Origin of the sequence: Pseudoalteromonas shioyasakiensis, from assembly GCF_019134595.1 — a bacterium.
GTDB classification, from domain to species: domain Bacteria; phylum Pseudomonadota; class Gammaproteobacteria; order Enterobacterales; family Alteromonadaceae; genus Pseudoalteromonas; species Pseudoalteromonas shioyasakiensis_A.
Map to the genome: position 1 here is coordinate 288357 of NZ_CP077771.1, position 115343 is coordinate 403699.

The following is a 115343-nucleotide window of genomic DNA, read 5'->3' on the forward strand; positions in this document are numbered from 1 at the left end:
CAATTTTGATTTGTACTGCGTTACTTTCACCTAGTATTTATGCTGAAACAAAATCAGCGACTCTAGAAACTCAAGCAGCGGAGCGAGCAACTGAATTTGCAAAAACGCTCAAATCAGCATTGGGAGCCGCAATAAAACAAGGCGGTTTAGTCGAAGGAATTAACGTGTGTAAAATGCAGGCTCCGGCCATTGCCGAGAGTTTATCAACTGATGGTTGGACGGTAGCGCGTAAAAGTACTAAAAACCGTAATTCAAATAATAAACCTGATAACTGGGAAGCTGAAAAAATCGCTCAGCTACTCGATATGATCAGAAATACAGAAAGCATCGACAATGTGACTTTTTCAACCAATAAAGATGGTCAATTTCGCTTTGCTAAAGCGATAAAAGTCGCGCCAGTTTGCCTCAATTGTCATGGCCAAACAATTGCGCCAGAAGTAAAGCAAGCACTCAGCGAGCATTACCCAAATGATTTAGCCACAGGCTATCGGCTTGGTGATCTAAGAGGAATATTCTCAATTACCAAAACGCTCGAAACGTCTGAGCCATAAAATATATGCCTTGTACTCGCATAGTTTGCTCTTAGCCATTAAAATACCTCTTTAAAATCAACCATGGTGCCATTTATGTCTTTTCCTCCTTGCCCACAATGTAACTCTGAATACGTGTATGAAGATCAAAACAATTTAGTATGCCCAGAATGCGCTCATGAGTGGGATCCTAACGCGGTTGATACCGATGATATGATCAATGTGAAAGATGCTAACGGCACTTTATTAGCTGATGGCGACAAAGTGACTGTTGCGAAAGATTTAAAAATTAAAGGTAGCTCACAAGTAATTAAAATAGGCACCAAAGCCGTGATCCGCCGCGTGTTAGATAAAAAAGACCACGAGTTAGACTGTAAAGTTGATGGCGTTGGTGAAATGATGGTAACCGCTAAGTTTGTTAAAAAAGCTTAATAAACATATTGAGCAGTGCCTAATATAAAAACACTGCTCAACTAGTATACTTTAAAGAAACAAAAAAGTTTCAATTAAAATACCATTTTAATTCAATGCCATATAACTTAACTGAAAACATATTCTATTTAGAATCAAAATCATAAAAAATACCCAAAAAACACACGCTGATCCCAAAACAGATCCAGAATAACTGCTTTAAGGTACAAGAATAATAAATTTATACTAATTATTTTGCATTAAATAATTATTCACCTACACTTCTTTTCAATCATTATTTCTAGAATACGAAATATGATTTAAACCACGTTTAAAAAGCAGGTATTTTGAACACTATTTAGGAACTATTAATAGATGTTCATGCAGTCATACAAATATGTTTTTAACAAAACTAATGTATTAATACTGCCAAACCTACTGTGAGGTAGGGACGGAAAGCCACGGGTCTTCTCTGAAAGAAGTAAGGAAATGGGAAGATAGCCGGGTTGTGGAATTTGGAATCCAGAACAATGAAACATCACATCTTTAGCACAGCATTACTTGCTGTCGCTTTCACATCAACAGCTTACGCAGTAGACGATCCGAATTTTGGTGCACAGTCATTGCGAGGCGAAATCGGCACTAAAGGAGTTTTCTTGACCATTCCTTACGATGAAGTTCGTTATGGTAATGGCGATAACAAAGCGTATATAAAACCTGAAGAATATAAAATGATGTACTCTGATAGCATTGGCGGCAAAGTAACCTGCCCAGCTATTAAAGGGCCAGGTTTAAAAGGATTGAATTACCACCAATTCAAAAACGGCATTGAATGCTCATGGAAGTCTCGCCCCGGCAGTAATGCCGAAATTATTACTTTTACTTTATCGCCAGGTGGAGACACAGGTAAGTCACCGAAACATTATCGGGGTAAAAATAAAGTCGTAACATGGAAAGGAACTATTTACGATGCAAATGGCCAAGGTGTTGTAAAGCAAGGCTATAAAGCAACGCTAAAGTTAGATATGTACGATTATCGTAACGGCAATTCTCACAAAGCTTTTGTTTTTAAAAAGAACCATAAAGTGAAGCTTGGAGATTTTACGTCGACTAAAGGTTCAATCCGTGACTTTATTTGTAACTTTAATGGTCAAAAAATAAATGTACTAAAAGATCATGCACCTGTTGGTCAATTTGGTAAAAAAGGCGTCAAGTGCACTTACATGCTTAAACAAAATGGTAAAGACCCACATTACTATGGTGAAGTCGTATTTAAATAATAGATTTAAAAACAATTAATAAACGACTGTTAATTTTCCTTTTCATTCAAAGCCTAGCCTGCGCTAGGCTTTTTTAACTCACTTTAAGTAGCACATATTTTCAACAACAATCCCTGTTACTTCACAATGTTCGCAGCTCAACTGCCAACCAGCAGCCCATGTGGTTGCGCTAAGATTTCCTTTGCAAAGTGGGCAAACTTCGCCAACAAACGTACTTGGGGTAATATCTTTAGCTCGCTTTGAAAATGGCCTTAAAAACCAAAGAATATTATCGTCGATACTGATGGTTAGATCGTGGCGTAACGTCTCACAATACGCATTAAACACTGCTTGTTTGTACTGTTTTGCGTGCTCAGCAGATTGACTGGCATAAACACTGAGTGCATTTTCGATGTTTCTTAGACGATCGGGCCATGCTTGTGCGTCTATATTCGCTTTGCAATCTAACAGCTCTTCAAGAGTGTAACTTGCATAGTTTGGTTCAAACATAATTGCCTTCCTTGCTTTGGGTAATTAATACTTTAAGCATTCTTGCTTTGGATATAATGTATTATTTTGCTTTATTTGCAACAGCCATTGATCATATAAGTTGTTTGCAATACTCAGCTCTTCATCTGAAAGTGTCGGGTATTGTCTTTGCTCAAACCACGCATAACGATTATACACATCGTTATTTTGCGTGATTTCCATAATGAGTCGATTTATAGCGTAGGCTTTTGCTGCACTATGCTCACCAACTTGTTCGCTGTAATACATGCTCGCTAAACTCATCAGCGCTTGTTCACTGCCCTGCTTCGCTGCTTGCTCTAAAAATACGGTTTTACGCTCATTAAAACTATCGCGATTTTTGATGAACTCGGCACGTGACAACTTATCAGGAAATTGTGACTTCATATAAAATTCGGGAGTTAGCCCAGCAAGCGTTTGCTGCGCATAAGCCGAACCATTTGCTGCAGCCTCTGCCAAATAACTGTAAAAAGAACGCCGCGTTGCTAAATCTAATCCTTGGCAATACTCATATTTATCTAAAACACGGCTTTGTATATCGCCAGCATCACTAAACTCATAGATTTCAGCTAATGTTGCTTCAAGCGTCTCAGCATCTAAAGGAGCATTAAAACAGTACTTAAGATTTTGTGCGATGAGATAGTTAGCCTCCACATCCCCCCCCTCAGCGCGTTGCTTTAGCTCAGTAAAGTGGTCAATTAACACACCATCAAAACGCCACTTCGGTGCATTTTTGATAATAAGTTCATGGCTGTCATTTACTTCACTCCCTTGCTCATCTGATTCATTAGCTAACAAACTCGTGTCAGGTTTTGTGGCAGGTATGCTTACTTTTGCCTCAACGTGCTGCGTAGTTTTTGTATCATTTGATGACTCTGAATTGGTTACAAAGATTGCTGCTTCTCGTGAAAAAAATATATAAATAACGAACAACAATACTACAATTAAAAATGGCTTTATTCCTTGCCTAATAAAAGCATACCCAGACATAACAACCTACTTATCATTCTTGTTGCTAAATAAGTTACAAGAAAACAGTGATGAAAGCGAAACTTAACTGCGGTTTCGCTTTGTTTGCATTAAACAAGAGCAAACTAACGATCACTCTTGAGTCTTTTTAATTGACCTATTTTGCTTTTGGACAGTATTAACCATTTTTGAAAACGCGCGCTGTTTGGCTCGCTTTTCAGCCATGGTGGCATTGTTGTGCTCATTTTCAGCTAACAACTTACGGTAATTTTCTAAGCGTCTTGTTGATAATGAGCCCATTTCAATTGCTTTAATAACAGCGCAGCCCGGCTCTGTTTGGTGTTGGCAATCTTTAAATCGACAGGTACTTGCGAGTAGCTCAACATCTTCAAATGCACGTTCAATACCTTGCTTTGAATCGCTTAATTGCAATTCTCGCATACCCGGTGTGTCCATCAATAACGCACCATTAGATAACCTTTTAATCGATCTAAAGGTTGTTGTATGACGGCCTTTGCTATCTTGTTCACGAATACCTGCTGTTTTTAATTCATCGGAACCAAGTAGTGCATTAACAATGGTCGATTTACCTACTCCAGATGAGCCCATAAATGCGAGCGTTTGCCCCTTTCGACAATAAGGTGTAAGTAAGTCACAGCCCTCTTCTTTTAACGCATTAATAGCAATAACACTCAAAAGAGAGTCGAGGTTTTGCACTTGCTGGCAGTGCTTTTCAACGTCTGGGCAAGTATCAGCTTTGGTTAACACCACCACAGGCTCTATTTGGGCATTTTTAACCAAGGCTAAATATCGCTCTATCCTATTTAAGCTAAAGTCATCATTAAGCGATGTAACAATAAACACGGTATCAATATTCGCCGCGATTAATTGAAACTCGTGTTTAGAGCCTGCAGCCTTGCGCTTAATGATTGAAGCTCTTTCTAGTACCCGTAAAATACGCGAATCATCAAATACCACCCAATCACCTACGCAAATTTGTTCAAGACTCGGTGTTAAAGCAAACCGCACCGTGCCCTGCTCGCCAAGCAATACGACCTCTGTTTTGTGATGCTCAACAACACGCCCTAAGTAGCCGTTTTCTAGCTCATCTAAACTCAACTGTTGTTGAAAGAAAGGTCGCATGCCTAATTCGATCAGTGAAGGTGTTTGCATAATGTTTACCAAAGCTGTGGATTATCGAGAGGTTTTAGGCAACTTGGCTTACCAGTAATTGGCAAAATTTCGTCATCTAAAACTGGTTTAGCAAGCCAACCTTTTGGGTAAGATAAGTTATGAGGAGCTTGAATAATTTCTTCACTCACAACGGAAAACCCGACTTTTCCATAAAAGTTGATATCACCATAGGTCATCACTAGGCTGACATTTTGTTCAGCTAGCTTATCGCAGCCGAATTGGATCAGCTTTTGTCCTATGCCTTGTCCCTGACAATCCGTTGCCACTGCAACAGGCGAGAGTAAAAACACCTCTTTAGCGTGCGCAAACTGTAAACGCGACAGCACAATAGCGCCCACGATACGTTGCTTATCTGTCGCGACAAACACATATAAATCAGTTGATGGGTATGGCTCAGCTAAAAAGTCAGTGACTAAACGGGCAACTTGCTCGCCTTCTTGTTTTGACTCTGATGCACTAAATGTTGCCAAGTAAAGCGCAATAATCTCGTTTTTTTGGCTCTGTTCGTAAATTGAAAAATTCACTTAGACTCCTTAAGTTTTAAAATAAAATAGTGATAAGTAAAGTTTTGCCCAGTTTCATTTTCGTAAAGGGCAATTTCTGCTTGTATGTCTTTTACAGCTTGAGACTCACTTATCGATGGCGCTAACTCCGCAAGGCGCGCCTTGAGTGGTTGCCAATAGTTTTGCCAAGCTTGCTGATCCAGCGAAAACTGCTCTATAAGCTCATAACCAAGCTCATCAAATAAGGCTATGCGGCTTTCGATTAGTTGCATATCTGGGTAATTCGCTTGCCAGTACTCTTTAACCGCCATTTCAGGCTGGCTGTTAAGCCAAACTAAATCACTGACCACAATTACCCCATCACGGCGAAGAAACGGTTTCCAGCTTGATAGTGCGCTTTGCATCCCCATGACATACACACACCCTTCAGCCCAAATAACATCGAATGAATTTGCTTTAAAAGGCAGTGCAGTCATCGATGCGCAAGTCAAAGAGACACGTTCAGCCAATTGCTCTTTGTGCAGTCGCTCCTGTAAATAAGCAAGTGCCGATGACTCATTATCTAAAACCGTGATATTGGCATCAGTTTGTTTGGCTATTAATAATGTTGATGAGCCTTTACCACAGCCAATTTCTAAAATTTGTTTGGCATTGTTAGGAACAGCAGCAATGGCTTTTAATGTGGCTTCTTCGCTACCAGGCCCCCACCGCTCTAATGGCTCAAACACAGTCATGAAATCGTGCATGTAGCTTTCATGGTCACTCATATCTTTTGATAACCAACGAAGCCGCAATGCCTCTTTTTCTGTGTATCCTTGCTTTAACAACCAATTTAAATGTGCACTTGGCGCACGCTTATTCAGCTCATCATGTAAGTGTTTTTGAGAGCGTTCGCCAAGCAAACTTAGTAACAAATCTTTGGCTTGTAACTTAGCGGTAATTTCATCTTCAAGTTGTGCTAAGCGCTGTTGCAAAATAGCTTTATCTAGCTCTACATCTAAACAGCTCTGACACTCTTTTAAGGTTAACCCCGCGCTTTGTAACTGCTGGATCAAAACCAAGCGTTGTAAATCAGCCTCGCTGTAATAGCGATAACCATTTGCAAGCCTGCGCCCTTGAATGATTTTAAGCTTCTCGTAATACAACACTGTCGTGCGCGACAAACCAAGCTTTGCTGCTAACTCTGAAATTAAATACATGATGAAATAGGCCTATAAGGCTTTTGAATACAATAAGTATGAAGTGTATAGTTGTAGACAGGTCAAATATTTTTGCAAAATAATTTAAGAAAATAAGGTAAGCAAGAAAGCATGCTTACCTTTATAGGCCGTGTTTAGATTTAACTAAATTTGTTTTGGTAATTTAGTCGAAATAAAAGCAGTAATAACAATAAATAACAGTGATATAGCCAAACAGGCTGCTAAGCCATAAAGCTGAAAAACTAAGCCCGACAACACAGTACCAATTAAGCGACCCATGGCATTAGCCATATAGTAAAACCCGACATCGAGTGACACGCCATCGGCATCAGCCATACTAACAATTAAGTAGCTGTGCAAAGATGAGTTAATCGCGAATAGCACACCAAATAACATCAACCCGCCTATCAGCATTGGTTTTACAGCCCAGTCAAAGCCAATAGCAAGGGCAATGGCTAAGGTGACTAAAGCAAGCAATGATGCCCACTTAACGGTTTCTGCGCTTGGTGATGTTTGCTTATTGAGCTTAATGATTTTAGGAGCAAAAGATTGCACAGCCCCATAGCCAATGACCCAACTCGCTAAGAAGGCACCCACAGTCCAGTGATCCCAATCAAAGGCTTGTGATAAAAACACCGGTAGTGCAACTACAAACCAAACATCACGCGCACCAAACAAGAACAACCTTGCTGCCGACAAGATATTGATTGAACTGCTTTTTGAAAATATCTCGTTAAACTTAGGTTTGTTTTTGGCTTTGCCTAAATCATTTTTAAGTGCATAAATACTAAAACACCACACCACCAGTAAAGCGGCAGCCATAGTTAGCATTGCGCCTTTAAACGACATTAATGTCAGTAGTAAGCCACCTAAAAAGAAGCCCACACCTTTTAAGGCGTTTTTAGAGCCTGTTAGTATCGCTACCCATTTAAACAAGGTGCCTTCTTGGCCACTGGCAACCAGCATTTTAATTGAGCTTTTAGCACTCATTTTATTGAGATCTTTGGCAATGCCCGACAGCGCTTGCGCCAGCATCACATAGGCAACACTCAGCCATTCAGGAGGGACTGCCAACATGAACAAGGCTACAACCTGTATGGCAAGGCCAATGTTCATGGTTTTATTTAAACCAAGCCTTGCTCCTAAATAGCCGCCCACTAAGTTAGTGACAACACCAAAAATCTCATAAAACAAAAACAGCATGGCAATACTCAAAGGTGAGTAGCCAAGCGCATGAAAATGCAGTACCACCAACATTCTCAATGCGCCATCTGTTAGCGTAAATGCCCAGTAATTCCCAGTGACAATTAAGTACTGCTTTATATCAGTGGGAAGATTAGCTAAACGCGTCATTGCTTTTAACCTTGAAGTGATCGCGCAACTTTACGGGCAAGTTCAGCGGTGCGGTTTGCGTAACCCCATTCGTTATCGTACCAAACATACAGCTTAACTTGAGTCTCGTTGACAACCATGGTTGATAACGCATCAACAATGCTTGATCGTGGGTCGGTTTTGTAATCAATAGAAACAAGTGGCTTTTCTTCATAACCTAAAATACCTTTTAGCTCGCCTTCTGCGGCTTCTTGCATCCATTGGTTAATTTGCTCAGCGGTAGTTGGCTTTTCAACTTCAAACACACAATCAGTGATTGATGCATTTGCTAAAGGCACACGAACCGCGTGACCGTTTAATTTGCCTTTAAGTTCAGGGAAAATATGTGTAATCGCTGTTGCAGAGCCGGTTGTTGTTGGAATTAAGCTCATGCCGCATGCGCGAGCACGGCGTAAATCTTTATGCGGCGCATCTAAAATAGTTTGCGTATTAGTGATATCGTGAATAGTGGTCATTGAACCATGTTTGATACCAATTTTTTCTTGCAGAACTTTAACTACAGGCGCTAAACAGTTGGTAGTGCACGATGCTGCTGTAACAATATCGTGCTGAGCTACATCGTATAAATCATCGTTTACACCCATTACAACGTTCAACACACCGTCTTCTTTTACAGGGGCAGTGACAACAACTTTTTTCACACCTTGATCAAGATAGGCTTGCAGTAATTCGGTTTTTTTCATCACGCCAGACGCTTCAATAACGATATCGCAACCAGACCAATCGGTGTCTGCAATCGCTTTATTTTGTGTGACCTTAATTTCGTGGCCATCGATGATCACAGCGGTGTCGTTACTTTCAACCTCATGAGGCCAAATACCGTGTACCGAATCATACTTTAGTAAGTGAGCCAATGTAGCTGCATCACCCGCTGGGTCATTAATTTGCACAAACTCAACGTCGTCCCATGCAAATGCTGCTCTTAGCGATAAACGACCCATACGGCCAAAACCATTAATGCCTACTTTAATTGCCATTGTTAAGCTCCTACTTTTTGAAAATTGTCGAAAAATGAACGTTGTACTGGGTTATGCAACGATTTAGGGCGAATAGCCTGCACTTGATTAACTATGTCATTTTTAGCATAGCCAAGCTCATGCATTAATAAACCAATAACTAAGCCTGTACGGCCTGAGCCGCCTTTACAGTGCACAGCCACGCTACCACCGCTTTTTATGATGGCAAGAATCTCGTTAAGGTGTTTGTTGAAAGCTAAACTAAACGCTTCGCTTGGCGCGTCATCATCAACAATAGGTAATTGAAACCAGCTAAGACCGGCTTGCTCACATTCGATTGCAAGCTGCTGCGCGCCATTTTTAACAAGCTCTTCATCGTACATTAGAGTAATAATGGCTTTTGCACCTGCCGCTTTTAAATCAGTAACAGACTGTGATAAGCCAACGCCTTTTGTGCCAGGGCAAGGGGTAAAAATAAATGCCCCAGTTTCTAGCTGTAAAATATCAAATGGATGTGATTGCATTATGATTCCCCAATTACTCTTTAAACCAATGTGTTGTTTTATTAACGATTGCAACCAACGACAGCATTACAGGTACTTCGACCAAAACCCCAACAACGGTTGCTAATGCTGCACCCGAGTGCAAACCAAATAATGAAATAGCCACTGCGACCGCTAACTCAAAAAAGTTAGAAGTACCAATTAAACATGCTGGCCCTGCAATGTTGTGCTTAAGCCTGAGCTTTAACGCAATGAAATAAGTGATTGCAAAAATACCGTAGGTTTGCAAAACAAGCGGGATGGCAATCAGTACAATGTTAAGCGGTTGGGCTAAAATCGTGTTCGCCTGAAACCCAAACAGCAAGACCACAGTGGCCAATAAGCCAATAACTGAGTAAGGTTTAATTTTCTCTAAAAATGACTGCACTGCAGCTTCATTTTGTGCTGAATTATTAAGAGCTTTTCGTGTTAATACCCCAGCAATAAGTGGCAGCAATACATACAGCACAACTGAAATCATCAGTGTAAGCCATGGCACATGAATATCAGATACACCCAGCAATAACCCCGCAATAGGTGCAAAAGCAAAAATCATAATGATGTCGTTCACAGACACTTGCACTAAGGTATAATTTGCATCGCCTTTAGTCAGTTGTGACCACACAAACACCATTGCCGTACAAGGTGCGACACCGAGTAAAATCATCCCTGCAATATATTCTTGCGCTGTTTCAGGGCTAACTAAATCAGCAAATAACCCTTCAAAAAATAACCATCCTAATGCGGCCATTGAAAACGGTTTGATAAGCCAGTTAATGATTAAAGTGAGCATCAGTCCTTTAGGATTCTTACCGACTTCTTTAATCGTTGAAAAATCAACTTGCACCATCATCGGGTAGATCATTACCCAAATAAACAGTGCAACAACAATGTTTACATGCGCCACTTCGGCTTTCGCTATTAACTCAAATAAAGGCGGAAACATCACCCCAAGTGCCACACCTATGGCGATAGCAGCAGCAACCCATACAGATAAATATCGTTCAAAAACACCCATTTTTAGTCCTTAATTGCAGCAACGAGCAACACGGGTTGGGCGATCATCGCCCATCGCATTTAGCCTTGCTAGCTCGTTTTCTATGAAATTCGGTTCGTTTACCACGGTCGAGGTAATTGTTTGTTTCATCCACATTGGTAAGGTCGGGTTTAAAGAGTAAAACACCCACTGCTGGTGTTTTCTACCCGACAAAATGCCCTGTTTTTTAAGTTGCGCTAAATGCCTTGAAACCTTTGGCTGGCTCTGCTCGTTAAGTGCCGTCATTAGTTCGCATACGCAAACCTCTTGCTCAACGGCGATAAGCAATAAGCTTTTTAAACGAATATCATCTGCAAGCGCTTTATAAAATGTGGTTGGCGAAATCGATGCTGGTTTTTCTTTGTTATGGGATTGCACAAACTGTTTGATTCGCTCATTGATCTCTTGCAACGTTTTTTCAAAAGCGTGAGGTTCAGGACTAGTTTTAGGATCGACAAAGTCCCAGCCTAAACAATGTGTGCCATCAACACGATTTGCACATTCTTTAGCTGCCTTGTCGCACAATGTGATGACATAATCAAAATGCAAGTTAGTTACATCATTTAAGTGCTTTGAGTGTAAGTCATCGGTTTTTAGGCCAAAATGCTCAATCGCCGCAAGTGTACGAGGGTCTATCGCATAAGGTTCTGTGCCCGCACTAAATACCTCAAACTCACCTTTACCATGATGTTTAAGCAATGCTTCAGCCATAATTGATCGGGCTGAATTTTCTGTACATAAAAAGAGAACTTTCACGGCTTACTCCATAACAATTTTGTTATATAATATTTTCGCTATATAAAGTGCGCAAGCTTTTTATTAGTTAATTGCTGACTCTTAGCGAGAGTTATAAGTAAGGTAATGACGGTTTAATCTGGTTATTTAGTTGGCTAGGCTTGGGTGATTTTTTAAAAGGCTGCTTTAATAATTGCAGCCTTAGCAAACTTATTTTGAGGAGTTTTAAGAAGTTACTGATGCTCCCTTAAGTCTCTTTCAAATTCAGTTTCTGTTTTAACTGGAGTGCAACGCGTAGTGACTTCAGTTTTGCCAATTTTTTCTGGTTCGTCTGAGCTATAAATCGTGGTGTTATAGCTTCGATCTATTTCCCCTGGGCAATGATGATCTGCGATTGCTACATCCTCAAACTCACCCATTTGCTGCTGTGAGGCACAGCCAGATAAAAGTAATGCAATAAAGGTTACTGTGTATTTCATAACAAATCCTCTTCAAAAGTTCGGGGTGAGTTTTTTGGCACATTATCTTGGCGTAAAATCCATTTTGCTATGTCATCTTTACGCATAAACTTAACCCCCTTGTGCTGCTTTGCATAGGTTATAAAGTCATCCAACGCTTTCACTCTGGCGGGAGTGCCCGCTAATCTATCGTGAGCACTGATAGACATCATTCTTCTGCGCTTTTTGCCTTCTTTGTAGAGCACTTCAAATTCATCTTTTAGCTCTTGTAAATATGCTTTACCAGTCATGGCTGTGCTGCCAGTGTAGCGAACTATATCGTTGTTTCTAAAAGTATATGGAACAACAACAATGTCGTCACTTCCAACAGGTGTTAGCGATGGCTCATCACGAGATAAATCGTCTATATGATAAATAAAACCTAATTCTTTAAGGGTTTTGAGTGTATTTTTTGAATGCCTCATCCAAAAAGCGTTAAACCCCACGGGCCGTTGTCCTGTTACTTTTTCAATAATATTTGCACTTATTATGTATGACTGTCGCTCTTGCTCTTCACTCATAGAGTATTGAGGGGTCCATGTTTGTCCGTGCCCTGATGCTTCATGCCCGCGCTGCACGACCTCTTTTGCTAGCTCAGGGTTTAACTCAACAGCACGGCCAACCATGTGAGAGGTTACTTTAATATCATGCTTATCCCATAAATCTAGCAGTCTAGGTATGCCCTCATTCATGCCGTATTGGTACCAAGAAGGCGAAATAGTGTCAGGATACCCAACCTCTTGCGGTGGAAACGGGCCTGGATCTGATTGGTCTTGCGCTGTTGCCTCAAACTGCATCGAAATAGAGATCACAAGTTGAGCATCATCAGGCCAAAATTCAGGAGTTGATACCTTCGCTTGAGCGACACCTAAGCAATTAAAAACAAACACCGACGCAATTAAAATTGGCTTTAAAAATTTCATCATTTATTCCCCTGATATACTGGGTAGTCTGTGTAACCTCGCTCATCACCACCAAATAAAGTAGTAGGATCTGATATTTCATTCAAAGGTAAATTGTGCTCTAAACGATAAGGTAAATCAGGGTTTGCAATAAACTTTCTGCCGAATGCAACATAGTCAACTAAGCCTTCACCAATGAGTTTATCGGCCTTTGCTAATGTGTAATTACCTGCCACCACTATTTTGCCACCAAAGCTTTCACGTAATTTAACTCTAAACTCATCTGTTACGAGGGGAGCATCATCCCAATCAGCTTCCGCTAAATGCAGATAAGCAATGCCAAGTTCATCAAACTTTTTAGCTAAATATAAAATTGCATCGATTGCTTGCGGATCATCCATGCCTCTTTGTGTAATAAAAGGAGCTAATCGAATAGCCGTTTTTTCTGGGCCGATAGCTTGGCTAATTGAGGTAATGATTTGCAGCGCGAACTTTGCTCTATTTTCAATATTACCGCCGTATTCATCGGTACGTTTGTTTGATGTTTGCCTTAGAAATTGATCGATTAAATAGCCATTGCCTGCATGTACCTCAACGCCATCAAACCCTGCTGCAATCGCATTCAAAGCAGCTTGTTTATAGTCTTCAACAATGCCCTTAATTTCATTGTTCGATAATTCACGTGGTGTAGGACAATCAAGCATTTGGCCTTCGCCACTTTCATCAACCACCCACACTTGCGCATTTGGAGCAATAGCACTTGGCGCAACCGGCAAGCCGTCTGGATGAAAGACACTATGCGACATTCTGCCAACATGCCATAACTGAGAAAAAATGAGTCCATTTTGCTCATGAACAGCCTGCGTTACTTTGCGCCATCCATTGATTTGCTCTTCAGTATAAATCCCGGGGGTAAATGAGTAGCCCTTTCCTTGTGCAGAAATTTGCGTCGCCTCTGATACTATAAAACCTGCACTGGCTCGTTGCGCATAATATTCTGCCATTAGACTTGTCGGAATATCGCCTGGTTGAGCCGTACGTGAACGGGTCATAGGAGCCATCACTATTTTATTTGCGGTTTTGTGATGACCAATTTGGTCTGTATTAAATACTCTATTTTTCATATGTGTACCCTTTAAATAAGCTCGCTGCGTGTGAATAAAATTTCTATTTTTAAGCCATCAGGCCCTTGAATAAACACTTGATGCTCATTCGCTGCCGGCACTTCCCGCTCAACGAATGGTATTGAAGTTGCTTCTAGCCGTGCTTTAACTTCTTGATAATCAGTTGCAAAGAAAGCAAGGTGGTCAACCGTTGATACGCCAACTGCTTCTGTTGATACCGAAGCTTGGGTTAAGTAATTAGATTGCGATTCGTTAATGCCAAACTTAGCTGCTATATGAATACATGGCGTATCCAAGTCGTCATATAACCAAACACCATCAAAACCAAATGCTGGCCTTGGCCCCTTTTTAAGGCCTAACGACGACTCTAAAAACTGAGCCATGTGCTGGATATTCGTAGCTAAAAGCAGAGCGTGATTAAGCTGCATTTCTATCTCCTTCAAGTGATGAAATGAGTTTAACTATTTTGACTAAATTGATAATTAGCCTTAGAGTTAAATCAGCATTCACTAAAACTGAAGAATAATGTCGAAAATTGATGATATGGCGCTTTTTGTTCACGTTGTAAAAGCGGGAGGTTTAGCCGCTGCGGGAAGAAAATTGGGGCTTTCGCCTGCAAGCATGACAGCACGAATTAATAAAATTGAGCAAAATTACGATACGCGATTGTTAACGCGTAATACGCGCAGTATTGCCTTAACAGATGCAGGCGAACGTTTTTATAGTGGCTGTTTAAGAGTATTAGCAGAGGTAGAAAACACTGAAAACATACTTCAAGAGTCGCAACAAAGCCTAAGAGGCCAGCTAAAACTATCTGCAACATCAGACTTTGGTCGCCAGTTTGTTGCACCCGCATTAGCAGAATTCATCAATAGCCACCCAAATGTTAAACCGCATTTGGTACTGACAGATGGGGTTACCAATATTGTTGAGGAAGGCATTGATCTGGCATTTAGATTCGGCAATTTGCCTGATAGTAACTTGGTTAGCCGCCCTCTATGTAATAACCGCCGTGTGCTATGCGCCTCACCTAACTATATAGAATCGTTTGGCTTGCCAAGGCATCCCGAAGATTTAAAAAATCATCGTTGCCTTGTACTTGAGCGGCTTGGGCAACCGCTAAATGACTGGCATTTTGAGGTAGATAACACACACTTTTCTATCAAAGTAGCTCCCCACCTTTCATGCTCAGACGGTGAGGTGGTAAGACGCTGGGCAAATCAAGGCCATGGCATAGCCTTAAAATCATATATTGATATCAAAAATGATCTCAAAACAGGCGATCTTATTTTGATACTAGATGAGTATGTTCGAGGCTTTAGCCACAGCGATAAAAAAAGTGTCGGCCTACAGGTGATATATCCGAGCAGGCAATTTCAACCTCGGCAAGTGAAAGCGTTTATAGAGTTTTTTGAGTGTTGGTTTAAAAAGCACTGCTAACTTTAAATAAATCGCGAAGTAGATTTAATAGTTAAAACTACTTAGCAAGCATATTCACAGCCATAATTACCAAAAGCCCTGCAAAGATTTTTTTGATGGTAGACACAGGTAAATGATGCGTTGCTTTTGCACCTAATGGTGCGGTAAACCACGAAGTACAAACAATACCAAACAAGGCCGGTAAATAAACAAAACCGGCAAAGCCCTCTTTTAATGTAAAGTACTGACTACCCGAACTGATGTAACCCACAGATCCAAATAGCGCAATGACAATACCGCACGCCGAAGCACAACCAATGGCTTTTTTCATATCAACCGAGAAAAACGTTAGTAACGGCACAAGTACCGCACCACCGCCAATGCCTATCATGGCAGATAGACCACCCGTGATGGTTGTATAAAGCGTTAAAAGCCCTTTATTAGGTAGCGTTCGTGATATTTTGCTGTCGTTTTTACTGCTAAAAATCATTTTTAATGCAATAAGCACTACACTCACAGCAAACACAATTCGCACCACATTTGCAGGTAATAGCGAAGCCAAAAAGCCACTGATAAGAGCGCCTAGTGCAACCCCAGTCATAACCCACGGAGCCAATTGCCAAGGCACATTGCCATTTTTATGATGAGCGATAGCGGATGACGTTGAAGTAAAAAGAATTGAGGCAAGCGATGTAGCAATCGCCACCAGCACAACTTGCTCAGCAGGTAACACCTGAAAGTGCAGCAAGATCATGCTTAATATGGGCACAATCACTAGGCCTCCACCAATCCCTAATAGCCCAGCTAAAAAGCCCACCCCGCTACCAAGTATGGCGCAGGCAATAATAAGCACGATTAATTCATTCATTGTATTTGTCTGTGTTGTTGGTTTAGGGAGACGAGTATAACAACAATAAAGTACGGGGTTGCTTTCAAAAGTCCTGTTAAGTAGTGAATATTACTCACGTTTTATATGAAATTACTGCAACTCCAACAAGCTACTTTAGAAATCCAGACGTCCAAATAAACTTTGAAGTATTTTTTCACTAGTCGTTCCTAAATGTTTTACTAAAACAGCAAATATTTATGAATCTGCCTCATGTTTTACCTGAAATAAAAACGTTTTTCTTCATGATAGTAAGAACGTATAAATTTATTAGCGCTGCAGAGCAACCTAAGGTTAATGACCTAGCGATTTAAGGAAGGTGAGCAGCAATCATTTATCTCAGGACTTTTGGGTACATTACCATGAACAACGATTTCAGATTTACAATTAAAAGTATTTGCCTCGACGAAAATTATCATCCGTCAAATAGCACACGACTTACCACAAACTTTGCGAACCTAGCTCGCGGTGAAAGTCGCCAGCAGAATTTGCGTAATGCATTAAAAATGATTGATAGCCGCTTTAATGCGCTAGCAAACTGGGATAACCCGCAAGGCGACCGCTACTCTGTAAAGCTTGAGATCATCTCTGTTGATTTAGAAATTGCACAAAACCCAGAGGCATTCCCGTCAATTGAAGTACTAAAAACTAATATCATTGATCACCAAACTAATGAACGTATCGAAGGTATTGTTGGTAATAACTTTTCATCTTACGTGCGTGATTATGATTTTAGCGTACTGCTGCTTGATCATAATAAAGCGAAAAACGAGTTTAGCATTCCCGAAAACTTTGGTGACTTACACGGTAAACTCTTTAAATACTTTATTGACTCAGAGACTTACAAACAGCACTTTAAAAAACCACCGGTTATTTGTTTAAGCGTGTCTGATAACAAAACGTACCATCGTACAGAAAACCGACATCCAATTTTAGGTGCTGAGTACAAACCAAATGAGTCGTCATTAACCGAGCAATACTTTAAAAAAATGGGCTTGCAGGTGCGCTATTTTATGCCACCAAACACAGTTGCTCCGCTGGCGTTTTATTTCTTTGGTGACTTGCTGAACGATTACACCAACTTAGAGTTGATCAGTACGATTAGCACTATGGAAACATTCCAGAAAATCTACCGTCCAGAAATTTATAACGCCAATGCCGTGGCGGGTAGTTGCTATCAACCAAATTTAAGAAACGCCGATCACTCTATCACGCAAATTGTTTACGACCGTGAAGAGCGCAGTCAACTAGCGATTGCACAAGGTAAATTTACTGAGCAGCACTTTATTAAGCCTTATCAATCAGTACTTGAAAAGTGGTCTGCCAACTACGCGAATTAAAGAGAGTAAAAATGAAAAAGCTATTACCTACATCGACAGCAGGCAGTTTACCAAAACCAGCTTGGCTTGCTGAGCCTGAAACCTTATGGTCACCTTGGAAATTGCAAGGTGCAGAACTTATCGACGGCCAACAAGACGCGCTGCGTGTTGCCTTACAAGAGCAACAACAAGCTGGCGTTGATATCGTGAGCGACGGCGAGCAAACCCGCCAGCACTTTGTAACGACCTTTATCGAACACTTAAATGGCGTTGATTTTGAGAACCGTAAAACAGTGACCATTCGTAATCGCTACGAAGCCAGTGTACCAAGTGTGATTGGCCCGGTGTCACGCAGCAAACCCGTGTTTGTTGAAGACGCTAAGTTTTTACGTTCGCAAACCAAGCAACCAATAAAATGGGCGCTGCCAGGGCCTATGACCATGATCGACACCTTGTATGACGCCCACTATCAAAGCCGTGAACAACTGGCGTGGGAATTTGCCAAAATTCTCAATCAAGAAGCAAAAGAGCTCGAAGCTGCGGGTGTTGATATTATTCAATTTGATGAGCCTGCGTTTAATGTGTTCTTCGATGACGTTAATGACTGGGGCATTAAGTGCCTAGAAAGAGCAATCGAAGGCTTAAAGTGCGAAACCGCCGTGCACATTTGCTACGGCTATGGCATCAAAGCCAACACTGATTGGAAACAAACACTGGGCAATGAATGGCGTCAATATGAAGAAGTATTCCCAAAACTTCAAAAGTCGAATATCGATATTATTTCGCTTGAGTGCCACAACTCTCGCGTACCTATTGAGCTATTAGCACTCATACGCGGAAAAAAAGTGATGGTTGGTGCCATTGATGTAGCGAGCAATGAAATTGAAACCCCTGATGAGGTGGCACACACATTACGCGAAGCTCTGAAATATGTTGATGCCGACAAGCTTTACCCATGCACAAACTGTGGTATGGCCCCCCTCCCTCGCCAGATAGCAAGCGCCAAACTCAGTGCACTAAATAAAGGCGCAGAGATTGTGAGGGGCGAGATTTTAGGGGCGAGGAACTAGGCTCTGGGCTCTAGGAGTAGTTAGCGAGTTTCTAGGGGAAAGGGAAAAGTTACGAGGACTGAGGTGCAAAGTGTGAGAAGCGCATCTACCTTAACCCTTGTCGCCATAAATGACGACCTTCATTGTAGGCCGGGCTTTAGCCCGTCAGATATGAGGCTAATATCGGTAGCAGCGATTTCACATCTCGTTTATGGTTGTTTAATTGCGATGAGCGAGTGGCGCTGCTACCTCATCCCTTGTCGCCATAAATAGCGACCTACATGGTAGGTCGGGCTTTAGCCCGTCAGGTTTTAAATTTGAAATAGAGCCGGATTATACGTAGGCGTAAAACTTGTTTCGCGCGACCTATCCTCTAACGACTATTCTCTATCAACTAACTTCTACGCCCCCTAGCACTTTTAAACCAACCCATTCAGAAAGAGTTAATCCAAAAGATGCAAAATTGAGTTGGCTAGATTAATTATTTTTTGCTAGATTTTAGTTGTACCCAATGGATGGGCGAAAATTGAGGGATTAATATGAACGAATTTGATATTTTCATCAAAAATATTGTTTTAGATTGTATTCGTGAGCAAGGCACCTGTAGCGACATTTGCGAAGAATACGAGCAATTAACTTTTTATGTTGATATTGAAAACCACGACAATGTGATATCGCATAAACAGTTTAAAGTAACCTACCCAATTAGGTATTCGATTCAGTCTGCACTGAAACATGAAATTGATTTACTTAGATATTTAGACTCTGGTGAGATCAGAACTCCATTTACAAACGACATCGTCGAAGTACTTAAATCTGAGTTACAAGCCTTTATGTTTAGCAACAAACCACGTGGTGAATATCATATTTGCTGATTCTAGATTTATAATAATCAGGCAATAACTTAACTAAATCACTATTATAAATACGGTAGCGTAAAGTGGTTTTCTTGCTGGGGCAGCAACGAGGATCACTTTCATCATAAAAAAGCTGACGGTTCAGCCGCTACGGTAACAGAAAATAGAAAAGCACCACTAACAATCATCTTGTTTAGTAAAAAAACACATCCTTTTAATTAAAACTATTTTGAAAACCATACCATTTGGGTGAAATTTACATAATTTTCAGTTGAGGCACCTTCAAATCTGAAAGACAATCAAACCAAATTAAAGCATTAAATTATTTATATTTTTTCAACGTAAAATCTTATAAGCAACAATTTCATTATGCTAAGCTAGCTGCAATTATAAGAAAATATCATTGATTGGTATCAGAGTAGATGTATGGAGTAGTGCTTAAATGATAAGGATATTGTGCTTGTTGCTATTGGCAACCAATGTGACAGCAAAGGATGTTCAGAGTGAAATCAGCCGTGCTCTTCACGGTTATACAACATATTCTGAATCTGTCGAAATTTTAGCTAGATTAGAAAAGCAAATGCCTTATGAAAATGCGCTAGATGATGCGCATGTGATGGCGTTTAAATGTTGGTTTTCTAATACATCTACTCCTAGCGGGCTTAGTGAATATAAACATTTTCTAGAAACAGCCAAACCAATCATTCAACAAGTAAACAATTTAAACTTAATACAGGAACTTGCTGTCTGTGAAGCAAACCAAGAGTATACGCAAGGTAACTACCAGAAAGCTCTCGAACACTTAAAACCAATAATTAACACGCCGTCAGTAGACGAAATAACCTCTTCAAAAAAATTGTCAATCATTGCTCTTGCCCACATAGTACTTAACCGTATTCAGTTAGCTGAAGGCAACTATCAAGAGGCATTCGACTCTGCTAAAACTGCTTATCAGTTATTTGAAAAAGCAGGTAATGACTACGAAAAAGCACTCGCATTAAAAGAAATTGCCGATATTCACATAGCGTTGTACAACTATGAACTTGCAATTGAACAACTGCAGCGAGCCAAATTAGCGTTAACGAAATTCAATGAGCAAGAGCAGTACAAAGTAGCGGATCAACTCGCGTATGCCTATGAAGAAAAAGGCGACTTAATAAAGGCAATTGAGCTATACGAGTCGATAAAAAAAGATGTTCGTCGTTTCGAAAGCGACAACGGCTATGCTTACATATTAATTAAACTTACAGAACTCCATATAAAACTTAATAGTTTATCTCAGGCTGAGTCATATCTAACTGAGTTGAACACGCTCTCTGTTACTGACAGCTGGATTTTGACTCTTTACAACTTCACTAAGTCAGAATGGTACTTGGCTACAGCTCAGTTGCAAGCCGCCCTTTCATCTCATGAGAAGATAGCCGGGCAACAACAATTTTGGCCCGAAAGCTTAAAGGAGCGTTATTTAAATTTAACCTCGCAGCTTGCAGCTGCAAAAGGAGATACTTCCTTACAAATAGCATCTCAACAACAATTAATCGCTTTAATTAAAGCTAAACAACAAGCTATCGCAAATAACACGCTTATTTCTGCCAGATTAAACTTTAATTATGAACAGCAGACTCTTGAAATTTCTCGTTTAGAACATGAGTCAAAGCTACAACAAAAGCTATTATCAGTAGCCGAAGATAAGTCTTTTTGGCAAGGCTTAACTGTAATGTTAACTTGCTTGTGTTTACTCTTATTCGCCGTTTATACATTCAAACAAGTTCGCCAGAAAAAGTACTTTGAAATACTCGCTTTAAAAGATGAACTAACAGGCATAGCGAATCGAAGAGCTATATTAAATTTAAAACGAAGCGTCATGCTGCAAAACAAACTCAATCAGCAAGTCAGCTCATTAATTTCTATCGATATCGATCATTTTAAAGCGGTCAATGATCAATACGGTCACGATATTGGTGATGAATTAATCATATCTATTACCAACACGATTGTGCAAACAGTCCGTTGTTCCGATCGAGTAGGTCGTGTCGGCGGCGAAGAGTTTTTAATTGTGCTTGAGAATCAACCTTTAGAGCATGCAAAAGATATTGCCGAGCGTATTAGGCTTTCTGTTGCCGAAAAGAAACATACATCATTGTCTATAAGCGCAACGATAAGTTTAGGTGTTATAGAAATTGCACCAAATGAAACGTCTGAACAGGCAGCCAAAAGGGTAGATTTGAACTTGTATACAGCAAAGAGATCTGGCCGTAATAGTGTGGTGGTTTAAATATAAGCTAACGTAAATAATGACCTAAACTGAGGCACTTTCTAAGTGCCCCATGATAAATTGATTTTTACCTGAACTTTTAGCTTTGTATAGGAGTGTGTCTGCTTTTTCGTATAACAACTCAAAATGATTAGCCTCAACACTACCTTTATCGAGGCCTACACTTATAGTGACTTGCTTTAGATTTTCGTTTAAATCTGAAAAATCGAGTGCGCTTACAGAACAAATTAATCTTTGGGAGATCATCTTTAGTTGGTTACTATCTTGTGAAGGAAAAAATATCACAAACTCCTCCCCCCCATAACGAGCTACAATATCACTATCACGAACTTGCTGTTTTAATGTTTTCGCTACGCGATGTAAAACCTTATCACCAATATTATGCCCAAAACGATCATTGATAGATTTAAAGTTATCTATATCTGCGATTAATAAAAAACCTGATTTATTATCAAGTCTATCAACGCTTTGGTGGAAACCATGACGATTGAATAATTGTGTTAAGGGGTCTAACACACTTTGTTCATAATGATGTTGATTGACTCGTTTAGTTTTTACTAATTGCCACAGTGTTAATACCAGTACAACAGCAAAAATAGCAATATTAATAAACAAAATAATATTGAGCCTTGTTTGCTCTATTGCTTGTTTTTGCCAACTTACATCACTTGCAATGCAAAAATGACTAAGCAAGCTTAATATTATTAATAGAGTATATTTTGTAGTACGCATTTTTTATTATCATATAAAGCAAAGTTCCAAAACAAAGTATCGAATGAACCAACAAGCCTTGTACACCGATACTTAAAAATGAGCCAACCTGTTGCGGCTCTGTTACATCAACCAAAATACCCCAGCTAACTAACATATAGCCGATCCCAAGTAAAAGCATGATAGCTGAAATTGTGTAACCTGTTAACGGTTGAACAATACGTGAAAATAGCAATAACAAAACAAATGTGAGGATACCTGCAATACTTGTTGCAGGCTCAAACCAAAATGCTGGTGCTTCCAAAAATGAATGGTTGGAATTCGCATACCAGTATTCTGGTAAAGCTAGAATCGTAAACAAATTAAGCTCTGTCATTGCATAGAGTAGCTGTGAAAAAGTCATACTTGCGACCTCATCGGTAAATGCAATGAATGTAATGAAACCATCTGCAAGCCAAATACTTAAGCTAGAAATAGCTAATAGGAACAACATTGCGAGGGTTTGGAATGAAAACACGAGGACAAACTCCTTCCTTGAAAAGCGTAGCTAGAGTAGCACTAGTTTTTACATTTACACAATATCTCTATCAATTTCTTGAACTTATTGCATAAAAATAATCCTAATAACAACCACACAATAATGGATTTATTTTTATACTATGAAAGCAAAGGCTCGAGTATATTCCGTGTTTTTATTCGTAACTCCTGATACTTTGAGTTAACCTTGTTCAAGGAGCTAAATATCTAGATCATACAAACGTTCCGTAAACTACGAAATCTATATGTATCTACATTACGCATTTCCCCCACGCAATCTCATAGTAGAAAAGTTTATGTCTGATTAACACTATTCAGCCCCAAATAGTTATAACAAGTACACCTCTGAAACTAACCAAATAAGGTATCACATTACAGCTTTGTCAGAAGTCATTTCAGTTTTGGAATCAAACATTCAACTTTTCTCTGTTTCTGAAATAAATAATCCGCAATATGACAACAGTCATAATTCTGTCATCTAACTGATCAATAATTGACGCTAATTTAATCACCTAACGTAATGAAGAAGTAATGGACAGTGCCTTGGTGCAACTTTCGTTTGCACTCCCCTCTAGTGAAGATCCTTTATGTGCGGCGCTTGCGCACACTATGGAATACGAACAATTGCATTTTGCGGCTAATGAGCAAAAGCGTGTTGTATTTTGTTGTGTGCTGCCAGATGATGCCCACGAAGGTGATGTGATCTCTATCAGTGCAACGCGCCCTGATGCTCGTGAATCGGCCTATTTTACTGCGCACACATTAACGCAGCACGATCTAGATCAGCACGTTATTATGCTTACGTTAGAGGATGTTACTCACAGTGGTGAATTTGTTTTGCAATTAATGCTACACGGCATGCATGCAACACTTAAAGACAGCGCCCAGTTTGATGTCAGCATTGCAGCAAGCACATCACCAGAGCTGCTAACTGGCGATCAATCTAAAAACCATGGCTTACGCCATTACATCAGTAATCTTGGCGCAAGCTTTTTAGCCTTTTTCTAGGCCCTAATCAGCAAAGCTAATTTTACCCATGGTAATATCGGGGATCCCTTGCTCGGTATTACCAAAGCGTTGTTGCCCACCCGACAAACATTCGTTAGCTAAAATAGCAAATAACACGGCTTCTTTTGCATCTGGGTTTATACCTAGCGAATCCGTATTATTGATTACAGTAAGTTCTGGGCAATTAGCCAAAATAGTTTTCATTAATAACGGGTTATGAACCCCACCACCACTGGCGTATACAGCCACATCAGTTAAGCCTTCACTGCATTGGTTAATTGCCTTGGCAATCATGACTCCTGAAAACTGCACTAAAGTTGCCATCACATCAAAGTGCGATAAGCTCTGCGTATTCGAGCGTGCTTGTGCCGCTGCTAAATAATCTAGATTAAACACTTCTGGCCCTGTGGTTTTTGGAAACCCTAAAGCAAAAAACGCATCATCACACAGCGCTGCAAGTAAATCTTCACTTACCGTGCCTTTTGCTGCAATTGCGGCATCTTTATCATAATGAAGTGGTGCAAAATTACGCTGTACATAGGCATCCATAATGGTATTACCTGGGCCAATGTCAGAGCTAAAAACCGCTCGTGCATCTGCAGATTTTGGTAAGTAGGTTAAGTTTGCAATGCCCCCCATATTAAGCAAAATGCGGTTTTCGCTGGTGCTTGTGAAATACAAATAGTCACCATATACCGCAAGCGGTGCGCCTTCGCCACCCGCTGCAATATGCTTTTGTCTAAAATCACCTATGGTAGTAATTCCAGCAGTCACGGCTAGATGATCGCTATCACCAATTTGTAGTGTTGCATTGCCATACTCTGGACGATTATGTTGGTTTTTTGGGCAGTGATAAATGGTTTGCCCATGGCTGGCAATCACATCAACAAGCTCTTTTGCTATTCCCCAGCTCGCTAACGTTTTGGCAACCATTTCACCGTGTAATTGGCCAATCCAAGGGTTAAGCAAAGTGACTTCTTCAAGATCACATTCGCGTTTGGCGAATACCCGCTTTACACGCGTTTTGTAATCATCGTCGTAATCAACGGTAGTAAACTTTAATACTTCTACATGAGTGTTCATGCCCTGCCCTGATACTTCGCATAGCGCGATATCAAGGCCATCTAATGAGGTGCCACTCATTAGACCAATTATTAATTTTCTTTCTTTTTTTGCGCTTAAATACAGTTTTTCAATATGTTGATGCATAAATAAATCACTTAAAATCAGCTTATTAGATGTAAATAAGCGGGTTGATGACATGGAATAGTTTATATTTTAAAATAATAGATTTAAAGAATAATTATTGCAAAGACTTTTAAATTGCTTTAAAACTGTACCGGTGAGCTCCCCAAAAGGAGAACACACAAGCATCATAACAAAAAGTATGACTCATTAAATTAACTAAATGGTCTAGGTCATTCACCAACCTGCGTTGATTTAAATGATAAAACGCAAGGGAATCATCATGAAAGCAAATACATCAACAGGGCATCGCTCGCTATTGCTGCTATCACCTTTAGCTCTCGCTGTAAGTTCAGTAATTAGTTATGCCCACGCAGAAGAAACTACTGAAGCAAAAAAACCTGAAGTGATCACCGTAACGGGTTCACGAATTCAACGAACCGAGCTGGTCTCTAGTAGCCCTGTGGTGAGCGTTGATGAAGCACAGATTCACCTAGACCGTGCTGTGAACGTTGAAGATATTACCGCAAAACTGCCACAAGCTGCGGCGGGTGCTAACAGCACCGGTGCCACAGTCGGTGACTCATTTGGCTCATCAACCATAGATTTACGTGGCCTTGGCCAAAACCGCACATTGGTACTTATTGACGGCACACGCGCCGTACCATTTAGTTTTCGTAACTCGGTTGACGTGAACACCATTCCAGCCGGATTAATAAAACGCGTTGATGTACTAACAGGTGGTGCCGCAGCGGTTTACGGTGCCGATGCTGTAGCAGGTGTTGTTAACTTTGTTTTAGACGATGATTTTACTGGCGCTGAGTTCTCAACCAGTTACGAAAGTGCCGACGGCGGTAACGAAAAGCTTAACTTTGAAGCAATTTTTGGCGGTGATATCGCCGATGGCCGTGGTCATGTAACAGGCTACATAGGTTATACCGAACGAAAAGAGCTATTAGCTGGCGAGCGTGACTATGCGCTTGAAAACTCAACGGCAATGATCAACAGCGGTGGTTATTATACTGACGTTGCATCTGGCAACAGCATCGGTATTGCTGATTCAGGAGCTGTAACAAGTGAGCGTCAAACAGCTGATTTCACTCCTGACCGTTATTTAACTCAACCGATGGACCGTTTTTCCGCGGGCTTATTATTTGACGTTGATGTAAGTGACAGTGCTATTGCCTATGGCCGCGCAATGTATTCTAAAGTGACCGTAAATGGTGCTGGTGCCAGTGGTCAAACACCGATTTTTGTAAACGAACAAGTAACGCTGAGCCAAGACAATGCGTATATTCCAGATGAACTACGCAACCAACTGACGTTCGACAGCGAGGGCAATGCCCTTGTTAATGTTGAGCGTAACCTAGGGTTAGGCGTGCAACACACCGAAGCTGTTCGTGATTCAATGCAATTTCAACTGGGTTTAAAAGGCGATATTACTGACTACCTATACTATGACGTATATGGCCAATACGGCAAAACTGACGAAGTAGCAACCATTTACAACAACGCTTACCGTAATGATAACAGTGGTAATAGTCGTTTTGCTGCCCTTGCAAATTCAGTGGATATTTTTGATCCAAACCATGATTTCAGCGACTTTAGCGATCCGCTGCTTTATACCACTCGCGACCGTACACAAAGTGTGATCTCAGCAACACTATCGGGTGATTCTGGGTTCTTATTTGAATTACCAGCCGGGGCTATCGACTTTGCAATCGGTTATGAATACCGTAAAGAAACCGGTAAACAAACACCAGGGGATGCATTTAGAAACGGCACCAGCTTTGCGTCTATCAGCGCATTTGATATGGATGCAAGCTTTAGCTCTGAAGAGTTCTACGCTGAAATTTTAGTGCCTATCTTGGTTGATAAACCTTTTGCTGAAGAGCTTAGCTTTGAAGGTGCTTACCGTATTTCTGATTACTCAAATACCGAAGCAGAAGACACTTACAAACTAGGTATCAACTGGGCAATAAACAGCGATATTCGTATTCGCGCAAACCGCTTAACCGCGTTTAGAGCACCTAACTTAGGTGAGTTTGCCAGCCCAATCACAGCGCTATCGTTATCGTTATTTGACCAAAACAGCGATCAATTCGTGCCACGCCTAGCAGGGCGTTATAACGGCGATCCATGTTTACTGGGCACCGGTGATGCAACTCAATGTGCTGCTTATGGCGCGCCACCAGTTGGCACTGAGTTCGACTCAAGTACGGCAGACTATACCTATGGTGGTAACCCGAACATTAAGCCTGAACAAGCTGAATCTGATACATTAGGCATTGTTTATACACCTAGCTATTTAGAAGGCTTTGATTTATCACTCGATTACTACAGTATTCGCGTAACAGATGCGGTAAGCCAAATTCAACCAGGTGCTGCACTGCAAAGCTGTTATGTTGACGATCCGAACCCGAATAACCCACTGTGTGGTGCGGTACTTCGCGATCCAAATACTGGTTTTATTAGCACAGCTATCGTTAATGACTTTAATTTAGCCGCTATTGAGCAAGAAGGTATCGACGTTGCAGCAAATTATGTGATTGATGCACCAGATCAAATGGGTGGCCGTTTTAGATTCTCGTACCAAGGTAACTTTGTTACTAAACAAACCCGTCAGAACAACAGCACTGTAGCCGAAGTAGACTGTAAAGGAACTTACGGCAGCGCCTGTTCGGGCGACTTTGCGAGTATCTTGCAAGCTGATTACAAACACCGCGCAAGCATTGATTGGCAGTTAGATAACATGAATTTCCAACTTGGCTGGCGTAGAATCGGTGAAGTAGAGTATGCTGTCGACCGTTCAGAAACAATCTCAGCACAAAATTACTTAGACTTTGCCGCTGCATGGCAAGTTAATGAGGAACTTGCTGTTAACTTTGGTGTCGATAACTTATTAGACCGTGAACCACCAACACCTGAGGTAGGCGCAAACCACTTTAACACCGTGAGTGATTATAGTGTGATTGGCCGCTCAGTCGGTGTTTCACTAAGATATGCTCCAAGCTTTTAATTAATCCTACTGTTTTAGCTACACAGGATTGATCCCCTCAAGCGCACCCTGCCCGGTGCGCTTTTTTATTTTAAACAGGCAGTAATTATATCAACAATAAAAAAGCGACAGCGTTTAGATTGTTGGTTATGATATGAGCAACAAAAAGCAGCAAGGAAGATGTAATGCTCAAATCAATAAAGTCAAAAATCCCATTTATTTTCCTGATTAGTATTAGTCTTTTTTGGGGTATGTATTACCAAGGTAGCCACCCATTAAATGACTTTGGTAAAGCAAACTTTGAGTGGTTATACCTACTTGATGCACTGATAGTATTACCTGTAGTTTGCTTAATATTAATTAAAAATAAGAAAGAAGCGGCTTTTAAAGCATTGATGCTGTGCTCACTCGCTATTTTAGTGGGGAGTTACATTATTCCCGAACAAAACAAATTTTTAATGAATTACTTAGAGCAAGGTCGTTACGGGCTTTTAGCTTTGATTGTAATTTTAGAGCTAAGTGCTCTCATTACTGTGTACCTGGCAATAAAATCCGCTTTAGGCAAGCAAGCCGATCCAGATATAGCTATAGAAAGACCAATTAATAAGCTTTTCAAACAAAGCGTAATTGCAAACTTTTTATGTTTCGAAACACGGATGTGGGCTTTCTTATTTTACGCTAAACACATTAAACCAAGCTATTTCAGTGGTGAACAACATTTTAGTTACCATAAAAAAGATGGATCACAAGCTAACTTACTTGGCTTTATTTTTATTATCTTGTTAGAACTGCCACTGATGCATTTATTTTTACACTTTGTATGGTCATCATCAGCAGCAAACATTATCACTGGTTTAACTATTTTTAGCCTTTTATTCTTTACTGCAGAGTATCGAGCGGTTGCAAAGCGTCCTGTTTCTATCAGTAAGTCGCAACTTGTTATTCGCTATGGGCTATATCCTGCTTACGATATTGCTTTAGCAAATATCAAAACTATTGATTTTAATACCGACTTCATTGCACGCGCACGCACAATCAAACGTTACAACTACTCTGGCTACCCGAATATTAAAATCACGCTCATTGAGCCTATTGGAGATATCAACACTGTTTTTCTAGGACTAGATAACCCTCAGCATTTTATAGACTCAATCAACAAGGAGCGAAAAAATGCCATTTAGCAAGCAAGAACACAACGCGCTTTTAGCACTCAAAGGTGTGGGGCCTACGGTGATAAAACGGTTTGAAGAAATTGGTATTGAATCGTTTGAGGAGTTAGCGGGGTTTGATGCCAACACCATTGCTGAGCGAGTAGCGTCGATGTTGCATTCAAGTTGTTGGCAAAATAGTCCGCAAGCAAAAGCGGCAATCACCGCCGCGATTACGCGAGCAAAGCAAGGTTAAAGCTCAAGTACTTCTATTGCACCGCGCTTTTGCATGGTGACATACACTTTGCTTTGCGTATCGTTGAAAGCCAAATTAGTTGGGTGCTGGCCTTTTAATTGATAGCTATTTAATAGCTTGCCGGTAGGCGAGACTTCAAGCACTTTCCCTGCGCCGTAACGAGTAATAAACACATGCCCTTGATTATTAACGCGCATGCCGTCTAAGCCATGATCAGCAAACTTAATCAAAAGCTTTTTATTACTAATGTTTAAGTTCTCATCCAAGTCATATTGCCAAACAACTCGCTGCACACTCTCGTTCACATAAAGCTTAGTGTTGTCGTTATTAACCGCCACCCCGTTGGTGGTACCCATGTTTTTTTCGAGTAAATGGGTGCTGCCATCTGCATTTATACGCCACAGCTGGCCCGTTTCGTTCGCCCAGTTAGGGTCACTTGCAAACAGCGCCCCCTTTTTAGTGATAGCAATGTCATTGGGTTGATTCATTTTACTATTATGGGCAAACACTTCTGCTTTATTGCTACCAGCAGGTACTTTTAAAATATTATGGTTAACATAGTCGGCAATAAACAAATTACCTTGTGAGTCAAACTGTAGGCCATTGCCAACGCTGTCATCAGGTAAGCGCACAAATAACGATGTTTTACCCATGTTATCAACGCGGCCTATGGTTCCTTGCTGGGCATAGTTCACCGCGTATAAAGCACCGTTATACATGGTTGGTCCTTCAATGCCTTGAGTGAAAACGTTATCTTTAACAAAGTCTTGGCTATCAACAGCAAAAGTTAACGGTGAGCTTAAAAGTAGTGTTATTGCCAGTGGCTTAAGTAGTTTCATAGGTCTTCCTTTTACTCATTTAAACTCGTGTATACCGCTAAAATCGGGTATTCGTTTTCACCAAAAGATAATGTCAAAGAGCGCTTTTCGCCATCATCTAACTTAATACCTTCGTCAAAGCTTTGAGGATGTACACGACGCCCATCGGCAAATAGCGCCATAATATGGTCAGCCTGAAGAATTCGCGATCCCGATGCTTTATTTTCAATCGTCACAACCGCTAAACGGCGACCACTTTCACTGCTCATTAATACACTATGGACAATGCTAAATTGGCTTTGCTTAGGGTAACGCTTGGCATCATTCTCAAATGAAAAAGCACTGCCAGAGAGCATGACTGGATCCACTGATAATACATCAGTATTGGCTTGCAGAGAGGTTGCAAAAACTGCTGCACACAATAATAAAATACGTTTCATATCAATCCTTTTCAATTAGCTCAGCCTAAAAACAGCATACACCGTTCCTATAACCAGTGCAAAACCGTGAATAACTCTATAATGAGGGTGTTATTCAGCAATTACAATTTTAGTATTGATTTTTAATGTTGTGCCCGCACAACCTTAAAAGCGTATCTTAATTTACTGCTGACAAAAGGAGCTTAGTATGCCTGACATTCAAAATCGTCAATATATTCTTGAGACACGTCCAAAAGGCGTAGCGAATGATAAAAATGTTGTATTAAAAACAAACTCAGTACCTGCGCCAAAAAATGGTGAGGTATTACTCAGGACCATTTATCTATCACTTGATCCCTACATGCGAGGGCGTATGAGTGACGCTAAATCATACGCCGATCCTGTAAAAGTTGGTGATGTAATGGTAGGCGCAACTGTATGCCAAGTTGAGCAATCGAACCACCCTGATTATCAAAAGGGCGAATGGGTATTGGCATACACAGGCTGGCAAGAATACGCAATAAGTGACACTGAAGGCTTAATGAAGCTAGGTAAGAATCCCCAAAACCCTTCTTATGCACTCGGTATTATGGGTATGCCTGGTTTTACCGCATACATGGGGCTTTTAGATATTGGTGAGCCAAAACAGGGCGAAACCGTGGTGGTTGCTGCTGCCACAGGACCTGTCGGTGCAACTGTAGGGCAAATAGCTAAATTAAAAGGCTGTAAGGTCGTTGGCGTAGCTGGTGGTAAAGAAAAATGCCAATACGCTAAGAAAGAGTTAGGCTTTGATGCTTGTATTAACCATAAAGCAGGTGACTTTACTGAACAGCTAAACTTAGCCTGCGAGAAAGGTATTGATGTTTATTATGAAAATGTGGGTGGCCATGTATTTGACGCCGTCTTACCCCTGTTGAATACAAAAGCACGGGTGCCACTGTGTGGGCTAGTATCGCAATATAATGCGACCGAATTACCCCCAGGGCCAGATCGCTTATCTATGCTTATGGGTCAAATCCTTACCAAACGCATTAAAGTACAAGGCTTTATAATTTTTGATGATTACGCCCACCGTTATGAAGAATTCGCAAAAGATATGCAAGCATGGTTAAGTGAGGGGAAAATCAAGTATAAAGAGCACCTTGAAGCTAATTTCGAAAATACCCTAAACGCCTTTAATGCTATGTTAAATGGTGAAAACTTCGGTAAAACTGTCGTGCAAGTTCAGCAACCAATTTAAATTTTTTAGGCGCAGCAAACAATGTTGCGCCACTATTAAGGATAACAAATGATTAAATTACACCATTTAAATAAATCACGCTCTAAACGTATTATTTGGTTACTCGAAGAGCTAAACGTAGATTACGACATTATTGCCTACCAACGTAATAAAGAGACATTCTTAGCACCTGATGAGTTAAAACACATTCACCCGCTGGGCAAATCGCCCGTTATTGAAGATAATGGCAAAGTAATTACTGAGTCTGGCGCAATTACCGACTACTTAATTAGTAAGTACGGCAAAGGTAAGTTTATGCCGAGCCAGCAAAGCGACAACTATGTTGATTATCAGCAATGGCTTCATTTTGCCGAAAGCTCAGCAATGGTACCTTTTTTACTAAAATTATTTATTACAAAAGATGGCTGTAAAACCAACTTTATTGGTGATTATGCTGATCATGAAATTGGCAAGATACTGAGTTATGTTAATCAGCAATTAAAAGGTAAGCAGTACTTAGTGGATGAAACATTGACCGGTGCTGATTTTATGATGTCGTTTGTTGTAGAGAAAGCTGATGAGGCAGGCCTGCTAGCACATTTCCCTGAAATTAAACGTTATTTAGAGCAGCTGAAAACTCACGAAAGTTATCACACAGCAAACGAGTTAGAAGCAAAATACGGTTAACTCAATAAACAAAGGTACTGCCTGTACCTTTGTTTACCGCAGAGCGTTGAAGGTGGACTACAGCCATACATTTACTTAACCAATATTATCAATAAGTCAGCGCAGCTACCATTTAAGCCGCACACACTCGATTGCGGCCTGACTTTTTAGCCTGATACATGGCTTCGTCAGCCCTTTCGATTGCCGCCTCGATATCATCACCGGCATTTATTAACGAAACACCAAATGAGCCTGTAACATTAATGTGTTTACCTTTGCCAATTTCAATTTTTAAAGCTTCAACGCCTGCTCTTAATCGCTCAGAAAGTGATTTGGCACCTTCAAGCTCTGTTTGTGGTAAGCAGACTAAAAACTCTTCACCACCGTAGCGATATAGTTGATCGTACTTCCTTAAGTGAGATTTAATGCATTTAACAAGGGCTATTAATACCTTATCCCCCGCAGCATGACCAAACTCATCGTTCACTTGCTTAAAGTGATCAAGGTCGATCATTATCAGTGCGCAGCTCAGCGATTTACGTTTGCAAAGCTCATGCTCTTTTTGCAGGTTTTCAACTAAATTTGTTCGGTTCGATGCACCTGTTAAAGGATCTCTTGTATGCAGCAATTCAGAGAATTCATCGATAAGGATTTCAAATAATTCATGCAAGCTATCTAAATCGGCATGAAACTGGTCCAATAAATTAGCCGGAATAACAGACTTAGACTCTTTTAACGATAATAGGACTTTGGCACCTTGGTGCATCTTTTGATGCGCACAAGCGATTTCAGAAAAGTAAGGGTGAAGATTTATGCTCTGCTCGGGTAGCTTATTAAACCATTGCCCAAAACGACAAAGGTTATGAGCATTATCTGCTAAGTCTTGTTCATCTGCAGGTATGTCTGCAATTAAGCACCTTAGTAAATTTCTATACCATGACTGGTGCCACTCAATGGCTTGCTCAATTTCTGCAATAACGTCTTCAAGCTGTTTATTCGACAGAGAATTAATGCCCTGCTCGGTATTTTGATGCATAGCCAATGAAAAGACTTCCGCTTTATTATTTTATTTCCCAAAACAGTACCTAAGGTCTGTGGCAAACACAACTTAAAGCGATGGAAAAAGGTAGCTAAACAGCCTAACAGCAAGCTTGAGCAAGGGTCGTTGTTTAAAAGTGCCTCTGACCTACTCTACTAGCAGTATTCAGGTTAGTTAAGTGTACAGTTTTGACACTTTTCAGTGTTAAAACTGTACACCTAAAGCCCTGCTACAACTGCTGTAGCAAGGCTTTAATGTCACTGTATCGCTGCTGTTCGCAAAAGCCAAAACCTGAGAGCTGCCTGACTTTATTGCGGGTAAATAAAGGCACGCTCATGCCCGCTAAAAACCGGCACTGAGTATCGATGCTGACATCATTAATCCCTTTAGCGGCTAAGTGCTGTTTAAGCTCAGCAACTTTGCTGGCAATCACATTTTGCTCAGGCATTTGATGCACTAATGAATAACTAAGCTTTACCTGCTGGCCTCTACACACTGAACAATGGCCACATTGCTGGGGTGCATGTTGGTCATCAAAATAGCGAGCTAAGTTATAACTTAAGCAGCTATCTAGCTCAAAAAAGCGTACTAAAGTAGCGATACGTTTAATTTCGGCCTGCTCTTTTTCGATAAAATATAGGTGAAGTTGCTGTGCTAAATCAGGGTGATTTATTACCGAGTTATTCACCTCATACACTTGCGTGATACGTTTGGTTTCAAGGGCTATATGACCTTTTTCAGCTAAATAATCGAGCGCTGCAACCACACGTTTTCTATCAACTTGAGTGGCTCGGGTTAACGCATCAAAATTAAGTGTGCCCCAAATTTTCTTAAACTCAGTGTGTTTGAATACCTGTTGTAAAAACGCTTGTCGATCTGCATCAAACTGGCTAAGTAGCTCGTTTTGCTCTGTTAAAAACTTATATTTAAAATCGGCGTAATAGGCATATAAAGGCGTAATAGCCCCTTGCATTTCTAACTGCACTAGTAAGGTTTTTAATGCTAAAGCACGAATATTACTTTCGCTCGATAAGCTGTACTCTTGCATTTCCCATTGGTTGTTCGTTTGCTCGTTACGAATGTTATTGATGACATAGTCAATCCCACTTTGCTCGGGAGTGTCGGCATAAACAAAGTTCTCAACGGTATTTAAGCCATCAAGGTTTGCTAAGGTAAAACAGTTTGATGGCGCACCATCTCGCCCTGCGCGGCCAATCTCTTGGCTATAATTTTCAATTGATTTTGGCAAGTCATAGTGGATCACAAAACGAATATCAGACTTATCAACACCCATCCCAAAAGCAATAGTTGCCACGACGATATTTATTTTACCCGCCATAAAATCATCTTGAATTTGCCAGCGTTTATCATCCTCAAGGCCTGCATGATAGGCCACCGCATTAAAGCCCGCTCTTGCCAAGCCTTCGGCTACTTGCTCAGTGGTATGTTGTAAGGTGACATAGACAATCCCAGCACCTTGTTGGCTGGCTATAATACTGGCTAATTGCTGAGGTTTTTCTTGGCTTGCAACACTGAGCACTGATAAGTCGAGGTTGCTTCGGTAAAAGCCAGTTTGCACCACACATTCTGGGGCAATAGCAAAACGCTCACACATATCGCGCTTTACTTTTTTAGTCGCTGTAGCAGTGAGAAGTAATACCAGTGGAATATTAAGCTCTTCACGATAGCGCGGCAGTTTCAGGTAATCAGGCCTAAAATTGTGACCCCATTCAGATATACAGTGCGCTTCATCAACCACCAGCATCGAAATAGGCACCTGTTTAATAAATTCACGAAAGCGCTCATTCTTAAAGCGCTCAACTGAGACCATTAAAATTTTCACCTTCCCTGCTCGCACATCACTCATTACCGTATGACTTTGCTCACTGGTTTGGCTTGAATCAAGGCTTGCCGCGTAAATACCTTTGCTATTTAAAAAGCTGATCTGGTCTTTCATCAGTGCCAATAATGGCGATACCACTAAGGTCAAATTAGGTAGGTGCATTGCAGTTAATTGATAGCACAAAGATTTACCCGAGCCAGTTGGAAAAATTGCCAACGACGATTGCTGATTTAATAACTGCTCAATGGTTTGTTGCTGACCTTGGCGAAACTCATTAAAGCCAAAGTATTGATTCAACGAAGTGTGTAGTGGTGTATTCATCCTGATCCCTCACTGTCATTTCCCTTTTCAGGTAATGATAGGTCTCTTACTGCGAATTAGCCATGTTAACCCGTTTAACTCAATCTCCCAAGGCCGTTGATATAACTATGCGCACTATATTGTTCTTAACAGGTACTGACAAAATCATCAAAAAGGCGCACAATGGGCGCGTTGCCATGGGGTATTGATGGATGGACTTACAATACCTAAGCGCTTTTTCGCAAGAGTGTTTAGGTATTATACTTTTGAGGGCAACGTAATGATTAACCAACCTCCTAAAATCGTGATAATCGGTGGTGGCGCTGGTGGCTTAGAACTAGCAACACAATTAGGACACAAACTCGGGAAAAAACACCAAGCAGAGATACTTTTAATCGATAAAAACCGCAGCCATATTTGGAAGCCGTTACTTCATGAAGTAGCGACGGGGTCGATTGATGCCGATTTAGACGGCGTTGTATACTCAGCTCATGCAGCAAAACATCATTATAATTTTCAACTCGGCAGTTTTTGCCACTTAGATCAAACCAACAAAACCATTACTTTAAGCGAGCTAAAAGACGAGCTTGGCCACCGTATTTTACCTGAGCGCCAAGTCAGTTATGACTACCTTGTGCTTGCCATTGGTAGTGTCAGTAACGACTTTAATACCCCAGGTGTTAATAAGCACTGTTTTTACCTTGATTCAAACCAACAAGCTGAGCGCTTTCAGCATGCTCTACTCGATAACTTCACCCGCTTACATCAAGATGACGACCCACAACATTCTTTAACCATTGCCATAGTCGGGGGTGGTGCAACCGGGGTTGAGCTGTCGGCAGAGCTTTATCATGTGTCAGACATGCTAAAAATCTATGGCCTTAATAAAATGACCGCTAAACGCTTACACATTGATTTAATTGAAGCAGGGCCGCGAATTTTACCTGCTTTACCCGAGCGCATTGCAAACTCGGCTAAACGAGAGCTAGTTAAGTTAGGAGTAACAGTACGCGAAGGCACACAAGTAAAAGAAGCCACAGAAAATAGCTTTATCACCAAAAACGATGAACATATCACAGCCGATATCATGGTTTGGGCTGCGGGTGTAAAAGCCCCTGATTTCATTAAAGATATTGGTGTCTTTGAGCTTACCCGCAATAACCAAATTAAGGTGAACCAATATCTGCAAAGTAGCGTAAACGACGATATCTTTGTGATTGGTGATTGCTGTGCATTTACTCAAGAAGATGGCACACAAGTGCCACCCAGAGCGCAATCGGCCCATCAAATGGCGCAATGTGTTGAAAAAAACCTAATTGCCACACTCAAAGGCCAGCCACTCAGTGCCTTTACCTACAGTGATCATGGCTCTTTAGTTAACTTGTCACGCTACAGTACGGTAGGTAGTTTAATGGGCAACCTAACCAGCAATAGCTTTTTTATTGAGGGGAAAATAGCGCGATTTATGTATATTTCGCTCTATCGTATGCATCAACGTGCCATCCATGGCAGCGCAAAAACCTTTGCACTGTGGATCAGCGAAAAAGTACTACGCGTTGTTAGACCAAAAATGAAACTGCATTAAGCTACAGCATAAAGCCGGCAAATTAGTTGTTTGTCGGCTATTTGTGCACTTCGTCCCCAAGTCATTGACATCAGACTATAAAGCCATACACTTCACGCAAGATAAATCCATGGATTGAATATGAAAAAAGGTATTTCGCTAACCGTTTTTGCAGGGATTTGTGCCTTTGGGACCTACCTGATATTAGAGAAACCCACTCCCATCGAAGCGATAAGCAATGAAGTCTCGACATCTTCTGCTACTGTCGCTGAACAAAATAACGCTACGAGTTTATTTGAACCATTAAGCCTGCCAAATAGCAAAGCATCAGAGCTGGCTAAGCTCAAGCTAGCCAAACACCAGTGTAAGCAACAAAGTTTAAAAGCCACTCAAGCTGCAGCTGATCACAGTCAAATAGAGGCAGCGATTAAACAAGCATTAAAAGACGGCGACTCTCTTGAAGATATTTTAAGTTATTCAGAGCTTGTGAAAATATCTTACCGTTCATTTAATACCTTAGTTATTAACGCAATCAAAGAGAATGCAGAACAGCAATTTCAATATGCCTCATCTGTTAACATACTAAAAAGCTGGCAAGGGCTTGAGGTCATTGATTATTTTGATGCAGATAAAATCAATCAACTAACGGCAATTAATGGACCCCTTAGCCAAAATACAGGTTCAATGATGTTTAATGTTCCATTACCTGAGCAAGTAAACAAAACAGCATTGTACAAACTATTAGATAACAACGATGATTTTAATACCTATTTAAAAACACCATTTAAAATCGGTCCATCACGGCTCATTTCACCATCTATTTTGTTTCTTGCTAATGCTCATACGCTTAGTTTGACTGAGTTTGAAAACGCAATATCCAGCAAAGAGTTTACTGTTAACGACATTGCTGTGGCTTTAAAAAGCAACTTACCTAATGATTATTTAACAGCACTGATCTCTCAAACAGCACAGCTAGGCGGCTCGCCTACAGCAATGAGTGATGACTTTATGGATGAACAACTGTATTTAAACCTTGCTGATGTGGCTGTGAGTGAATTTAACGTACCAATTTTAAAGTTGTTAAGTGAACGAGGTATTGAGCCCACTAATCAGCCAAATGTATTTACAGCGATGGATATAGCCATTGTAAACCTAAAGGGCAGCTCAAATAGCGAAGTACAGCCACTAGAGAGCAAACACTTAGAAACACTAAGTTATCTAAAAAATAAAGGTTATCGAGCTCACGGCGAGCTTGTGCGCGACACACCGAACGATAGGCTACTGATGCTTAAATCTTCATTCTTACCGAGTAGCCTTTTATTTGTTGGCGACCAAGTTGCTAATGATGCTTTTTCTCAGTTCAAAGATTTAAAGCTAATCCCAAATAACCAAGCATTTAAACGTAAAGAAAAAGATAACTCTGTAATATCAAAAGCTCTCAGTGCCTATGAGAGACAAAAACAGCAAGCCAAAAAAATAACTCCTGAGTGTGAAACGATAGATCAGCGGATCAATTCACTAGAAGCGATAAAAACACGCTCTCAAGCACTCGAAGAATTAGAAACGCTCGAAGCGCAACAAGGTCTGCTAACTCCCGACACGCTTCAAGAAATCGACCCTGTACAAGTTCATAATTGGCAATTCTTGCATTCAAATGAGTATAAATATCAAACCTCAACGCAATATCAAGCCTTTAAAGAAGCAATTGTCGAAAAAGACTTTAGTACTGTTGCAACGATTACCCAAACAGCAAAACTCAGTACCCACCAGACAAATATGTTGCTTGCAGAAACAATAGAAAACGCTCAACAATTGACGTCTATTTGGCAAAACAGAGTCGCTCCAACTGCACCTGAAAATCTTTTTGTATTTACTAAGTTACCATTAGCACAATGGCAAACATTAGCCGATAGTGGCTTTGATTTTTCATTAAAAGACATGCAAAACAACGATATGTATTTTTATGCAAGCATGCATTCAAAAGAAGCAGTTAAGTTTTTAATGAGCCTTGCAGTTGCACATGATTTTTCTAAACCTGGGCTTGATATTCTCGACCAAGCACTGGAGCAAAGCTATAACACACAAACCCCTGCAGACTATATGCCAAGCGCATTAAAACTTGTTGACCAATATGAGCCTAACCACTTTCGTCGTGCCGAGCGTCTAAAAGTTTTTGTCCCTGATGTTTATGAAGAGCTTATTAAACTTGAGCCAAAACTTGCACCCAAAGATGGCACTGTAATGAATAACTATCAGTACAGCGCTTATTAAGCTCCTTACCTATTTGAGCCGTAAATTAACCTACCTGTTTACGGCTCAGCCGCGTATAATGCCCACTTTTTGTGGGGGGCAAAAATTGAATATTATTACTCTAAGCGTTTTATCGCTTGCTATGTCGACTGATGCTTTTGCAGCTTCAATCACCAAAGGCAGTACGCTTAAAAATCCTCGCGTTCTGAGTGCAATCAAGCTTGGTTTATTGTTTGGCTGTATCGAAGCTATCGCACCGATTGTTGGCTGGCTAATTGGTAGTGCCGGTGCAGATTACGTTGAAGCGTTTGATCACTGGATTGCCTTTGTGTTGTTAGTGGGTTTAGGCATCCATATGTTGCTTGAGAGTCGTAAAAAAGATGACGACGATGAAGAAGAAGTTACACCTAACACTAAGCGCTCTTTCATTGCCACATTACTAACCGCTATTGGCACCAGTATCGATGCCATGACAGTCGGTATTAGCCTTGCATTCATGAAAGTGAACATTTACTTAGCAGCCGCTATGATAGGCCTAGCAACCACAATTATGGTTACCATCGGCGCGCTACTTGGAAACGTAATGAGTGGCTGGGTTGGCAAAAAAGCCGAAGCAATCGGCGGTGTTGCACTTATCTTTATCGGCTGTGGCATCCTGTACAGCCATACCATGGCTTAACCTAATAGCTTATCAAACTCTTCTTTGGGCATGGGCTTATGAAAATAGTACCCTTGCCCAAGCTCGCAGCCTAAATCGATTAAACTATTCAAGTGTTGCTTTTCTTCAATACCTTCAGCCACAATTTGCAAATTTAAGGTATGCGCTAAGCTGGTGATGGTTCTAACAATGTCCATACTTTGTGTATCACTAAGCATATCTCTCACAAAAGATTGATCTATCTTGAGTACATCGACGGGAAAGAGTTTTAAATAAGACAAGCTTGAATAACCCGTACCAAAATCATCTATAGCAATGGTTAACCCCAAGTCAGAGAGTTTATTAAGCATGATTTTTATTTCTTCAAAATCATGCATCAATGCGCTTTCGGTTACTTCAAGTTCTAACAGTTCGCTGGTAAGCCCCGATTGTTCAATCGTATCAGCAACTAGATTACAAAAATTACCATCAGTAAATTGTTTTGCAGCAATGTTGACGGCAACCTTTATGCTATGCCCTTTGTCAGACCACTCTTTAGCCGCTTTACAACTTTGCTTAAGCACTGACTTACCCAAGGCATGAATAAGTCCGGTTTCTTCAGCAAGGGGTATAAAATCCAGTGGAGAAATAAGCTTATTGTCGTTATCTCGAAGCCTAACTAATGCTTCAACACCAATAATTTTTTGTGTCGAAAGCGCTAGTTTTGGCTGATAAAACACCTCAATTTTATCTTGCTCAATAGCATGTCTTAAGAGCTTTTCAACGCTTTGGCGTTGCTTAAATTGATACTCTAAATCATCCGAGTAATAGCAAAACCGATTACGCCCTTGCTCTTTAGCACGATACATAGCCGCATCAGCATGGGTCATCATTTCTTCTGCCTGTGTAGAGTCCGCAGGGTTGACACTTACACCAACACTGACCGATAAAATATGCTCTTGCCCATCAATACGAAATGGCTCATTCATGGTGTTAATAATATCGCTGGCAATGGCATCAACTACAGAGGCGCTCTTTACATCGGGTAATAAAATTACAAATTCATCACCACCAATTCTTGCCAATGTCGTATTGAGGTCAATTAAAGACTCAAGCCGCTTTGCAACATCTTTTATGATTAAGTCACCTTGGTGATGCCCTAAAGTGTCGTTTAAGTACTTAAAGTGGTCGATATCAATCAGCATTAGCGCTACGTTCTTATTCATGCTGCTTGCGACCTTGCAAGCATGGGTGACCCTATCATGTAATAACACCCGATTAGGCAAATCGGTTAGTAAATCATGATTTGCTAAATGGCTCATTTTCACTGCCATCGCTATCGATTCACTAACATCATGAAACACAATAATACCGCCGATAATGTTGCCCTCAATATCTCGTATCGGTGCAGCTGAATCTTCTACCCTATATACTCGTCCATCAAGCCCGGTTAATTGACTATTTAACGCCATAGCAACTATACGCTGCTCTTTTAAAGCAACAGATATAGGATTGACGAGTGTTTTGTTAGATGTTGCATCAACGAGCTTCATTACCTCTTCAATATGGCGCCCTTTTGCCTCTTCAACGTGCCAACCTGTTAATCGCTCAGCAATGGGGTTCATAAAGTTAATAATTGCGTTGTTGTCCGTGGCTATTACGGCATCACCAATAGAATTAAGCATAACCCGTAAACGTTCAGACTCATTCGATAGCAGTTTTTTTGTATGGGTAATTGAGGTGATGTCCGAAAGAGTAAGAATAACACCTACAACTTCTTGTTCTTTTATTCTTAAATTTATTTGCGCTCTAACATATTCAATCTTATTGCGAGGGCTAGGCAACTGAATATTTAAAACTTCTTGCTCTATGCCCTTAGTCAAGCAGCGATGAAAAGCCTCATACAATTCATCTGGTAATACATCTTTGGCGAAACAACCTAACATTTGCTCGCTGCTTTTTGAAAACCAATGGCTGGTTTCATCATTGCTGAAAAGGTTTTCCTCGGTATTTGACCAGTAAGATATATACACAGGTACTTGAGCAACGAGTGTCGAAATATCATTTCTTGCAGCTAATATCTGTGCTTCTTGGTGTTTAAGCTTTAACTGGTTTTGTACTCTGAGCCGGCAGATATTCAAATCAACGGGCTTATGAATAAGATCAATCCCGCCGCTTGCAAAACTTTGATACTCAAAAATTTGTTCATTGTGAGAAGTAACAAAAATCACATGGCTCTGTGCTGTTTTTGGGTTGTTTTTAAGCTTTTTACATACCTCAAAGCCATTCATACCAGGCATTTCGATATCTAGTAAAATAACATCGGGCTGAAAGAACGTTGCTTTTTCAATTGCTTGAGCACCATTATCGCAACAAACTATCTCACCAAGGTCGCTAAGCGACTCTGCCATAATCATCAAACTAGTCGGCTCATCATCCACTACAAGCACTTTGTTGTGTGAATTTTCATGATGAGAAAAAAGCATATCCATCGCCTCTGCAAGTAGTACATAAAAAAACTCTAGTCCTATCTCAGCAGACACGCCAACATAAAAAATGACTTTTTAATTCTTAAGTTGTAGAAAATCCCAAAATCCAGTCTATGCTTTATTCATCGCTTGGAGGGAATAGTTTGCAACCGGTAGCTAGTAGCAAAGATTTAAAGCTTAAAGATTCTGTTATTTTAATTGTTGATGATGAACCAATTAATACAACCGTAATAGAAAGTTTGCTCGCGCCCTTCTATAAAACTCACACCACAGATTGCGGTGAAAACGTGCTGCACCTGTGCGAAACCGTTAAGCCAGATTTAATACTGCTTGATGTGATGCTTGGCACCATGAGCGGCCTAGATGTTTGCAAGCAATTAAAAAAACACTCCCAATACAAAGATATTCCGGTGATATTTATTACCGCCATCATGGATCAAGATGACCAAAATCGCTGTTGGCAAGCAGGCGCCGTCGATTTTGTCTCAAAACCGGTTTATGGCGTCACATTACTTAATCGCGTAAAAGCGCATTTGACCTTAAAAAAACAAGCCGATTTACTCAAAAGTCTTTGTGAGCACGACAGCCTAACAGGTTTAAACAACCGACGATTTTTACAAAATATCCTTGATCAAAACATTCGTTTAGCTGTTAGAAACGATAAAGCTCTTTCGGTTTTAATGCTCGATATTGATTACTTTAAACAGTACAACGACTCTCTTGGTCATCAACAAGGTGACGAATGCCTAAAACGCGTTGCTGATGAAATCAAAAAAAGTGTTAATCGCCCAACTGATACCACTATTCGTTATGGTGGTGAAGAATTTTTATGTGTTTTGCCAGACACAGATATTCAAGGGGCACAATTTATTGCCCATAAGCTTTTGGCAAACATCCGTGAACTAAATATTGAACACCCACATGCAACCTCTGGAGTTCTCTCCATTAGTATTGGTAGTGCAACTTTTTCTGGGCATGAAGCCATCGACACTGACGAACTAATTCGCTGTGCCGACAAAGCGCTCTATCAAGCCAAGCATCAAGGGAGAAACCGCTGTGTTTGCATACTTACTGAACCTAGTTTTAGCTTTTGAGCTAAATCAAACCTTACTACCGACTCACGTTTTCGGTATGGAGGGCTAAACCATGGATTACGAAGTATTACACCAGAAAAAAGCGACAACATCTGAAGGACGCTTTTTAATACCATTAGCAATTGCTTTTATAGCCGCAATTATGTGCTCTGCAATTTTCTTTTTCGAACTACAACTTCATAAAAATATTAAAAACAGCGTTGCGGAAAGACTGAGAGAATCAAGCGCTACCGTAGATGTGCAAGTCCATGAAAAAATAAATAAATATAAAAACGATTTACAGTTTTTATATTCCACTCCACCTATAGCAGGACTTGCCAGAGCTGCAGCAAATGGTGGTAACGACCCTCTTGATAACACTACCTCAGAGCAATGGAAAAAACGTTTAGAAACGATATTCGTTGCATTTTTACAATCAAATTCTGAATTCGAGCAATTACGTATCATCAGTACACAACGAGCAGGACAAGAACTTATCAGGGTAGACAGAGCTGCCGGTGGCATAGTTGTAAAAGCAGATAATCAGTTACAGGATAAAAGTGGCCGTGATTACTACCAGCAGAGTTCGCAATTGTCACAGGGTGATATGTATTTATCAGCAATAACACTTAACCGGGAATATGGAAAGCTCGACTATCCATATAAGCCTATGCTGCGAATAGCCTTACCCATTTTTGATGAAGATATGCAGCGCTATGGGCTAATTATTGCAAACATTAATACATCTCAGTTATTTGCATCTCTTAATGCGATGGTACAAGCACCAAACTCATTGATCCTAACAGACAGCGAAGGCTACTTTTTAGTACACCCAAATGAAGACTTTCGCTTTAGCCGTGACTTAGCACCGAACAAACGCTGGGACTCAGTGTATAAGTCTGAACCTGCCTATTTAGAAAATATACTCAGTATTAGCTCTAACTTTGCTGGTAAACAACAATACGAAGCGTTAACTAAGCGCATTCCATTTACTGGAGACTTAGAAACGGGGTTTATAGATGCCCACATTATGCTACCTCACTCTGAAATTAATGCGATGGAACGCGAGCAAAGGATCAGCACTTATGCATTTTTGTTGGGCGTATCTGCTTTTTTGGTGTTTGTACTTGGGTTTTTACATCGAAATTTAAAGCGTAACCGCGAGCTTGCCGAGGCAAGAGCGGTGTCTTCAGCCATCATCAGCGGCTCAAAAGATGCCATTATTGCGGTCAGTGATATCGGCCTAGTGTCTAGTTGGAATAAAGCGGCCACTGAATTGTTTGGTTTTCAACGGGAACAAGTTCTAGGCGCTGATATAAACAAACTGAATCTATTTTCAAATATTAACATTAAAGAGGTATGTAACGAGGTTAAAAGCCAACGAAAGCAACATGAAATTGAAGTCGACTATCAGCAATCCAATCAACAAACGACTCATTTAGCACTCGCTTTTTCAGCTATTTTTGATGAACATCATCAACACAACGGCACTGCTATCCTCATTCGCGACACTACCGTTGAAAAGCAAGCGAGCGACAAAATTAAGCAAATAAATAACGAACTCGAAATTAAAGTAGCACAAAGAACGGCACAGCTTGAAAAAGCCAGCCAAGTTAAGAGCGCTTTTATATCAAATATCAGCCATGAAATGCGTACTCCTTTAAACGGCATTATCGGCACACTCAATTTAATTAAACGAGAGTCATTAACTAACCAACAGCAACATTATTTAGAAATGACCGAGGTAAGCGTTAATAGCTTAAATGTGCTCATTAACGACATTCTTGATTTATCAAAAATTGAGGCTGGCAAACTCGACTTGGATAAAAAAGCGTTTAACCCTATTAAGTTTTTTGAAAGCTTAAGTGGCAGTATGGCTGTTAAAGCACAAGAGAAAAACCTTGAATTTATTTTAGATATTGCCGATGTTGAGTATAGCTCGATTGTTACAGACCCTCATCGCTACTCACAAGTGATTACCAATTTAATTAATAACGCAATTAAATTTACTAAAACGGGCTTTATAAAATTTACCGCCACAAGTAAACGACTTAGCGATGATAACGTTGAGCTATGCTGCAAAATTCAAGATACCGGCATTGGTATTGCGCCTGAAAATCAAAATAAATTGTTTAGTGCTTTCACCCAAGCTGATAACAGAGTGGCTTCGCAATATGGAGGCACAGGGCTTGGTTTATCGATATGTAAGCAGCTAGCCAGTTTACTGAATGGACAAATTTCCTTTGAATCAACTGAGGGGAAAGGGAGTACTTTCACATTTACCATTCAGTTAGACAGCCAAAATGTAGAAAAACGCCAACCAAGTAGCCGCTTAAAAGACAACATTTTTGCAGTGTCAGTCAAACAACCAGAGCTTGAACGAAGCCTAACAAAACTAATCTCTCATTGCGGAGGGCAGCTCACGAATGTTGACCTAGAAAGCTTTGAGGTAAGCGATAACATGCCCTTTGATACGCTAATTTTAGAGCCTGGCAATCCGTTACTCGCAAAACTTGATAGCTTTAGTGAAAATACCTATGACCATAGCCTGCCCTTTAAATTAGTGGTGCTTATAAACCCAACCGAACCACCACCGCAAGCTAAATTCTGCACCTTTATGCGCTTATCTAAACCTGTGCTTATCTCTGAGTTTTTACTTAAACTAGCTGATGAACGACTCATAAAAGAGCAGCCAGATCAAGACACAACACCACTTCGTCGCGAGACTGATACGCAAATTCACATAGATGTTGATATTGCTGGAGCAAAAATCCTGATCGTTGATGATAACGATATAAATGCTGCAGTTGCCAAAGGCACATTAATGAGCTTGGAACTGCGCTTTGAAATGGCGTCGAATGGTCAGCAAGCCATTGAAATATTGGCCAGTGCACCTGAAGACGACCCATTTAACTGCGTATTAATGGACTGCCAAATGCCCGTGTTAAATGGCTATGATGCAGCAGCACAAATACGCAAAGGGGCTGGTGGAGAGTACCATAGCGAGATCCCAATTATTGCCATGACAGCCAATGCCATGCTCGGTGAGCGTAAAAAGTGCTTAAATGCAGGTATGAGCGATTACATCACAAAACCTATCAGTGCAGATAAATTGATTACCACTACGGCGAAATGGGTTGCATCAACGTACCCTAAACATCATACAGCGCCAAAAACGATTGCTGTGCCTGAGGTAAATCAGTCGCCCGCTATACTGCAAGAAGAATTAATCGATGAAGAAAAACAGCATTGGAATCGCGAAGCAGCCCTCGGTCGTTTGATGAATAACGAGGTGCTATTAAACAAAGTGAGTAAGATGTTTTTAGAAAGCTCACATAAAAAAATAACGCTGCTAACACAAGCAATCAAAGACAAAGACTACCATGCGATTGCTACCACCAGCCATGCGCTTAAAGGGACCTGTGGCGATGTGGGCGCAGCCAAATTGCACCAGCACTTTACTGAGCTTGAGGTGCTGGCCGCAAGTAAGGGTAATACGCTAAAAGATATTCAACTTAAGCTACTCGAAATCGAGAAAGACTATGAGGTTCTATTAGAAATTTTACAAAAGCATACCGTAGCCAGAGTCGGCTAATTTTATTGATAGCAAATAAATGGGCTTTGAAAATCAAAGCCCATTTTTCATTAAAGCGCCGAATATTTGTCTTCTAATTTTCATAAAGTGGGAGTATGTTTATACAAACCACTAAAGGAATGACGCTATGACCGCTAAAACGCTGATTTTCAACTTTGATGGCACAGGCAGCGAGCCTCGTGATGCTGAACAATTCAGCGCTGCACACTTCAAAGAAGACGCCAGTATTTCTAATATTCTTAAACTTCATTTGCTTTTTGGTGGCGCACTCAATAGCGAACCCGAAACACCATTTCCAACCCAACTTAGCTTTTATTATCAAGGTATAGGCACCCAAGGTAGCCGCTTTCGACGTTTATTCAATCAAGCCCTTGCGCCAAGAGGTGATGATGTTGCCAGCATTTTAAATCGTGCTATGAGCGACTTTAAAAGCTACTACAGTGAGGGTGATAAAATACTACTAACTGGTTTTAGCCGCGGTGCTGCCCTTGCTAGGCGCTTTGCCAAATGTTTAGAGCCACTTATTAGTGATGATGTGTATTTATGTGTATTTGATACCGTTGCATCAATAGGCTTTTCGAAAGTAACTAAAGCAACCCGCGGTGCTGAGCACGTTATTTTTGAAAACTACACGCTAGCAAGCAATATAAAAGCAGCCCTTCATTGCGTCGCACTTGATGAAAAACGCCGTGCATTTGAACCCACACTTATTAATAGTGCGCCGCATGTGCAAGAGATCTGGTTTGCGGGCGCTCATTCAGATGTGGGGGGCGGCTATTATCGTGATGGTTTAGCCGACATTTGCCTACGCTATGCGATTGAGTGGCTGATTGAACAAACCGTTGCACTAAACTTACTTACCAGTGCGGATATCAATTACAACACCTTACTCCCAGAAGAACACCGTAACCTCATTGCTCAAGATGATGTAACCGTTACCCCAGATCCGCTGGCACTTAGCCATCAGCAAAACTATTTTTGGTTTAACCCTTTGTTTAAACTGGTAGACCGCGAATGCTGTGTATTGGTTGATAACGAACAAAGCACACTCGCGCCAACTATTCATTACACTGTAGCAGAGCGTATTAATCGTTTAACGAGCTACCGCCCTGAGTCGTTAAAGAGCCTCCACTACGACGTACTCTATAATGACGAAACTAGCCTAAGCTTTAAAGGCTTAAGCCCGCATATTGCGCTTGATAAACAAAATATGACGGTGCTGAGCATAGACGAAAGTAAAGATGTGTTTGTTTATGGCGCCGAAAAATACAACCACACAGGCTTAATGTTAGAGCAAGGTGGTACTTACCGATTTACGCCTTATCCGGAGCAAACTTGGTATGACGACGGCATTAGTTGCGGCCCTGCTGGGTGGCACCGTGACAATATCCAACTAGGGGTGAAAGAAATCCCGATGGCCGTGCTTGAACCGTTTAGACGTTTACCCCATGCACAATGGTTTGCGTTGATTGGCGCAATCGATAACAACGACGATCATTTGTTTGAAATTGCTGAAGGTGCCGATATACGCATTGCTAAATCAGGCGAATTTTGCCCTTTTGCCAATGACCTAAACCGCTTTTATGGGGCGAATGCGGGACGCATTAAACTGCGCGTAACTCGTTTAGGATAATTTAGTGTTTGGGATAGTTTATTGCTTAACATAGCGAGCGATGATCTCCGTTATCGCTTGCTTATTCGACACAATTGCTTGGCTAATTGCAGCCCTTTCATTAGCATTCAACGTTACTTTACTCAGCATCAAATACACATCGTTATTGTTTATAATATAGGGGTGAAGGGCGATACCACGGTGTTGATTATTTTGAATTAAATAAAGCCCAGCTAATTCGTCATCAACAAAAAAATCAACCCGCTTAGCCGTAAGCATAGCAACGCGCTGACGTAACGAAGGGACAGTGATCAGCTGCGATTTATATTTTTCCCCAGCACTAAAACGTGTAAATTCGGGGCCATAATAACTACCACTGTTTGATAAAATAATTTGTTGTTGCTCAAGCAAACCTTGCAGATCAAGCTTTTCTAAAAATGGTTTAGGATACCAAAACAAGCGCATCACTTCATTACGGTAAGGCTCTGAAAAATTGCTAAATGCATCTCGTTCTTTGCTATAACTCGCCGCAGGCAACAGATCAACATTGCCGTGCTTTAGTTCAGCAAAGCCGCGTTTAGATGAAGGCATGATGACGTATTTAGCGCAAAACCCAGCTTCTTTAAGCACTAAATTAACCACATCAATATCAATGCCGGTGAGCTTACCATTTTGCGTAAAAGTATAAGGTGCCCACTGCTGACTAATCCCCACTTTTAAGGTTTTATCACAGCTAAAAGCCGAGTTACTCAATACAGCAATAACAAGTAAAAACAGCGCTTTTAACCCCATTAACCCACCTTAGTTTAAATACTTACAAATCATATTATTGAAGTATGGTTGATAATGTCTGAAAGACCAATGTGTGAAGTGGGAAACCATAAGTTAGCGAGTCTCAAGGGGAAAGAGTAAAGTTGCGAGGTACGAGATTCGAGGTGCGAGTCTGTAGCAGCGATTTTACATCGCGTCCTAGAACCCAGAACCTAGCGCCTTATGTTTTCATTCGTAGTCGTGAAACTTGTTTCGCGCGTCTGAAGATAGGAAATTTGAAAAGGTCTACATGGGTTATGTTTGATCCAATTCGGCACTAAAGTACCTCCTACAAGGCTTCAATCGCTGAGAAGATGACTCGACCTGACCACCCCCACTGCTCAACTGACATCTGACGTCTAACGACTAAAAGCCAGCGATTTTACATCGCGTCCTAGAACCCAGAACCTAGCGCCTTATGTTTTCATTCGTAGGCGTGAAACTTGTTTCGCGCGTCTGAAGATAGGTAATTTGAAAAGGTTTACATGAATTATGTTTGATTCTATTCGGCACTAAAGTACCTCCTACAAGGCTTCAATCGCTGAGAAGATGACTCGACCTGACCACCCCCACAGGTCGACTGACCGCTGAAAGCTGAAAGCTGACAGCTTCTTTCCCCTTTCCCCTCGCTAACTTTACTCTTTCTAACTTCACCCACAAAAAAGCAGCCATACGGCTGCTTTGAAGGGAAATCACATTTTAATGATGGGCATTAAATGTGGTTATTACACTTAAAGTGCTTTCCATACATCCGCGACACCTGGCTCTTCTCCTTGAGTCCACCACTTCGCTTCGTATTTATTACCTTGGTGAGTGACTTGGTCGCCACCGTTATAGATACCCGCAGCTTGCCACACAACATCACCATTACCGTCGGTTGGTTGTGAACTTGCTTCCCATGGGCCGCCTAAATCAGGGCGCTCACCTTGTGTCCACCATTTAGCCGTGTACTCTACGCCGTTATAAATCACCGTATCACCACCGACATAAGTCGCCGCAGCATCCCATGTCGTTTCGCCATCTGGCGGAGTTGTTGTACCAGAATCTGTCACGGTGACATTAAAGCTCACTGCTGCAGCAGTTTGACCATCACTTACCGAAACCGACACAACATAGCTTGTATCTGCATCAACGCTGCCCGCTTGTAAACTAACATCAGCACCTGAGCCCACTAATGTTAAACCTGCAGGGACTGTCCAGCTGTATGAAAGCGTATCGCTATCAGCATCAGATGCCGAAACCGCAACGTCCACACTCGCGTCTTCTGCCACTGTTTTATCAGCAATTGCCGCAACGACTGGTGCTTGGTTCTCGCCTGTCGTTGGTGCAACTACATTCACTGTAACGTTACGGCTCACACTTGCCTCGCCATCGCTAACGCTCACAGCAACCATGTATTGCGTATCAGCAGTTACTGATGGCGCTGTGATTACAAGGGTATTTGAATTTTCACCAGTTACTGTTAATGCGCTGTCAGCGGTCCAGCTAAAGCTTAGTGGATCGTTATCTGCGTCAGTTGCCGATGCACTAACAGATACACTTTCGCCCGCATTAACAGATACTGTGCTTGATACAGATAGCACGGGCGCTCTATTGCTAGGCTCAGTGACGGTACCACCAAGTGCTTCGTGCATGGCATTAAGAATATCGCCATTGTCCGCGTCAATTTCCCATGCAAATAGGCCACCTAGATTATATTGATTAACATAAGCACCTTTTGCCAAAACTGAACGACGGTTATCGTATGTAATTAATTTACCGTTGCTACGGTTCCATACATAAGCGGCTTCGGCTTGTTCGTCATAACCTGTTTCGAACCCATTGATGCCATTTTCTGCAGCGCCCAACATATAGGTTTTGATGCCTTTATAATCGATAACACCGTCTTCCCATACACCTTGCGCTGTAGTGCCTTTAAGTTTGCCATTGCCCGGTGCTGTCATTGGGTTATCAGCGATAGTCGCGTTTTCTGGATAAACGCCTTCCCAGCCACGGCCATACATAGCGGCACCTACCACGATTTTCTTCGACGGTACGTTTTGCGCAAGTAGATTTTGCACTGCATTATCAGTTGTGTAAGCAGGGCCTTTATATGGAACGCCTTCTTCATCAACACCCGTGCCATCACACTGACCAACACGGAAATGCGATGAACAATAAAGCGCAGCCTGATGGCCCGTTACATTGCTCCATGCACCATAGTAGTCGTAGCTCATTAAGAAAATGTAATCCATATATTGTTGAGCTTGTGAGTAGTCGACATCTTCAATTTTGTCATAACCTGCACCAATCGCTGATGTTAACTCATACTCACGACCCGTTTCGGCTTCAAGCTTATCAAGCATCGCGCGCAGCTCTTGCATTAACGCAACGTATGCTGGGCCGTCAGCAACAGGGTCACCTAAGTTTGGATTAGCACCCTGACCACCTGGGTATTCCCAATCAATATCAACACCGTCGTAGAACTTCCACGTTCTTAAAAACTCTTCCATTGATGCAACAAACGTGTCGCGATTGGCTTTATCGGTAAAGTAAGCAAATGGGTCTGATAGAGTCCAACCACCCACAGATGGTAAAATTTTCAGATCAGGATAACGCTGCTTTAACGCCATTAACTGCGAATACGTACCACGAATTGGATCATTACTATCAACACCTGGTAGCGCTTTTTGAATCGCAGCCCATGGGTCGTGGATCACCACTTCAAAATCTTGCGAGCCAGCACAGGCAGTATTTAATGCGTTTTTAGGACCACCAGTTAACGAGTCATTAGGTCCACAGATTGGAATAAACCCATATAAGATATGACTGAGGTTTTGCGCTGGTATATTAGTTACGTCGAAATCGCGACCATAAATACCCCATTCAACAAAGTAAGCACCGGTTACAAGACCATCTTTGGTGCCAATATCTTGGTTATTTGGATCATAATCCATCGGCAATGGCGCTAAATGGCCGCCATCTGTATCGGCAATAACAATTGGCTTACCTTCACTGCGAGCACAGGTGGTACCGCCTTCACATAGTTCTACATATAATGTGTGACGACCTGCTTTATCATACGGGAAGCTAATAACACCACTTTTAGTGCCTGCTGCCAGCGAGCCTTCATTAACCAATGTATCATCGAAATACACTTTATAGCTGTCGCCGCCATCACCACTCCATGCGTTCCATTCAATGCTGATAGTGACTTCATCAACGCGGTTCACCAAACTCTTATATGAACCTGTGCCTTCAAGGTCAACCTCAACAAATGAGTACTCTTGTGGCTCCCAAATAATAGTCGGTGTTGATGGTGCCGCATTCGCTGCACTTGCAAAGAGTGCAACACCAATGGCTGCGGTTAATTGTTTTATATTCATGATTCTCTCTTATCTGTTTTTATATAGCGTTACGCTGTTATTGATAAAGTTTGAACTACAAAACTTTAGATTTCTGTCCATACTTGGCTGGCACCCGGTACATCTCCTTGGGTCCACCACTGCGCTCGATAGCGCTGTCCTTGATAGGTTACTTCGTCGCCGCCTTGATAGGCTTTGCCGCTGTTCCATTCGATTGATGCACTGCCAGATTCAAGCTGCCATGCATCACTACTGTCTGGTTGTGCGCCTTGGTTCCACCATTTCGCACTGTAAACGCCGCCGTTAAAACTCACTTTATCGCCCGTGTTGTATTGGCTTGTGCTATTCCAAGCAGGCACGCTCGGATCAACTGGATCAGGGTCGACCACAGTGCTATTAAGCACAGTTACGGTAAAACTTACTTGGCTTGTGAGCTCGCCATCTGACACCGATACGCTTACGGTGTAACTTGCATCAGCATCTACAGCGGGGGCATTTAGCGTGATGTTGGCATCGCTACCCGTAAAGCTCAGTGGTGCAGGTACATCCCAGCTATAAGTTAATATGCTTTGCTGATCATCAAAGGCGTGCAGGTGTATCGCGGTGCTGCTTTCTTCTTCGACTTGAAGGTCATCTGGTTGATGAATAATCGGCGCGGTATTGTCAGGTGCAGCTTGTACACTTAGTGCAAAGCTGTAATTTGCATTCGTTGTGAAGACTTGATTAGTCAATAAATCAGTAGCATCAAAGGCAATATCTCCAGCGCTACTTTGCACGCCAATATTCACTAAGTGCGCGTAATTAAGGTTTAACAGCGCTGCAAACTCAGCCTGCCAATTAGCTTGATTATCAGCTGTGATCTGCATTTGTTGAGTAAGTAACTCTTGGCCACTTTCATCAAATAACCGAGCTGACACACTACCGCCAACCTCAGCGTCTTGTCCTTGACGAACAAAGTAGCTAATTGCTGCCCAATCGGTTGGCTCTGTCGGGGTCGCATCGCTAACAATATTAATATCGCTACAGTTGTAGAAGCCTTCGCCACCGGCATCATCTCGTTGCCAACGCGTGTATAAAATGGCATCGCCACTGCGCCCTTGTGGAATAGACACGCTCATTTCATAGTAACGGTCGTTGTTAGCATCAATGCTAAAGTCAAGATTACCGTACTCTTCAACAAGATCTAGGTCATCCCAAGTAAGCACTTGAGTCGCACTATCAAAGCCCGGTTTTGTTAAATAAAACTGCCAAAAACTCGGGTTATGCGGCGTACTTGCTAAAAAGCGCACTAAAATATCGCCATTAGCATTAGGAATAACCTCACTGCGTTGCCAATGCGCTGAAGGTAAATCCATACCGCGTTTTTCTGGGTCGCCTGCGGCACATAATCGGCCATCAGGTACACTTTGTTTTACTGCCTCTAGGTTTGTGTAATCAATGGTATTAGCCGAAAATTCAATGTCTTGCACAAATTGCACATGCCCTGCCTCAACGAACGCTGCTCGACAAGCAAGGTTAGGGATCCCCGTGCCATCAGCAGGCCACCAGTACCCGCCATCGGCATTACAAAATGCTTGGCGTGCCTTTGGGCTTTCTAAGAATCCGTGGGCATTCACATGGCTTGATGCACAGGCAAGCAGCATGCTGGTTGCCACTGCCGATAAAGACAATGCCTTTGATTTCATTACTTTCATTGTTGTTCTCGCTGTAGAAATGCGGAGCAAAGTCCTTGCTCCGCTTAGTTGGTTAAAGCGTGCAACTCACCGTCCAGTCAGCCGATGTGCCTGGCTCTGTGCTCGTCCACCACTTTGCTTCGTAAATCACGTTGTTATGATTCATTAGGTCGCCGCCAACAGCATGGCTTGGGTTACCAGCCCAGTCAGTTTTCGGCCAATTTGGATATACAGGGATGCTTGCTACATCAACGCCGTTACAGTTTTCATCGCCACCCGTATCACCACCAGTGTCACCGCCAGTATCACCACTGCCTGCAGTGCCATCTGGTAGCATTGGGTATTCGTATTTGAAGGCGTAGGTTTTGCCATTTTTCTCAATAGTGAAATTAGTTGGCCCCGTAATTGGCATGTAGTACATAACTTGTGCCTCAACGGTTTCACCTGTGTTAAATGACTTTTCGATACCGCCCCACTCGTTCACTAAGGTGATTGAAAAACGATGGAATTCATTTTCAAAACCGCCGATATTATCGCCAGCCGCATTTGAGCCATTCGCTTCAACAGCCATGCCGAGTTTCTCTTGTGCATTCCAATTCGATTTAAAAATTGCAGAGGTAGAAACGGGCACATCAAAGCTGATTTTCGCGCCGCTTAAGTCGATATCTGAGTTATTGGTGAATGCGAATGTAGGTGAAATTGGATAGTTATCATCACCAATTGGGAAATCTTCCACAGTAAAGCTTACGTCAACAGCTTCGCTTGGCAGGGTGAAATCGACATTGCCTTGATGAGTGTTGTAAGCCACACCACTTTGGTTAAATTTATCGTAAGCAAGTGTGGTTAAGCTTGAGCCCATGAAGTACTCACCTTTCGCTGAGTCATAATCATAGTCACCGGCAAGCTCCCAGAACATGATGCCACCAAGACCATTGTTGATAACATAATCAACTTTGGTTGCCATTGATTGCTCATCTTCAATTGATAAGAAAACCTTTTTCTCTGCATTCCAAAGCCATGGAGCAACCGCTACATCATCGTAGAAACGTGTATAAGTGCCCGTTAATACATCATCTGCATCGGTTTCTGGCGTTAGGCCATAGATTTCAAGGTAAGAAGGGTTAATGCCATTTTCGAGATTTTTCGCATGCCATAATGGGTTTGAACCTGCTGGCATTTCTTCACCAACATCGTTCTTATCGTGCCATAGGTTATCTATGCCAAGAGCGCCATTACCACATTGGTTTTTCTCTCCAACACCAGTCCCTTTAGCACATTTTGATTGATCTGGCAGCGCTGCTTGACCCCATAAACCATTAGTCCCACCCGACACATCTTTAAAGCCACGAGTGTAATATGGAATACCAATATTGATTCGACCTGCAGAGACAGCACCACGGAAGTAACGTACAGCCCAATCCGTATTTAAGTAGCCAATTCCTTCAAACTCTGCGGTGGTATAAACGCCCCATTGCGCTAATTCAGAATCAAGACCGGTATCAAACAAGGCTGCGTTGTGGCCTACATGTGAATTCCATGCACCATGTAAGTCATAAGACATAATGTTAACGTAATCGAGATACTTCACGCTTTGGAATGTTTCCATGCCACGTAATAAGTAACCTGAAGATGGCGAAGCAATCGTTAACAAATAATGCTTACCTGCCTTTTCACCTGCAATATCAAGTTCTTCACGTAGCTTTTTCATCAATACACGATACGAGGCATTAAGACCTGCGCGACGTGCATTAGAGATAGGGAAATCATCAGGGTGGCCTGAGTCGTTCATTGACGATGGGTATTCGTAATCAATATCGACACCATCAAAGCCGTAGGTTTCAATAAATTCAACGGCACTTTTCGCAAAGGCCTCAATCCCCGCTTGGTTCACAGAGCCATCGGCATTGGTTGTCATCGTGTAGAAACCACTGCTATTTACGCGAGTACCGTCTTCACCAAAATAACCACCGGTTTCAGCCCAGCCACCTACAGAGATTAAGGTTTTGACATCTGGGTGTTGTTTTTTGAATTTATTGAGTAAGTTAAAGTGACCTGTATAACTAAAACTTGGATCCATTTCAGCGCCTGTAACGCCCGGCCAAGTCATATTTGTCGCTGGGTTGCCAGCTGCATTTGGATCACCAATCGAGACCTTGTTATTGCCATCAACATGCGCAAAGGCATAGTTAATATGGGTGATCTTATCCCAAGGAATATCGTTAACTAAGTAGCTTGGCTGACCATTGGCGCCATTTCGCCAACTCGTAAAATAACCAATAACTCGGCGTGGATGATCGGCACCCATTTTCTCGCGGCCATTTTCATCATATACGCTACAGTATGGGGTATTCACACCCGGTGTTTGGTATAAGCCTTGTGGTTTACAATCGCTACCTGGTTCTGTTGCTTCAACAACATTAACAACTTTGCTTTGTGTATCCGTCGCGCCTTCGTTATCGGTCACAGTTAAGGTAAATGAAAATTGCCCAAGTGCAGGTGCTTGCCACGTATAACTTGAAGAAGCGGCACTTGCTTGATGAACTTCAGTGCTGTTTTCAGTTAGCGATAACGCAGTCACTTGGCCATCGCTATCAGTGCCAGAAAGCGCAAACACCACACTGTCACCCACCGTTACTTGTGATGGCAGTGAGCTAAATTCAATGCTTGCCACCGGCGCTTGGTTAACCGGCTCAACGTCATCAGACACACTCACTGAATGTGCAACCGCTGTAGAGGTTAGCCCTAAATCATCCGTTGCGACCGCACTGATCACATGGCTGCCTTGCGTTGCTTGCCAGCTTGCTGAGTAAGGTGTGCTTGTCACAACACCCAACGATGTACCATCAACAAAAAACTCAACACTTGCCACGCTACCATCAGTGTCAGCAGCGACAGCGCTTATGACAACGCTGTCACTAGTGGTAAATAAAGAAGCCTCTGCGGGTGTTAAGCTGCTAATTTGAGGTGCTTGATTTTCATTGACAACGCTGTCACAAACACCCAATAAACGCCACTCTTGATCGACACCAGAAGTCTCCACAGGGTTGGTTTGCGTCCACCACTTGGCTTCATAAGCGCTACCTTGTGCCTGAACCTGATCACCACCAACATGTGTTTGCCCTTGTTGCCACACTTCTAAGTTGCTGCAATCAATCGCAGCCTGTGCTGTAAAGCCGTATAAACCTAGTGACAGCGCACTCAGTTTAAAGGCATTTTTTATTAATTTATGCGAGCTCATTCGCTCCCTCCGCCCAAAGTTTCAATAACATTTATTTTACAAATTCAACTTTAAAGTAACACAAAGCGCTATTACGTCAAGCTTGAATTTACCTACAAAGGGTAAAATAAACACACTTTTTGATGTGTGACTTAGTTAAAATCACTAAAAAAGAATTAATTATTTTTATCAAAAAGCAAAAACGTGAATGATTCTACTGAGTAAAAATGAACATAAAATTAACAATAATTTAACCATGGAAAGCATGGCACTTCTGGCTTGTATAAAAAACAAACAGCGCTTGTGTAAGGGTAGGCGAAAATAATTATCGTATCGATTATGGGTATATAACGAATAAATTAGTTTTCAGGTAAAAATTTCTATAAAAATGGAGTGAAAATTATTCTTAACACGAATTTTAGTCATAAAAAAAGCAAACACTCAGTGTTTGCTTTTCACAAAAATCCTATTTGATCACAACTTAATTAAGCAGCGATTAAATAGGACTCTCGTCCTGCATGTTTTGCCTTACGTTGATATGCACCTTTACCTTTTTTAGGTTTCTCTACTTTTGCTGTGAACAGCTTAGATGTCACCATTGCGGCGTACACATTATCGTTAATTACACCACGACCTGTATCAACTTGGCCTTGTGTACGTTGTTTCTTTTTGCTCATTTTTTGCTCCTATTTAAAGTGTTGCGAGTATATACCTACCTAAGCGCTACGCAAGCGATTTTTAAGAAAAAAAAGATGATTTTTTCCCCTTATTTTGTCTTAAGTACTTTTACTAAACACCATGCCTTGTTGTCATTTTCCTGACTAAATTCGTATTTTGATTGCATTCACTACCTAACTGCTGGCAAAACTAGCGAAAACAACCATAGTTAATTAAAAACAAACAGGATTACGATGACTGACTTTCTCTTAATCGCCTATATATTCCTCATTGCAGGCATTATTGCCGTGCCTATTGCCAGCAAGTTTGGGCTTGGTTCAGTGCTTGGCTACTTACTCGCAGGTATTGTTATTGGGCCAACACTGACATTTTTAAATGTTGATGTAATTGCCATCCAGCATTTTGCTGAGTTTGGTGTGGTAATGATGCTGTTTATTGTTGGCTTAGAGCTTGAACCCAAAGCGCTTTGGTCAATGCGAAAACAACTTCTTGGCCTTGGTGGCGGACAGGTGGTTTTATCAGCTGCCGCTTTTACTGGTATTGGTTTAGCATTTGGTCATGCTTGGCAAACAGCACTTACAATAGGCTTAATTTTATCGCTTTCTTCGACCGCGATTGTACTGCAAACGCTTTCAGAGCGCGGGCTATTAAAATCAGATGGTGGCCAAGCCTCATTTAGCGTACTACTCACCCAAGATATAGCCGTTATTCCTATGCTTGCGTTTATTCCTTTGCTTGCTTTACCTGAATTAGCGCCCGCCATTGCAGATACAGCCAATGCAAGCGAAGACGGTCATGGTAGTTTAAGTTTGGTAGCAAACCTTGAGAGCTGGCAAGCAGCGCTAGTTACTTTGGGTATGATAGCGCTCGTCGTTTTTGGTGGTAACTACTTAACCGCACCGATTTTTAGATTTGTTGCACAAGCACGGCTTCGTGAGCTCTTCACCGCAACTGCTTTATTTTTTGTTATTGGTATCGCTTTAATGATGTCGTTAGTTGGCTTATCCCCTGCGCTTGGCACCTTTTTAGCGGGTGTTGTGCTTGCAAATTCACCATACAAACATGAGCTCGAAAGTAATATCGATCCCTTTAAAGGGCTATTACTTGGATTATTCTTTATCACCGTTGGCGCAAGTATCAATTTTCAATTACTCGCAGATAACCTAGCCACCATCGTGATACTAACCGGCGCACTGATTGTAACTAAAGCAGTTGTGCTATTAATTTTAGGACGTATTTTTGGCCTTAGAGGCGCCGCACTTTGGTTGCTAGCACTAGGGCTTGCACAAGCTGGTGAGTTTGGTTTTGTACTACTTGCTTACAGTGTGTCTAATAATGTTTTAGCCGCAGCCGTTGCCGACCAACTATTACTGGTTGTGACCTTATCCATGCTGCTTTCGCCAGGGTTATTTATTCTCTATCAACGTGTGATAGCACCGCGCTTTATTTGTGAGCAAGCAGGAAAAGAAACAGAAGAGTTCCCTGATGATAGCCATGTAGTCATTGCAGGCTCTGGCAGAATGGGAGGGCTGGTTGACCGTATTTTACAAGCTGGCGGCTATAAAACCACCGTGATTGACTACAACTACAAGCAACTCGAAGCCCTTGAGCGTGTTGGTATTCGTAACTTTTTTGGTGATGCCACTCGACCAGACTTACTCAGTGCTGCAGGCATTGAAGATGCAAAACTGCTGGTTGTTGCGCTTGATGATGCCGAACAAATAACTAAATTAGTTCGTTATGCGATGCAAAATTACCCGCATTTACATGTGGTTGCCCGCGCTGTAGACCGCCATCACGTATACGATTTATGGGCTTACGGCTGTCGAGATATTATTCGCGAAACCTACGACAGCACCATGCGCATGGGCCGTTCATCATTTGAAGCACTTGGTATTGAACGAGAAAAAGCCCAAGAAATGGTCGATATTTTCAGTGAGTTTGATAAAGAAATGCTACGAGAAGCTGCCGATGTCTACGAAATCGGCGTGCCATTCGAAGAAAACCATGCCTATATCGAACGAATCAATAAGATATTCGAAGAAAAAGAACCCGAAATAAAACAACAAATGCGCGAGATATGCGAGCGAGTTAAAAGTAACGAGGGGCGAGGCTCTAGGCTCTAGGCTCTAGGCTCTAGGCTCTAGGCTCTAGGTTCGAGGTTCGAGGTTCGAGGTTCGAGGTTCGAGAATAAACGCGATGTAAAATCGCTGCTACAAACTCGTATCTCGTTTCTCGTAACTTACCGAAATATAAAAGTATTAGATAATGTAATAAGGAGTATTACAGCATGGAAACGCTTAATAAAAAGGAAAAGCTGTTAACCATTTTGTTCGGGTTGGCAGCGATTTTTAATTTAACTCTCGGTATATATTTTCTTAAATCACAAAGTCTAGACTGGATAGAGTTTATTAGTTGCTTAGCAATTTCACTTTTGCTTTTAACATGCAGTTTGAATCCAAAGTTATTCTTTAAACCGCTAAAAAAATTATTTTCACCACACTTCTCTTTGGAACCAATAATTAATTCAACTATCTATTTCTCAATTATAGTTGCAGGTTGGATTTTGTTATTTGGAAGCATTCTACTAGACAGATTTTGGAGGGTTTAAATACAGGTGGATATCCTAATACGAGATACGAGGTGCGAGAGTAAACGCGATATAAAATCGCTGCTACAAATTTGATGTCGTTCGTAGGAATGGCTTTAGCCATGAACTCTTAAACACCAATCAAATGTAAAACGATTAGACGTAGGCGTGAAACTTGTTTCGCGCGCATGCATAACGCCTACGTAGCAGCGGCTTTATGCCGCGACGTTGGTGAGGTTCGAGAGAAACGCGATGTAAAATCGCTGCTACAAACTCGTATATCGCATCTCGTGTCTCGCTAAATTAAGATCATTCCCGGCTAAAGCCAGTCCTACGGGCTTTCTCCTCGCATCTCGTACCTCGAAACTCGCAAACTTTCCCCTTTCCCCTCGCTAACTAATTCAAAGCTTTACAGCCAATCGATTTGGATAGAAAAAGTCTTTGCTATCAATGCATTTTATTTTGCTTATGTCTGTGTGCAATGGGTTAATTAAATAATTGTATTCATCGGGGCATAAGCTTGAAGGAACTTGAAGAACGGCTGCATCCATCGATGCTAGCCAATCAGAACCTAACGCCTGCGTCTGTGTAATGTAGGGGTGGTCATCCCATGCTTTTGGAAGTTCGCTAGATACTAGCCTAATAATCTTAAGATCATCAGGGATTTGAATCGTTGTGATACTCAGGTTTGTACTTAAAATATCCGTTGTGTCATTCACTAATCGCTCAAGCATTGCTAAAGAGCGTGAGCTTGCCGTATACACAATAGGTTTACCAACAAAATGCCATCGCCCCTGTGCATACAAACCACCCTGCCCAGATAACGCGTTTGCCAGATCATTATGTATTTTGGGTGCTATTCGATAGCAAATCATTAAGCGGTAAACCCGTACTCAAGCCCTAGTATCACGCGCTTAATAAGCTCACGACCTCGAATAGTGTGGATCACCGACTTTGGTTCTTGATTAGCAAATTGAATATTAGGGGTGCCTAGCCATTCGTTCCAGCGTTTAACATCACCAAAATAAGCAATGCCTTGTGACGAAATACGTGCAATCTCTAACGCATTTTCGCTCAGTTTAGCACTTAAACGTTTTCGGTCTTTACTGTAGCGCTCAAGTGTACGGGTCGTTGTGCCAATGGAGGTTGCTAAAATGTTGGCATCCCAATTCAGCTCTTTAGCGAGTAATTTAATTGCACTGACAGTTACACCTTGTGTTGCAACATTAATCTCATCAATCGTATTAGAATGAATTGTTACCCTACCATCAGTAACAACACCTAAATAATCAGTTTCTACAGCATTCATTTTACACCTCGTCGAATTCGACACTTGTCATTTATTATAGTGACAAGTGTCGCATACTACAATTAAACAAAAAAATAGCGCCGTCAGGCGCTATTTAAGTTTCATATCAACTTAGGAATTAAAAACTAAAACTTAATTTTGCATAGTAGGTCATACCATCAAAACCATAAGGTAGTGCTCGAACAGGGTATTTGAATGCTTTATTCGTAATAAAATCAAGCACTTCATCTTCGCCTAGCTCGTCTGGCGTTACATCAAAGATATTATCAATACCCGCTGATAGCATGAGTTCGTCAGTTAGCTGATAGCCCACGTTAACATCCACTAATACCGCTGATTCTACCGTGCTTGTGTCTTTAAACTCACCGGTAGGTGATAGCTCATCAGGTAAACCAATGTGGTCATTACCAAAGTATTTAACGTCTGTTTCACCATAGTAGTTAAAGCGTAGCATGCTGTTGAAATCGCCACGATCGTATTCAAACGTTAGCGTAGCACGCTCACCTGGTTGACCGTCTGTTAAGAAACTACGTTGTAAATCATCAAGGGCGATTGATTCAGGAATACCCTCAGGTGCATTTACATCATCAATTTCAGTTTCGTTAATGTTACCCGCAAAGGTTACTGAGAAATTACCGTCGTACAAATCGGTGCGGTACGAAGCAATAATATCAACCCCTTTAGTGGTTGAATCAACTGAGTTTGAGAAGTAGTTGGCTTGCTGTGCCCCTGTTGCATTAAGCGCGGCCACGGCCTCGGCACTAAACGAAACATCGTCCGCCGACATTAAGCTGCCAAGGGTAATTCTGTCTTTAATAGCAACATGGTAAAAATCAACGGTTAGCGATAAATCGCTCGTTACGTTATAAACAAAACCTGCACTTAAGTTTTCTGAGCTTTCAAGGCCAAGGCTATCGACGCCAAGTGCTGACGGAAAATCAGAGCCCGCTGTTGCTGTGAATGATTGCAATAACACGCCACCAGCACCTAAGTTTGTGGTGTAAGCAGTGTACGCACTTTGTTGCAGCGATGGTGCTCTAAAGCCAGATGAAATCGCACCACGCACAGCAAAGTCATCGGTAATTTCATAGCGCGTTGCGAGCTTACCAATGATGTCATCACCAGCATCAGAGAAGTCTTCATAACGAAGCGCTGTACTTACTTGCCAAGCGTCCGTGATCAGCGTTTCGGCATTCACATAAAATGCATAGCTGTGACGGCTCTCTTTGTTTGACGCTTCAGGGCGTAAACCGTTATAAGCTTGGAAACCACACTCAGCGAATACGCTGCTGTCGTTTACCGCAGGGTATGAGCTATCTGAATTAGCTAAACCACATGCATAAGAGGCTTCTTCGCCCGGCACGATTTCATAATTTTCTTTACGGTATTCAGCACCCACAGATACATATAAAGGCTCGCTACGACCAATATCAACAATACCATTAAGGTCTGCATTCACAGTTGTTTGATCAAATCTAAAGCCACCTGAGTAGCCGCCATTAGGGCCTGCATTGGCAGCAATATCAGCATCGCTTGCATCAGGGTTATTCGCTACATATTCAGCAGCATACGACGCATTTAGCGTGTTTTTTGACGTGAAGTCATAGCTATTTTCACCATATACGGCAGATACGTCATAGCTCCAATCTGGATTTAACTCTCCGCGCAAACCAAGTGAAAACGAAATATCTTCGGCTTCGTTATCGATACGAGGTAAAAAGCCATCGCCATATACTTGCACCACGTTCTTCGCTGCTTGGTCAAAGTTACGGTAAAAACCATTACCTAGCGCAGTACGGTTTGAGTATCCACCAAATGAGTAAAGCTCGGTCTCACCTATAGGTAACGCCATGTTATAAAATACAGAGGTAAATTCGCTATCAGCATTCCCCTGTCCCCAACGAACTTCGTCAGAGAGTGTGCCTGCAGGTACATCAACTGAGCCACCAGTATCACGCTCTGCGCGGTTGGTGCCATCAGCATCACGGTATTCTAAAGAAAAGTTAATGAAGCCGCCTTCATCACCTAAATCAAAGCCACGGTTTAACCCCATTGAAATAGTGTCACCATCACCTTCACCCGTGCTACCTGCTTGCACATACCCCGTTGTGACACCGGTTGAATCGTTTAACGATAAGTTGATAACACCGGCAATCGCATCTGAGCCATACTGCGCAGCAGCACCATCACGAAGTACTTCAACGCCTTTTAACGCAGTAAGCGGAATCGCGTTCATATCGGTACCTGCTGCACCGGCACCTACAGTACCATTCAAGCCAAAAATAGATTGGTTATGACGGCGTTTACCATTAATAAGCACTAATGTTTGGTCTGGCTGTAAACCACGAAGAGTCGCAGGTCTAAATAAGTCAGAGCCATCTGACACTTGCGTACGAGAAAAGTTAAAAGAAGGAGCCGTCGCTTGCAGACTTTGGCCCAGTTCAGTGAAACCACCTTTGTTTAAGTCGTCAGCATCAATCAAATCAACCGGCGATGTTGATTCGGTAGCCGTACGATTGGCAACCCGCGAGCCTAATACAGAGATTTGTTCGATGTTTTTATCTGCTGTTACAGCAGATGCTTGCTCTGCTGCCTGCACTGAAGTCGCAGAAACAGCCACACTAACCGCAACGGCCAGCATACTTAAAGAATGTGTTGTCATGTGTATCCTGTTGATATTCCGGCTTTCCTTAAAACAAAAAGACGCCCCTTTTGGAGAAATTAAGAAAAGCACTAAGCACGTGTTGTTGATTTTAGAAATCACGATTTTGAAAGCTAACTCAAGCCTGCGAGTTAACTCTTGCAAAACATCCTATCAACAAATCCACAAAATGAAAGAAAAATCAGGTACGACTTAGGTATAAATATTTCCATTTGTAGTATTAATGGAATTTTTAAGGTTGGAATTATTCGTTTTTCAGTAGAAATAAGCAAAATAATGCAACTATCAGCTTATCTCTACTGAGAAGGGAAATGTTTACTGATCTTGCTCAAGCATTGCCAGCTTTTCATCTTCAAGCATTAACGCCATGGTGGCAATTTCAGATAAGCTCTCGTCTAGCGCATTAAAGAAGGTGACAAACCCTTCGCCTAGTTTTTCTGGTTCAGGATGATTTGCCAGCGCCTGATCCCACATAGCAAAGGTGGTAAGTAAATCGAGGGTTGCTTCAAAATTATCAATAAACAACTGGCCATCTTCGCTTTCGTTTTCTTGCTGCGAATCAGCCTTGAGTAAAAATTGTAAGTCACTGTGCCAAATATCTTGGTTAACAATATACGCTGCAATATAACCACTACAAAAGTCTTGTAGTGCTTGGCTTGGTTCATTACTGTTAACTTCATTTGGGTATAATTCGGCTAAGATTTTCTTTTGTTCAACTTGAGCTTCGGTTACGTTATCGAGCAGCTCAATCATTGCATCGCGCGGCTCAGAATCTGTCATTAAAGTGTTGAATACCGCTTCATCATTATCGGCTATATAATTTGCTAACTCTGACTCACCAAAAAACTCTGAGCAGGCTAACAAACCAGACATATAGCCAATCACTTGATCTAAACTAACTTGATTAGTTTCGCTTTGACTAGCGAGGTAATTTTTAAATACATCCGAACTTTGTTGGTTAAGCATATTGAGCCTTTACATGTTGTTTTGGTCAGGGTGTATTCCTACCCTAGCGAATTCACAAATTTTTGCAACAACTGAAATATTGTCAGCTAGTTACAGTTTTCCTTACCTGACTTTGTACCGGAAACACACAACTGATACGTGTGCCCATTCCTTCTGTACTTTGAATATCAATACACCCTTGGTGTTCATGCACTATGGCATACACCATGGTCATACCCATTCCAGTGCCTTCACCAACAGGTTTTGTGGTGTAAAAGGGATCATATATTTTCGCAATGGTTTCTTCTGACATACCGGCGCCATTGTCTTCTACATCGATATAAATATGCTGTTCAAGCTCATACACTGCGACAGATATTTCAGCTTTTGCGCCTAAGCTATTACACGCTTGCTTGGCATTAATCAAAACATTAACGATTACTTGGCTTATTGCGGGTAAGTTACACCAACTTTGTGAAATAGGGCTGTATTGGGTTTGTAAATTACAATCACGTAATTGATTTGCTAATAGTTTAACAGCACTTTTTACCGCCTCCGTCATATCGGCAAATTGCTTGTCGTGACCTTTAGGCCGCGAAAAATCCAGTAAATTAGCCACAATTTTGCTGATCCTTTGTAGCCCTTGTGAGGTGTCGCTTATTAGTTCAGGTAAATCATCTGCCACAAAGCGAAACGAATGTACTTTATTAAGCTCTGTTAACTGCTTACAAAACGCAGCCTTATCGGTATCACTACAGGCAAATTCATCACATACTGCAAGTAGCTCGCTAAAGTAATTACAGTAATTTTTTAAACAATCAACATTACTAATGCTATAGGCAAGTGGGTTATTTATTTCATGGGCAACCCCAGCGCAAAGAGTGCCCAAAGTGGCCATTTTTTCGGCTTGAATGAACATAGTTTGGTGATGCTCTAAGTCAGCAATTTTTTGCTCAAGCTCACTGTTTAATGCCACTAGAATACGGCTTTTGTCTGCGAGCAATTGTTCAGCTTCTTCTCTGGCCGCTTTTTCTAACAAATAGGCTTGCTTAAAGTCATCCATATTCGTCTCAAACTCTGTTTGTCTCTTTTAAAACCTAGCACAAGGCTTGATTTAAGGCTATGTTATTGATTAACGATGACTCATAGTAAAACGGTATGGCAGAACAAGTTAGCAAACAACATATTCAGGTTTTATGCATCGATGATGACGAAATCGTGCTGCGCACATTGTTACGCTTATTAGCTGCGAGCAACATCACTGCAAAAGCCTGCTCAGATCCACTTGAAGGGCTAAAGATTTTGGCTACTTACAGCTTCGATGTGATCATTTGCGACATGCGAATGCCAAATATGGATGGAGCCGACTTCTTTGCGCAAGCACTTAATATTGACCCAGAACCACACCGGATTTTGCTAACTGGTTATTCAGATATCGACAACACCATTGCCGCAGTTAATAAAGGTAAAATTCATGCCTATATTCAAAAGCCTTGGCAGAACGAGTTACTGCTTCGCAATGTTAGCGATGGTATAGAAAAAACCTCATTAAAGCGCCAAAACAAGCAGTTAGAGCAAAAAATAAAAGCGCAAAACAGCCAGTTAAAAGAGCTAAACAACAACCTTGAGCAAATGGTAGAAAAGCGCACTCTACAAATTCGAAAAGTGCTCAAACAGCTCGAAGAAGTCAATGAGCGTGAAAAACACGAGCACCGTACTACCTTCGAAATTTTATATAACTTCATAAACGCTAACCCCTACCTAGATGGTAACCAAGCGCAAAATATCGCCACAACTTGTAAGCAACTAGCTCAAAGCCTTGGCTTAGAAAAACACCGAATTGAAAGAGCAGAAATAACAGGTTATCTTGCACAAATTGGCTTACTCGCCATGGAGCCTGAGCTTTATAAAAAGCCAACAAGAGAACTAACCGAAAACCAAAAAAAGCTTTTTTACACACACCCAAGTACCGCTCAATTGATGCTCATGCCAGCGACCCATTTACATGATGTGTCTGAGGCTATTTATTACCAATTCGAACATTACAATGGGACAGGCCAACCTAAAGGCTTAAAAGGAAAAGAAATTCCAATAAAAGCTATGATATTAGCGGTAGCGAGAGATTTTTGGCTAGCGGTTGAACAATTCAAAAGCACAGACGAAAGTGATTTCGAAAGAGCACGTGATCAACTACAGCTATATAGCGGAACCTATTATCACCCTAAAATTTTAGAATCCCTTAACAACATAGAAATTAAGTGTGCTAGCGATCAAAAAGTCGGCACCATGAAAATTATCTCGGCTCAAGATCTTAAAAACGGCATGGTACTTGGGCATGCATTAAGAAGCTACGACGGTATCTTGTTATTACCTAAAGGACATGTATTTGGCACAAAATCGATTGCAAAACTGCAGCAGCTTGAAGCAAGAAAACCGAATCCTTTCAGGATCATGATCAAAAATTAGCGAATAAAGTGATCACATAGTCAGCTTACTTCGTTACAATGTGATTTATATTACGATTACTTCATATAGGAGCACTCAGTGTCGCGATTTTCCGCCATTACCGATAAGCCTCATGACGGCCGATTCAACAAAAAAACGGGCATTTTACTGACTAACTTAGGGAGCCCAGACGCCCCTACTACCGCGGCACTTAGAACTTATTTACGCGAGTTTTTATCAGACCCTCGAATTGTCGAGATCCCACGTTTTATTTGGATGATCATCCTTTATTGCTTTGTACTTACGTTACGCCCAAAACGCTCAGCGGCACTTTATAAAAGCATCTGGACTGAAAACGGCTCACCGCTCACACATATTACCCGCGAGCAAAGCAAAAAACTGGCAGCCCTTTTAAAGGACAAAGGACACCACGACACTGAAGTGGTTATGGCCATGCGTTACGGTAATCCTTCAATTGAAGCTGGCCTTGAAGAGCTGCGCGAAAAAGGCATCACTCGCGTGATTGTGCTGCCAATGTACCCGCAATATTCAAGCACCACGATTGGTTCGACGTTTGATGCTGTATCGAATGTTCTTCGTAAGTGGCGCTGGGTGCCAGAGCTGCACTTTATTAATGGTTATCACGACAATCCGACTTACATTGATGCCCTAGCTGCTAGCATTAGCGAAGATCTAAATGCCCATGGCACGCCGCAAAAGTTGGTGTTTTCATACCATGGTACACCTAAACTGTTTTTAGAAAACGGCGACCCTTACTATTGTTTTTGTATGCAAACCACCCGTTTAGTGGCAGAGAAACTTGGCTTTGAGAAAGACTTTGCGGTAACAACTTTCCAAAGCCGTTTTGGTAAAGCTGAATGGTTGAAGCCATACACAGACGCAACCCTTGAAAGCTATCCTGCTGAAGGTATCAAAGACGTTGCAATTCTAAGCCCTGCATTTAGTGCCGACTGTTTAGAAACGTTAGAAGAACTCGAAGGCGAAAATCGTGAAATTTTTGAACACGCAGGCGGTGAAAAGTACCGCTACATTCCTGCATTGAATACCCGCGATGACCATGTCAATGCGATGTTTGAAGTAATAAAACCATTTCTTAAATAACAAAAGGCCCTAGTTATTATATACAGTAACTAGGGCATTTTTTAATATAGAAACCTGACATTAATCTTTACGTGTCATAACCAAGGTCACCGTGCCAGCAACAATCCCCCAAAACGCAGAACCGACCGAGAATAAAGTTAGGTTTGAAGCTGTGACTAAAAAGGTCACGATAGCGGCTTCGGTATAATACGCCTCAGTTAATGCTTGCTGTAAACTACTCGCAATAGTGGCAAATAGCGCAATACCTGCCAACGCCAAAATCAATGCCTGTGGCAAGCTTGCTACCAAACCGACCAAGGTTGCCGCAAGGAGCGCCATAATAATGTAAAAAACACCACCAGCAATGCTTGCCCAATAACGTTTACTTGGGTCTTTATCTGCCTCAGGGCTCATACAAATGGCAGCCGTTATAGCCGCTAGGTTAATGGCATAGCCACCAAATGGTGCAATAAATACATTTAATAGTCCGGTTACATTTAGCGCTGCCGATACAGGGGCTTTGTATTGGTGCGCCTTTAAAACAGCAATACCCGGTAAGTTTTGTGACGTCATGGTCACAATAAACAGCGGCAAACCAACACTTATCATAGCGTTCAAGTCAAACTCAGGCGCAATATAAGCAAACTCGCTCATTTTCCACTGCCAGCTAGAAGTATCAATTTGCCCTGTTACACCTGCCATTAAAAATCCCGCCACAACCACTGCGAGCATAGCAAAGCGTGGAAAATAACGCTTGCCACATAAATAAACAGCCACCATTAACCCAATCACTAAAGGCAGCTCATTCATAAAGTTGAACACATCAATACCAAAATTCACCAGCACGCCTGCAAGCATGGCACAGGCCAATTGGCTTGGAATTTTGTTCATCATTTTTTCGAACACGCCGGTAATACCAGACAAAAACACCAGCGCCGCCGAAAACATAAACGCGCCAACAGCTTGGTTCAAGCTATACCCTTGGGCACTTGAAATAAGGAGTGCCGCTCCGGTTGTTGACCACGCGATAAGAATGGGTACTTTGTAGTAATAAGACAACGCAATCGAACTGACACCCATCGCAAGACCAAGCATTAACACCCAACTGGCAACCAAATCAGGTGTGCCACCTAACACCATAACAACCTGATAAATAAGCGCGATTGAACTGGTAAAGCCAATAATAACGGCCACTAACCCCGCGGTTGCTCGACTGATGAGCTGACTCATGTACACACACTCCATGGCAATTAAAAATCTACCATATCCTATGATTTGCCAGATAGCACTGTACACTTTTGTAGTATTTTAAGATTTATTTACTATACAGATGAAACAAAAAAGGCGTGTTATAAATACGCCTTTTGAAAGTTTAAACGGCCTCTAAACAAGGCTCTTCGACAACTTTTGGCTTATCAAAAATGCCTAAACGAATGCGAATGAAGTGCAAAATCTCTTTGGCTACATCAATACCCAACGCCCCTTCTAAGCCTTCAAAGCCTGGGCTTGAGTTTGCTTCGCAAATTTTAAAGTGCTGCTCATCAAACAATAAGTCAATGCCCGCCACATCAAGGTTGAGTACGTTCGCAGTTTGGGTTGCAAGCCATTCGATTTCTGGCGTGATAGGAAATGACTTACCTGTACCGCCAGCACTGACATTAGCTTTAAAGTTTTTACCCTGTGAGTTACGTTCCATACACGCAACAGCACGGCCACCGATTGTAAGTACTCGCAAATCACGACCATGACTCGACTTAACAAACTGCTGTAAAATGATGTTTGCTAGCGGGTTTGCCGCTTCAATCAGCTGCATTAAGTCATCAAACTCTTCTTTTGATTTTGATAAGAACACGCCACTGCCCTGCGAGCCCGATAACGTTTTAATAACCACAGGAAAGCCAATTTGCATTTCAACCAAATCAATATTCACCGGAAACTTAACCAACATGGTATTCGGCGTTGGTAAATTACATTCAGCAAGAATTTGCTGTGCAAACAGTTTGTCTTTTACTGTTTCGATTGATTGCGAGCTATTGACACAGTAAACGCCTAAGCGCTCAAGGTGGCGGATAATCGCCAGCGCAAAATAGGTTGTACTTGCACCCATGCGAGGAATAACAAAGTCTGGTAGTTCAACAGATTGACCATCAATCAAGATACTTTTACCGTCTTCACGAGTAATAGTTAGATCAAATTGATCTGGCGAGTAAACTTGTAAATCTATGCCCTCTTCTTTGGCAGCAGCAAGTAAACGTTCTACTTCATAGGTTTCTTGCTTTAACAAGCCTTGGCTATCTTTATAAATGATCCACCCGCGCATGGTCGGTACCTCTAGTCTTGGAGTTTCGGTGACAAAAAAACGCGGATTATGCTCAGCATTCAGAGCCGAGTAAAACAAATTAATTTTATCGACACGATAATAAAAAGCACTGCTTAGTGATTAACTATTGACCGAGTTGTTAACTTGAGGTAAAAACTAACAATGAGTTAACATAAAAACCCGTAAGAGAAACATGTGAACAGGACGCTTGCATTAATCTTCATTCTGCCACTTACAGCATTTGCACTGAATGAGTGGCATATTCAAAGTGATGGTTTTAAAACAAAACCAAGCACACAGCAGTTTGTTGCCTCTTACAAAGCAGAAGCCGACCAAATAGCCCCACAGCCCATTGTGAACTTAACTGCGCCGCTTAATCAGCTATCTAATCATGCGCACGATTACCTATACAAACAAGGCCGTTTGCCTGACCAATTAGCAAACACCGCATTCAGCGAATTTGATTTAGACACCCTTAAAACCCTGCAACCTGGCGATCACTTTATTTTAGTGATCGACGAATACCTTAGTTACACCGTAGAAATTAGTAACATCATCGAAGCCAGCAATGGCGATAGAAGTGTATTTGGCAAGGTCAATGATCATGCTAAAGCAGGCCATCAAGCCGTGATGACCCTCACAGAAAACACCCTACAAGGCCAATTTGACGCCGGTAAGCAAAGCTACAAGTTTCAAAGCCATGGTGAATACGGGTGGGTAACGAAGTTGTAGTTACGAGCTACGAGTTGCTAGCTTCAAGGGGAAAGGGGAAAGTTAGCGAGTTTCGAGATACGAGGTACGAGATACGAGGGTAAAGTAACGAGGTGCGAGATGCGAGGTGCGAGTCTGTAGTAGCGATTTTACATCGCGTCCTAGAAGCTAAATCCTAGCACCAATTGTTTCCCCGTAGGACTGGCTTTAGCCGGGAATGGTTTGAGTAAGTGACGAGGAACGAGTTTCGAGTCTGAAGCAGCCATTTTACATCGCGTCCTAAGGCCTAGTACCTAGCGCCCAGCTCCTAGAACCGAATGTCTTAATTCGTAGGCGTGAAACTTGTTTCGCGCGTCTGAAAGCTGAAGGCTGACCACTCTCATTTATGTTTGATTCTATTCGGCACTAAAGTACCTCCTACAATTGAAATCAAACTCGTAGCAGCGATTTTACATCGCGTCCTAGCGCCTAGAACCTAGTGCCTAGCTCCTTTCCCCTTTCCCCTTTCCCCTTTCCCCTTTCCCCAAGCAACTTTCCCCTTGCAACTTTCCCCTAGCTAATTCACACCTACTCCTCAATCGCGGGCCATAAACTTGCGCCGTCGCTATCGATTGGGCTTAAAATCTCAAGGCCTAGAATTTTGGCTATCAGTGGGTACACATCTAAATTACTTACTTCGTCTAAACGTAGGCCTTGTTTAAAGGCGGGGCCAGTGGCGATAAAGGTTGCGGCCATATCTTCGCTATAAGCGTAACCATGAGTGCCTAAATAGCCGGCCATTTTACTGTCGGTAAACACCCGAGGCGCGTCGGTTTGTAAAATAATATCGCCAACGCGTGGGCCTTTATCATAGTGATAATCACGCTTTTGCTGCTCGCTTAGCACGATATAACGACCATCAGCGGCTTTAGCGAGCTTTTTACTGAATCCGCTGATGTCTGCTTTGCTATCTGGTTTTGCATAATATAAAACCCGAGGCCCGGTGTTTTGCACGATGAAGTTTTCGTCTTGTGGCAGGCTATCAATTTTAATGCTAAGGCTTGGATCTACAGAGGCCATACCGTGATCAGACACAATCACTAAGTTAATGTTTTGATCAAGCGCTTTTAAACGGTTCGATAAATCAGCCATTAAACTATCGAGCTTTTGCACTGCGTCATAAGTTTCTTTGGCATCAGGGCCAAACTCATGCCCCATGCTATCAACCAACGAAAAATAACTTATCACTAAGCGCGGGCGCTGTGCTTTTGGTAGGCTCAACCACTGAATAATTTGATCAACACGCTTTTGGTAATCACTGTGTTTTGAATAATGATAAAAGTAATCAGGCAACATGCCGTTAAAGCGCGCATCTGATTCAGGCCAAAAATAGGTAGCGGCTTTTAAGCCTTGCATTTGTGCAAGGTTCCAAAGCGGAATACCATTCACCCAAGTGCTATCGTCTTTCCCTTTACCCATTTTGTAGCAGTCGTTACGCTCAGTATCACAAAAGCGGTTCTCGACAATGCCATGATTAACAGGCAATAACCCGGTAATAATCGACAAATGATTCGGGAAGGTTTTAGTCGGATAAACAGGGCGCATTTTGCTTGCTCTCACGCCCTGCTCACTGATTGCTTTTAAATGTTTTGCATGGTGTTTTTCAATGTAATCCCAACGAAACCCATCTATCGAAATAAGTACCACAGATTGCTCTTGCTCTGCTTTTACTAGTGAGCTGAACGCTAATAAACCCGCTAATACTAATTGCCAAATACGCATGCGAAACCCTTTTTAGTTCAATTTGTTAATTTGCTCAGAAACTTTACCAAACTGTTTTGAAAATTTTGTGATCATGCTTTCTAGCTTTTTCACACTACGTTTTAAACGTGAGCCGTTTATTTGGCTATAAATAAAGCCCCAAACGCCTGTAACCACACTTAACACAATAAACACAGCAACCGGAAGCCCATCTAAATGCTCAACCACTTGCGGGTAATTATTGAGTAAATCAATCCCAGCTTCTGGCACAAGTGTATTAACTAATGGGTAAAAATCTTGGGCATCAAAGTACCACGCTAGCCCAACTGACGTAAGACCAAGCAATACCATGCGGTTAAATCCATGCACCATACCAAAGTTTCTGACTGAAGAATTGTTGTACTTAATGTCTTTACTCACATTAACCGCATACTCACGGTAATAATCAGAGTAACGCTTTGTGTCTACACTGCTGTAGGCGTAATACACCCAATCACCAATATCAACAGAGCCCAGTAAATCTTCACCCGCTTTAAAAATAAACGGTTCACCTGATGCGGTTTCGAGCATGATTTCACCTTTTAAGGTGGTGCTACGATTACGATAAACCTCAACGCGCTCTTTAACGTCACTACCTACATACGTGCCACCTCGATAGGTAGTTGTGGTTTCTGTAGTGGTCACTGTTTGGCGGCTTTCATTAGCATGTGCGCTTTGCTCTTTTTCTAATACTTTACCAAGCACTGCACAATGACTAATGGTGCCTTTTTCGTTACGTGCCCAAACATTTTTATGCTCATAAGCGTTTTCATACGCAAGGCTATACTCATCCATAATGGCATGCTCAAGCTGGGCAATACTGGTTGGTTTTGTTTTACTAGGCTCTAACGCTTTTTGAATGCTAATGGCTTGCTCATCATCTTTTGCAAGTGATTGTTCTTTTTCAGCAATCGCTTCAACGTGTTGCTTAGCGCCACAGCAATAACAATGCGCAGCATCTTGGCTAATACGCTGCTGGCAAGAGATACAAATAACATCTGACTTACTCGGCGTTCTTGCCAGCATGTTATAACCCAATTGATTTAGGGTGGTCGATAGCATCACATCTGTTGCTGCTAAAATCGCATCATACTTTGCTTCTTGTTTGGCTTTAGCTTTTTTATGGTAGTTGTGCTCTGCCATAAATACCCCTATTGCCACAGGCAATGAAGCAAGTAGCGCAGGCAAAAACTCAAGCTTTGCAGCAAACAACATGATTAAGAATGTAATAACACTTAGCACCAGCCACAGTATGGTTCCGCCAGTGTAGTTTCGGCTAATGGTTTTGTCCCAGCTGCGATATTGTTGGTCGGCAAAATGCACAATCACAACTGGCATAAAGCGGTCATTTTTAACTACCCGCCTAGCATTGCCATCAGCAATGCGATAATTAAGCGTTAACGGTGTTTCTTGAAATGCGGTGATCACATTACCCTTTTGTAGGTTCGCAATCACATCTTTTTCTGCATCAACACTAAATTCATGAATAATGCCGTCTTTGTCTTCAACTTCTAACCACCAATAACCATATAGCATGTTGTCGTTATTGGTTTTATAGCGGCGCTTATAGTAATACATTGATTTCACAACGCCTGTGATCGTACTCGCTTGTGGCGCATAGTTTTTTACATCAACCAGCAAGTCAGGGCTGAGTTCTTCAACCGTGTGCATTTGTCTTTTTTGCTCAAGAGCTTCTCCACAATCACAACAGTGAAGATCGGTGGCATACACCGTATTTTGGCAATGTTGCATTTTCATTCCTTGCTTAATTAATTGCTTAAATCAATGGTTAATGTTTGTTCGCCAGCATCTACTTGGTGCCAACGTCGATACGTTTTATACCCAGGCGCCGACACTTGAATATCATAAGCGCCAGTTTTTAATGTCATGCCAGCGCGATATTTAGGGCCAATATTCATAATGCGAATAGTGGCGTTTGCCGGGTTTGTCGTAATGGTAAGTTTAGTTTTTTGCTCAACCAGATATTGTCTACGCTGTTGCTGCACATCACTTAAACTGGCATCGCCATGGCGCAAAATATCAAACTTAGCTAAAGCATGGCTCAGCGGGCTAAAGTTCTCGTAAATATGCAGCTTTTCTTCAAACTTTAAACCAAGAGGATGCAGCAGAGGCTGTGCATGCAAAGTCCAACGAATCGCATAACTAAACACCGGATTGCTCGACTCATCGACCTTGTCTAAAAAGTAGTTAACAGGGCTTTGGTCGTCTTCGGTGAAGGTGTTATGAATAAAGAGCACGGGCGCAATCAAAATCAGCGCTGGCATAATCAGCTTTTGCAAAACAGATACAGCAGTGGTTGGTTGCTTTTCTTGCTTTGGTTTAACCAATTGCCATAGTTTTAACGGCAGCTTGCTAAAGGTTAAGCAAATCAAAAACAGTGACAACGACATCGAAATAGGCGGAATAATCACCGAACGCAATGCTTGCTTACCGTACTCCGCATACTCGCCACCATCAGCAAATTTACCTTCTGAGCTATTGAGCATGGCTAGGTATTTGTCGGTGCGTTTTGCAATGTTTGGATCAAGCACTCTGTCTTTAAAGTTCTTTTTATTCCAATCGGCGCGAATGTTTTTTACGTATAAATCACCCATTCTGTCGGCAATTTTTGCTTGAATTTGTGGGTGTAGCTGAAACGCAACCCAGCTTAAGTTTGGCTTTAAACTCATGCCGCGTTTGCGCATTTCGCTTTGCCATTGTGCATTAGCTTCGCTGGTTACCTTATTGTCTACAGCATTAGCAAATGCTTGGCGTTGATTCACATTCCAGTTGCTTTCAAGCTGTAACCCTTTGCTGGCAAAATGGGTTCTAAGCTTCTTTTGAGTTGTTTCGTGAGCACGAAACGCCATTAAGTTTTCAATTGTAAATGGGTAGCTCGTTTCACTTACAAACATCTTATGAAAGTTTGGATGTTGTAAAAAACGCAGCTGATAGTGATCAGGGTCATCGGTGTATTTGTAGCGCTTATCTTTAAAGCCGCCATCGCCACCGGTTGCTAAACTAGCAGCTTGTAGTGCGGTATAAACACCACCAGTGAGCACCCCCATCAAAATCGTGCCAGCAGCATTTTCAGCAACCGAAACATCTTCTTCAATAAGCCAGTAATCAGGCTCAATGTAGCCAATACCCGCTTTTAAAATAGTGCTTCGGTAGTCTGCTGCTTCGCGTTCATAACAACGATTGCGACGGTCTTTTTCACTGCTTTTGTCATAACGCTCACGGCATTTGGCAATGCTGTGGTGGTAATCATAAATCTTCGGGCCATACTTTTGTGCGCGCGCTGACGCTTTTGCAATATGGGCTTTTTGCGCTTGTTGGTATTTGCTCCAGCCACTATTGATCTCTTGTTCAACTTGCTGCCAATAACCTTGCTCGCGCTCACCGATACTTGCCAAAGTGCTGTTGTACTTTTTACTGCCATCAGCATAAGCTTTGTATTTAACCACCAGCTCATCATATAACTGGCTGTAGTTTTTATAATGTTTATCAAAATCTTGATACGCTTTTTTCTGTACAAACGCAGCAATAATCTTTCGCTTATCTTGCTCTAGGTTGTCTGAAAGGGCGGCATCGCTATACAGTAAACCACCAAACAGCGCCAAAAAGGTCAGGTTTTCTGAGCTATGTAATTGCTCAGGGTTGTAATCAAGATCATTCACTTTAATTGAGTTAATCGCCAGTGCATCTCTAAGTGCTGCACTGTAGGTAGCAAACTGGCGCTGCTCTGCGGTTGAAGGCTCAATTAAAGTTTTTTCAATGGCATACTTTTGGCCAAAAAACACCACCGGCCAAACTAAGCACAATAAAGCGATAAACGAGATAATGCCACGGCCTACTTTGGCTACCATGGCTTTAGGTAGAAAGTCAGCTAACAGCAGTGCCACCCCCACCCCAGATACAGCTCGGCCATAAATTTCAAGGTGTTCAAGATCTTCTGCCGAAGGGGTACCTAAACCGACTAAAGAGACTAACTGGGCATTAAAAATTGCCTCGGGTAATAAATATAAAGTAGCTAAAACAAGTAGCAAACAGCGCCACCAAAACGGCTTTATTAAATCAGTCATAATTTTATTCTTATTGTTTTTTTCGCAGTTCTAGTTCAACAGCAGGATCTGTTTCTAGGCTAAAATCTTCATCGGCTTGGCGAGTCCCAATTTCTAAATTAGGTGCTGAAGGAGTCGATGTTACTTTTGGAATATAAGTTTTTTCTTGAGTTGATTTAAGGGTGCCGCCCACAGCTGGGTAAAGCTGATTCCCTTTATAAGCATGCAGCTCATCAAGGCGTTCTAAATCAAGATCTGCAGGCATGCTGGCAATCAACTTAGCGTCTGCTTGATCGCTAAAATACGGCTGCATTTTTGGTAATTCAAACACAGAACAAAAGCCATAAACCGTATCGTCCATAATCACAGAATCAGGGCGAAGAGAACGCGACTGCGCTAATAGGCTGCGCTCATGATAGTCGTGGCCGTTAATAGAATAAGTGGCAATCATAATACCGCGCGCTTTAGCAACCGGCTTTAAGCGTGCTGCACTTTGCTTGTAATGACGAATATCAAGCACATATCCAAAGTTACGTTTTAGCTGTTTTGCTAATTTATCGAGCTTAACTGGGCTGTCGTAACGTTTTTCACGATGGTAGCGATTACCAAGAGCTTGTAAGCTCTCAAGCTCTTCTTTGTTGCGCTCGTAAATTGGGTCGCTACCAGCGCCGCGTTTTAGGTCACTTGCTAACTTATTCATTGAGGCTTTTGCTGGTGACTGAATAAATGCCAAGTAAATATCTGGGTTAATATCGCGCATACGGGTCAGGTTGCGCATTTCTAAACTGCTGAAAAAGTAGTTACCACCGCCAACAAACTCATATGCTAAGTAATCCAGCATTTTTAAATCGTTAACTGAGGCCTTTGATTTTATTTCAATATTCAGTTTTTGATGAGGCTTACGATAGCGCGTAAATGTGGCAGCAAGTTCTCTAAATGAAGGTGGCATATCATCGGTAAGTAACCCGGTATCTTGATTACGATGACGTAAATAGCCCCACTCTTTTTTATAGCTCATCGACTCAATTTTGCGGCGCTTATTATCTACAGTGCCGGTTTCGCGACCTGTACGGGCATCATGATGCACAACCCATACATCGTCACGGGTAATTCGTACATCAATCTCAACAACGTCAAAGTTGTTGTCTATGGCATCAATTACCGCGTTAAGTGAGTTTTCTGCATAACGAATTGAGCCGCGATGGCTTTGCAAATTAAAGTTACTGCATTGCCTAGCAGAGGCGTAGTTGATATTACCAAGTTGGCTTTCATAAAACCCTCGTGCACGCAGAGCCTCATTCTTGGCCTTAATGGCATTTTTTTCGGCCACTGTTAAAGTGGTTTCAGCGCTTGGCTCTGGAGTGCTTTTACAAGCAGTTAAACCAATACAACACAGAAGAATACTGGCTAGGAGCCATGGTTTTTGAGACAAAGTTTGCATCATTGCTATTTAGCCAAAAGGCTTTCCTTTCTAATACAAGATAATGAAGAAGTGCGTAAAACTGAATAATATATGAATAAAGACCACGATTTAAAGTAATAACTTTAATAAAATTGAATATTTTAATTTAAGATACAAGCTGTTAGATTGAATTTAATAATTGGCAAAAGTTGATAACAACAAGCAAAAGCCCGATTTCACTGCTTTGTGGGAATAAAAAATGATCGATTTTGGTAAAAAAATAACGCCTGCGCGCGAAATGCGCTCTACCAATAATTTACACACTGCGCTTGAAAGTGATCGTGGCCGCATTATTAACAGCGCTGCAATTCGCCGTTTGCAACAAAAAACCCAAGTTTTTCCGCTTGAACGCAATGCCGCAGTGCGATCAAGACTTACCCACTCGCTTGAAGTACAACAAGTGGGCCGGTTTATTGTGCAAACCATTTTTAATAAGCTCAGTGATGCAAAACAAAAAGAATATGGCCTAGCAGGGCTTGAGCGACCGCTAGAAAGCCTAGTAGAAATGGCATGCCTAATGCATGACATAGGCAACCCACCGTTTGGTCATTTTGGCGAGGCAGCTATCAACCAGTGGTTTGAAAAGCACTTAGATGCACTGACTCCTGAGCGCTGTAAAGGCATTGGTATTAGTGTGATCTTTAAACACCTAGCCCAAGATATAAAAAGTTTTGAAGGTAATGCTCAAGGTATTCGCATAATTCATTCATTACTTTCACTAAACTTAACCTACAGCCAAAGTGCCGGAATTTTAAAATATACCCGCCCGGCCAGCATGGCAAAAATAGACAGCCCGCAAGATAAAAACTACTTAATGAAAAAAGTGGGTTACTACTTTAGCGAAAAACCGTTTATTGAAGCACTACAAACTGAGCTCGAAATTGAGCAATACTGCCGCCACCCTGCCAGCTACATTATGGAGGCCGCTGACGATATTTCGTATTGTTTGGCCGATATAGAAGATGCCGTAGAAAAAGGCATTATTAGTGTTGAGTCGCTTTGCGAAAAGTTAAAAGAGCAATACACCCGCACACTCACAAACCTAACCATAGACGATACCAAACACAGCGACTTTGCCGAAAAAGCCATTGATTATGCCTTGAGTAAAGCGCAAGAACAGCCGTACAATTTTAACAGCGAGTTTTTTATCTACCTGCGTGTGACCTTGCTACACCCATTAGTAAGCTATGCAGCAGAGCGGTTTATTAATAATATTGAAGCCATTTACCACGGTGATTTTAATCAGGCTTTATTAGAAGATCGAAGTCATCTGCACGCTGTTACGCTCACCTTAAAACAAGTGGCATTAAAGCATGTATTTTGCCACAAAGAAGTAGAGCGTTTAGAGCTGCAAGGTTACCGTATAATCAGCGGTTTACTTGACTGCTATAAACCTTTACTAGCCCTTGATGCTGATGCTTTTAAGCGCGTGTTAAAAGGCGATCAAAACTACTTAATTGAAACTCGTCTGGTTAAAAAGCTGTCTAATAAACATTTAAATAGCTACCAAAAAGCCATTGATGCCCTAAAAGCCGAACCGGATCATTTTGCCGCCTACGAGTTCTATTATCGCTGCCGCTTAATTCAAGATTACATAAGCGGAATGACCGACCAATTTGCTTACGACGAATACCGTGCGCTCATGGTAATTGATTAACCACTACGAATACGCTTAATTTGTTAACCAAATGTGGATAAATTACTCGTCTCAGCTTAGAATTAATTAACTGTTAGGTCATCGACTAAACCTTACTGGTCCGGAACTTATGCCAATTATAAAAACAACTTTTTTCTTATTACTCCTAAGCTTAAGCTTTACGAGTAAAGCGCAGTACAACGAAGCCATGTGTATTTTGTTAAAACAGCAAATGCACGAGTATCGCTTTAACACCAGCAATAAAAACTATCGCTCAGCTGCCAGAAACTATGAGAAAAACTGCAAAAATCCAACGCCAGTAAACAATGCAGCTGCTTTCGAAAAACTAGAACAGCAAACGAAAGAAACGGCCCCAGTTAATTCAACTGCAGCGGCTAACCCCAATGTACACTCAGGTGCAATTCTAGCCACGCCCGAAGAAACAACTACACAAGCCGTTGAGCAGCCCACTGAAATCATCGACCAGCAAATGCAGCTAGAGCAGTTTTCTGCTGAACCAGAGGTGCAAGAACCTAGTGCGCAGCAACAGCAAATAGAACCAAGTTCAACTCCTACAGAACAAACAGAAATGCCAGCAAAGGTTGACAGTATTACGATTTCTGATGCTCCTGCTGAACCTGTAGTAGAGCCAGCAACGAGCCCATTAATTGAAGAGCCACCTGTTGATACTCAAACTGAGCGTACTGATATTGAAAAACCAGCAGAGCCCGAAGCAAATGCAGAACCAGCACCGACACCTGCTCCAACACCAGCACCTTTTCCAGAACCTATCCCGGTAAACAGCGATAGCTCATCAAGTTCATTATTTATGCCAAGCCTAATTGTATTGTTGGTGCTACTTATTGCAGGTTTAGTGATTGTGCGAATTCGTCAAAGCAAAAAAGCTGACGAAGACTCAGAGCTAGAGCAAAGCTTGATGCAAGCCAAAGCATTAAAAGCCGCAACAGAAGCAAAAGCGGCCGCAGAAAAAGAAGCTGAAGAGCTAAAAAATGCAACAATGGCTGTGCTTAGTGAAGAACAAGAGCACTCGCATCAGGACAATTATCCGTTAGCTGACAATACCTTTTCAGCAAACCAAACAGAAAGTAATGACGAGTTATCTGCGCATATGCACTTTAATGCTCAGAATGATCATGCCGAACAAGAGCCAGTACAGCCTGCCCCCGCAGATGAATTTGCTAATGCTCACCAATTTAACGATCTTGAACTTGGCTACGACGAGAAAAACGCTAACGACGCTGATGACGACTTCTTAGATGAACAACGTGAGTTAGAACAAGAATTAAAACTAGCAAGCCTTGAATCATCATATAGCATCAACGAAGAAGCAGAGCCGCAAGCTGATGACGTTCAGCAAGACGAGCCTGAAACACAACCGGAATTAGAAGAACCGAGTTATACCGCTTCGTCATCATTTGGCTTTGACGAGTACACAAGCAAAGAGCCAGTTGAAGACGAGCCACTTCCAACGGAGTCAGAGCCATTTGAAGAGCCTAAATTCGAGGCCCCTAAAGTAACTGAACTTGATGAGCCAGAAATTGAAGAGCCAAGCTTTACTGCATCTTCATCATTTGGTTTTGATGAGTATTCAACAAAAGAGCCTGTTGCTGACGATGAGCCAGTGTTAACTGAGATCGAAGATCTCGAAAAACCTGAAATAGATGACCTTGAAAAGCCAGAATTTGAAGAACCAAGCTTTACTGCATCTTCATCATTTGGTTTTGATGAGTATTCAACAAAAGAGCCTATTGCTGACGATGAACCTGTTTTAGCCGAAATAGAAGATCTCGAAAAGCCTGAAATCGATGAACTAGAGAAGCCAGAAATCGAAGAGCCAAGCTTTACTGCATCTTCATCTTTCGGCTTTGACGAGTACTCAACAAAAGAGCCGGTTGAAGACGATGAACCTGTTTTAGCTGAGATCGAAGATCTCGAAAAACCTGAAATAGATGACCTTGAAAAGCCAGAATTTGAAGAACCAAGCTTTACTGCATCTTCATCATTTGGTTTTGATGAGTATTCAACAAAAGAGCCTATTGTTGACGATGAACCTGCTAAAGATGAAGTGCCTGAGTATGACTTATCTTCATTAATGGCTGATGATTTATCGTTTGCAGATCATTTCACTGAAGATGAGCAAACAGTCACCGCTCCAAGCACAACAGACGATCACGACGATATTAACGATGATGATTTAGCAAAAGCCTTACAAGCACTAGAACAAGAACTACAAGATGAACCCGCTTCATTTAGTTTAGAAGAGCCTTCACAGCCTGCGGTAGAAACAGTTGATTTGTCTGACGAACTGAGTGACGACGATAAACTTGAAGAAGCAGGCGAAGAGATAAATAAAGAGGCTGACAAAGAGCTAGAGCAACAAAACGATAACCCGAACAATCCATTTGCTAACTTATCACTTGATCCAGCCTGGGACCCAAATTCAAACGAAAAGCCTGTGATAGAAAGCAAAAACAAACAGCCAAAATCACAAGCCTTGATTGACGCAGAAGAACGCGCCAAACAGTTCAAAACGGATGAGTAGTTAAATACGAGTTTCGATTAGAAAGCCCGTAGGACTGGCTTTAGCCGGGAATGGTTTGAGTTAACGAGTTACAAATGTAAAGCTACGAGTTTCAAGGTGCGATTTTACATCGCGTCCTAACGCCTAGCGCACGAAACCTAGCACCTAGAACCTAATGTTTTCCCCGTAGGCGTGAAACTTGTTTCGCGCGTCTGAATGAAAAGGTTTACACGGATTATGTTGGGTATCGCTCCGCTCCACCCAACCTACCCTAAAACGAGCAGTTCAAATGCAGAGAAGAACGCACGACCTAACCAACCCCACAGTTCGACTGATATCTAACATCTGACCTCTAACGACTAAAGCAGCGATTTTACATCGCGACCTAGCGCCTAGTTCCTAGTTCCTTTCCCATTTGGCTCACTTCACCACTGGCCGTGGGCGCATTAACCAATGGAAAATAAATATCAAACCAAAGAACACCGATACGGCTAAAGCACACAACACAATAATATTGGTTGGTAAGAACGAATCTGTGCTGTAGCTGTAGCGCTTTAATTCTTGCTCGGCGCTTAACTTGGCTCGTTCGGCTTTGCTAGGTAAAACAAATTCGTGAAACGAGTCTGTTGGTTTTGCTTCTGTACGGGCAAGTTGCGCACTTTTTTGCTGCCATAACATATCAAATTGCTGAAACTGAATTTGCTTATTCTCAAGACACGACTCAAGGTTTTGTAGCTGTAATGAACGAGCAGCACAACGTGGCGGCATCACATAAAAGCGCTCCCATGCTGCTTGTTTACTGATGTAGGCTTGCTCAGTTAATGGCTCTGCCAAGCTGTTTTCAAGCTCAGTAATATCAGGGTTATACAAAGACGACTTTAGCTCAGCAATTTGCTCTTCACTAAAGCAAGTTTCAGATATTCGCGCCGACAAGCTTTGAATGCGCTGTTTATAGGCTTCAATTTTGTCGAGAAGATTGGTTTTACGCAGGGCTATTTGCAGCTCTATACGCTCGGCTTGCATGCTTTGACATGCATCTGAAGGAGTACTTTGCTGCGCCCAGACAAAAGCAGGCAACAACAAGGCTGTTGTCATTAAAATCCGTTTAATCATTAATTTACGTCACTGTAAAAGTTAGAGGTACAGATTATCAGTTTCTAGTAAAACTGCAACAAATCTGAGCCAAATTCACTAAAAAGGCTGATCTATCATCACCCAAAAATTGGCCCCTTCTTTTGAATTAGCAAGCTCTGTTCGAACGACTAATCCCGACATTATAGCTCTTAGTGAAACACCATAGTCATAATGGTAGTCTTGCCATAATGTATCCAAGGTTAAATGAGACGACACACGACCAGCTTCAACAAAGCCAACTAACTGAAACCAATCCAGCTTCAAAAACTTTAGCCAATTTACATCTGCTATTGGATTATATTTTAGGGTATAGCGATATTCGAATGCCCCATAAATAGCGGCTTTGTCATGAAATCGATAAAAATCATAACCCCGTAAACGCTTAAATCCTCCTAATGTAGCGCCTTCGTTGTACGGTGCTGCATCAGAGATAAACTTAGTGCCATCAAGAGTGTGATTTACTTGCCAGCTGGGTGAATAAGCAGCCCAAAAATTAAATGCTAAAATACGCTGATGAGCAAACTCACTTGCCCCTAAAGAAATAAACTTACTGCCATTAAACTGCCACAAATCCCAATCATAAATATCGTCACTCCCTGGCATTGATTGGCTATAGGCAAGATACTGTCTGCTTCCGTAACTTGGGTTAGTTGCAAAATCGGTGTTGTCATAGAGCAGACCAAATTCCATTGCTGAAATACTGCCATCTTGTGTACCCTCATTAAATTCAAAGCTTTGCGAGCGCCTAAAATAGCGTGCAGTTGCAACCATTACTCCCGATTCCAACGGGTTCCACTGTGCCCCGCCCGATGGCTCAGAAACCAACAAGCCGTTTTTAAGTTGGTAACGCACCATACCTGTTTGTGATGTTGCGCCAAACGGTAAAGCGTATTCGATGCGGGCATCAAACCAATTCGAGCTTCCGTCGGCTTCTAAATACACCTCGTTTGAAGAGTCATTACTACCGGGGAACACAGCGTTGTCAGCAATGGGCACTTTATGCCCTCCGGTATAAGCTCGCTGATCAGGAAAATACGCAGCCATGCCACTGGCACTAAAATACCAGCGTTCTGAATCTAACACCTTATAGTTAAACAGGCCTGCCCACGCGCCTTCGCTCACATCACCTTTAAATGCAGTAGCGCCAACGGTCATTTGTGGTTGATGGTAACCTTTGATCATGCCACCCACACCAAAGTTAAGCCCCATGGTATCGGTGCTAAATAAGTAGGGAAGCAGTAAAGACTCGTGCTTTTTATTCGCGCTCTCAACACGCTCAATACTTGCTTTTACACGGGAAATATCAGCATTGGCCGTTAGGCTTGCAGCCACACAAACGCCACAAAAAATAACTTTAAAGTTAAGCATTACTAGCTCCTTTAGTAAGCGACTTAAATAAGCATAGCTGGTGCTTAAAAACTTTAAAATGATTTAACGCAAATGTTACTGATGAAGTTGATAAAACTGCTGATCATCTAAAGCAAATTGAGCAAGCAACCAATCTTTAAACAGCTGCACTTTTTGCCATTTAAAATGTTCGGGCGGCGCAGCAAGGTAGTACTTATATTGGCAGTGATACTCATAGTTTGGATAAATCTCTAGCTGACCAAGTTGCAGTTGAGTTTCGATTAACCGCCGCCTTACCATTGCAATACCTTGCCCTGCTAACGTGGCTTGAATAACCAGTGCAGCGTTATCAATTTCAAGTGCGGGGAGCGCATCAGGGCTTACAGCTAATTGCTGAGCCAAAGTTAACCAACCACGCTCAGCATCTGGGCACACATCTTTAATTAGTTTTTGCGCCAACACCTGCGGTTTAAGAGGTTTATTATCATCAATAGCACCGGGTTTATAAGCCAAAAATAGGCTGTCGTCGCTGATGAGCTCACTGTGCAAATCTGGGTAGGCACCTTTTCCATATCGAATACCTAAATCAACCTGCCCCGCTGAAAAATCAGCAAGTTGATCGCTTGGTTCAATACGCACTTTGATATTGGGGTATTTGTTTTGAAAGTCGCTAATACGGCCCAGTAACCAACCACTGGCGAACGAAGGCAGCACGGTTAAGTTTAACGTATTCGGGTGGTTATCTTGGCTAACAGCCTGCACACCTGCCTGCAAATGACTAAATCCCTTAAGTATATGGGGTAATAGCTGTTCGCCTTGGCGAGTCAACTCAACATAACGGGTATGGCGAGTAAATAAGTTGCAATCAAGCTGTTGTTCTAACAAGCGAATTTGTTGGCTAACCGCAGCTTGGCTAACAAACAATTGCTCTGCCGCAAGCTTAAAACTACCTAACTCTGCCGCGTGCTTAAAATACCAAAGGCTTTTTAATGGAGGTAACTGCATACGCACTTATGGTTAATAAAAACTTAAGCATAGGCAATTTTTAATCGTTTGTCAGTAGTGGTTACACGAGTAATACTCATACAGCCAACCGCGACAAGACAAGGACAACTACCATGAAATACCTAGTTATTTTATTAATTTTATTTACCACAAGCTTTAGTTATGCCAACCAACCCGTAATTACTCAGCTTGATACCGATGAAGGCTACCCTTATAAAAACTTAATTCAAAAAGTAGAACGAGTAGAAATTCGTTATGTAGAAAACAGCCATTCGGTGACCTGCAAAGTCAATGTGCAAACACTACATAACCAATACATGGGCAAAGAGCAAACAGTCTCAGCCAAGCTATTTGCAAAACGCCCAATGGCCGCGTGTTTAACCCGCGAAAAAGCCAAGCAAATCCTGCATATGCTGTAACCATTTCAACCTTGTAAACTAGGCTACGAATAGCAGTACTTCCCCAGTAGCCTAGTTTTTTTAGCTGTCGGCGTGACGAGGTTTGTTTAAATGTAGAAACGAACCGTTTGCTGGATCTTTTTTCGAACCACAGAGGATATAGAGAGCACAGAGGAAGACAAGGAGTTCTCTAAAGCGCAGCGCCTCTTATCCTCTTTGTGAGTATTGGTTTTTCTCTGTGCAGCGCGAAGCGCCTCGGTGCCCTCTGTGGTTCCAATATCTTTATTCACAAAGAGAAGTGAATGAGAAGACAACGAGATACTAATTAAGCCAATTAGTTATTTTCCTCTAAAGCGCAGCGTCTCTTATCCTCTTTGTGAATATTAAATCTAACACTCCTCCACTTTCTCTACCTCAACCGGCTCCGCCAAGGCATTTTCATAAAACGCGAACACCGCTTTGGTATAAGGCTTAGCATAATGCTCATCAAGGGCGGCTTGCGATTCAAACTGCTCAACTAAAAACAAACAACGCTGCTCTTTACTCGCAAACAATTCAAAACGATTACAACCCGGCTCTGCACGAGTGGCTGCTAATATGCCTTGTAAACGCCCTTTACAGTCGTCAAATAATGCCGCCTTTGGGGTAACTTTTGCCACGATATTAATCATACTGATTCCTTACTATATAACTTTAAAACCAATGCCCGAATTGGCGGGGCAACCGTAAAAGCCACCACGAACGCAGCAGGCCACGCATTGGCAAACGCCTTCATCCAACTAAGAAAAAATGTATCGCTCAGTCCTAAGTTGACATAAGTGACCCATGCCGAAAGTAAAAACGACATTAAAAACGAAAATGCCGCAGTAAAAGTAAAATGAATTTTCATATGTCCTCCTTGGCGTTACTATATTTGCACAGGCCAAGTGGCAACAGTCACGAAAATGCAAACTAAGATTGAGGGAGTCGTATGCTGGATGATCTGCATTTATTTATTGAAATAGCGCGCCGTAAAAGCATGAGCCAAACAGCAAAAGATTTAGGACTGAACCTATCAACCTTATCAAGGCGCATTCAAGCATTAGAAGAAAAACTCGCCGAGCCATTACTGCAACGCACAGCCCGAGGCATTGTGTTAACCGCCAAAGGCGAATCTCTGTATAACGAATTAGGCGAACAAGTGCTTGCTCTTAACAGCCAGCTTGAGCAATTAAATGACTCACCCGCCGCAAAAGAGTTTTACCTGTTGTGCCCACAAAACATCATTGCGGGCCCACTGATGGGGGCAGTTAATCAGTTTGCGATGGAAAACCCTGCGCTAAACCTCCACATTTACCCAAGTAATGCCAACAGCCAGCTAAGCCAAAAACGTTTTGACTTAGCCATTCGCATAGGCGAACAACAAGACTCAAGCTATTTTCAAAAGCGCCTAGGCATGATCGCTATAAAGCTGATTAAAAAGAAAGATGCCCCAACATCAAGGCTGATATTGCCCTATTCAGAATCACAACTCCCCAGCGGCTTACTTAACAAACTAAAAACCGAGTATGAACATATAAGCTTTTGCTTTGATATTACAATCGCCAGAAAAATGGTTGAAGCAGGCTATGGCATTGGCTTACTACCCATGAGCGAAATTTGCTGTATAGACGACACCAGCAACTTTAGTTATGTCGATTCCCCCCACAGTATTCCCGCAAGGCCAATTTACGCCCTCTGGCCACATTCACGCACGCCATCAGCGAATGCCCAATTGTTGATAGAGCAACTCCAAACCAGTATTGCAGACTCACCAAGCTTGCAAGGAGAGGTGTTGAAACTGTAGTTGCGAGATGCGAGTCATTGTAGGTCGGGCTTTAGCCCGTCTAATAACTCAATAATAAGGTTTATAAATACACTTTTAGCAGCAATTTCACATCGCGTATTAAAACCCTATCACTCTGTCACCATAAATGACGACACACCGTAGGTCGGGCTTTAGCCCGTCTAATAACTCAATAATAAGGTTTATAAATAAACTTGTAGCAACGATTTGATATCGCGTTTTAAACCCCTACCACCCTGTAGCCATAAGTGACGACATCGTAGGTCGGGCTTCAGCCCGTCAAATAACTCAATCTTTAAACCAACGATAAAGACCAAACACAAACAACATGGCCGCAATACCAGCCAAGACTAATTGCCAAATTTTAAGGTCATTCAACTTTGTAAATTGCGGACTGACACTCTCATCTAAAGGCGGCGAAGCTTGCTTTATTGGCCGTTCAATTACCGGGTCATTCATTACAACTTTGTTTGGTTTTTTATTTGCATTAATTTCTGTAATGGTCGGCTTTACTGTAATAACTACATCTTTGTATTCTGACTTTTGTTTACCGCTCCAAGCCGATTCAAATAGCGCCTTTTGCTCAGCTTTATTTTCGCTACACCATACAAAATCAGCTTGCTGAATATCTTTCGCTCTACAACGATCAGGTAATTGATAAAATTGCCCCCAAGCATGGCGCTTTTTATCGTCATTATATGAATTTGAATACACCGTAGAGTTATGTACTTTGGTGTTTAAAAGTGCGCTAGGGTTCGAGCGATATGTATAAGTACCGCCATTACCAGAACTTCTCTTTGGATGTTTGCAGTGCCTCGCCAGCAGCGTAAAAAGCTCATCTAAACGTTGATTCCAACGTTCACCTTGCCTAGCCGTGTAGCTACGATTCATTCTTTTACGAATGCCCTCGCGCTCAGCCTCAATACTATCGCAGCGACTTTTTGAATATTGCTCTTCAGCAACCGTGTTGAAACTCGCAAGCAAAGTAGCGAGTAATAAAATCCATTTATTCATAACATTACATCGGTGTAATTTGGTTGTAATTACTCCCTATGTGTTAGCAAGGGAGGTATTTATTCGATAAAAGCTAGCTAAAACAATTGCTTTAGAAAACTTTCGATGCAAATTGCCTACTCAAACTAAGCATTAAATTTAGTCTCTATCAATTAAACCTTAGAAATATTTAAGCTTCTTTGCACAGCTTGATAGCAAATAGCTTTTTGCATAGCTCCATCTATTTGGTTTTGGCGCATCGACAATATAGTTTTTGCTAACTGTCTATGGGAAACAATAGGAAATGGTGGTCGCTGCTTCAACTCTATAAACCAACCTGGAAAGCACAATATTGGGGTTATTTTTGTTTGAAAACCAGTTGCTTCACTTAACCATTTATAAACCCAATTTGCTTGTATTTCTGCTTGTTCAATTGGCTTGTTTTCATTCCAAGATGGAAAGGCAAGTAGATTATTTTCGAATCGGACTTTGTAGTTTGTATCATCTTTAACGCGCTTATGCCTTCCTTTTGTTTCAATCGCAAAAACACCATTAGGCCCAATAACTAAGTGATCAATATTAAACCCATCAGCTTGAATATCATGAAATATTTGATACCCATGAGATTGAAGCTCAATTAATTCAGATGCAACAGCTAACTCAGCGTCTCGCCCTAGTTTTAGTTTAATTAACTGGTCTGATTCAAACCACGATTTTCTGGCGGTGTAAATTAAACCGATAATAATTACAATTATAAAAAAGTAGTTCAATTGACCGCTTGCCAACATTTCGGTAATCCCTTTGAGGGCAAACGGCATTGTAATAATCAATGCAGCTAAACCTATGTAACCAACAACATTAAAGACCTTATCGTTTACTTGATCGTTAAGTGTTTGTGCGGCTACTCGAGTAAATTTTTTTCGATCTACAGGTAACTTGGCTTGCTTCTGATGAAGCCATACTCTTAAAAAAATAACACCTAATATTGAATATATTCCTCCTATTAAAAATAAGAGGCTGAGTCCTTGTGCTATGAAGTTATCCATTTCAGGTCCTTGTTCTGTTAACTCCCTCTTTATACATCAATTATTTAATAATGTCGCGTTGGCGACGGCAACCAAAGAGAAGTAAACGCCGTCTTCTCTTTGGAATCTCTCGGCGCCCCAAGGTTCACACTGTTCCCTCAATTTGAATTAATTAAATGAACGTAAACAGCGTAGATAGGCCATCCGTGGCCAAGCTACGCTTTTTTACAGCATCCATGCTGTTAATTACTCATAATTAATTCAATTTCGGGTGTGAACATGGGGAAAACCTCAGCAATCGCCTGCAACTGAACAATGAGTTATTTCTTGTTTTCATTAGCTATTTCAGTAAACTGGCTGTAAATAACAGGGAGTGGTTTATGGAACAGGTTGGCATTTACGAGCAGCTTATTACTCAAGTGATTGAGCAGAATTTAGATCGTAAGCAATTTTATGTAGGAGAACGCCAACTAGAATCTGCCGAAGCCGCAACTTGGTTAGCTCGATTTTTAGGGAAATTAGTCGCACATGCGATTGATGCCATCCCCAACTCTAAAGATCGATTAAGCGAACAAATTGATTTAGCTAATAACTTAGTTTTATGGCTTAAAGATCATATTAAAGACGATGAGCTAATCAATGAAAACCTCATAGATAGCCAAGGTAAAATACTTACAGCTCTATTCAATACAGAAAACCCTGTAGCAACTAATCTCAAAGACTACTCAAACAGTATTTTCCCACTAACAGGTCTTACGCAAAGTGAGCTATTTAGTGGCGCAAATGCTGGCCTATCTCTTGAGGCTGAGCTTAAGAGAGAAATTAAATCAGCTGATACTATTTATTGGCTCGTTTCATTTATCAAATGGACTGGACTGCGGATATTTAAAAGTGAGCTAGAAGCCTTTACAAGAAAAGGTAATAAGCTAAAAGTAATCACCACCTCATACATGGGTGCAACAGACGCTAAAGCAGTTGAGTTCTTAGCTAGCTTACCCAACACTGAAGTAAAACTAAGCTACAACAATCAACAAGAACGTTTACACGCTAAATCTTACTTATTTATGCGTAACACAGGTTTTCATACAGGCTACATTGGTTCATCAAACTTATCACATTCAGCACTCACCAGCGGCCTTGAGTGGAATTTAAAAATCACCGCGCAAGAAATACCGCATATTATTGCTAAAACCAAAAGCACCTTTGAAACCTATTGGCAGTCGCCAGATTTTGAATTATTTAGCGGCAAAGTTGAATGCAAAGAAAAGCTAATAAACTCACTTAATGAACAGCGTGGTAAAGGCCAATCAAGTAACCAGTTTTATTTTGATATCACACCAAAAACTCATCAATTAGCTATTTTAGAAAAACTAAGTGTTGAACGAAGTGTTCACGATCGATTTAGAAACTTAGTGGTGGCTGCAACAGGCACTGGCAAAACCATCATATCAGCATTCGATTTTAAAACCCTGTATGACAAAAAACCAAATGCCAATTTTTTATTCGTCGCGCATCGAGAAGAGATCCTCACTCAAGCACTAAGTGCCTATCGTGGTGTGCTAAAAAATAACGATTTCGGCGAGCTTTGGGTCGGTAACTATAAACCTCAAAGATACAACCAGCTATTTGCCTCAATTCAGACTCTTAGTAATCAAATCGACAACATGAAGTTGAGCGCTGATTTTTATGATTACATTATTATCGATGAAGTACATCACGTAAGCGCAGCAAGTTACCGCGGTATTCTTAGCCACTTTAAACCAAACATTTTATTAGGCTTAACTGCCACGCCAGAAAGGCAAGATGGTGCAAATATTTTGGAAGATTTCTGTGGTGTAATTGCAGCAGAGATCCGCTTACCAGAAGCAATAAATCAACGCCATTTATGCCCATTCCAATACTTTGGGCTTGATGATGATATAGATTTAAGCAAAATAACTTGGCGTGGCGGTCGTTATGATATTAGCGAATTGAGTAAGCTTTATACGGGGGAGAACAATCGCGCTAATAGAATCATATCGTGCCTCAATGAAATCGCCACAAATATTCACACAATTAAATCCTTAGCATTCTGTGTTAGCCAAGATCATGCTGAGTTTATGGCTAGTAAATTTAACCTTGCAGGTATAAGTGCAGACGTACTTACTAGTAAAAATACTCATGAGCGCAGTCACAAACAACAAGCGCTTAGACGAGGTGAAATAAAGATCCTCTGTGTAGTGGATATTTTTAATGAAGGGGTCGATATCCCTGAAGTTGATACTTTGCTCTTTTTAAGACCAACCGAAAGCTTAACGTTATTTTTACAGCAGTTAGGACGAGGCCTGCGTTTACCTGACAATAACCAAAAACAATGCTGCACCGTTCTCGATTTTGTTGGTAACGCTCGCCCAGAGTATGACTTTGCTAATAAGTTTCGAGCTCTAATTGGCAAAACTAACCAGTCAATAAAAGAAGAAATAGAAAATGACTTTCCGCATTTGCCGTTGGGTTGCAGTATAGAGCTGCAAGAACATACCCAAAAAGCAATTTTGCGTAATATTCAACAGGCAACTAATAGCAAAAGGCGCTTGCAACAGCTTATAAGTAGCTATTCACAACATACTAACGCCCAACTATCTCTAAGTAACTTTTTAACCATAAACCCTCAAGTGACGTTAGAAGATATTTATAAACCGAAGGAAAATAAGCTCGGTGGCTGGCACTGGTTAAAAGGTGATGAAATACCAGTAGAGCAAGTCGATATTTACGCTGCGTATTATCGTGCAATAAACACTCAGTTACTTAGTTGCAACTCACTGAGCTATTTGAGCTTTTTACGCGATTTATGTAACAGCGACTTTACCATTGAAATAACGCCTAAAAATCAACAATTCGCTCTAATGGCTCATTACAATTTTTGGGATAACACTGGCACAAGTCTGGGGTTTAAATCTCTTAAGCAAAGCTTACAAGCACTAAAAAACCCACTATTACAACACGAGTTATCAGGAGTGATTACGTTTTTAATTAATCGAATTCACCAACAAGAAAATGATTTAACGTGTCTCCCTAATCACGCAATAAAATTACACAGCCGTTATACACGCCAGCAAATATTAGCTGCATTTGGTGCACATACGTTTGATAAAAAATCGACTGCACGCGAAGGCGTATTAGAGTTCAAAAAACAAAATTTAGAATTACTTTTTGTAACTCTCAACAAATGCGAAAAAACCTATTCGCCAACAACGCTATACCATGACTATGCAATCAGCCCTACTCTGTTTCATTGGCAAACGCAAAACAGCGCACGACCAGAACACGGTAGAGGGTTAAGTTATATTCAGCACCAACAAACTGGAAAAACAATCTTGCTGTTTGTGCGGGAACAAAGCAAAGACGAAAACGGTAGAACAATGGGATTCGTTAACTATGGCGAGGTTAAATACCAAAGCCACAATGGCAGCCAACCAATGAATATTACTTGGGAGCTAACAAACCCCATGCCATGTGAAATGTGGCATGAGGCAGGGAAGTTGGCTGTAGGTTAAAACCTAAGCTCATTAAGAATCATATTTGTACTTTGTCTGCGCGACTAAATCTAACTGGTGGACATTTTTACTCCCCGCCAACTCAAACCTATCTTTTGCAAGCCAAAGTGTTGCGCCATTGCTGCTGGCAACTTGGTATGCCCAGTTGCTTACAGCGAGGGATTTATCTACATCACAATGAAAATAGCGAGTTAGTTCATCAGTGAGCAGCTGACTGTGGCGATCTAGGTTTTGATCTTGCCAACGTTCACGGTATAATTGTGCGGCTAAAAAGTCACGCTTACTGTTATTACAACTTCGATGGGCGGCAACAAAATTATGCCCTAAATCGTTAGCGTAGCGGGCAAATGGAATAAAGTGATCAACTTCTATCGCGCTTGTGAGCGGCTTTTGGCAATAAAAGCACTGGCCCTTTTGTATTTCAACTAAAACTGGTTTTGCTTTGTTAAGTGCTGCACGGTCGAAACCAAATAAAAAGTCATGTAGTTGGCTTTGAGGGCCAATAAGCGCTTGGTTATGCTTAATGCTTTGAATCTTTTGTAGCCATGCATTTTTAGCCAAATAGACAACTAAATCGTAAAAGCGTCTAAAGCAGGCGGCTATGCCTGCATTTAGAGTGATATAGCTTTTGCCTTTTGTGTGCGGATATAAAAAGCACTCTTCTTGTTTGGCTAGAATTTGTAAACGCCATAACGGGCCTGTTTTTAAAGTGTCTAAAGCTGCTTTATAAGTGGTGTGCCAATAAGGGCTTAATTTGAGCTGACGCAAGCTACGAATATTATTTTGCTGGCACTCATATAGCACCGCAATTACTTTTGATTGCGCACCCGAGTTTTGTTTTAGTAAAGCACTTTCACCACTATGAGCAGAAGAAAATGGCACTGCATGGTGCCAATAAAGCTCTATTAACTTTTCAGCCAGCCTAGCGAGATCGATGTTTAACTCGCTTGCTTCATACATCATTGGTTGCTCAACACAAACATCAGCCAACGCATGCAATAGTGCAAACTTATAGGTAGCACTAAAATCACCTTCCACCAGCATACGCTGAATGTAAGCAATAAAATCGAGTTGCTGCTGCATGGCCATCATCAATCAAGCCTTATGTATATACTTTTGAAAAGTGCATTAAAGTTCATGAGCTAAATTATGCTACTACGGTTAACAGTAAATAAACCTCTCAATAGTTACTTTCGATACTAAAAAGCAACTTATTAAGCTAGCATTAAGTTTAAAAGTAATCTAGCATGAATACCTATGAAAAATATAGGATTTTTATCAAGCGCTTATTTCCTTAGTCCGTAAACAGCAAACTTCGTAGTATGAAATATCATCTGTTTGGTAAACCAGTTTTAAACAAGGAATAATGGGTTATGTGGAAACGAACAATAATTACATGCTGCTCCTTATTAACAGCCCCTCAAGCTCTTGCCGAGCGACTTGCCACCCCCTCTAAAAGTAACTTTAATGAACACTTCAGCTCAAACGTGCCTGTTTCGGGTAATGTATTAGTTGGTGCAGTTTATTCTACAGCTAATACAAGTAACAGGTTTTATTTAGATACAGCTTCAGATATGAACCACTTTTGTTTCAAAGTATCATCAGTTAATGGCACTTATGTTTCTGAAAATGACTACAAAATAATAGATAGCACCCTAAAAAGTACAGAAGCTACAATATTAGAGTATCCGACAAAATTTGAAGAACTTATTACAAACTTTGAAATTGAACAGCTAGCACCTCTGGCAACAACGGGAAGTTGTGACGATCAACGTTATCAACATGTTTTACTCTCTGCGCGTGATAAAGAAACAAAAAATGCTGAGATTCTTTTTATGATTAGCTCTGGCAGAAGCGAAGTATTCATGCAACTAAAATCTAATAGTGGTCAGCGTATAAAAGCTAATTGTGGACGCCTAGAAGAAGGAAAACGTACTTCTTACGATACAATATGTAAGCTTCAATCAAGTTCAATACTTGAAGAAACCTACGACGTGAAGATTGCTCGTCGAAAAAATGGACGAAGCTTACCTGCAACAACATTCACTCTACAGAAAAGTACATATGAAGCTAGCAATTGAAAAGCTCACAGCTATCCTTAGGAAACGCAATAAAAAACTCAAAGCTGGCTATGCGTTAATTTTTTCCGTAGGCATTCTTGCTGCTTATATTCTTTTAGGCGACAGAACTAATATCTACAGTGTAAAGGGGTCGACGCAAGCTATTACAGTTGAGACATCTGATGCTGAAATTAATGAATGGGTATTTTCACAAGGGCGATTAGTTGCAGAAGATACTGATATGCAAGCAGTTACCCTTAAGGATGAACGTTTCTTTGTTTTTTCTTCTGATATTAAATTACGCATAACTTCTATAAATGACACCACGCAGCATCAGTTACTTATTACTTCTAGAAGCGATGATATTACTGGGGTGCTGTTTGATGGTAACAAAGCTACACCTTTAGAAGGCTATGTTGAGGTGTTATTGACTCTATCTAAAAATATTGTGCTTCCATTTGAAGGTAAAGCCTATGTTGGTGAAGATGTTGGCAAAGACGTTGACTCTCTATTACTAAATGGTGAAATCAGCATTTTAGAGAGCAGGTTTTTATCTTCAGGAAGATATGCAGGTAGCAGCTATGTATTAGATACTGGAGACCGTATCTATATTGTGGACAAAAATAGTGAGTATGTTTCTAAGGGGTTTCTAAGGGTTACACAGAACGATGCTTTTTATTTTTCTGTCGTCTCAGAAGGTGATGGTGTACAAGTCACTCGCTTTGGTAATGAAGATCTACTTATAACCCCTTCTATTTGGAGTAGAGTTACTAAAGATCCTGTTGTAGCAGCAATCACGTCGTTATGTGCCTTGATGTTTTTGCTATTAGAATTTGCACTCCTTTTAAAACAAACATTGAATAACAAAGAATAATTATGAAAAAACAGTTACTGATAACTTCTCTACTTTTTTTAATAAGCACACCTGTTGTCGCTAAAAGCCCTAATCAAGTTTACATTGAAGGGGATGAAATTGGTCAAGGATTCTCTGTTCAACGTTTAAACCAATGCTACTTCATTGCTCCAGATCATGTAGTAAATGACAGTGTTTTTTTAACTTTAAAAGGTAGTGACGACCTTCGCTCATTGGGCGATGGGCAAATACTACAACCTTTTGGCTATGATTTAGCTGTAGGTCATATTTCAGGCTCCTTAGCAAAGTACTGTGGTATTGAATTCAACTCACTATCTGTTAATCAAGTTGATATAGATAAAGCAAAAACAGTCGTTGTTTCAACAGTAAACTCCGATGGATTGGTATCCAGAATCCCAGCTGTAGTTCAAGAGACAGGCCTTGTAAATTTAAATATAAAGGCACTCTCAAGCGAGCAGCTATTTTATAAGGGTATGAGTGGAAGCTTGATCTACTCAAATGGAGTTCCTATTGGTATGCTTCAATCGGTGGATCAAAATACAGGTCTTGGTAAAGTATTAAGGCTTGATAGATTACTAGAAACGGTATCACCATTTTTTTCTGCGAATTCAAAGCAAGTTTTACCAACCGAAACGCTTAAAAACATATCAGAGAATATAGATTTCTCAGTTAGCTATTGGAACTTACCACCTACAAAAAATGAGCTTTCAGTAAAGCTAATCTCTGATAAACAGAAGAACACTTATTACGAAACTAAATTACAAAAAGCTGCTGAAATTGACCTCACCTTAAAAGGGAATATGAATATCAAGGGTATTAAACTGTTTATGCCTGATAATGCAGGTATAAAAGACGTCGAAGTGCTGATTTCAAAGAAAAAAACAGGTAAAAGAGGTTGGCTATCTTATGCTAGTAACACCATTCTTCCAAAAGATACTAAAGTGGTTATTGAGATGCGAGACGTAAAAGCCCATCGTATTAAGCTAAAAGTTTATTCTAGCTGGAATGACGAAAGGCTTATTAAAATTTCAGAGGTTGAGGTTTTTTAAAATAAATTAATTACTGCGGGAAATTGGGCTCCCGAGCAAGTAATAGCTCCCTTGTAGCTTAGATCTTCAGCTAATTTAAAGTCACCCTGGCAACGGCTTGACTCCAAAAATAAATTTAAGCCAGAAATTGTAGATGTTTTATCAGATCCATCATAATGTGTATCGTTAACAAACGTGCCTTTAGCTTTATCATAACTTCGGATACGAAACATTACTTTGCTACCATAATTGTTGTAAGTTTTCATAGCTTCATCATTGCCTTCAGGCTTTGTAAGTAATACCGCAAAGTTATCAATCTCAGAAATTCTATTTCTAATCGTTACAGCTACAACTGACTCATCTGATGCATTAATTCCTGCGGCGAATGCAATTTCACGCATAGCAAGATCCTCAGAATTTTGCATCGCATCAATAGCAGCAAGTCTTAATGATGGATCTGGACTTTGAATTAATGCTTTTAACTCGTTAATTTCAGCTGCCCGCTTTTTTATCTGCTCAATTGAAGGAGTAGCAAGAGTTGATGTAGATAGCAGTAAACAAGTTGCTGGTGTAAGCTTTAAAACGGTTTTTAACATTATTATTCCTTTTGATTTTATTCCAAATAAAAAACCAACTTATCTAATTTAATACATCAAAACAACAACCCATATATAAAATTTACGTTAAATAAACATCTTGAAATGAATAAAAGAATCAAAATGCATTGGTTCAGTATAATTCCCTCTCAGCTCACTAAGCCCAATAAACGACTATATCGTTCTTCTGTGCAAAATGGCGTTTAGCCATGTTTCAGTGGCGCGCTCTGGACGTTGGTCGGCGCTTTGCCATGACTTGAGGATAAACAGGTCGGTGCCTTTGATAATGCTCTCAAGGGCTTGTTCGTTTAGGTCGGTAAATTCGCGACCGTTGTGTTCGCGCTCGCCGTCGCCGTATTTAAACGATACATACACGATGCCTTGTGGCTTTAATGCTCGGGCAAGGTTGTTGAATGCTTCGGTTAAATCGTTTTTTGCTACGTGAATAAGGCTTGCGCAGCACCAAATGCCGTCGTATTTGGCAACATAGTTTAGCTCTAGGAAGCTGCTTACAGCTACATCTTGGTTTAAGTATTCTGACGCCAGCTTTGCCATAGCTGGGCTGATATCGAATGCATCTACGCTATAACCACGCTCTTTAAAGATGAAAGCGTCGCGGCCAGAGCCACAACCGGCATCAAGTAAAGCGCCTTTTTTTGGGATCAGCGGTAAGAACTCGTCGTAAAGTTCATTAAGGTCTACATCGAGTGTGGCATCAACAAATGCTTGCGCATTTTGGTTGTAGTATTCGATGGTTTTGGATGCCATGTTACTTCCTTTATATTGGCAATATTGCTTGGCGCTAAAATATCATTAAAGCTAGGTACTAAAAAGATATCAAATTGATTTTAAGAATTTTTGGCGGGGAATTTTTTTATACTCCAGCGTAATAGATGAGGCACAATATAAAAGAAATAATACTCACAAAGAGATTAAAAGACACTGTGCGTTACACAAAGAAAAACCAATACTCACAAAGAGGCTAAGAGACGCTGCGCTAAAGAGAAGTACACTTTAATATTACCTTGTCTTCCTCTGTGCTCTCTATGTCCTCTGTGGTTAGAAAAAGATCTAGTAGGTCTATGAAAAGATACGTAAAGTAAATACGATGAATCCTCACTGTCTTCTCATTCACTTCTCATTGTGCAAAAAGATATTTGAACCACAGAGGGCACCGAGGCGCTTCGCGCTACACAGAGAAAGATAAATACTCACAAAGAGGGTAAGAGACGCTTCGCTTTAGAGAAGTAAGTCTTTATACCTCATTGTTTTCTCATTCTCTTCTCTTTGTGCAAAAAGTATTGGAACCACAGAGGCCACCAATTCGCTTCGCGCTACACAGAGAAAGATAAATACTCACAAAGAGGGTAAGAGACGCTTCGCTTTAGAGAAGTAATTTTTTATACCTCATTGTTTTCTCATTCACTTCTCATTGTGCAAAAAAGATATTTGAACCACAGAGGGCACCGAGGCGCTTCGCGCTGCACAGAGAAAAACCAATACTCATAAAGAGGATAAGAGACGCTGCGCTAAAGAGAAGTACACTTTAATCTTACCTTGTCTTCCTCTGTGCTCTCTATGTCCTCTGTGGTTAGAAAAAGATCTAGTAGGTCTATAAAAAGATACGTAAAGTAAATACGATAAATCCTCATTGTCTTCTCGTTCACTTCTCTTTATGCAAAAAAATATTGGAACCATAGAGTACATAGAGGCGCTTCGCGCTGCACAGAGAAAAACCAATACTCACAAAGAGGCTTAGAGACGCTTCGCTTTAGAGAAGTAATTTTTTATACCTCATTGTTTTCTCATTCACTCTCTTTGTGCATAAAGGATCTACAATGAATAAACGCGTGTTTGACACTAGGTAAAACTACGGCTACATATTTTCTCTATAGTTTTATACTTTTAACTCAACAACATTGCACAATTGGCAATTTACTAGCACTATTATGTATTAAGAAGACTTTAGTCTGAGGTAAGCATGCACGACAAGCAAACTCATTGCCAGCCAACAGGTTGCAATAACTGTAAAGATAAATTAGAACTTGGTTTTGATTTTACAATGGCTTTTCAGCCAATTATTGATTGCACCGATAAACATATTTTTGGCTATGAGGCTTTAGTTAGAGGGCCTAATAATGAGTCGGCTTATTCTATTATCTCACAAGTTAACGATGAGAACCGTTATACCTTCGACCAGCTTTGTCGTATTAAAGCTATTTCGCTTGCAGCTAAGCTGAAGCTTGATTCTATTTTGAGTATTAACTTTTTACCTAACGCGATTTACAAACCTGAGCGCTGTATTAGAACAACCCTTGAAGCTGCTGAGCAATATGGTTTTCCGGTAGAACAAATTATGTTTGAGTTTACCGAGGTTGAAAAGGTTGAAGACAGTACGCACATCAAACGTGTTGTTGAGTATTACCAATCACTCGGGTTTATTACCGCAACCGACGACTTTGGATCTGGGTATTCTGGTTTAAATTTATTGGCTGATTTTCAGAGCAATATTATTAAGCTCGATATGGAGCTAATACGCGATATTCACTTAAATAAAGCGCGACAAGTTATTGTTAATCATTGTATTGCTATGTTTGAAGAACTTAACATCACTGCCCTCGCCGAAGGAATTGAAACAGTTGAAGAATATCAATGGTTACGCCAAGCCGGTGTAAATTTAATGCAAGGGTATTTCTTTGCCCGCCCAGGGTTTGAGAGCCTACCAGAAGTTGATTTTAGTAAGTTGGGGTAAGTCCGAGTAACGAGAGTCGAGTTGCGACAAGGTCCAGACGCGCGAAACAAGTTTCACGCCTACGGTGAAGACATCAGGCGCTAGGATCTGGGTGCTAGGCTCTAGGACGCGATGTAAAATCGCTGCTACCTCGTAACTCGTTACTCGCACCTTTACTCTTTCCCCCTTGAAACTCGCTAACTTAAAACACTTCCCGGCTAAAGCCAGTCCTACGAATTTCATTTTCGTACCTTGCTAACTTCTTCCAGTATTTAATCGTATTTGTATTATAAATTTTTATTTAGGATGCTAGGCTGAATATTCTTTAAGCATATTGAGAAAGGATAATGATGTTTTTACGCATACTGTTAGTCTCAGCACTTGTTTTATGGTCTTCTGCAAGCCTAGTTGCTAAAGAGCAGTCACTTAGTTTTGATGCTGAGTTAAGCAATTATCAATACGACTTACCTGTACAGTTTTTTAATTTTTCGTCACAAAATACGCCATTGAAAATGGCTTACTCTTACCTTAAGCCAAGTAATAATATGCCTACCGTTGTGCTTATGCATGGCAAAAACTTTAACGGCCATTATTGGACCAATACTGCCAAATACCTTAATAGCAAAGGCTATGGTGTATTGATCCCGGATCAAATTGGTTTTGGTAAATCATCAAAGCCCGCTGATTATCAATTTTCGTTTGCTGTATTAGCTAATAACACTCATCAGTTAGTGTCATCTTTAAATATTGAAAACCCTATTGTACTTGGCCACTCAATGGGCGGCATGCTAGCAAGCCGTTACAGCCTGATGTTTTCTAGCCAAGTTAGTAAACTCATTTTGCTAAACCCAATTGGTTTAGAGAACTATTTAAATTATGTGCAATACAAAGACACTGATTTTTTCTTTAAAAATGAATTGGCTAAAACACCTGAAAAGGTTATTGCTTACCAGAAGAAAAACTATTACGACGGTAAATGGAATAGCTCTTACGAGCAATTAACCCATTTTATTAGTGGTCAAATTCAAGGCCCTGATCATCGGCATATGGCGTGGGTTAATGCTAAAACCTACGATATGATTTTTACGCAGCCGGTCATAACGGAGTTTGATCAGTTAAGCATGCCTGTGTCTTTAATTATAGGCACCCGCGACAGAACTGGCCCTGGCCGCAATTGGAAAAAAGCGAACGTTGACCATGAGCTTGGCCGTTACGATAAATTAGGCAAAGCCGCGGCAGCTATGATCCCAAAATCGCAATTAATTGAATTAGACGATATTGGCCACCTACCTCACATCGAGGATTTTGAACGCTTTAAAGGTGCATTAGACAAAGCGTTATCATTTTAATTTTGGTCGCGCGAAACAAGTTTCGCGCCTACGTGTAGCAGCAGGTTTATCCCGCGTCATTGGGTTCTAGGCACTAGGACGCGATGTGAAATCGCTGCTACCCCGTATCTCGCACCTCGTATCTCGCAACTTCCCCCACTTTTAGTACCATTTTTGTGAAAAATAACGACTTATGCGTTGATGTAGTTACAATTTATCTGTAACTTGTGTCGCCCATTTCGCTACGCACGACTATAATATTAAGCGAAATCAACATTTTCATACTAAATACTAGGGATACACAATGAAAAAACTTCCTATTGCATTGGCTCTATGTGCTGCTTTTGTGTCTGCAAACACAATGGCAGAGGTTCGCATAAACGGCTTTGCTTCTATTGTTGGCGGTAAAGCACTTGACGATGACGCAACTCTTTATGGTTATGATGACGATATTTCGTTTAAAAACGAAAGTATGTTCGCATTACAACTTTCTGCAGATTTACAAGAAAAGCTAAGCGCTACTGCACAAATTGTGGCGCGTGGTAGTGATGATTTTGATGCTGAGTTTGAATGGGCTTATTTAACTTATGAGTTCAGCGATGAGCTACAAGTGAGTGCTGGTAAAATGCGCGTGCCTTTTTACCGTTATTCAGACTTTTTAGACGTTGGTTACACTTACCGTTGGGTTCGTCCGCCGCAGTCTGTTTATAACCTTCCATTTTCAACGTATGAAGGTCTAAGCCTGTTACATAACACGCAATTAGGTGATTGGGATTCAACCGTTCAAGTTATTTACGGTAGCTTCGATGGGAACATTGCTGTGGTATCGGTTAATGGCGATACAGAGCTTAATGATATTGCTGGTATCAACTGGACGATGAGCTACGACTGGTTCAGTGCTCGTGCTGCGTACTTTGTAGCTGATACAACAATTGCAATTGAAAACGACACAGATGCAGGTGTTGCACTTAATGGCCTTGAGCAAACTCTTAGAGCTGCGGGCTTTGTTGATCAAGCAGATGATATTGCGGTAGACGAAGATGATGGTTCTTTCTTCGCAGTGGGCTTTTCAATTGATTACAACGACATTCTGTTTGATGCTGAATACACTGAGTTTGAAGTAGAAAACAGCGCTCTTGCTAAACAAACCCAATACTACACGTCTGTTGGTTACCGTATGGATGAGTGGATTGTGCACTTAACTTACGAAAATAACGACGACAAACACGATAGCAATCGCTACAACGCGCTACCTGCAGTACCTGCTTTTAACGCGGGTATTAATCAGGTTCTTGAGGGCGTGAAAGCGAAAAGCAACGTGTATACTATTGGTACTCGTTATGACTTCCACCCATCTGCTGCTTTAAAAGTAGATTTCAGCCGCTTTAAAGATGACATTACAGATACAGAAACCGACGTTGTTGCTGTTGCTGTTGATTTAGTTTTTTAATTGGAGTTCATGATGAAAAAATTATTAATCGCTACAGCAATGACTCTTTACTCGCACGCTGCATTTGCTGAGGTTGCTGTTATTGTAAATCCTGCAAATGGCAATGCTATCGATGAAGGGACTATCAAAAAGATTTATCTTGGCAAGGCAAAGTCATTTGATGATGGCACAAAAGTAAACCCGGTAAACCAAGACGGCAACAGCGTAAGCGATGAGTTTAACGATAAGGTGGTTGGTAAGTCAGGCAGCCAGCTTAACGCTTATTGGTCAAAACTGGTATTTACAGGTAAAGGTACACCACCTGAGAAACTAGCAAACGATCAAGCTGTTATTGATTTTGTTGCAGCCAACGGCGACGCCATTGGTTATATCGATGCAGCAAAAGTAACTGATAAAGTTAAAGTAGTCGGTACTTTTTAAGTCCTTACTACGGTTAATAAAAAACCAGGCAATGCCTGGTTTTTTATGCGCTTAAATTACTCAATTTTAAATTTAGCTGTGGCGTCGAGTAACGAATCAGACAGGTAATGAAGGTTCTTCGCTACATCACGTACTGCCGACAATGAATCCATTGTTTCTTCAAACGACATATGCATATTCGACACGTTCTCAACAACCATACTAGCAACCGACGTTTGCTCTTCGGTGGCCGCTGCAATTTGTGAGTTCATACCGTTAATTTCTAAAATCTGCTCAGATATTTTATCAATCGATTGCCCTGTATTTTCAGCCGCTTCGGCATTGTTTGAAGCCATATCACGAGCCGAATTCATAGCAATTACCGCATCGCTCGCTGCGGTTGTCAGTGTTGAAAGCAGCTCTCTGATTTCATTGGTTGAGTGCGACGTTCTTGAGGCAAGCTCGCGTACTTCATCAGCAACAACCGCAAAGCCACGGCCTTGTTCACCTGCACGCGCAGCCTCAATTGCAGCGTTTAATGCCAGCAAATTGGTTTGCTCCGCAATTGAAGTGATCACATTCAAGATTTGTGTGACATTTTTAGTATCATTTTCCAATTGATTAATTGTTGATGCTGCTTGGTTAATCTCATCACTTAATGTTTTTGATTCAGTCACAGAGCGCTGTATTTGCGTTCTGCTTTGCTCAACTTCGCGCTCGGCTGTTTGCGCAGCTTGTGATGCATTTGCCGCTGAATGAGAAATATCAGCAACACTTTGACGCATTTCTTCCATCGACTGTTTAACGATTTCGGCATCTGATGTTTGTTTGGTTGTTGCGCGCTCTGCACGTTCCATACCTTGAACAAGTCGCGTTGAGTTCTCCATTAATGGTTCACAAACCGCTATTACCTCAAGTACTGCAGCTTTTAACAACTGTATAAAGGCATTGAAGTTAATCGAAACTTGGCCAATTTCGTCTTTAGCGTGTACTTCAAGTTGCGTGCTTAACGAACCTTTACCGTCAGCTAATAAACGTAAGTTATTTGCCGCAGCACTAGCCGATGAGCCAATTCCACGAGCAATCCAAATTGAGGTGGCAATAAGCAAAATCAGTGACACTACAGACACTATAAGCATTAAATTAAGTGCATTGTCAGAACGGGCTTTAGTTGCTTGCACTAGCTCAAAAAAGCGGTCATCCGAGCGGGCTTGCGCACGTTTAAAGCCAGCTAAAACAGCTTCATATTGCTGTGTTTTTTGCTGTGCTTGCTGCTGAATTTTACTAAAGTCAGCGCTGCCATCGATCATTGAAGTGGCTATAGTCGACGAGGTTTGTGCATAAAGCTCTAATTGTTTTTTTGTATCAGCATGTACATAGCTGTCGTTGATACTGATAATATTTTGTAGATTTTCGTTAATTGTTTTATACGTTTGCGCAGCACTATCTACTAAGTCAGACTCACCAAACGTGACAGCTTGAGTGTATAACTCATCTAGTTTTTCGAGTAATGCTACATTTTCTGAAGTAAGTTTTACTACCTGGTAAGACGACTTTTCTAACTCGTCGAGCGAGATTTTATTGTCATTCATCGCGATGTAATTCGTCACCACGATAATGACAAATGCCGTTATGGCAATGCATGTTATAGCGTGTATTTTTTTTGTGATGCTCAAATTGTTGAAAGAAATACCTGCAGACATTGAATCCACCTTTGTTGTCATAGTACTTAGTATTATCGCCTGATTTACCTAAAGTATTAACTATATTTATATATTTTCAGGTTTTTTTCTTATTTTGTGCCGTTTGTGGGAGGGTAGGCGAAGAGCGTGAAGACAATATTCAAAAAACAATAGCTTTCAGCCGTAAGCCGTCAGATGCGCGAAACAAGTTTCACGCCTACGTGTAGCAGCGGGTTTATCCCGCGTCATTGGGTTCTAGGCACTAGGACGAGATGTGAAATCGCTGCTACCTCGTATCTCGCAACTTTACTCTTTCCCCTCGTAACTTAAGACATTTCCCGGCTAAAGCCAGTCCTACGAGCTTCATTGTCGCAACTTTCTCTTTTTTAATAGCGTTATTAGGGGCTGATCTGTATAATCCGCGGCCTATTATTTACCCTATTGCTTGTTTATTTTCGCAGTTGCTGCGCCCATAACCCTGTCAGTATTTTTCTAGGAACAATTCGTTGATTTCAACCGCAAATATCACCATGCAATTTGGTGCAGAGCCTCTGTTTGAGAACATTTCAGCTAAGTTTGGTAACGGTAACCGCTATGGTTTAATTGGTGCGAATGGCTGCGGCAAATCGACCTTTATGAAAATTCTAAGTGGTGCGCTTGTGCCAACATCTGGCAATGTGTCGATTGCACCGGGTTTAAAGCTAGGTACGCTAAGTCAAGATCAGTTTGCGTTTGAGCAATACACTGTGGTTGATGCGGTGATCATGGGTGATGCAGAGCTTTGGAAAGTAAAACAAGAGCGCGACCGTATCTATTCTCTGCCAGAAATGAGTGAAGAAGACGGCATGAAAGTCGCTGAACTTGAAAGCATTTTTGCCGAAATGGATGGCTATACAGCAGAAAGCCGCGCAGAAGAAATTTTGATCCAAGCGGGTATTGAGCAAGAGTTTCATTACGGCTTAATGGCAAACGTTGCGCCGGGCTGGAAACTTCGTGTGCTTTTAGCACAAGCACTGTTTGCAAACCCTGATATTTTGCTACTTGATGAGCCAACCAATAACCTTGATATTCACACGATTACTTGGCTAGCTAACGAGCTTAACCAGCGTAAATGTACCATGATTATCATCTCGCACGACCGCCACTTCTTAAACTCGGTATGTACACACATGGCCGATATCGATTACGGTGAGCTACGAATTTACCCTGGTAACTATGAAAAGTGGATTGAAGCTTCAAGCTTGCAACGCGAACAACTGCTTGCTGAAAACGCGAAGAAGAGCGCCGAAATTGACGAGCTACAAGAGTTCGTAAACCGCTTTGGTGCTAACGCTTCAAAAGCAAAACTAGCTAGCTCTCGTGCTAAGCGCATGGATAAAATTAAGCTTGATGAAGTAAAATCATCAAGCCGTATTAGCCCATCACTTCGTTTTGACGAAGGCAAAAAGATGTATCGCCAAGCATTAGAGCTTACCAAGCTAGGTCATGGCTTTGATAGTGAAACCCTGTTCAGCGACGGTGAACTATTGCTTGAAGCCGGTGCTAAGCTTGCGGTTATAGGTGAAAACGGCGTTGGTAAAACCACCCTATTACGTTGCCTTGTAAACGAATTACAAAGTAACGAAGGTGTGGTTAAGTGGTCTGAAAATGCCAGCATTGGTTATTGCCCACAAGACAGCAGTAAAGACTTCGATAACGACTTAACTTTATTTGATTGGATGTCGCAGTGGCGCACCGCTAAACACAACGATTTAATGGTGCGTGGTATGTTAGGCCGTTTATTATTTACCGCAGACGACGCGAACAAAAAAGCCCGCAACTGCTCGGGTGGTGAAAAAAACCGCCTATTGTTTGGTAAGTTAATGATGCAAGACATCAACGTGCTCATTATGGATGAGCCAACCAACCACATGGATATGGAAGCCATTGAAGCGCTCAATAATGCATTAAAAGATTATCAAGGCACGCTAATTTTTGTGAGCCACGACCGTGAGTTTGTATCGTCATTAGCGACTCGTATCATCGATATTAAAGATCAACAGCTTATCGATTTTCAGGGCACGTTTGACGAATATATGGACCATGTCGCGCAACAAGCGCAATAACCCCTTCCTAGAAAAGGTGAGCAAGTTAGCTCACCTTTTTTGTTTACGTTCAGTTACATATTCACTTTACTGAATTACCTGTTTTAGGTAACTTAAATTTCTTTGACTTCAATCGAACAATAAATTTAAGGGACCTAAATGAAAAAGCTTCTTAGCGTATCGGCATTAACACTAGCTCTAACAGCCTGTGGTGGCGGTTCATCAACAGATAAAATGCCAGATGTAAAAGTAGAGCAAAATACTGCACCGACGCTCTCTGGCTCACTCACACTCTCAACCAAAGCGCTTGAATCAGCTAATTTAGTTGTTGATTTAAAAGATGAGCAAAACGACAGTGTGACAACCACGATTATTGATAAGCCAGAGTGGCTAAATGTAACCACCAGCAGCAATCAAGTAACTTTTAGTGCAGTGCCAAGCCTATTCGACGTTGCTAACCACACTTTTACTGTGGAAGTCTCTGATGGTGAAGCGAGTAATCAATATACCCTAACCGTTAATGTCGCCGAAAACCGTGCTGCATGGCAACCTATTGAGCTTAGCAATAGCGAAGTGATGGATAACTGGCAATCAAGCGATGGTAGTGTGCAGCTTTCGTTTGCCACTGAAGATGCCGGGGTGATTGCTCAAAATGGTGAGCTAAGCCGTTTTGATTGGTCGAACCCTGATGTTATTGCACTAAATACCCAAGCGATTGATTGCTTGCATGAATGTAATCAACAAGCCCTTCTTGAAATGGAAGTGTTGGCTAAGCGCGATGATGCTATTCGTGTTGAGCTTTTTAATGTTTCGACCGATAAAGGCGAAGTAGTTACCCTTTATAAATCAAATACGGAGCTTAGCTCTGCGTATTATGTTGATATGGACGACAATACTTTTCACATGGTGAATCATTTAAACACCGAAGGTGAAGAAAGCTATTTTGAAGTATCGATAGCAAGCTATATTCCGACGGCTTCAGGTAGTACCACATCATTTCCTTTTGCAGAGTTTTCGGCGACCTTAGAAGGTAAAACGTTAACGATTAACGGCGACAAATACCTTACGAAAACCTATGCAAATCAGATAAATAAAGAAGGCTACGAGGTGAGTGTAGAGTTTGACCTTAACCTCGTTAATGCCGAAGTGGTTGCGCAGTTCGATGATTTTGCGGTGCTAAAACTGCAACATGTTCTTAGCTATCATGATGAAGCTGACGCTGCGAATATTGTTGAGTCAGAAGAGCTAACTGAAGCTATGAAGGTGCAAACGTCGGTTGTTGCATTGCAAGAACTGACACCAATTGCGGTTCCTGAGCTTAAAGTGGGTAAAACGTATACTGGTCGCTTAAATAATAAAAATTCAGATACAGGTGAAGGATTAACATTTCGCTATTTACCATCATTTTTCACTATCACAGCAGCCGATACTGCAACGGTAACATTCAATACGCCAAAAAGTACTGACTCGTTCAAGTGGCATTACAACTTAGACAATAATGGCGAAAGCGTTAAGGTAACCGGCAATGGCCTAGATACCAGCTTACAATTTTTCACTCAGCCTGATGGTAAAACTCTCATGGTGCGCGAGCGAAATAAAGAAGAGCGTCAGGCTCGCTTAGGGTATGAATTTATAGAAGTGATTGATGATTCAACTATCACTCATGATGACTATAAGCACCTATTTAGCTACTTACGTCAAGACTACACCAGCGGCAACCTGAAAACATACTGGTTTATAAATGATGATGGTAAAGGCAGCTTCTATTACGCTGACCAATATGGCCTCGAAAACAGAGCTAACTTTACGCCAAATACCTATTGGCAATTTGAAGCTGATAACAGTATTAGTTTTGCAATGATGTCTCAGTGCCCAAGTGCATTTGATTACTCTAGCTGTAAGGATGAGGTGTTAGGCGATGATGAAAATTTATATGCCTCTTTAATTAATTTTAAAATTATTCATAAAGAAGCAGATAAATTCATTTTCGACCGCTTGTTCTGGCAGCGTATCTATAACTACAGCGATAAAGAAGTTGAAGAAAATATATACCAAAACAGTTATTGGTTAGGGATTGAAAAATAAAGGAGCTTGCAGCCTTTAGATCAGACGCGCGAAACAAGTTTCACGCCTACATGTAGCAGCGGGTTTATCCCGCGTCATCAGCGAGTTCTGGGCGCTAGGTTCTGGGCGCTAGGACGCGATGTAAAATCGCTGCTATCTCGTATATCGTATCTCAGATCTCGGAACTTTCCCCTTTCCCCTCGTAACTAACAGAAAAAAGGCCACACAGTTAAACTGTGTGGCCTTTGTACTTAACGGAATTTTAAATTAAATATCGAAGCGATCGGCGTTCATTACTTTCACCCATGCGTCGACAAAGTCTTTTACAAAACGTTCGTTGTTGTCGTCTTGTGCGTAAAACTCTGCGTATGAGCGTAGGATTGAGTTTGAACCAAACACTAAATCAACGCGTGTTGCTGTCCATTTAGTTACACCCGTGCTGCGATCAATGATGTCGTAATAGCCTTTACCTAGTGGTTTCCACGTATTAGCCATGTCGGTTAGGTTGACGAAAAAGTCAGTACTGAGTGTACCAACGTTATCGGTAAATACACCGTGTAAAGTACCGTTATGATTAGTACCAAGAACACGCATACCACCAACAAGAGCGGTCATTTCTGGTGCTGTTAAGCCCATTAATTGCGTACGCTCTAACATTAGCTCTTCTGCTGAAACCGCATAGTCTTTTTTGAGCCAGTTACGGAAACCATCGTGAATTGGCTCAAGTACATCGAACGAGTCTGCATCTGTCATCTCGTCTGTAGCATCACCACGACCCGGCGCAAATGGCACGGTTATATCAACACCCGCCGCTTTTGCTGCTTGCTCAACCGCAGCTGAACCACCCAGAACAATTAAATCAGCGAGACTTACTGGTTTACTTAAACCCGCTTGTACAGATTCAAGTGCGCTTAATACTTTAGCTAAACGCTCAGGCTCGTTACCTTGCCAATCTTTTTGCGGTGCTAGGCGAATACGTGCACCATTTGCACCACCGCGATGGTCTGAACCACGGTAAGTGCGGGCGCTATCCCATGCTGTTGCGATTAAGTCTGCTTGGCTTACACCACAGTTAAGTAGCTTGGTTTTAAGCTCGCTAATTTCACTGTCTGATAAGGTGTAATCCACCGCTGGGATCGGATCTTGCCAGATCAGATCTTCGCTTGGTACATCGGCACCTAAATAACGTGATTTAGGACCTAAGTCACGGTGCGTCAGTTTGAACCATGCACGTGCAAACACATCACTAAAGTATTCAAAATCATCGTTAAAACGTTCGATAATCTTACGATAGGTTGGATCCATCTTCATCGCCATATCGGCGTCGGTCATAATAGGATTTAAACGAATTGATGGATCTTCTACATCAACGGGTTTGTCTTCTTCTTTAATATCGATTGGTTCCCACTGCCACGCACCTGCCGGGCTCTTCTTAAGTTCCCACTCGTAGTTAAGCAGTAAGTAGCAATAGCCGTTATCCCACTTAGTTGGGTGAGTGGTCCATGCGCCTTCGATGCCCGAGGTCATGGTATCGCGACCAATACCACGTGAGTTGTGGTTATTCCAGCCAAGGCCTTGTTCAAATACATCAGCTGCTTCTGGCTCTGGGCCTACGTTTTCTTCGCTACCATTACCATGGGTTTTACCCACAGTGTGGCCACCGACTGTAAGCGCTGCAGTTTCTTCGTCATCCATTGCCATACGGGCAAATGTTTCGCGAACTTGTTCTGCCGTTTTAAGCGGATCAGGGTTACCATTCACCCCTTCTGGGTTTACATAAATCAAGCCCATTTGTACCGCTGCTAATGGGTTTTCCATAGTGTCTGGTTTAGCTACATTTGAATAGCGCTCATCACTGGGTGCTAACCATTCTTTTTCAGCGCCCCAGTAAACGTCTTTTTCTGGGTGCCAAATATCTTCGCGGCCACCGGCAAAGCCAAAGGTTTTTAAACCCATTGATTCATATGCCATATTACCGGCTAAGATCATTAAATCTGCCCAAGAAAGCTTGTTACCGTATTTCTTTTTGATTGGCCAAAGTAAACGGCGTGCTTTATCTAGGTTAGCGTTATCTGGCCATGAATTTAATGGCGCAAAGCGTTGGTTACCTGTACCACCGCCACCACGGCCATCTTCTAAACGGTATGAACCCGCTGAGTGCCATGCCATACGGATCATTAAACCACCGTAATGGCCCCAGTCAGCTGGCCACCATTCTTGGCTTTCGGTCATTAGGTTTTTTAAATCGGTTTTAACGGCTTCTAGGTCTAGAGATTTGAATGCTTCTGCGTAATTAAAGTCTTTGCCGTAAGGATTCGTTTTGCTGTCGTGTTGATGAAGAATGTCGAAATTGAGTGCGTTTGGCCACCAGTCGGTATTTGATTGAGCGGTGACAGTGTTACTACCATGCATTACCGGGCACTGGCCCGTTTTTCCATTACTCATTATGTGCTCCTCATAAGCTAAAATATGACGAAACGCTAAAATTCGCTTTTATCCCTTTCGTCATAAAGAGAGATTTTCTAATAGTTATGAATAACTAATAGCGAATAAGTTCCTGTTGTTTAAAACTATAGGAGTTGTATATGAATAAAGCTAGATCCAGAACATGGTTTTAAATCGATTGCACCGATAGAAAAATATGATTTGATTCATTTTATAAAACCGTCCATTTTATAAGGGTATTTTTTAACAGCGAGTAGCCCTTATGAAAACCATTAATCCTGACGTTGCTAGACAACTAAGCATTAACTTTTTTATCGCCAATTTACCTATCTTGATGTTAACAGGGCTGGTAGTCGCATCGCTTGTGGGGTTGACGTTTAGGAGTTCGGTATTGTTTTGGTTAGCGCTGTTAATCACACCATTGAGCATTAATTATTTATATTCTAAAAAACGTATTAAACAATTTTGCAAAGACAATGAATGCACTGATATTTCTTGTCTTGCTAAGCAAACTGATTAATTTTTAATTTTATTACCCAGTCACCAGATTATTTAGCCCACAACTTGTATAAATATTAATTAGTTATGTGAGCTTTTGCGGCAATTTGAAGGTGACAGTAACGCCATCGTCTGGCTTGCTGGCAATACTCACTTCGCCTTGCAGCGCTTGCGTTGCAAGGTTATAAACTATCGACATACCTAAACCACTGCCGCCATTGCCTCGCTTAGTAGTGAAAAATGGCTCAAACACCTTGTACATCACATCTTCGGTCATGCCATGACCGTTGTCTTTATAGGTTATGGTGTAGCTATTGGTGTCGTTATCGATGCTTACAGTGATATCTATGCGGTTTTGCTCACGGCCAACAAACCCGTGTACACAGCTGTTATTTACAAGATTTAAGAATATTTGGCTAAGCGCCCCGGGAACGGTTATAAGCGAAAAGTCATCAACACAGTTGATGTTTACTTGAACATTATGACTACGTGTAAGTGGCATTAAGCTATGTAAGATATTTTCAAAGTAATCTTTAATGTTGGTTTCGAGTAAATTAAGCGATGATTGATCAACCGCCGTTTGTTTAAAGTCACTGATGAGCTTTGC

General features: G+C 41.4%; 91 protein-coding genes and 1 riboswitch (2 of these 92 cut by a window edge). Of the genes, 39 read left to right on the plus strand and 52 right to left on the minus strand.

Annotated features, from left to right (window positions below):
* The 3 genes from KQP93_RS18800 to KQP93_RS18810 form a co-directional block, all read left to right on the plus strand.
* On the plus strand, nucleotides 1-551 hold the 3' portion of the coding sequence (locus KQP93_RS18800; protein ID WP_217877342.1) for a Tll0287-like domain-containing protein. The gene continues 16 nt to the left of window position 1, outside the view; only the last 551 of its 567 coding nucleotides appear in the window; the start codon falls outside the window, past its left edge; its stop codon occupies nucleotides 549-551.
* A 75-nt stretch (nucleotides 552-626) separates the two neighbouring features.
* Nucleotides 627-962 carry a zinc ribbon domain-containing protein YjdM gene (locus KQP93_RS18805; protein ID WP_217877343.1) on the plus strand — a complete coding sequence of 112 codons (336 nt, stop codon included), beginning with the start codon at nucleotides 627-629 and terminating at the stop codon, nucleotides 960-962.
* A gap of 397 nt (nucleotides 963-1359) precedes the next feature.
* Nucleotides 1360-1455, plus strand: a riboswitch (cyclic di-GMP riboswitch).
* A gap of 16 nt (nucleotides 1456-1471) precedes the next feature.
* Nucleotides 1472-2221: a hypothetical protein gene (locus tag KQP93_RS18810; RefSeq protein WP_217877344.1), complete on the plus strand. Its 750-nt coding sequence runs from the start codon at nucleotides 1472-1474 to the stop codon at nucleotides 2219-2221.
* Between the two features lie 78 nt (nucleotides 2222-2299).
* Here KQP93_RS18810 and KQP93_RS18815 read toward each other — a convergent pair whose 3' ends face one another.
* The 14 genes from KQP93_RS18815 to KQP93_RS18880 form a co-directional block, all read right to left on the minus strand.
* Complete coding sequence (locus KQP93_RS18815) at nucleotides 2300-2710, minus strand: hypothetical protein (RefSeq protein WP_217877345.1); 411 nt, start codon at nucleotides 2708-2710, stop codon at nucleotides 2300-2302.
* A gap of 24 nt (nucleotides 2711-2734) precedes the next feature.
* A complete protein-coding gene (locus KQP93_RS18820; RefSeq protein WP_217877346.1) occupies nucleotides 2735-3718 on the minus strand; it encodes a hypothetical protein in 984 nt (327 codons plus the stop codon).
* 111 nt (nucleotides 3719-3829) lie between these two features.
* The gene (gene rsgA, locus KQP93_RS18825; RefSeq protein ID WP_217877347.1) at nucleotides 3830-4870 is read right to left on the minus strand and encodes a ribosome small subunit-dependent GTPase A; all 1041 of its coding nucleotides are present in this window, start codon (nucleotides 4868-4870) and stop codon (nucleotides 3830-3832) included.
* 5 nt (nucleotides 4871-4875) lie between these two features.
* Nucleotides 4876-5415 carry a GNAT family N-acetyltransferase gene (locus KQP93_RS18830; protein WP_217877348.1) on the minus strand — a complete coding sequence of 180 codons (540 nt, stop codon included), beginning with the start codon at nucleotides 5413-5415 and terminating at the stop codon, nucleotides 4876-4878.
* Nucleotides 5412-6593 (minus strand): MerR family transcriptional regulator, encoded by a 1182-nt coding sequence (locus tag KQP93_RS18835; protein ID WP_217877349.1) that lies wholly within the window; start codon nucleotides 6591-6593, stop codon nucleotides 5412-5414. Before KQP93_RS18835 ends, KQP93_RS18830 begins: the two co-directional genes overlap by 4 nt.
* Before the next feature lie 144 nt (nucleotides 6594-6737).
* On the minus strand, nucleotides 6738-7946 hold the full coding sequence (arsJ, locus tag KQP93_RS18840) for an organoarsenical effux MFS transporter ArsJ (protein WP_217877350.1): 1209 nt from the start codon (nucleotides 7944-7946) through the stop codon (nucleotides 6738-6740).
* 5 nt (nucleotides 7947-7951) lie between these two features.
* Nucleotides 7952-8962, minus strand: coding sequence for an ArsJ-associated glyceraldehyde-3-phosphate dehydrogenase (locus tag KQP93_RS18845; protein ID WP_217877351.1), 1011 nt, complete (start codon nucleotides 8960-8962; stop codon nucleotides 7952-7954).
* 2 nt (nucleotides 8963-8964) lie between these two features.
* Nucleotides 8965-9465 carry a phosphatase domain-containing putative toxin gene (locus KQP93_RS18850; protein WP_217877352.1) on the minus strand — a complete coding sequence of 167 codons (501 nt, stop codon included), beginning with the start codon at nucleotides 9463-9465 and terminating at the stop codon, nucleotides 8965-8967.
* A 13-nt stretch (nucleotides 9466-9478) separates the two neighbouring features.
* On the minus strand, nucleotides 9479-10501 hold the full coding sequence (gene arsB / locus KQP93_RS18855) for an ACR3 family arsenite efflux transporter (protein WP_217877353.1): 1023 nt from the start codon (nucleotides 10499-10501) through the stop codon (nucleotides 9479-9481).
* A 9-nt stretch (nucleotides 10502-10510) separates the two neighbouring features.
* On the minus strand, nucleotides 10511-11230 hold the full coding sequence (locus KQP93_RS18860) for a metalloregulator ArsR/SmtB family transcription factor (RefSeq protein ID WP_254907783.1): 720 nt from the start codon (nucleotides 11228-11230) through the stop codon (nucleotides 10511-10513).
* A gap of 257 nt (nucleotides 11231-11487) precedes the next feature.
* The gene (locus KQP93_RS18865) at nucleotides 11488-11733 is read right to left on the minus strand and encodes a hypothetical protein (RefSeq protein ID WP_217877355.1); all 246 of its coding nucleotides are present in this window, start codon (nucleotides 11731-11733) and stop codon (nucleotides 11488-11490) included.
* The gene (locus KQP93_RS18870) at nucleotides 11730-12677 is read right to left on the minus strand and encodes a polysaccharide deacetylase family protein (protein WP_254907778.1); all 948 of its coding nucleotides are present in this window, start codon (nucleotides 12675-12677) and stop codon (nucleotides 11730-11732) included. The genes KQP93_RS18865 and KQP93_RS18870 overlap by 4 nt, the downstream gene beginning before the upstream one ends.
* The gene (locus tag KQP93_RS18875; protein ID WP_217877356.1) at nucleotides 12674-13777 is read right to left on the minus strand and encodes an alkene reductase; all 1104 of its coding nucleotides are present in this window, start codon (nucleotides 13775-13777) and stop codon (nucleotides 12674-12676) included. The genes KQP93_RS18870 and KQP93_RS18875 overlap by 4 nt, the downstream gene beginning before the upstream one ends.
* A gap of 11 nt (nucleotides 13778-13788) precedes the next feature.
* Nucleotides 13789-14205 carry a lactoylglutathione lyase gene (locus KQP93_RS18880; RefSeq protein ID WP_217877357.1) on the minus strand — a complete coding sequence of 139 codons (417 nt, stop codon included), beginning with the start codon at nucleotides 14203-14205 and terminating at the stop codon, nucleotides 13789-13791.
* A gap of 97 nt (nucleotides 14206-14302) precedes the next feature.
* On the opposite strand from KQP93_RS18880, the gene KQP93_RS18885 reads away from it, so the two are divergent.
* A complete protein-coding gene (locus tag KQP93_RS18885) occupies nucleotides 14303-15217 on the plus strand; it encodes a LysR family transcriptional regulator (protein WP_217877358.1) in 915 nt (304 codons plus the stop codon).
* A 37-nt stretch (nucleotides 15218-15254) separates the two neighbouring features.
* Here the strand turns inward: KQP93_RS18885 and KQP93_RS18890 are convergent, their stop codons facing one another.
* Complete coding sequence (locus KQP93_RS18890) at nucleotides 15255-16064, minus strand: sulfite exporter TauE/SafE family protein (RefSeq protein ID WP_217877359.1); 810 nt, start codon at nucleotides 16062-16064, stop codon at nucleotides 15255-15257.
* Between the two features lie 380 nt (nucleotides 16065-16444).
* On the opposite strand from KQP93_RS18890, the gene KQP93_RS18895 reads away from it, so the two are divergent.
* The 4 genes from KQP93_RS18895 to KQP93_RS18910 all read left to right on the plus strand — a co-directional run bounded on the left by KQP93_RS18895 (nucleotide 16445) and on the right by KQP93_RS18910 (nucleotide 21582).
* Entirely contained in the window at nucleotides 16445-17422 is a 978-nt protein-coding gene (locus KQP93_RS18895) for a DUF1852 domain-containing protein (protein ID WP_217877360.1), read from the plus strand.
* Between the two features lie 11 nt (nucleotides 17423-17433).
* On the plus strand, nucleotides 17434-18471 hold the full coding sequence (locus KQP93_RS18900) for a methionine synthase (protein WP_217877361.1): 1038 nt from the start codon (nucleotides 17434-17436) through the stop codon (nucleotides 18469-18471).
* A gap of 518 nt (nucleotides 18472-18989) precedes the next feature.
* Nucleotides 18990-19325 carry a hypothetical protein gene (locus KQP93_RS18905; RefSeq protein WP_217877362.1) on the plus strand — a complete coding sequence of 112 codons (336 nt, stop codon included), beginning with the start codon at nucleotides 18990-18992 and terminating at the stop codon, nucleotides 19323-19325.
* A gap of 424 nt (nucleotides 19326-19749) precedes the next feature.
* Complete coding sequence (locus tag KQP93_RS18910) at nucleotides 19750-21582, plus strand: GGDEF domain-containing protein (RefSeq protein WP_217877363.1); 1833 nt, start codon at nucleotides 19750-19752, stop codon at nucleotides 21580-21582.
* Nucleotides 21583-21606: 24 nt separating this feature from the next.
* Here KQP93_RS18910 and KQP93_RS18915 read toward each other — a convergent pair whose 3' ends face one another.
* Nucleotides 21607-22314 (minus strand): GGDEF domain-containing protein, encoded by a 708-nt coding sequence (locus KQP93_RS18915; RefSeq protein WP_217877364.1) that lies wholly within the window; start codon nucleotides 22312-22314, stop codon nucleotides 21607-21609.
* Entirely contained in the window at nucleotides 22268-22810 is a 543-nt protein-coding gene (locus KQP93_RS18920; RefSeq protein ID WP_217877365.1) for a hypothetical protein, read from the minus strand. The genes KQP93_RS18915 and KQP93_RS18920 overlap by 47 nt, the downstream gene beginning before the upstream one ends.
* Nucleotides 22811-23361: 551 nt before the next feature.
* Here KQP93_RS18920 and KQP93_RS18925 point away from each other — a divergent pair.
* Nucleotides 23362-23838: a hypothetical protein gene (locus tag KQP93_RS18925; RefSeq protein WP_217877366.1), complete on the plus strand. Its 477-nt coding sequence runs from the start codon at nucleotides 23362-23364 to the stop codon at nucleotides 23836-23838.
* 3 nt (nucleotides 23839-23841) lie between these two features.
* Here KQP93_RS18925 and KQP93_RS18930 read toward each other — a convergent pair whose 3' ends face one another.
* Nucleotides 23842-25047, minus strand: coding sequence for an anhydro-N-acetylmuramic acid kinase (locus tag KQP93_RS18930; protein WP_217877367.1), 1206 nt, complete (start codon nucleotides 25045-25047; stop codon nucleotides 23842-23844).
* A gap of 259 nt (nucleotides 25048-25306) precedes the next feature.
* On the opposite strand from KQP93_RS18930, the gene KQP93_RS18935 reads away from it, so the two are divergent.
* The 3 genes from KQP93_RS18935 (at nucleotide 25307) to KQP93_RS18945 (ending at nucleotide 29425) form a co-directional block, all read left to right on the plus strand.
* Nucleotides 25307-28042: a TonB-dependent receptor domain-containing protein gene (locus tag KQP93_RS18935; RefSeq protein WP_217877368.1), complete on the plus strand. Its 2736-nt coding sequence runs from the start codon at nucleotides 25307-25309 to the stop codon at nucleotides 28040-28042.
* A gap of 164 nt (nucleotides 28043-28206) precedes the next feature.
* Nucleotides 28207-29202 carry a hypothetical protein gene (locus KQP93_RS18940; RefSeq protein WP_217877369.1) on the plus strand — a complete coding sequence of 332 codons (996 nt, stop codon included), beginning with the start codon at nucleotides 28207-28209 and terminating at the stop codon, nucleotides 29200-29202.
* On the plus strand, nucleotides 29192-29425 hold the full coding sequence (locus KQP93_RS18945; protein ID WP_217877370.1) for a helix-hairpin-helix domain-containing protein: 234 nt from the start codon (nucleotides 29192-29194) through the stop codon (nucleotides 29423-29425). Before KQP93_RS18940 ends, KQP93_RS18945 begins: the two co-directional genes overlap by 11 nt.
* Here KQP93_RS18945 and KQP93_RS18950 read toward each other — a convergent pair.
* Both KQP93_RS18950 and KQP93_RS18955 read right to left on the minus strand, forming a co-directional pair.
* Nucleotides 29422-30264 (minus strand): SMP-30/gluconolactonase/LRE family protein, encoded by an 843-nt coding sequence (locus KQP93_RS18950; RefSeq protein ID WP_217877371.1) that lies wholly within the window; start codon nucleotides 30262-30264, stop codon nucleotides 29422-29424. The genes KQP93_RS18945 and KQP93_RS18950 overlap by 4 nt on opposite strands.
* 11 nt (nucleotides 30265-30275) lie before the next feature.
* Nucleotides 30276-30683, minus strand: coding sequence for a hypothetical protein (locus KQP93_RS18955; protein ID WP_217877372.1), 408 nt, complete (start codon nucleotides 30681-30683; stop codon nucleotides 30276-30278).
* 187 nt (nucleotides 30684-30870) lie between these two features.
* On the opposite strand from KQP93_RS18955, the gene KQP93_RS18960 reads away from it, so the two are divergent.
* Nucleotides 30871-31902, plus strand: a complete 1032-nt coding sequence (locus tag KQP93_RS18960) for an NADP-dependent oxidoreductase (RefSeq protein WP_217877373.1) — start codon at nucleotides 30871-30873, stop codon at nucleotides 31900-31902.
* A 48-nt stretch (nucleotides 31903-31950) separates the two neighbouring features.
* Entirely contained in the window at nucleotides 31951-32568 is a 618-nt protein-coding gene (locus KQP93_RS18965; protein ID WP_217877374.1) for a glutathione S-transferase family protein, read from the plus strand.
* Between the two features lie 112 nt (nucleotides 32569-32680).
* Here the strand turns inward: KQP93_RS18965 and KQP93_RS18970 are convergent, their stop codons facing one another.
* A complete protein-coding gene (locus KQP93_RS18970; protein WP_254907784.1) occupies nucleotides 32681-33583 on the minus strand; it encodes a diguanylate cyclase in 903 nt (300 codons plus the stop codon).
* Between the two features lie 232 nt (nucleotides 33584-33815).
* A complete protein-coding gene (locus tag KQP93_RS18975; protein WP_217877376.1) occupies nucleotides 33816-35750 on the minus strand; it encodes a RecQ family ATP-dependent DNA helicase in 1935 nt (644 codons plus the stop codon).
* A gap of 259 nt (nucleotides 35751-36009) precedes the next feature.
* Here KQP93_RS18975 and KQP93_RS18980 point away from each other — a divergent pair, with 259 nt between their 5' ends.
* The 3 genes from KQP93_RS18980 (at nucleotide 36010) to KQP93_RS18990 (ending at nucleotide 40222) form a co-directional block, all read left to right on the plus strand.
* Complete coding sequence (locus KQP93_RS18980) at nucleotides 36010-37314, plus strand: NAD(P)/FAD-dependent oxidoreductase (RefSeq protein WP_217877377.1); 1305 nt, start codon at nucleotides 36010-36012, stop codon at nucleotides 37312-37314.
* 120 nt (nucleotides 37315-37434) lie between these two features.
* Nucleotides 37435-39564 (plus strand): hypothetical protein, encoded by a 2130-nt coding sequence (locus tag KQP93_RS18985; protein ID WP_217877378.1) that lies wholly within the window; start codon nucleotides 37435-37437, stop codon nucleotides 39562-39564.
* A gap of 85 nt (nucleotides 39565-39649) precedes the next feature.
* Nucleotides 39650-40222: a manganese efflux pump MntP gene (locus KQP93_RS18990; protein ID WP_217877379.1), complete on the plus strand. Its 573-nt coding sequence runs from the start codon at nucleotides 39650-39652 to the stop codon at nucleotides 40220-40222.
* Here the strand turns inward: KQP93_RS18990 and KQP93_RS18995 are convergent.
* On the minus strand, nucleotides 40219-42666 hold the full coding sequence (locus tag KQP93_RS18995) for an EAL domain-containing protein (RefSeq protein WP_217877380.1): 2448 nt from the start codon (nucleotides 42664-42666) through the stop codon (nucleotides 40219-40221). The two genes, KQP93_RS18990 and KQP93_RS18995, sit on opposite strands and share 4 nt — an antisense overlap.
* A 146-nt stretch (nucleotides 42667-42812) precedes the next feature.
* On the opposite strand from KQP93_RS18995, the gene KQP93_RS19000 reads away from it, so the two are divergent.
* The 3 genes from KQP93_RS19000 (at nucleotide 42813) to KQP93_RS19010 (ending at nucleotide 48970) form a co-directional block, all read left to right on the plus strand.
* Nucleotides 42813-43763 carry a GGDEF domain-containing response regulator gene (locus KQP93_RS19000; protein WP_254907779.1) on the plus strand — a complete coding sequence of 317 codons (951 nt, stop codon included), beginning with the start codon at nucleotides 42813-42815 and terminating at the stop codon, nucleotides 43761-43763.
* Between the two features lie 52 nt (nucleotides 43764-43815).
* A complete protein-coding gene (locus tag KQP93_RS19005; RefSeq protein WP_217877382.1) occupies nucleotides 43816-47337 on the plus strand; it encodes an ATP-binding protein in 3522 nt (1173 codons plus the stop codon).
* A gap of 127 nt (nucleotides 47338-47464) precedes the next feature.
* The gene (locus tag KQP93_RS19010) at nucleotides 47465-48970 is read left to right on the plus strand and encodes a phospholipase effector Tle1 domain-containing protein (RefSeq protein ID WP_217877383.1); all 1506 of its coding nucleotides are present in this window, start codon (nucleotides 47465-47467) and stop codon (nucleotides 48968-48970) included.
* A gap of 18 nt (nucleotides 48971-48988) precedes the next feature.
* On the opposite strand, the gene KQP93_RS19015 is transcribed toward KQP93_RS19010, so the two are convergent.
* The 5 genes from KQP93_RS19015 to arfA form a co-directional block, all read right to left on the minus strand.
* Nucleotides 48989-49741, minus strand: coding sequence for a substrate-binding periplasmic protein (locus KQP93_RS19015; RefSeq protein WP_217877384.1), 753 nt, complete (start codon nucleotides 49739-49741; stop codon nucleotides 48989-48991).
* A gap of 749 nt (nucleotides 49742-50490) precedes the next feature.
* Nucleotides 50491-53124 (minus strand): glycosyl hydrolase family 18 protein, encoded by a 2634-nt coding sequence (locus KQP93_RS19020; RefSeq protein ID WP_217877385.1) that lies wholly within the window; start codon nucleotides 53122-53124, stop codon nucleotides 50491-50493.
* Between the two features lie 65 nt (nucleotides 53125-53189).
* Nucleotides 53190-54797, minus strand: a complete 1608-nt coding sequence (locus KQP93_RS19025) for a lytic polysaccharide monooxygenase (protein ID WP_217877386.1) — start codon at nucleotides 54795-54797, stop codon at nucleotides 53190-53192.
* 52 nt (nucleotides 54798-54849) lie between these two features.
* A complete protein-coding gene (locus KQP93_RS19030; RefSeq protein WP_217877387.1) occupies nucleotides 54850-58014 on the minus strand; it encodes a glycosyl hydrolase family 18 protein in 3165 nt (1054 codons plus the stop codon).
* A gap of 464 nt (nucleotides 58015-58478) precedes the next feature.
* Nucleotides 58479-58670, minus strand: a complete 192-nt coding sequence (gene arfA, locus KQP93_RS19035) for an alternative ribosome rescue factor ArfA (protein ID WP_054563243.1) — start codon at nucleotides 58668-58670, stop codon at nucleotides 58479-58481.
* 234 nt (nucleotides 58671-58904) lie between these two features.
* On the opposite strand from arfA, the gene KQP93_RS19040 reads away from it, so the two are divergent.
* Nucleotides 58905-60797, plus strand: a complete 1893-nt coding sequence (locus tag KQP93_RS19040; RefSeq protein ID WP_217877388.1) for a monovalent cation:proton antiporter-2 (CPA2) family protein — start codon at nucleotides 58905-58907, stop codon at nucleotides 60795-60797.
* Nucleotides 60798-61662: 865 nt separating this feature from the next.
* Here the strand turns inward: KQP93_RS19040 and KQP93_RS19045 are convergent.
* From KQP93_RS19045 to KQP93_RS19065, 5 genes are all read right to left on the minus strand, one after another.
* The gene (locus KQP93_RS19045; protein WP_217877389.1) at nucleotides 61663-62136 is read right to left on the minus strand and encodes an RES family NAD+ phosphorylase; all 474 of its coding nucleotides are present in this window, start codon (nucleotides 62134-62136) and stop codon (nucleotides 61663-61665) included.
* Nucleotides 62136-62570, minus strand: coding sequence for a type II RES/Xre toxin-antitoxin system antitoxin (gene parS / locus KQP93_RS19050; protein WP_217877390.1), 435 nt, complete (start codon nucleotides 62568-62570; stop codon nucleotides 62136-62138). Before parS ends, KQP93_RS19045 begins: the two co-directional genes overlap by 1 nt.
* A 118-nt stretch (nucleotides 62571-62688) precedes the next feature.
* A complete protein-coding gene (locus tag KQP93_RS19055; RefSeq protein WP_217877391.1) occupies nucleotides 62689-65232 on the minus strand; it encodes a TonB-dependent receptor plug domain-containing protein in 2544 nt (847 codons plus the stop codon).
* Between the two features lie 315 nt (nucleotides 65233-65547).
* The gene (locus KQP93_RS19060; protein ID WP_054563239.1) at nucleotides 65548-66198 is read right to left on the minus strand and encodes a UPF0149 family protein; all 651 of its coding nucleotides are present in this window, start codon (nucleotides 66196-66198) and stop codon (nucleotides 65548-65550) included.
* Between the two features lie 82 nt (nucleotides 66199-66280).
* Nucleotides 66281-67240, minus strand: a complete 960-nt coding sequence (locus KQP93_RS19065; RefSeq protein ID WP_217877392.1) for a sensor histidine kinase — start codon at nucleotides 67238-67240, stop codon at nucleotides 66281-66283.
* Nucleotides 67241-67335: 95 nt separating this feature from the next.
* Between KQP93_RS19065 and KQP93_RS19070 the strand changes: the two genes are divergently transcribed.
* Both KQP93_RS19070 and hemH read left to right on the plus strand, forming a co-directional pair.
* Nucleotides 67336-68643: an HD domain-containing phosphohydrolase gene (locus KQP93_RS19070; protein ID WP_217877393.1), complete on the plus strand. Its 1308-nt coding sequence runs from the start codon at nucleotides 67336-67338 to the stop codon at nucleotides 68641-68643.
* A gap of 78 nt (nucleotides 68644-68721) precedes the next feature.
* Nucleotides 68722-69744: a ferrochelatase gene (gene hemH / locus KQP93_RS19075; RefSeq protein ID WP_217877394.1), complete on the plus strand. Its 1023-nt coding sequence runs from the start codon at nucleotides 68722-68724 to the stop codon at nucleotides 69742-69744.
* A gap of 60 nt (nucleotides 69745-69804) precedes the next feature.
* Here the strand turns inward: hemH and KQP93_RS19080 are convergent, their stop codons facing one another.
* Entirely contained in the window at nucleotides 69805-70953 is a 1149-nt protein-coding gene (locus KQP93_RS19080; RefSeq protein WP_175083103.1) for a benzoate/H(+) symporter BenE family transporter, read from the minus strand.
* Nucleotides 70954-71095: 142 nt separating this feature from the next.
* A complete protein-coding gene (locus KQP93_RS19085; protein ID WP_217877395.1) occupies nucleotides 71096-72043 on the minus strand; it encodes an ATP-grasp domain-containing protein in 948 nt (315 codons plus the stop codon).
* Nucleotides 72044-72238: 195 nt separating this feature from the next.
* On the opposite strand from KQP93_RS19085, the gene KQP93_RS19090 reads away from it, so the two are divergent.
* A complete protein-coding gene (locus KQP93_RS19090; protein WP_130167432.1) occupies nucleotides 72239-72775 on the plus strand; it encodes a hypothetical protein in 537 nt (178 codons plus the stop codon).
* A 546-nt stretch (nucleotides 72776-73321) separates the two neighbouring features.
* Here the strand turns inward: KQP93_RS19090 and KQP93_RS19095 are convergent.
* From KQP93_RS19095 to KQP93_RS19110, 4 genes are read right to left on the minus strand one after another with little or no spacing between them, the layout of a single operon-like run.
* Nucleotides 73322-74515, minus strand: coding sequence for an alkaline phosphatase family protein (locus KQP93_RS19095; RefSeq protein ID WP_217877396.1), 1194 nt, complete (start codon nucleotides 74513-74515; stop codon nucleotides 73322-73324).
* A 12-nt stretch (nucleotides 74516-74527) separates the two neighbouring features.
* Nucleotides 74528-76285, minus strand: a complete 1758-nt coding sequence (locus tag KQP93_RS19100) for a hypothetical protein (RefSeq protein WP_217877397.1) — start codon at nucleotides 76283-76285, stop codon at nucleotides 74528-74530.
* A gap of 17 nt (nucleotides 76286-76302) precedes the next feature.
* Nucleotides 76303-78618 carry a PEGA domain-containing protein gene (locus KQP93_RS19105; RefSeq protein WP_217877398.1) on the minus strand — a complete coding sequence of 772 codons (2316 nt, stop codon included), beginning with the start codon at nucleotides 78616-78618 and terminating at the stop codon, nucleotides 76303-76305.
* 10 nt (nucleotides 78619-78628) lie between these two features.
* A complete protein-coding gene (locus tag KQP93_RS19110) occupies nucleotides 78629-80041 on the minus strand; it encodes a glycerophosphodiester phosphodiesterase (protein WP_254907780.1) in 1413 nt (470 codons plus the stop codon).
* Nucleotides 80042-80258: 217 nt separating this feature from the next.
* On the opposite strand from KQP93_RS19110, the gene dgt reads away from it, so the two are divergent.
* Nucleotides 80259-81716, plus strand: a complete 1458-nt coding sequence (dgt, locus tag KQP93_RS19115; protein ID WP_217877399.1) for a dGTPase — start codon at nucleotides 80259-80261, stop codon at nucleotides 81714-81716.
* A 109-nt stretch (nucleotides 81717-81825) separates the two neighbouring features.
* Nucleotides 81826-84258, plus strand: coding sequence for a hypothetical protein (locus KQP93_RS19120; RefSeq protein WP_217877400.1), 2433 nt, complete (start codon nucleotides 81826-81828; stop codon nucleotides 84256-84258).
* A gap of 399 nt (nucleotides 84259-84657) precedes the next feature.
* Here the strand turns inward: KQP93_RS19120 and KQP93_RS19125 are convergent, their stop codons facing one another.
* The 3 genes from KQP93_RS19125 to KQP93_RS19135 form a co-directional block, all read right to left on the minus strand.
* Nucleotides 84658-85350: a hypothetical protein gene (locus KQP93_RS19125; protein WP_217877401.1), complete on the minus strand. Its 693-nt coding sequence runs from the start codon at nucleotides 85348-85350 to the stop codon at nucleotides 84658-84660.
* 78 nt (nucleotides 85351-85428) lie between these two features.
* Nucleotides 85429-86739, minus strand: coding sequence for a BamA/TamA family outer membrane protein (locus tag KQP93_RS19130; protein ID WP_217877402.1), 1311 nt, complete (start codon nucleotides 86737-86739; stop codon nucleotides 85429-85431).
* Between the two features lie 75 nt (nucleotides 86740-86814).
* The gene (locus KQP93_RS19135; protein ID WP_217877403.1) at nucleotides 86815-87723 is read right to left on the minus strand and encodes a LysR substrate-binding domain-containing protein; all 909 of its coding nucleotides are present in this window, start codon (nucleotides 87721-87723) and stop codon (nucleotides 86815-86817) included.
* A gap of 113 nt (nucleotides 87724-87836) precedes the next feature.
* Here KQP93_RS19135 and KQP93_RS19140 point away from each other — a divergent pair, with 113 nt between their 5' ends.
* Entirely contained in the window at nucleotides 87837-88142 is a 306-nt protein-coding gene (locus KQP93_RS19140) for a hypothetical protein (protein WP_217877404.1), read from the plus strand.
* Between the two features lie 368 nt (nucleotides 88143-88510).
* Here the strand turns inward: KQP93_RS19140 and KQP93_RS19145 are convergent, their stop codons facing one another.
* Together KQP93_RS19145 and KQP93_RS19150 are read right to left on the minus strand one after the other, a co-directional pair.
* Entirely contained in the window at nucleotides 88511-88792 is a 282-nt protein-coding gene (locus KQP93_RS19145; RefSeq protein WP_217877405.1) for a putative quinol monooxygenase, read from the minus strand.
* A complete protein-coding gene (locus KQP93_RS19150; RefSeq protein WP_054563225.1) occupies nucleotides 88789-89010 on the minus strand; it encodes a DUF2798 domain-containing protein in 222 nt (73 codons plus the stop codon). Before KQP93_RS19150 ends, KQP93_RS19145 begins: the two co-directional genes overlap by 4 nt.
* An 81-nt stretch (nucleotides 89011-89091) precedes the next feature.
* On the opposite strand from KQP93_RS19150, the gene KQP93_RS19155 reads away from it, so the two are divergent.
* Nucleotides 89092-89946: a LysR family transcriptional regulator gene (locus KQP93_RS19155; RefSeq protein WP_217877406.1), complete on the plus strand. Its 855-nt coding sequence runs from the start codon at nucleotides 89092-89094 to the stop codon at nucleotides 89944-89946.
* Nucleotides 89947-90234: 288 nt separating this feature from the next.
* Here the strand turns inward: KQP93_RS19155 and KQP93_RS19160 are convergent, their stop codons facing one another.
* Together KQP93_RS19160 and KQP93_RS19165 are read right to left on the minus strand one after the other, a co-directional pair.
* Nucleotides 90235-90960, minus strand: coding sequence for a hypothetical protein (locus KQP93_RS19160; protein WP_217877407.1), 726 nt, complete (start codon nucleotides 90958-90960; stop codon nucleotides 90235-90237).
* A 152-nt stretch (nucleotides 90961-91112) separates the two neighbouring features.
* The gene (locus KQP93_RS19165) at nucleotides 91113-91985 is read right to left on the minus strand and encodes a nuclease-related domain-containing protein (RefSeq protein ID WP_217877408.1); all 873 of its coding nucleotides are present in this window, start codon (nucleotides 91983-91985) and stop codon (nucleotides 91113-91115) included.
* Nucleotides 91986-92344: 359 nt separating this feature from the next.
* On the opposite strand from KQP93_RS19165, the gene KQP93_RS19170 reads away from it, so the two are divergent.
* Complete coding sequence (locus tag KQP93_RS19170; RefSeq protein WP_217877409.1) at nucleotides 92345-95497, plus strand: DUF3427 domain-containing protein; 3153 nt, start codon at nucleotides 92345-92347, stop codon at nucleotides 95495-95497.
* A 12-nt stretch (nucleotides 95498-95509) separates the two neighbouring features.
* Here the strand turns inward: KQP93_RS19170 and KQP93_RS19175 are convergent, their stop codons facing one another.
* Nucleotides 95510-96589 carry an HNH endonuclease gene (locus KQP93_RS19175; protein ID WP_254907781.1) on the minus strand — a complete coding sequence of 360 codons (1080 nt, stop codon included), beginning with the start codon at nucleotides 96587-96589 and terminating at the stop codon, nucleotides 95510-95512.
* 281 nt (nucleotides 96590-96870) lie between these two features.
* On the opposite strand from KQP93_RS19175, the gene KQP93_RS19180 reads away from it, so the two are divergent.
* From KQP93_RS19180 to KQP93_RS19190, 3 genes are read left to right on the plus strand one after another with little or no spacing between them, the layout of a single operon-like run.
* Entirely contained in the window at nucleotides 96871-97578 is a 708-nt protein-coding gene (locus tag KQP93_RS19180; RefSeq protein ID WP_217877411.1) for a hypothetical protein, read from the plus strand.
* Complete coding sequence (locus KQP93_RS19185) at nucleotides 97562-98431, plus strand: hypothetical protein (RefSeq protein WP_217877412.1); 870 nt, start codon at nucleotides 97562-97564, stop codon at nucleotides 98429-98431. The genes KQP93_RS19180 and KQP93_RS19185 overlap by 17 nt, the downstream gene beginning before the upstream one ends.
* 2 nt (nucleotides 98432-98433) lie before the next feature.
* Nucleotides 98434-99480: a hypothetical protein gene (locus KQP93_RS19190; protein ID WP_217877413.1), complete on the plus strand. Its 1047-nt coding sequence runs from the start codon at nucleotides 98434-98436 to the stop codon at nucleotides 99478-99480.
* On the opposite strand, the gene KQP93_RS19195 is transcribed toward KQP93_RS19190, so the two are convergent.
* Nucleotides 99477-100055, minus strand: coding sequence for a hypothetical protein (locus KQP93_RS19195; protein ID WP_217877414.1), 579 nt, complete (start codon nucleotides 100053-100055; stop codon nucleotides 99477-99479). The genes KQP93_RS19190 and KQP93_RS19195 overlap by 4 nt on opposite strands.
* Before the next feature lie 174 nt (nucleotides 100056-100229).
* Nucleotides 100230-100823, minus strand: coding sequence for a class I SAM-dependent methyltransferase (locus tag KQP93_RS19200; protein WP_217877415.1), 594 nt, complete (start codon nucleotides 100821-100823; stop codon nucleotides 100230-100232).
* Between the two features lie 1213 nt (nucleotides 100824-102036).
* On the opposite strand from KQP93_RS19200, the gene KQP93_RS19205 reads away from it, so the two are divergent.
* From KQP93_RS19205 to KQP93_RS19220, 4 genes are all read left to right on the plus strand, one after another.
* On the plus strand, nucleotides 102037-102807 hold the full coding sequence (locus tag KQP93_RS19205; RefSeq protein ID WP_217877416.1) for an EAL domain-containing protein: 771 nt from the start codon (nucleotides 102037-102039) through the stop codon (nucleotides 102805-102807).
* A 326-nt stretch (nucleotides 102808-103133) separates the two neighbouring features.
* Nucleotides 103134-104135, plus strand: coding sequence for an alpha/beta fold hydrolase (locus KQP93_RS19210; protein ID WP_217877417.1), 1002 nt, complete (start codon nucleotides 103134-103136; stop codon nucleotides 104133-104135).
* A gap of 283 nt (nucleotides 104136-104418) precedes the next feature.
* A complete protein-coding gene (locus KQP93_RS19215; RefSeq protein WP_217877418.1) occupies nucleotides 104419-105564 on the plus strand; it encodes a porin in 1146 nt (381 codons plus the stop codon).
* Between the two features lie 12 nt (nucleotides 105565-105576).
* On the plus strand, nucleotides 105577-105984 hold the full coding sequence (locus KQP93_RS19220) for a phosphate ABC transporter substrate-binding protein (protein ID WP_217877419.1): 408 nt from the start codon (nucleotides 105577-105579) through the stop codon (nucleotides 105982-105984).
* A gap of 56 nt (nucleotides 105985-106040) precedes the next feature.
* On the opposite strand, the gene KQP93_RS19225 is transcribed toward KQP93_RS19220, so the two are convergent.
* Nucleotides 106041-107666, minus strand: coding sequence for a methyl-accepting chemotaxis protein (locus KQP93_RS19225; RefSeq protein WP_217877420.1), 1626 nt, complete (start codon nucleotides 107664-107666; stop codon nucleotides 106041-106043).
* A 485-nt stretch (nucleotides 107667-108151) separates the two neighbouring features.
* Between KQP93_RS19225 and KQP93_RS19230 the strand changes: the two genes are divergently transcribed.
* Together KQP93_RS19230 and KQP93_RS19235 are read left to right on the plus strand one after the other, a co-directional pair.
* Nucleotides 108152-109750 (plus strand): ABC-F family ATPase, encoded by a 1599-nt coding sequence (locus KQP93_RS19230; RefSeq protein ID WP_217877421.1) that lies wholly within the window; start codon nucleotides 108152-108154, stop codon nucleotides 109748-109750.
* Nucleotides 109751-109888: 138 nt separating this feature from the next.
* Nucleotides 109889-111814, plus strand: coding sequence for a hypothetical protein (locus KQP93_RS19235; protein ID WP_217877422.1), 1926 nt, complete (start codon nucleotides 109889-109891; stop codon nucleotides 111812-111814).
* Between the two features lie 246 nt (nucleotides 111815-112060).
* On the opposite strand, the gene katG is transcribed toward KQP93_RS19235, so the two are convergent.
* On the minus strand, nucleotides 112061-114238 hold the full coding sequence (gene katG / locus KQP93_RS19240) for a catalase/peroxidase HPI (RefSeq protein WP_054563203.1): 2178 nt from the start codon (nucleotides 114236-114238) through the stop codon (nucleotides 112061-112063).
* 262 nt (nucleotides 114239-114500) lie between these two features.
* On the opposite strand from katG, the gene KQP93_RS19245 reads away from it, so the two are divergent.
* Entirely contained in the window at nucleotides 114501-114758 is a 258-nt protein-coding gene (locus KQP93_RS19245) for a hypothetical protein (protein ID WP_217877423.1), read from the plus strand.
* 63 nt (nucleotides 114759-114821) lie between these two features.
* Here KQP93_RS19245 and KQP93_RS19250 read toward each other — a convergent pair whose 3' ends face one another.
* Nucleotides 114822-115343: the 3' end of a GAF domain-containing sensor histidine kinase gene (locus KQP93_RS19250; RefSeq protein ID WP_217877424.1), read on the minus strand. 852 nt of this gene lie beyond the right edge of the window; only the last 522 of its 1374 coding nucleotides appear in the window; the start codon falls outside the window, past its right edge; the stop codon is at nucleotides 114822-114824.

What these genes read in the sequence shown, in the direction of transcription:
- KQP93_RS19030 (WP_217877387.1), bottom strand. Translation starts at nt 58,014, where the DNA reads ATGAGCTCGCATAAATTAATAAAAAATGCCTTTAAACTGAGTGCGCTG.
- KQP93_RS19160 (WP_217877407.1), bottom strand. Translation starts at nt 90,960, where the DNA reads ATGAATAAATGGATTTTATTACTCGCTACTTTGCTTGCGAGTTTCAAC.
- KQP93_RS19170 (WP_217877409.1), top strand. Translation starts at nt 92,345, where the DNA reads ATGGAACAGGTTGGCATTTACGAGCAGCTTATTACTCAAGTGATTGAG.
- KQP93_RS18960 (WP_217877373.1), top strand. Translation starts at nt 30,871, where the DNA reads ATGCCTGACATTCAAAATCGTCAATATATTCTTGAGACACGTCCAAAA.
- KQP93_RS19175 (WP_254907781.1), bottom strand. Translation starts at nt 96,589, where the DNA reads ATGATGGCCATGCAGCAGCAACTCGATTTTATTGCTTACATTCAGCGT.
- KQP93_RS19215 (WP_217877418.1), top strand. Translation starts at nt 104,419, where the DNA reads ATGAAAAAACTTCCTATTGCATTGGCTCTATGTGCTGCTTTTGTGTCT.
- KQP93_RS19100 (WP_217877397.1), bottom strand. Translation starts at nt 76,285, where the DNA reads ATGCAACATTGCCAAAATACGGTGTATGCCACCGATCTTCACTGTTGT.
- KQP93_RS18810 (WP_217877344.1), top strand. Translation starts at nt 1,472, where the DNA reads ATGAAACATCACATCTTTAGCACAGCATTACTTGCTGTCGCTTTCACA.
- arsB (WP_217877353.1), bottom strand. Translation starts at nt 10,501, where the DNA reads ATGGGTGTTTTTGAACGATATTTATCTGTATGGGTTGCTGCTGCTATC.
- KQP93_RS19235 (WP_217877422.1), top strand. Translation starts at nt 109,889, where the DNA reads ATGAAAAAGCTTCTTAGCGTATCGGCATTAACACTAGCTCTAACAGCC.
- KQP93_RS18930 (WP_217877367.1), bottom strand. Translation starts at nt 25,047, where the DNA reads ATGCATCAACATATTGAAAAACTGTATTTAAGCGCAAAAAAAGAAAGA.
- KQP93_RS18865 (WP_217877355.1), bottom strand. Translation starts at nt 11,733, where the DNA reads ATGAAATACACAGTAACCTTTATTGCATTACTTTTATCTGGCTGTGCC.
- KQP93_RS19055 (WP_217877391.1), bottom strand. Translation starts at nt 65,232, where the DNA reads ATGACAACACATTCTTTAAGTATGCTGGCCGTTGCGGTTAGTGTGGCT.
- KQP93_RS18940 (WP_217877369.1), top strand. Translation starts at nt 28,207, where the DNA reads ATGCTCAAATCAATAAAGTCAAAAATCCCATTTATTTTCCTGATTAGT.
- KQP93_RS18980 (WP_217877377.1), top strand. Translation starts at nt 36,010, where the DNA reads ATGATTAACCAACCTCCTAAAATCGTGATAATCGGTGGTGGCGCTGGT.
- KQP93_RS19045 (WP_217877389.1), bottom strand. Translation starts at nt 62,136, where the DNA reads ATGATTTGCTATCGAATAGCACCCAAAATACATAATGATCTGGCAAAC.
- KQP93_RS19085 (WP_217877395.1), bottom strand. Translation starts at nt 72,043, where the DNA reads ATGCGCGGGTGGATCATTTATAAAGATAGCCAAGGCTTGTTAAAGCAA.
- KQP93_RS18895 (WP_217877360.1), top strand. Translation starts at nt 16,445, where the DNA reads ATGAACAACGATTTCAGATTTACAATTAAAAGTATTTGCCTCGACGAA.
- dgt (WP_217877399.1), top strand. Translation starts at nt 80,259, where the DNA reads ATGATCGATTTTGGTAAAAAAATAACGCCTGCGCGCGAAATGCGCTCT.
- KQP93_RS18885 (WP_217877358.1), top strand. Translation starts at nt 14,303, where the DNA reads ATGTCGAAAATTGATGATATGGCGCTTTTTGTTCACGTTGTAAAAGCG.
- KQP93_RS19180 (WP_217877411.1), top strand. Translation starts at nt 96,871, where the DNA reads ATGTGGAAACGAACAATAATTACATGCTGCTCCTTATTAACAGCCCCT.
- KQP93_RS19245 (WP_217877423.1), top strand. Translation starts at nt 114,501, where the DNA reads ATGAAAACCATTAATCCTGACGTTGCTAGACAACTAAGCATTAACTTT.
- KQP93_RS18995 (WP_217877380.1), bottom strand. Translation starts at nt 42,666, where the DNA reads ATGCTTTTTTCTCATCATGAAAATTCACACAACAAAGTGCTTGTAGTG.
- KQP93_RS18925 (WP_217877366.1), top strand. Translation starts at nt 23,362, where the DNA reads ATGGACAGTGCCTTGGTGCAACTTTCGTTTGCACTCCCCTCTAGTGAA.
- KQP93_RS19225 (WP_217877420.1), bottom strand. Translation starts at nt 107,666, where the DNA reads ATGTCTGCAGGTATTTCTTTCAACAATTTGAGCATCACAAAAAAAATA.
- KQP93_RS18955 (WP_217877372.1), bottom strand. Translation starts at nt 30,683, where the DNA reads ATGAAACGTATTTTATTATTGTGTGCAGCAGTTTTTGCAACCTCTCTG.
- KQP93_RS18815 (WP_217877345.1), bottom strand. Translation starts at nt 2,710, where the DNA reads ATGTTTGAACCAAACTATGCAAGTTACACTCTTGAAGAGCTGTTAGAT.
- parS (WP_217877390.1), bottom strand. Translation starts at nt 62,570, where the DNA reads ATGAATGCTGTAGAAACTGATTATTTAGGTGTTGTTACTGATGGTAGG.
- KQP93_RS18985 (WP_217877378.1), top strand. Translation starts at nt 37,435, where the DNA reads ATGAAAAAAGGTATTTCGCTAACCGTTTTTGCAGGGATTTGTGCCTTT.
- arfA (WP_054563243.1), bottom strand. Translation starts at nt 58,670, where the DNA reads ATGAGCAAAAAGAAACAACGTACACAAGGCCAAGTTGATACAGGTCGT.
- KQP93_RS18915 (WP_217877364.1), bottom strand. Translation starts at nt 22,314, where the DNA reads ATGCGTACTACAAAATATACTCTATTAATAATATTAAGCTTGCTTAGT.
- KQP93_RS19015 (WP_217877384.1), bottom strand. Translation starts at nt 49,741, where the DNA reads ATGGGGTTAAAAGCGCTGTTTTTACTTGTTATTGCTGTATTGAGTAAC.
- KQP93_RS19165 (WP_217877408.1), bottom strand. Translation starts at nt 91,985, where the DNA reads ATGGATAACTTCATAGCACAAGGACTCAGCCTCTTATTTTTAATAGGA.
- KQP93_RS19070 (WP_217877393.1), top strand. Translation starts at nt 67,336, where the DNA reads ATGGCAGAACAAGTTAGCAAACAACATATTCAGGTTTTATGCATCGAT.
- arsJ (WP_217877350.1), bottom strand. Translation starts at nt 7,946, where the DNA reads ATGACGCGTTTAGCTAATCTTCCCACTGATATAAAGCAGTACTTAATT.
- KQP93_RS19065 (WP_217877392.1), bottom strand. Translation starts at nt 67,240, where the DNA reads ATGGATGACTTTAAGCAAGCCTATTTGTTAGAAAAAGCGGCCAGAGAA.
- KQP93_RS18835 (WP_217877349.1), bottom strand. Translation starts at nt 6,593, where the DNA reads ATGTATTTAATTTCAGAGTTAGCAGCAAAGCTTGGTTTGTCGCGCACG.
- KQP93_RS19110 (WP_254907780.1), bottom strand. Translation starts at nt 80,041, where the DNA reads ATGATGCAAACTTTGTCTCAAAAACCATGGCTCCTAGCCAGTATTCTT.
- KQP93_RS19060 (WP_054563239.1), bottom strand. Translation starts at nt 66,198, where the DNA reads ATGCTTAACCAACAAAGTTCGGATGTATTTAAAAATTACCTCGCTAGT.
- KQP93_RS19010 (WP_217877383.1), top strand. Translation starts at nt 47,465, where the DNA reads ATGACCGCTAAAACGCTGATTTTCAACTTTGATGGCACAGGCAGCGAG.
- KQP93_RS18845 (WP_217877351.1), bottom strand. Translation starts at nt 8,962, where the DNA reads ATGGCAATTAAAGTAGGCATTAATGGTTTTGGCCGTATGGGTCGTTTA.
- KQP93_RS19145 (WP_217877405.1), bottom strand. Translation starts at nt 88,792, where the DNA reads ATGATTAATATCGTGGCAAAAGTTACCCCAAAGGCGGCATTATTTGAC.
- KQP93_RS19205 (WP_217877416.1), top strand. Translation starts at nt 102,037, where the DNA reads ATGCACGACAAGCAAACTCATTGCCAGCCAACAGGTTGCAATAACTGT.
- KQP93_RS18900 (WP_217877361.1), top strand. Translation starts at nt 17,434, where the DNA reads ATGAAAAAGCTATTACCTACATCGACAGCAGGCAGTTTACCAAAACCA.
- KQP93_RS18945 (WP_217877370.1), top strand. Translation starts at nt 29,192, where the DNA reads ATGCCATTTAGCAAGCAAGAACACAACGCGCTTTTAGCACTCAAAGGT.
- KQP93_RS18820 (WP_217877346.1), bottom strand. Translation starts at nt 3,718, where the DNA reads ATGTCTGGGTATGCTTTTATTAGGCAAGGAATAAAGCCATTTTTAATT.
- KQP93_RS18875 (WP_217877356.1), bottom strand. Translation starts at nt 13,777, where the DNA reads ATGAAAAATAGAGTATTTAATACAGACCAAATTGGTCATCACAAAACC.
- KQP93_RS18970 (WP_254907784.1), bottom strand. Translation starts at nt 33,583, where the DNA reads ATGCATCAAAATACCGAGCAGGGCATTAATTCTCTGTCGAATAAACAG.
- KQP93_RS19155 (WP_217877406.1), top strand. Translation starts at nt 89,092, where the DNA reads ATGCTGGATGATCTGCATTTATTTATTGAAATAGCGCGCCGTAAAAGC.
- KQP93_RS19120 (WP_217877400.1), top strand. Translation starts at nt 81,826, where the DNA reads ATGCCAATTATAAAAACAACTTTTTTCTTATTACTCCTAAGCTTAAGC.
- KQP93_RS19220 (WP_217877419.1), top strand. Translation starts at nt 105,577, where the DNA reads ATGAAAAAATTATTAATCGCTACAGCAATGACTCTTTACTCGCACGCT.
- KQP93_RS18890 (WP_217877359.1), bottom strand. Translation starts at nt 16,064, where the DNA reads ATGAATGAATTAATCGTGCTTATTATTGCCTGCGCCATACTTGGTAGC.
- KQP93_RS18880 (WP_217877357.1), bottom strand. Translation starts at nt 14,205, where the DNA reads ATGCAGCTTAATCACGCTCTGCTTTTAGCTACGAATATCCAGCACATG.
- KQP93_RS19200 (WP_217877415.1), bottom strand. Translation starts at nt 100,823, where the DNA reads ATGGCATCCAAAACCATCGAATACTACAACCAAAATGCGCAAGCATTT.
- rsgA (WP_217877347.1), bottom strand. Translation starts at nt 4,870, where the DNA reads ATGCAAACACCTTCACTGATCGAATTAGGCATGCGACCTTTCTTTCAA.
- KQP93_RS18950 (WP_217877371.1), bottom strand. Translation starts at nt 30,264, where the DNA reads ATGAAACTACTTAAGCCACTGGCAATAACACTACTTTTAAGCTCACCG.
- KQP93_RS18910 (WP_217877363.1), top strand. Translation starts at nt 19,750, where the DNA reads ATGATAAGGATATTGTGCTTGTTGCTATTGGCAACCAATGTGACAGCA.
- KQP93_RS19135 (WP_217877403.1), bottom strand. Translation starts at nt 87,723, where the DNA reads ATGCAGTTACCTCCATTAAAAAGCCTTTGGTATTTTAAGCACGCGGCA.
- KQP93_RS19210 (WP_217877417.1), top strand. Translation starts at nt 103,134, where the DNA reads ATGATGTTTTTACGCATACTGTTAGTCTCAGCACTTGTTTTATGGTCT.
- KQP93_RS19190 (WP_217877413.1), top strand. Translation starts at nt 98,434, where the DNA reads ATGAAAAAACAGTTACTGATAACTTCTCTACTTTTTTTAATAAGCACA.
- KQP93_RS18965 (WP_217877374.1), top strand. Translation starts at nt 31,951, where the DNA reads ATGATTAAATTACACCATTTAAATAAATCACGCTCTAAACGTATTATT.
- KQP93_RS19185 (WP_217877412.1), top strand. Translation starts at nt 97,562, where the DNA reads ATGAAGCTAGCAATTGAAAAGCTCACAGCTATCCTTAGGAAACGCAAT.
- KQP93_RS19130 (WP_217877402.1), bottom strand. Translation starts at nt 86,739, where the DNA reads ATGCTTAACTTTAAAGTTATTTTTTGTGGCGTTTGTGTGGCTGCAAGC.
- KQP93_RS19105 (WP_217877398.1), bottom strand. Translation starts at nt 78,618, where the DNA reads ATGACTGATTTAATAAAGCCGTTTTGGTGGCGCTGTTTGCTACTTGTT.
- KQP93_RS19040 (WP_217877388.1), top strand. Translation starts at nt 58,905, where the DNA reads ATGACTGACTTTCTCTTAATCGCCTATATATTCCTCATTGCAGGCATT.
- KQP93_RS18850 (WP_217877352.1), bottom strand. Translation starts at nt 9,465, where the DNA reads ATGCAATCACATCCATTTGATATTTTACAGCTAGAAACTGGGGCATTT.
- KQP93_RS18905 (WP_217877362.1), top strand. Translation starts at nt 18,990, where the DNA reads ATGAACGAATTTGATATTTTCATCAAAAATATTGTTTTAGATTGTATT.
- KQP93_RS19125 (WP_217877401.1), bottom strand. Translation starts at nt 85,350, where the DNA reads ATGATTAAACGGATTTTAATGACAACAGCCTTGTTGTTGCCTGCTTTT.
- KQP93_RS18860 (WP_254907783.1), bottom strand. Translation starts at nt 11,230, where the DNA reads ATGGCTGAAGCATTGCTTAAACATCATGGTAAAGGTGAGTTTGAGGTA.
- KQP93_RS18975 (WP_217877376.1), bottom strand. Translation starts at nt 35,750, where the DNA reads ATGAATACACCACTACACACTTCGTTGAATCAATACTTTGGCTTTAAT.
- KQP93_RS19195 (WP_217877414.1), bottom strand. Translation starts at nt 100,055, where the DNA reads ATGTTAAAAACCGTTTTAAAGCTTACACCAGCAACTTGTTTACTGCTA.
- KQP93_RS18870 (WP_254907778.1), bottom strand. Translation starts at nt 12,677, where the DNA reads ATGATGAAATTTTTAAAGCCAATTTTAATTGCGTCGGTGTTTGTTTTT.
- KQP93_RS19150 (WP_054563225.1), bottom strand. Translation starts at nt 89,010, where the DNA reads ATGAAAATTCATTTTACTTTTACTGCGGCATTTTCGTTTTTAATGTCG.
- KQP93_RS18805 (WP_217877343.1), top strand. Translation starts at nt 627, where the DNA reads ATGTCTTTTCCTCCTTGCCCACAATGTAACTCTGAATACGTGTATGAA.
- KQP93_RS19080 (WP_175083103.1), bottom strand. Translation starts at nt 70,953, where the DNA reads ATGAGTCAGCTCATCAGTCGAGCAACCGCGGGGTTAGTGGCCGTTATT.
- KQP93_RS19005 (WP_217877382.1), top strand. Translation starts at nt 43,816, where the DNA reads ATGGATTACGAAGTATTACACCAGAAAAAAGCGACAACATCTGAAGGA.
- KQP93_RS19095 (WP_217877396.1), bottom strand. Translation starts at nt 74,515, where the DNA reads ATGCGTATTTGGCAATTAGTATTAGCGGGTTTATTAGCGTTCAGCTCA.
- KQP93_RS19020 (WP_217877385.1), bottom strand. Translation starts at nt 53,124, where the DNA reads ATGAATATAAAACAATTAACCGCAGCCATTGGTGTTGCACTCTTTGCA.
- KQP93_RS19025 (WP_217877386.1), bottom strand. Translation starts at nt 54,797, where the DNA reads ATGAAAGTAATGAAATCAAAGGCATTGTCTTTATCGGCAGTGGCAACC.
- KQP93_RS18935 (WP_217877368.1), top strand. Translation starts at nt 25,307, where the DNA reads ATGAAAGCAAATACATCAACAGGGCATCGCTCGCTATTGCTGCTATCA.
- KQP93_RS19140 (WP_217877404.1), top strand. Translation starts at nt 87,837, where the DNA reads ATGAAATACCTAGTTATTTTATTAATTTTATTTACCACAAGCTTTAGT.
- katG (WP_054563203.1), bottom strand. Translation starts at nt 114,238, where the DNA reads ATGAGTAATGGAAAAACGGGCCAGTGCCCGGTAATGCATGGTAGTAAC.